General features: G+C 59.3%; 95 protein-coding genes and 1 pseudogene (1 of these 96 cut by a window edge). 44 read left to right on the top strand and 52 right to left on the bottom strand.

The features are described from left to right. Nucleotides 1-1,695: the 5' portion of a bifunctional 23S rRNA (guanine(2069)-N(7))-methyltransferase RlmK/23S rRNA (guanine(2445)-N(2))-methyltransferase RlmL gene (rlmKL, locus tag ACSJLU_RS08670; RefSeq protein WP_025302302.1), read on the bottom strand. It extends 432 nt beyond the left edge of the window; only the first 1,695 of its 2,127 coding nucleotides appear in the window; the start codon lies at nucleotides 1,693-1,695; the stop codon falls past the left edge of the window. A 103-nt stretch (nucleotides 1,696-1,798) separates the two neighbouring features. Between rlmKL and ACSJLU_RS08665 the strand changes: the two genes are divergently transcribed. After that, the gene (locus ACSJLU_RS08665; RefSeq protein ID WP_016928298.1) at nucleotides 1,799-2,902 is read left to right on the top strand and encodes a YcbX family protein; all 1,104 of its coding nucleotides are present in this window, start codon (nucleotides 1,799-1,801) and stop codon (nucleotides 2,900-2,902) included. A 6-nt stretch (nucleotides 2,903-2,908) separates the two neighbouring features. Here ACSJLU_RS08665 and ACSJLU_RS08660 read toward each other — a convergent pair whose 3' ends face one another. Both ACSJLU_RS08660 and pyrD read right to left on the bottom strand, forming a co-directional pair. Then, nucleotides 2,909-3,457, bottom strand: coding sequence for a cell division protein ZapC (locus ACSJLU_RS08660; protein WP_004928171.1), 549 nt, complete (start codon nucleotides 3,455-3,457; stop codon nucleotides 2,909-2,911). 176 nt (nucleotides 3,458-3,633) lie between these two features. Further along, nucleotides 3,634-4,644: a quinone-dependent dihydroorotate dehydrogenase gene (gene pyrD / locus ACSJLU_RS08655; protein WP_019454516.1), complete on the bottom strand. Its 1,011-nt coding sequence runs from the start codon at nucleotides 4,642-4,644 to the stop codon at nucleotides 3,634-3,636. Between the two features lie 258 nt (nucleotides 4,645-4,902). Between pyrD and ssuE the strand changes: the two genes are divergently transcribed. The 5 genes from ssuE to ssuB are packed head-to-tail and all read left to right on the top strand — an operon-like array spanning nucleotide 4,903 to nucleotide 9,215. Then, nucleotides 4,903-5,481 (top strand): NADPH-dependent FMN reductase, encoded by a 579-nt coding sequence (gene ssuE, locus ACSJLU_RS08650; RefSeq protein ID WP_043137622.1) that lies wholly within the window; start codon nucleotides 4,903-4,905, stop codon nucleotides 5,479-5,481. A 24-nt stretch (nucleotides 5,482-5,505) separates the two neighbouring features. After that, nucleotides 5,506-6,471: a sulfonate ABC transporter substrate-binding protein gene (locus ACSJLU_RS08645; protein WP_049295343.1), complete on the top strand. Its 966-nt coding sequence runs from the start codon at nucleotides 5,506-5,508 to the stop codon at nucleotides 6,469-6,471. A gap of 19 nt (nucleotides 6,472-6,490) precedes the next feature. Further along, nucleotides 6,491-7,639: an FMNH2-dependent alkanesulfonate monooxygenase gene (gene ssuD, locus ACSJLU_RS08640; RefSeq protein ID WP_025302298.1), complete on the top strand. Its 1,149-nt coding sequence runs from the start codon at nucleotides 6,491-6,493 to the stop codon at nucleotides 7,637-7,639. A gap of 11 nt (nucleotides 7,640-7,650) precedes the next feature. Continuing rightward, a complete protein-coding gene (gene ssuC, locus ACSJLU_RS08635; protein WP_033650683.1) occupies nucleotides 7,651-8,445 on the top strand; it encodes an aliphatic sulfonate ABC transporter permease SsuC in 795 nt (264 codons plus the stop codon). Continuing rightward, nucleotides 8,442-9,215, top strand: coding sequence for an aliphatic sulfonates ABC transporter ATP-binding protein (ssuB, locus tag ACSJLU_RS08630; RefSeq protein WP_025302296.1), 774 nt, complete (start codon nucleotides 8,442-8,444; stop codon nucleotides 9,213-9,215). Before ssuC ends, ssuB begins: the two co-directional genes overlap by 4 nt. Nucleotides 9,216-9,267: 52 nt before the next feature. Here ssuB and pepN read toward each other — a convergent pair whose 3' ends face one another. Further along, complete coding sequence (pepN, locus tag ACSJLU_RS08625; protein ID WP_025302295.1) at nucleotides 9,268-11,886, bottom strand: aminopeptidase N; 2,619 nt, start codon at nucleotides 11,884-11,886, stop codon at nucleotides 9,268-9,270. 337 nt (nucleotides 11,887-12,223) lie between these two features. On the opposite strand from pepN, the gene ACSJLU_RS08620 reads away from it, so the two are divergent. The 5 genes from ACSJLU_RS08620 (at nucleotide 12,224) to ACSJLU_RS08600 (ending at nucleotide 19,864) form a co-directional block, all read left to right on the top strand. Continuing rightward, complete coding sequence (locus ACSJLU_RS08620) at nucleotides 12,224-13,924, top strand: GGDEF domain-containing protein (protein ID WP_342093766.1); 1,701 nt, start codon at nucleotides 12,224-12,226, stop codon at nucleotides 13,922-13,924. Between the two features lie 255 nt (nucleotides 13,925-14,179). Then, nucleotides 14,180-15,385: a nicotinate phosphoribosyltransferase gene (gene pncB, locus ACSJLU_RS08615; protein ID WP_043137639.1), complete on the top strand. Its 1,206-nt coding sequence runs from the start codon at nucleotides 14,180-14,182 to the stop codon at nucleotides 15,383-15,385. A gap of 213 nt (nucleotides 15,386-15,598) precedes the next feature. After that, nucleotides 15,599-16,999 carry an asparagine--tRNA ligase gene (gene asnS, locus ACSJLU_RS08610; protein ID WP_004928205.1) on the top strand — a complete coding sequence of 467 codons (1,401 nt, stop codon included), beginning with the start codon at nucleotides 15,599-15,601 and terminating at the stop codon, nucleotides 16,997-16,999. A 301-nt stretch (nucleotides 17,000-17,300) separates the two neighbouring features. Beyond that, on the top strand, nucleotides 17,301-18,428 hold the full coding sequence (gene ompC, locus ACSJLU_RS08605) for a porin OmpC (RefSeq protein WP_043137642.1): 1,128 nt from the start codon (nucleotides 17,301-17,303) through the stop codon (nucleotides 18,426-18,428). A gap of 245 nt (nucleotides 18,429-18,673) precedes the next feature. Beyond that, nucleotides 18,674-19,864 (top strand): amino acid aminotransferase, encoded by a 1,191-nt coding sequence (locus ACSJLU_RS08600; protein WP_043137645.1) that lies wholly within the window; start codon nucleotides 18,674-18,676, stop codon nucleotides 19,862-19,864. Nucleotides 19,865-19,941: 77 nt separating this feature from the next. Here the strand turns inward: ACSJLU_RS08600 and ACSJLU_RS08595 are convergent, their stop codons facing one another. The 7 genes from ACSJLU_RS08595 to cmoM form a co-directional block, all read right to left on the bottom strand. Continuing rightward, complete coding sequence (locus ACSJLU_RS08595) at nucleotides 19,942-20,589, bottom strand: MBL fold metallo-hydrolase (RefSeq protein WP_025302290.1); 648 nt, start codon at nucleotides 20,587-20,589, stop codon at nucleotides 19,942-19,944. 64 nt (nucleotides 20,590-20,653) lie between these two features. After that, complete coding sequence (locus tag ACSJLU_RS08590) at nucleotides 20,654-21,202, bottom strand: YcbK family protein (protein ID WP_025302289.1); 549 nt, start codon at nucleotides 21,200-21,202, stop codon at nucleotides 20,654-20,656. Nucleotides 21,203-21,382: 180 nt separating this feature from the next. After that, a complete protein-coding gene (ldtD, locus tag ACSJLU_RS08585; protein WP_439041075.1) occupies nucleotides 21,383-23,191 on the bottom strand; it encodes a L,D-transpeptidase in 1,809 nt (602 codons plus the stop codon). A gap of 220 nt (nucleotides 23,192-23,411) precedes the next feature. Further along, a complete protein-coding gene (gene mukB, locus ACSJLU_RS08580) occupies nucleotides 23,412-27,860 on the bottom strand; it encodes a chromosome partition protein MukB (RefSeq protein ID WP_049204254.1) in 4,449 nt (1,482 codons plus the stop codon). Then, nucleotides 27,857-28,585: a chromosome partition protein MukE gene (mukE, locus tag ACSJLU_RS08575; protein ID WP_004928226.1), complete on the bottom strand. Its 729-nt coding sequence runs from the start codon at nucleotides 28,583-28,585 to the stop codon at nucleotides 27,857-27,859. The genes mukB and mukE overlap by 4 nt, the downstream gene beginning before the upstream one ends. Next, nucleotides 28,566-29,888, bottom strand: a complete 1,323-nt coding sequence (gene mukF / locus ACSJLU_RS08570) for a chromosome partition protein MukF (RefSeq protein WP_004928228.1) — start codon at nucleotides 29,886-29,888, stop codon at nucleotides 28,566-28,568. The genes mukE and mukF overlap by 20 nt, the downstream gene beginning before the upstream one ends. Continuing rightward, nucleotides 29,885-30,670 (bottom strand): tRNA uridine 5-oxyacetic acid(34) methyltransferase CmoM, encoded by a 786-nt coding sequence (gene cmoM, locus ACSJLU_RS08565; protein WP_025302286.1) that lies wholly within the window; start codon nucleotides 30,668-30,670, stop codon nucleotides 29,885-29,887. Before cmoM ends, mukF begins: the two co-directional genes overlap by 4 nt. Nucleotides 30,671-30,821: 151 nt before the next feature. Between cmoM and elyC the strand changes: the two genes are divergently transcribed. Beyond that, nucleotides 30,822-31,595: an envelope biogenesis factor ElyC gene (gene elyC, locus ACSJLU_RS08560; RefSeq protein WP_025302285.1), complete on the top strand. Its 774-nt coding sequence runs from the start codon at nucleotides 30,822-30,824 to the stop codon at nucleotides 31,593-31,595. 7 nt (nucleotides 31,596-31,602) lie between these two features. Here elyC and ACSJLU_RS08555 read toward each other — a convergent pair whose 3' ends face one another. From ACSJLU_RS08555 to cspE, 6 genes are all read right to left on the bottom strand, one after another. Next, nucleotides 31,603-32,499: a YcbJ family phosphotransferase gene (locus ACSJLU_RS08555; RefSeq protein WP_380825541.1), complete on the bottom strand. Its 897-nt coding sequence runs from the start codon at nucleotides 32,497-32,499 to the stop codon at nucleotides 31,603-31,605. A gap of 150 nt (nucleotides 32,500-32,649) precedes the next feature. Continuing rightward, a complete protein-coding gene (gene kdsB / locus ACSJLU_RS08550) occupies nucleotides 32,650-33,399 on the bottom strand; it encodes a 3-deoxy-manno-octulosonate cytidylyltransferase (protein ID WP_025302283.1) in 750 nt (249 codons plus the stop codon). After that, entirely contained in the window at nucleotides 33,396-33,578 is a 183-nt protein-coding gene (locus tag ACSJLU_RS08545) for a Trm112 family protein (protein ID WP_004928237.1), read from the bottom strand. The genes kdsB and ACSJLU_RS08545 overlap by 4 nt, the downstream gene beginning before the upstream one ends. A gap of 297 nt (nucleotides 33,579-33,875) precedes the next feature. Then, on the bottom strand, nucleotides 33,876-35,102 hold the full coding sequence (locus tag ACSJLU_RS08540; protein ID WP_049204253.1) for a winged helix-turn-helix domain-containing protein: 1,227 nt from the start codon (nucleotides 35,100-35,102) through the stop codon (nucleotides 33,876-33,878). A 113-nt stretch (nucleotides 35,103-35,215) separates the two neighbouring features. Further along, a complete protein-coding gene (locus tag ACSJLU_RS08535) occupies nucleotides 35,216-35,437 on the bottom strand; it encodes a cold-shock protein (protein WP_004928241.1) in 222 nt (73 codons plus the stop codon). Between the two features lie 222 nt (nucleotides 35,438-35,659). Continuing rightward, a complete protein-coding gene (gene cspE, locus ACSJLU_RS08530) occupies nucleotides 35,660-35,869 on the bottom strand; it encodes a transcription antiterminator/RNA stability regulator CspE (RefSeq protein ID WP_004928244.1) in 210 nt (69 codons plus the stop codon). Nucleotides 35,870-36,394: 525 nt separating this feature from the next. Here cspE and hglS point away from each other — a divergent pair. After that, nucleotides 36,395-37,801 (top strand): 2-oxoadipate dioxygenase/decarboxylase HglS, encoded by a 1,407-nt coding sequence (gene hglS / locus ACSJLU_RS08525; RefSeq protein WP_380825545.1) that lies wholly within the window; start codon nucleotides 36,395-36,397, stop codon nucleotides 37,799-37,801. A 2-nt stretch (nucleotides 37,802-37,803) separates the two neighbouring features. Here the strand turns inward: hglS and lpxK are convergent, their stop codons facing one another. From lpxK to ansB, 9 genes are all read right to left on the bottom strand, one after another. Next, nucleotides 37,804-38,784, bottom strand: a complete 981-nt coding sequence (lpxK, locus tag ACSJLU_RS08520) for a tetraacyldisaccharide 4'-kinase (RefSeq protein WP_060447467.1) — start codon at nucleotides 38,782-38,784, stop codon at nucleotides 37,804-37,806. After that, nucleotides 38,784-40,532: a lipid A ABC transporter ATP-binding protein/permease MsbA gene (msbA, locus tag ACSJLU_RS08515; protein WP_380825548.1), complete on the bottom strand. Its 1,749-nt coding sequence runs from the start codon at nucleotides 40,530-40,532 to the stop codon at nucleotides 38,784-38,786. Before msbA ends, lpxK begins: the two co-directional genes overlap by 1 nt. 35 nt (nucleotides 40,533-40,567) lie before the next feature. Continuing rightward, nucleotides 40,568-42,799, bottom strand: coding sequence for a ComEC family protein (locus tag ACSJLU_RS08510; RefSeq protein ID WP_439041087.1), 2,232 nt, complete (start codon nucleotides 42,797-42,799; stop codon nucleotides 40,568-40,570). Between the two features lie 315 nt (nucleotides 42,800-43,114). Next, on the bottom strand, nucleotides 43,115-43,399 hold the full coding sequence (ihfB, locus tag ACSJLU_RS08505) for an integration host factor subunit beta (RefSeq protein WP_004928264.1): 285 nt from the start codon (nucleotides 43,397-43,399) through the stop codon (nucleotides 43,115-43,117). Between the two features lie 62 nt (nucleotides 43,400-43,461). Further along, nucleotides 43,462-45,135: a 30S ribosomal protein S1 gene (gene rpsA, locus ACSJLU_RS08500; protein WP_004928267.1), complete on the bottom strand. Its 1,674-nt coding sequence runs from the start codon at nucleotides 45,133-45,135 to the stop codon at nucleotides 43,462-43,464. Nucleotides 45,136-45,319: 184 nt separating this feature from the next. Next, nucleotides 45,320-46,009, bottom strand: a complete 690-nt coding sequence (gene cmk, locus ACSJLU_RS08495; protein ID WP_028127992.1) for a (d)CMP kinase — start codon at nucleotides 46,007-46,009, stop codon at nucleotides 45,320-45,322. Between the two features lie 262 nt (nucleotides 46,010-46,271). Further along, the gene (gene aroA / locus ACSJLU_RS08490) at nucleotides 46,272-47,558 is read right to left on the bottom strand and encodes a 3-phosphoshikimate 1-carboxyvinyltransferase (RefSeq protein ID WP_043137680.1); all 1,287 of its coding nucleotides are present in this window, start codon (nucleotides 47,556-47,558) and stop codon (nucleotides 46,272-46,274) included. Between the two features lie 114 nt (nucleotides 47,559-47,672). After that, on the bottom strand, nucleotides 47,673-48,758 hold the full coding sequence (gene serC / locus ACSJLU_RS08485; protein WP_033633446.1) for a 3-phosphoserine/phosphohydroxythreonine transaminase: 1,086 nt from the start codon (nucleotides 48,756-48,758) through the stop codon (nucleotides 47,673-47,675). 302 nt (nucleotides 48,759-49,060) lie between these two features. Then, the gene (gene ansB, locus ACSJLU_RS08480) at nucleotides 49,061-50,107 is read right to left on the bottom strand and encodes an L-asparaginase 2 (protein ID WP_380825551.1); all 1,047 of its coding nucleotides are present in this window, start codon (nucleotides 50,105-50,107) and stop codon (nucleotides 49,061-49,063) included. Nucleotides 50,108-50,255: 148 nt separating this feature from the next. On the opposite strand from ansB, the gene ycaO reads away from it, so the two are divergent. From ycaO to pflA, 4 genes are all read left to right on the top strand, one after another. Continuing rightward, nucleotides 50,256-52,019 carry a 30S ribosomal protein S12 methylthiotransferase accessory factor YcaO gene (gene ycaO / locus ACSJLU_RS08475; protein WP_380825553.1) on the top strand — a complete coding sequence of 588 codons (1,764 nt, stop codon included), beginning with the start codon at nucleotides 50,256-50,258 and terminating at the stop codon, nucleotides 52,017-52,019. 460 nt (nucleotides 52,020-52,479) lie between these two features. Beyond that, nucleotides 52,480-53,340: a formate transporter FocA gene (gene focA, locus ACSJLU_RS08470; protein WP_019454548.1), complete on the top strand. Its 861-nt coding sequence runs from the start codon at nucleotides 52,480-52,482 to the stop codon at nucleotides 53,338-53,340. Nucleotides 53,341-53,394: 54 nt separating this feature from the next. After that, a complete protein-coding gene (gene pflB / locus ACSJLU_RS08465) occupies nucleotides 53,395-55,677 on the top strand; it encodes a formate C-acetyltransferase (protein ID WP_025302272.1) in 2,283 nt (760 codons plus the stop codon). A gap of 280 nt (nucleotides 55,678-55,957) precedes the next feature. Continuing rightward, entirely contained in the window at nucleotides 55,958-56,698 is a 741-nt protein-coding gene (gene pflA / locus ACSJLU_RS08460; protein WP_016928325.1) for a pyruvate formate lyase 1-activating protein, read from the top strand. A gap of 49 nt (nucleotides 56,699-56,747) precedes the next feature. On the opposite strand, the gene ACSJLU_RS08455 is transcribed toward pflA, so the two are convergent. Then, nucleotides 56,748-57,899 carry an MFS transporter gene (locus tag ACSJLU_RS08455; RefSeq protein WP_033637849.1) on the bottom strand — a complete coding sequence of 384 codons (1,152 nt, stop codon included), beginning with the start codon at nucleotides 57,897-57,899 and terminating at the stop codon, nucleotides 56,748-56,750. A gap of 163 nt (nucleotides 57,900-58,062) precedes the next feature. Here ACSJLU_RS08455 and ACSJLU_RS08450 point away from each other — a divergent pair, with 163 nt between their 5' ends. After that, nucleotides 58,063-58,428, top strand: coding sequence for a DUF1801 domain-containing protein (locus ACSJLU_RS08450; RefSeq protein ID WP_147823326.1), 366 nt, complete (start codon nucleotides 58,063-58,065; stop codon nucleotides 58,426-58,428). A 53-nt stretch (nucleotides 58,429-58,481) separates the two neighbouring features. Here ACSJLU_RS08450 and serS read toward each other — a convergent pair whose 3' ends face one another. The 5 genes from serS to lrp form a co-directional block, all read right to left on the bottom strand. After that, nucleotides 58,482-59,774 carry a serine--tRNA ligase gene (serS, locus tag ACSJLU_RS08445; protein ID WP_342096704.1) on the bottom strand — a complete coding sequence of 431 codons (1,293 nt, stop codon included), beginning with the start codon at nucleotides 59,772-59,774 and terminating at the stop codon, nucleotides 58,482-58,484. A 109-nt stretch (nucleotides 59,775-59,883) separates the two neighbouring features. Continuing rightward, the gene (locus ACSJLU_RS08440) at nucleotides 59,884-61,170 is read right to left on the bottom strand and encodes a replication-associated recombination protein A (protein ID WP_049204286.1); all 1,287 of its coding nucleotides are present in this window, start codon (nucleotides 61,168-61,170) and stop codon (nucleotides 59,884-59,886) included. 67 nt (nucleotides 61,171-61,237) lie between these two features. Continuing rightward, entirely contained in the window at nucleotides 61,238-61,849 is a 612-nt protein-coding gene (gene lolA, locus ACSJLU_RS08435) for an outer membrane lipoprotein chaperone LolA (RefSeq protein ID WP_015377319.1), read from the bottom strand. Between the two features lie 197 nt (nucleotides 61,850-62,046). After that, nucleotides 62,047-65,706, bottom strand: a complete 3,660-nt coding sequence (locus ACSJLU_RS08430) for a DNA translocase FtsK 4TM domain-containing protein (protein WP_342096705.1) — start codon at nucleotides 65,704-65,706, stop codon at nucleotides 62,047-62,049. A gap of 120 nt (nucleotides 65,707-65,826) precedes the next feature. Further along, nucleotides 65,827-66,321, bottom strand: a complete 495-nt coding sequence (gene lrp, locus ACSJLU_RS08425) for a leucine-responsive transcriptional regulator Lrp (RefSeq protein WP_004928318.1) — start codon at nucleotides 66,319-66,321, stop codon at nucleotides 65,827-65,829. 654 nt (nucleotides 66,322-66,975) lie between these two features. Here lrp and trxB point away from each other — a divergent pair. The 7 genes and pseudogenes from trxB (at nucleotide 66,976) to infA (ending at nucleotide 74,384) form a co-directional block, all read left to right on the top strand. Then, complete coding sequence (gene trxB, locus ACSJLU_RS08420; RefSeq protein ID WP_049204246.1) at nucleotides 66,976-67,947, top strand: thioredoxin-disulfide reductase; 972 nt, start codon at nucleotides 66,976-66,978, stop codon at nucleotides 67,945-67,947. 76 nt (nucleotides 67,948-68,023) lie between these two features. Then, entirely contained in the window at nucleotides 68,024-68,911 is an 888-nt protein-coding gene (locus ACSJLU_RS08415) for a LysR family transcriptional regulator (RefSeq protein WP_060432812.1), read from the top strand. Nucleotides 68,912-69,004: 93 nt separating this feature from the next. Continuing rightward, nucleotides 69,005-69,622 (top strand): glutathione transferase GstA, encoded by a 618-nt coding sequence (gene gstA / locus ACSJLU_RS08410; RefSeq protein WP_141997711.1) that lies wholly within the window; start codon nucleotides 69,005-69,007, stop codon nucleotides 69,620-69,622. Nucleotides 69,623-69,797: 175 nt separating this feature from the next. Then, a complete protein-coding gene (gene cydD, locus ACSJLU_RS08405; protein WP_173889534.1) occupies nucleotides 69,798-71,564 on the top strand; it encodes a heme ABC transporter permease/ATP-binding protein CydD in 1,767 nt (588 codons plus the stop codon). A gap of 2 nt (nucleotides 71,565-71,566) precedes the next feature. Further along, nucleotides 71,567-73,306, top strand: a complete 1,740-nt coding sequence (gene cydC, locus ACSJLU_RS08400; protein ID WP_043137717.1) for a heme ABC transporter ATP-binding protein/permease CydC — start codon at nucleotides 71,567-71,569, stop codon at nucleotides 73,304-73,306. A gap of 29 nt (nucleotides 73,307-73,335) precedes the next feature. Beyond that, nucleotides 73,336-74,060: pseudogene (gene aat / locus ACSJLU_RS08395) on the top strand (leucyl/phenylalanyl-tRNA--protein transferase). 105 nt (nucleotides 74,061-74,165) lie between these two features. After that, nucleotides 74,166-74,384 carry a translation initiation factor IF-1 gene (infA, locus tag ACSJLU_RS08390; RefSeq protein WP_002211347.1) on the top strand — a complete coding sequence of 73 codons (219 nt, stop codon included), beginning with the start codon at nucleotides 74,166-74,168 and terminating at the stop codon, nucleotides 74,382-74,384. Between the two features lie 206 nt (nucleotides 74,385-74,590). Here the strand turns inward: infA and clpA are convergent, their stop codons facing one another. Continuing rightward, on the bottom strand, nucleotides 74,591-76,870 hold the full coding sequence (clpA, locus tag ACSJLU_RS08385; protein ID WP_025302261.1) for an ATP-dependent Clp protease ATP-binding subunit ClpA: 2,280 nt from the start codon (nucleotides 76,868-76,870) through the stop codon (nucleotides 74,591-74,593). Nucleotides 76,871-76,897: 27 nt separating this feature from the next. Further along, the gene (gene clpS / locus ACSJLU_RS08380; protein WP_004928347.1) at nucleotides 76,898-77,218 is read right to left on the bottom strand and encodes an ATP-dependent Clp protease adapter ClpS; all 321 of its coding nucleotides are present in this window, start codon (nucleotides 77,216-77,218) and stop codon (nucleotides 76,898-76,900) included. A 355-nt stretch (nucleotides 77,219-77,573) separates the two neighbouring features. On the opposite strand from clpS, the gene cspD reads away from it, so the two are divergent. Continuing rightward, nucleotides 77,574-77,795 carry a cold shock-like protein CspD gene (gene cspD, locus ACSJLU_RS08375; protein ID WP_004928349.1) on the top strand — a complete coding sequence of 74 codons (222 nt, stop codon included), beginning with the start codon at nucleotides 77,574-77,576 and terminating at the stop codon, nucleotides 77,793-77,795. Nucleotides 77,796-77,882: 87 nt separating this feature from the next. On the opposite strand, the gene macB is transcribed toward cspD, so the two are convergent. Together macB and macA are read right to left on the bottom strand one after the other, a co-directional pair. Then, complete coding sequence (gene macB, locus ACSJLU_RS08370; RefSeq protein WP_342096706.1) at nucleotides 77,883-79,829, bottom strand: macrolide ABC transporter ATP-binding protein/permease MacB; 1,947 nt, start codon at nucleotides 79,827-79,829, stop codon at nucleotides 77,883-77,885. Beyond that, nucleotides 79,829-80,896, bottom strand: a complete 1,068-nt coding sequence (macA, locus tag ACSJLU_RS08365) for a macrolide transporter subunit MacA (protein ID WP_420330115.1) — start codon at nucleotides 80,894-80,896, stop codon at nucleotides 79,829-79,831. Before macA ends, macB begins: the two co-directional genes overlap by 1 nt. Before the next feature lie 225 nt (nucleotides 80,897-81,121). Between macA and ACSJLU_RS08360 the strand changes: the two genes are divergently transcribed. Both ACSJLU_RS08360 and ACSJLU_RS08355 read left to right on the top strand, forming a co-directional pair. Beyond that, entirely contained in the window at nucleotides 81,122-82,099 is a 978-nt protein-coding gene (locus ACSJLU_RS08360) for an acyltransferase family protein (protein WP_197832206.1), read from the top strand. A gap of 230 nt (nucleotides 82,100-82,329) precedes the next feature. After that, on the top strand, nucleotides 82,330-83,283 hold the full coding sequence (locus ACSJLU_RS08355; RefSeq protein ID WP_043137726.1) for a VirK/YbjX family protein: 954 nt from the start codon (nucleotides 82,330-82,332) through the stop codon (nucleotides 83,281-83,283). A 14-nt stretch (nucleotides 83,284-83,297) separates the two neighbouring features. Here ACSJLU_RS08355 and ACSJLU_RS08350 read toward each other — a convergent pair whose 3' ends face one another. Next, nucleotides 83,298-84,956 (bottom strand): ATP-dependent endonuclease, encoded by a 1,659-nt coding sequence (locus ACSJLU_RS08350; protein ID WP_025302257.1) that lies wholly within the window; start codon nucleotides 84,954-84,956, stop codon nucleotides 83,298-83,300. A gap of 187 nt (nucleotides 84,957-85,143) precedes the next feature. Here ACSJLU_RS08350 and ACSJLU_RS08345 point away from each other — a divergent pair, with 187 nt between their 5' ends. The 5 genes from ACSJLU_RS08345 to ltaE all read left to right on the top strand — a co-directional run bounded on the left by ACSJLU_RS08345 (nucleotide 85,144) and on the right by ltaE (nucleotide 91,942). Next, complete coding sequence (locus tag ACSJLU_RS08345; protein WP_025302256.1) at nucleotides 85,144-86,040, top strand: lysine exporter LysO family protein; 897 nt, start codon at nucleotides 85,144-85,146, stop codon at nucleotides 86,038-86,040. Between the two features lie 181 nt (nucleotides 86,041-86,221). Beyond that, a complete protein-coding gene (gene hcp / locus ACSJLU_RS08340; RefSeq protein ID WP_025302255.1) occupies nucleotides 86,222-87,871 on the top strand; it encodes a hydroxylamine reductase in 1,650 nt (549 codons plus the stop codon). Nucleotides 87,872-87,927: 56 nt separating this feature from the next. Beyond that, nucleotides 87,928-88,929: an NADH oxidoreductase gene (gene hcr, locus ACSJLU_RS08335; RefSeq protein WP_342096708.1), complete on the top strand. Its 1,002-nt coding sequence runs from the start codon at nucleotides 87,928-87,930 to the stop codon at nucleotides 88,927-88,929. A gap of 199 nt (nucleotides 88,930-89,128) precedes the next feature. Continuing rightward, nucleotides 89,129-90,850: a ubiquinone-dependent pyruvate dehydrogenase gene (poxB, locus tag ACSJLU_RS08330; RefSeq protein ID WP_049295331.1), complete on the top strand. Its 1,722-nt coding sequence runs from the start codon at nucleotides 89,129-89,131 to the stop codon at nucleotides 90,848-90,850. 75 nt (nucleotides 90,851-90,925) lie between these two features. After that, on the top strand, nucleotides 90,926-91,942 hold the full coding sequence (gene ltaE, locus ACSJLU_RS08325; RefSeq protein WP_164062691.1) for a low-specificity L-threonine aldolase: 1,017 nt from the start codon (nucleotides 90,926-90,928) through the stop codon (nucleotides 91,940-91,942). 29 nt (nucleotides 91,943-91,971) lie between these two features. Here the strand turns inward: ltaE and ACSJLU_RS08320 are convergent, their stop codons facing one another. After that, entirely contained in the window at nucleotides 91,972-92,667 is a 696-nt protein-coding gene (locus tag ACSJLU_RS08320) for an N-acetylmannosamine-6-phosphate 2-epimerase (protein WP_025302251.1), read from the bottom strand. Beyond that, on the bottom strand, nucleotides 92,664-94,220 hold the full coding sequence (locus ACSJLU_RS08315) for a PTS transporter subunit EIIC (RefSeq protein WP_043137742.1): 1,557 nt from the start codon (nucleotides 94,218-94,220) through the stop codon (nucleotides 92,664-92,666). The genes ACSJLU_RS08320 and ACSJLU_RS08315 overlap by 4 nt, the downstream gene beginning before the upstream one ends. A gap of 167 nt (nucleotides 94,221-94,387) precedes the next feature. Here ACSJLU_RS08315 and ACSJLU_RS08310 point away from each other — a divergent pair, with 167 nt between their 5' ends. Beyond that, entirely contained in the window at nucleotides 94,388-95,215 is an 828-nt protein-coding gene (locus ACSJLU_RS08310) for a MurR/RpiR family transcriptional regulator (protein WP_025302249.1), read from the top strand. On the opposite strand, the gene ACSJLU_RS08305 is transcribed toward ACSJLU_RS08310, so the two are convergent. Then, complete coding sequence (locus tag ACSJLU_RS08305) at nucleotides 95,216-95,563, bottom strand: DUF1294 domain-containing protein (protein ID WP_049208096.1); 348 nt, start codon at nucleotides 95,561-95,563, stop codon at nucleotides 95,216-95,218. Between the two features lie 151 nt (nucleotides 95,564-95,714). Between ACSJLU_RS08305 and ACSJLU_RS08300 the strand changes: the two genes are divergently transcribed. Both ACSJLU_RS08300 and ACSJLU_RS08295 read left to right on the top strand, forming a co-directional pair. After that, nucleotides 95,715-97,154, top strand: coding sequence for a DUF2867 domain-containing protein (locus ACSJLU_RS08300; RefSeq protein WP_043137748.1), 1,440 nt, complete (start codon nucleotides 95,715-95,717; stop codon nucleotides 97,152-97,154). Between the two features lie 158 nt (nucleotides 97,155-97,312). Beyond that, the gene (locus ACSJLU_RS08295; protein WP_004928393.1) at nucleotides 97,313-98,323 is read left to right on the top strand and encodes an NAD-dependent epimerase/dehydratase family protein; all 1,011 of its coding nucleotides are present in this window, start codon (nucleotides 97,313-97,315) and stop codon (nucleotides 98,321-98,323) included. Here the strand turns inward: ACSJLU_RS08295 and ACSJLU_RS08290 are convergent, their stop codons facing one another. Next, entirely contained in the window at nucleotides 98,324-99,160 is an 837-nt protein-coding gene (locus ACSJLU_RS08290; RefSeq protein ID WP_049295327.1) for an N-acetylmuramoyl-L-alanine amidase, read from the bottom strand. A gap of 187 nt (nucleotides 99,161-99,347) precedes the next feature. Here ACSJLU_RS08290 and ACSJLU_RS08285 point away from each other — a divergent pair, with 187 nt between their 5' ends. Then, nucleotides 99,348-100,862 carry a DUF3300 domain-containing protein gene (locus ACSJLU_RS08285; RefSeq protein ID WP_043137757.1) on the top strand — a complete coding sequence of 505 codons (1,515 nt, stop codon included), beginning with the start codon at nucleotides 99,348-99,350 and terminating at the stop codon, nucleotides 100,860-100,862. 49 nt (nucleotides 100,863-100,911) lie between these two features. Here ACSJLU_RS08285 and ACSJLU_RS08280 read toward each other — a convergent pair whose 3' ends face one another. After that, nucleotides 100,912-101,235, bottom strand: coding sequence for a heavy metal-binding domain-containing protein (locus ACSJLU_RS08280; RefSeq protein ID WP_004928400.1), 324 nt, complete (start codon nucleotides 101,233-101,235; stop codon nucleotides 100,912-100,914). Between the two features lie 159 nt (nucleotides 101,236-101,394). Between ACSJLU_RS08280 and ACSJLU_RS08275 the strand changes: the two genes are divergently transcribed. The 6 genes from ACSJLU_RS08275 (at nucleotide 101,395) to artJ (ACSJLU_RS08250) (ending at nucleotide 106,021) form a co-directional block, all read left to right on the top strand. After that, a complete protein-coding gene (locus tag ACSJLU_RS08275; protein WP_049205965.1) occupies nucleotides 101,395-101,937 on the top strand; it encodes a lipoprotein in 543 nt (180 codons plus the stop codon). Between the two features lie 264 nt (nucleotides 101,938-102,201). Beyond that, nucleotides 102,202-102,930, top strand: a complete 729-nt coding sequence (gene artP / locus ACSJLU_RS08270; protein ID WP_016928352.1) for an arginine ABC transporter ATP-binding protein ArtP — start codon at nucleotides 102,202-102,204, stop codon at nucleotides 102,928-102,930. 32 nt (nucleotides 102,931-102,962) lie between these two features. Beyond that, complete coding sequence (artJ, locus tag ACSJLU_RS08265) at nucleotides 102,963-103,694, top strand: arginine ABC transporter substrate-binding protein (RefSeq protein ID WP_049295325.1); 732 nt, start codon at nucleotides 102,963-102,965, stop codon at nucleotides 103,692-103,694. Nucleotides 103,695-103,703: 9 nt separating this feature from the next. Then, nucleotides 103,704-104,420, top strand: coding sequence for an arginine ABC transporter permease ArtQ (artQ, locus tag ACSJLU_RS08260; RefSeq protein WP_025159684.1), 717 nt, complete (start codon nucleotides 103,704-103,706; stop codon nucleotides 104,418-104,420). Next, nucleotides 104,420-105,088, top strand: coding sequence for an arginine ABC transporter permease ArtM (gene artM, locus ACSJLU_RS08255; RefSeq protein ID WP_025302241.1), 669 nt, complete (start codon nucleotides 104,420-104,422; stop codon nucleotides 105,086-105,088). Before artQ ends, artM begins: the two co-directional genes overlap by 1 nt. A 198-nt stretch (nucleotides 105,089-105,286) precedes the next feature. Beyond that, nucleotides 105,287-106,021, top strand: a complete 735-nt coding sequence (artJ, locus tag ACSJLU_RS08250; protein WP_015377297.1) for an arginine ABC transporter substrate-binding protein — start codon at nucleotides 105,287-105,289, stop codon at nucleotides 106,019-106,021. 32 nt (nucleotides 106,022-106,053) lie between these two features. Here the strand turns inward: artJ (ACSJLU_RS08250) and rlmC are convergent, their stop codons facing one another. The 9 genes from rlmC to ACSJLU_RS08205 all read right to left on the bottom strand — a co-directional run bounded on the left by rlmC (nucleotide 106,054) and on the right by ACSJLU_RS08205 (nucleotide 114,326). Further along, entirely contained in the window at nucleotides 106,054-107,184 is a 1,131-nt protein-coding gene (gene rlmC, locus ACSJLU_RS08245; protein ID WP_049207976.1) for a 23S rRNA (uracil(747)-C(5))-methyltransferase RlmC, read from the bottom strand. Between the two features lie 69 nt (nucleotides 107,185-107,253). After that, on the bottom strand, nucleotides 107,254-107,733 hold the full coding sequence (locus tag ACSJLU_RS08240) for a YbjO family protein (RefSeq protein WP_049205956.1): 480 nt from the start codon (nucleotides 107,731-107,733) through the stop codon (nucleotides 107,254-107,256). Between the two features lie 104 nt (nucleotides 107,734-107,837). Further along, complete coding sequence (potI, locus tag ACSJLU_RS08235) at nucleotides 107,838-108,683, bottom strand: putrescine ABC transporter permease PotI (protein ID WP_025302238.1); 846 nt, start codon at nucleotides 108,681-108,683, stop codon at nucleotides 107,838-107,840. Further along, on the bottom strand, nucleotides 108,680-109,642 hold the full coding sequence (gene potH, locus ACSJLU_RS08230) for a putrescine ABC transporter permease PotH (protein ID WP_038629107.1): 963 nt from the start codon (nucleotides 109,640-109,642) through the stop codon (nucleotides 108,680-108,682). Before potH ends, potI begins: the two co-directional genes overlap by 4 nt. 24 nt (nucleotides 109,643-109,666) lie before the next feature. After that, a complete protein-coding gene (gene potG / locus ACSJLU_RS08225; protein ID WP_043137773.1) occupies nucleotides 109,667-110,800 on the bottom strand; it encodes a putrescine ABC transporter ATP-binding subunit PotG in 1,134 nt (377 codons plus the stop codon). A 122-nt stretch (nucleotides 110,801-110,922) separates the two neighbouring features. Continuing rightward, nucleotides 110,923-112,032 (bottom strand): spermidine/putrescine ABC transporter substrate-binding protein PotF, encoded by a 1,110-nt coding sequence (potF, locus tag ACSJLU_RS08220; protein ID WP_043137777.1) that lies wholly within the window; start codon nucleotides 112,030-112,032, stop codon nucleotides 110,923-110,925. Nucleotides 112,033-112,438: 406 nt separating this feature from the next. Further along, nucleotides 112,439-112,918: a YbjN domain-containing protein gene (locus tag ACSJLU_RS08215; protein ID WP_004938666.1), complete on the bottom strand. Its 480-nt coding sequence runs from the start codon at nucleotides 112,916-112,918 to the stop codon at nucleotides 112,439-112,441. A gap of 136 nt (nucleotides 112,919-113,054) precedes the next feature. After that, nucleotides 113,055-113,957 carry a 30S ribosomal protein S6--L-glutamate ligase gene (gene rimK / locus ACSJLU_RS08210; protein WP_025302234.1) on the bottom strand — a complete coding sequence of 301 codons (903 nt, stop codon included), beginning with the start codon at nucleotides 113,955-113,957 and terminating at the stop codon, nucleotides 113,055-113,057. Between the two features lie 54 nt (nucleotides 113,958-114,011). Next, nucleotides 114,012-114,326, bottom strand: a complete 315-nt coding sequence (locus ACSJLU_RS08205) for a YbjC family protein (protein ID WP_025302233.1) — start codon at nucleotides 114,324-114,326, stop codon at nucleotides 114,012-114,014. 230 nt (nucleotides 114,327-114,556) lie between these two features. On the opposite strand from ACSJLU_RS08205, the gene ACSJLU_RS08200 reads away from it, so the two are divergent. Continuing rightward, a complete protein-coding gene (locus ACSJLU_RS08200) occupies nucleotides 114,557-114,820 on the top strand; it encodes a GrxA family glutaredoxin (protein ID WP_004938676.1) in 264 nt (87 codons plus the stop codon). Nucleotides 114,821-114,859: 39 nt separating this feature from the next. Here ACSJLU_RS08200 and ACSJLU_RS08195 read toward each other — a convergent pair whose 3' ends face one another. Further along, the gene (locus ACSJLU_RS08195; RefSeq protein WP_025302232.1) at nucleotides 114,860-115,249 is read right to left on the bottom strand and encodes an inner membrane protein YbjM; all 390 of its coding nucleotides are present in this window, start codon (nucleotides 115,247-115,249) and stop codon (nucleotides 114,860-114,862) included. Nucleotides 115,250-115,343: the final 94 nt, after the last annotated feature.

Genomic DNA, 115,343 nt, shown 5'->3' with positions numbered 1-115,343 from the left:
GCTGCGCGCGCCGCCCAGCCCGGCATGCACGCTGGCGGTGCCGGTATAGGCGAACAGGTTGAGGAAGTCCTTGCCATTGCTCATCTCGCCCAGCATACGGCGCGCGATGCGGTGATCGAGGAACAAGCCGGTATCGAGATAGTCGGTCAGGTTGACCCACAGCTTGGCGTTATACTCTTCCACCAGCAGGAACTCGCCCTTCTGCGCCAGTTTCTCGTACTGGTTTTTGCCCTTCTGCCGCTCGCGCGTTTTCAGGATCAGCTGATTCGACGGCAGCTCCAGCACCGCCAGCGTCGCGTTGATCACATCGAACAGGCGCTGACGCGCTTTCTGTGCATCGACGGTTTTCGGCGGCGCATACTCCTGCACCACCACCTTGCTGCCGTAGCGGTCCACCGCGACGTTGTATTCTGGCAGATCGGCATCGTACAGGCGGTAGCATTCAATGCCTTGTTGCTTCGCCCACTTGTCGAGCTTCTTCAAATTCTTGCGCAGACGGTTGGCGAAATCTTCCGCCACCTGCACGCCGCCGGTAGCGGCACCGGCCGGGCTTGCCGCCAGCTGATAATTTTTCTGCACGCACTCCAGCGGGCCGTTCTTCGCCTTAAACTGGCGCTCGGCGCGCAGCTGCAGGCAGCTCAACAGCTCCGGCGAGGCGCTGAACAGCGACAGCTGCCAACCGCCGAAGGCGCTTTTCATCACGCGGCCCAGCATGTTGTGCAGCGCGATCAGCGCCGGTTCGCTTTCCAGACGCTCGCCATACGGCGGATTGCTGATCACGGTACCGTGCGGGCCTTCCGGCAGCGGGTTGGTCAACCGCGCGACGTCGCCGACGTTGAAGGTGATCAGTTCGGCGACGCCGGCGCGGCGGGCGTTGCCGCGCGCCATCTCAATCACCCGGCGATCGATATCGGAACCGAAGAAGCGAGAGGCGGTTTCCTGCAGACCGCGGCGGGCACGAACCTGTGCTTCGGTGGTGACTTCACGCCACAGTTCGGCGTTGTGGCCATTCCAGGCGCTGAATCCCCAGTGTTGACGGTGAAGACCCGGCGCGCGATCGGCGGCGATCATCGCCGCTTCGATCAACAGCGTGCCGGAGCCGCACATCGGATCGAGCATCGGCGTGCCCGGCTGCCAGCCGGAGCGCAGCACGATGGCGGCCGCCAGGTTTTCCTTCAGCGGCGCCTGGCCGGTGAGATCGCGGTAGCCGCGCTGGTGCAGGCCTTCGCCGCTCAGATCGAGCGCCACGCTGGCCATATCGCGTTGCAGGAAGACGTTAACGCGAATATCCGGCTGCTGCTTGGCAACCGTCGGGCGTTGGTCAAGTTTACGGGTGAAGCTGTCGACGATGGCGTCTTTCACCTTCAGCGCGCCATATTGGCTGTTGCGGATCTCTTCGTTCACGCCGCTGAAATGCACGGCAAAAGTTTTATCCACGCCAAAAATGCTCGGCCAGTCGATCGCCTGCACCCCAAGGTACAGATCCAGGTCGCTGTGCACGCGGAATTCGTTCAGCGGCAACAGAATGCGCGAAGCCAGGCGGCTCCACAGCAGGCTTTGGTACAGAAGACGATCGTCACCCTGAAAATGTACCCCGCCCTGCACCACTTTGCAGTCGTGAGCGCCAAGCGCTTCCAGCTCGCTTTTTAACAGTTCTTCCAATCCACGCGCCGTGCTGGCAAACAGAGAGTTCATATCGTACTTATCACCAAAAAGAAAATTGTTGCGCATTATAGCTAATCCGCACCGCTTGTCATAAAGTTGCTCCCTTCTATTTAATCATCGCACGGAGATAAGGGTGATCACGCTTTCCAAACTCTACGTCCATCCGGTTAAATCACTGCGCGGCCTGCAGCTTTCTTACGCCCAGGTCGGCAGCAGCGGTCTGGCCTTCGACCGCAACTTTATGATCACCGAGCCGGACGGCACCTTTATTACCGCGCGCCAATATCCGCAGATGGTGTTGTTCACGCCGGCGCTGTTGCCGGATGGGCTGTTTCTGACCGCGCCGGACGGTGAAAGCGCCGCCATTCGCTTCAGCGACTTCGCCGCCGCGCCGCAGCCGACCGAGGTATGGGGCAACCATTTCACCGCGCTGACTGCGCCAGATGAGATCAACCGCTGGCTGAGCGGCTATTTCCAGCGCGACGTGCAGCTGCGCTGGCTGGGGCCGGAGCTGACCCGCCGGGTCAAGAAACACCCTGAAATCCCGCTGACGTTTGCCGACGGCTACCCTTATCTGCTGATTAACCAGGCTTCGTTCAACGATCTGCAACAGCGCTGCCCCGGCAGCATCAAGTTAGAGCAGTTCCGCCCCAATCTGGTGGTGAGCGGCGCCACCGCCTGGGCCGAAGACGGCTGGCAGGTGATCCGCGTCGGTGACGTGATGTTCGATCTGGTGAAACCCTGCAGCCGCTGCGTGCTTACCACCGTCAGCACCGAGCGTGGCCGCAAGCACCCGAGCGGCGAACCGCTCAGCACGCTGCAAAAATTCCGCTCCGCCGACAACGGCGACATCGATTTTGGCCAGAATATGATCGCGCGCAACAGCGGCATCATTCGCGTGGGCGATACGGTGGAAGTGCTGTCGACCAAGCCGCCGCGCCCTTATGGCGCCGGGAAAGTGGTGGAGAGCGTACAGGCGCCACAAGACAGCGCGCACAGTGTCACGATCGAATATGAAGGCAAGGTGTTTACCGGCAATAACCAGCAGATCCTGCTCGAGCAGTTGGAACAGCAAGGCATCCGCGTACCTTACTCCTGCCGCGCTGGGATTTGCGGCAGCTGCCGCATTACGTTGTTGAGCGGTGAAGTCGCGCCCCTGAAGAAAAGCGCGCTGGGCGACAACGGCACCATCCTGTGCTGCAGCTGCATCCCGAAAAGTGATTTGACGTTGGCGTAATCCGCCTTATACCGCCCTGTCGTAAGCCGGGGCGGCGCTTTCATCCTGCGCGCAGGGTTTCAGCCGATCGTGCATCACCTTGATGGCGTCACCCAATACCATGGTACGGCCAGCGACCGTCAGCTGATTTTGCGCCAGCAGGCACAGGCTGGCGTTATCCCCGGCCTCCACCACCAGCAGGCGCGCTTCCGCGCCGCTCTCCATCACTTTCACCGCCGCCAGCTCGCCATTTTTCGGCTGCAGCGGGTAATGCTGCTGCGAGAAATGCCAGCTCTTTGGCATCAGCGGTTTCAGGAAGCGATAGGCGACCAGCGCATTCAACACCAGCTCGGCGCGCTGTTCATGGCTCAGCTTGACCTGCTTGCACTGTTCTTCATAGGTGAAATAAAGGGCGGCGTCATCCACGCAAAAAGCGCATTCATCAAAGGCGTCCGGCGTTAACATTTTGGCCGGGAAACGTGAACGAAAGATCATACCATTAGCTAAATCCAGCATTAGCCGATCGTGTTCGGCATCAAAATACCAACGCCAATTATCGTCAGGTTTTATCTTCATTTCGTATCCTTCTCGCTGCCTATGCCAATGCCGCACTCACCCTAAAAGGCGATTTTATCACCGATAAAATAGCTTAAACATCGGATAATTCCGCGAACGATATTTATGCTAACGAACAAAATATAGACGAGCCGGGGGCAGAAATAAACCCCCGGAATAAAATGAGAGGAAAAATATTAGATATGGGTAACGATATCTTTAATCAAACGCGGGCCGTGATAGATAAATCCGGAATAAATTTGCAGCAGGCTCGCGCCGGCCTCCATTTTTTCGCGCGCCGCCGTCAGCGAATCAATGCCGCCTACGCCGATAATCGGCAAGCGCCCCTGCAGTTCGGTGGAGAGGCGACGGATCACTTCGGTGCTGCGTGATTGCAACGGACGCCCGCTTAACCCACCCGCTTGTTCGCAGTAATTCAGCCCTTGGATCAATTTTCGATCCAACGTGGTATTGGTGGCGATCACGCCATCGATATTATGCCGCACCAGGCTATCGGCAATTTGGATCAATTCTTCTTCAGAAAGATCCGGCGCGATCTTTACCGCTACCGGCACATATTTGTGATGGCGCGCATGTAATTCCTGCTGCTTATTTTTAATCGCAGCCAAAAGATCGTCCAACGCTTCGCCATACTGTAAGGATCGTAACCCCGGCGTATTCGGTGAAGAGATGTTAATCGCGATATATCCGGCATACGGATAAACTTTATCCATGCAGATCAAATAATCGTCTTTTCCCTGCTCGACCGGCGTGTCTTTATTCTTGCCGATATTGATCCCAAGAATGCCGCCGAAATGGGATTTCTTAACGTTTTCAACCAGATTGTCCACGCCATGGTTATTGAACCCCATGCGGTTAATCAGGCCTTCCGCCTCAACCACGCGGAACAAGCGCGGCTTGTCGTTGCCCGGTTGCGGACGCGGCGTCACGGTGCCGACTTCCACATGGCCGAAGCCCATCGCGCCGAACGCATCGATGCATTCGCCGTTTTTATCCAGACCGGCGGCCAATCCCAGCGGGTTTTTAAACGACAGCCCCATGCAGCTGACCGGTTTGGTCGGCACGGACTGACGGACAAGAAACGCTAATGGGGTGCCGGTAATACGGCTGAGCTGACGAAAGGTCACTTCGTGCGCGCGCTCCGGATCGAGCTGGAACAACGCTTTCCTGATGAGGGGGTAGTACATGGACTCTCCTGATTTCCCGGTTGCAAACCGGGGGCGTATTATCCGGTATCCCCCGCCTAATTGGAATTGATTAAAGGCAAAAAAAGCCGTTTTTACGCAATCGTTTTCCCACTTCACCGCCAAATCGGCGCCAATCCGCTTTTGCGCATATCCAAATCAAAAAATGAGATTTAAACAACGCGCCCGGTTGCTGGTAGGTTTAAAACACTTCCCATTGATTTTCTAATTAAACCTAACTTTTAGTTATAAGGAGTGGCAATGCGCGTTATATCACTGGCCGGTAGCCCACGTATCCCATCACGTTCCGCCGCGCTGCTCTCGCTGAGTCAGAACTGGCTGCGGCAGCAAGGGGTGGAAGTGACGGCCTATACCCTGCACGACTTTGACGCCGAAGACCTGCTGTACGCCAACTTCAACAGTCCGGCGATCAAGGCGTTTGCCGAGCAGCTGGCGCAGGCCGACGGCCTGCTGATTTCCACGCCGGTTTATAAAGCGTCGTTCTCCGGCGCGCTGAAAACCCTGCTGGACCTGCTGCCGGAACGCGCGCTGGATCATAAGGTGGTGCTGCCGCTGGCGACCGGCGGTTCCGTCGGCCACATGCTGGCGGTGGACTATGCGCTGAAACCGGTGCTGGCGGCGCTGAAAGCGCAAGAGGTGCTGCACGGCGTGTTCGCCGACGACAGCCAGATCCAACTGACCGGCGAAAGCGCCACGCTCACCGACGCCGTGGCCGCCCGGTTGGAAGAGGCGCTCGCCAGTTTCTATTTGGCGCTTGGCCGCCGCAAACCGCCCGCGCTGCGCGTCGCCTCGCCGCTGACGGCGCGTCAAACCGCCTGACATGCCTGGAAAAGGAGGGCCTGAATGAAACAACGCAACGCTTTGCGACGTTGGCTGAGCGCCGCGGCCTTCACCGGCCTGCTGTCGCTGGTCTGGGCCAACGCCGCCGTCGCGCAGGATCCGGCGCAATTTCGCATCGGTTACCAGAAAGGATCGGTGAGTCTGGTGCTGGCGAAAAGCCACCGGCTGCTGGAGGAACGCTTCCCCGCCACCCGCATCAGTTGGATTGAATTTCCCGCCGGCCCGCAGATGCTGGAGGCCTTGAACGTCGGCAGCATCGATCTGGGCAGCACCGGTGATATTCCGCCGATCTTTGCGCAGGCCGCCGGCGCGGATCTGCTGTATGTCGGCGTTGAGCCGCCCAAACCGAAGGCCGAAGTAATCCTGGTGCCGGAAAATAGCCCGATCAAAACCGTCGCCGATCTGAAAGGCCATAAGGTCGCGTTCCAGAAAGGATCCAGCTCACATAACCTGCTGCTGCGATCGCTGCAAAAGGCCGGACTGAAATTTACGGATATCCAGCCCGCCTATTTGACGCCCGCCGATGCGCGCGCCGCATTCCAGCAGGGCAACGTCGATGCCTGGGCTATCTGGGATCCTTATTATTCCGCCGCGCTGCTGCAGGGCGGCGTGCGGGTGCTCGGCGACGGCACCGATCTGAATCAGACCGGTTCCTTCTATCTGGCGGCGCGCCCCTATGTCGAAGCCAATGGCGCCTTTATCAGCCAGGTCCTGACGGTGCTAACCCAGGCCGATGCACTCACCCGCAGCGACCGGGCGCAAAGCGTGACCCTGCTGGCCAACGCCATGGGGCTGCCGGAACCGGTGATCGCCAGCTATCTGGATCACCGCCCTCCGACCGCCATCACACCGCTCGATGCGCATACGATCGCCGCGCAGCAGCAAACCGCCGACCTGTTTTACGCCAACCGGTTGGTGCCGGTGAAGGTCGACATCTCGCAACGCATCTGGCGCCCAAGCGCGCAATAAATACGGGGGAACATTGACGATGAGCCTGAACGTTTTCTGGTTTTTACCCACCCATGGCGACGGCCACTATCTTGGCAGCGCGCAGGGCGCTCGCAGCGTCGATCACGGTTACTTGCAGCAGATCGCCCAGGCGGCGGATCGGCTGGGATTCGGCGGTGTGCTGATCCCCACCGGTCGCTCTTGCGAAGACTCTTGGCTGGTGGCCGCCTCGCTGATCCCGGTCACCCAGCGGCTGAAATTTTTGGTCGCGTTGCGGCCGGGCATCATCTCCCCTACGCTGGCGGCGCGTCAGGCGGCGACGCTGGATCGCCTGTCCAACGGGCGCGCGCTGTTCAATCTGGTCACCGGCGGCGATCCGGAAGAGCTGGCGGCGGAGGGGTTACATCTCAGTCATGAAGAGCGTTACGAGGCCTCGACCGAGTTCACTCATATCTGGCGCCGGGTACTGGAAGGCGAAACCGTCGATTTCGACGGCAAGCATATTCAGGTGAAAGGGGCCAAGCTGCTGTTCCCGCCGGTGCAGCAACCGCGCCCGCCGCTCTATTTCGGCGGATCCTCCGCCGCCGCGCAGGATCTGGCCGCCGAGCAGGTAGAAATGTACCTCACCTGGGGAGAGCCGCCGGCGCAGGTCAAAGAGAAGATCGAGGAAGTACGCGCCAAAGCGGCGGCGAAGGGCCGACAGGTGCGTTTCGGCATCCGTCTGCATGTCATCGTGCGGGAAACCACCGAAGAGGCCTGGCGCGCCGCCGATCGGCTGATCGCCCACCTCGATGAGGAAACCATCGCCAACGCGCAGCAGGCCTTTGCGCGCTTCGACTCCGTCGGCCAACGGCGCATGGCGGCGCTGCACGGCGGCAAGAAGGACAACCTGGAGATCAGCCCGAACCTGTGGGCCGGCATCGGCCTGGTGCGCGGCGGCGCCGGCACCGCGCTGGTGGGCGATGGCCCGACGGTCGCCGCACGCATGCAGGAATACGCCGATCTGGGCATCGACACCTTTATTCTCTCCGGCTATCCGCATCTGGAAGAGGCCTACCGCGTCGGCGAACTGCTGTTTCCGCACCTCGATCTGGCGCAGGAAGAAACGCCTGCGCGCCTTCAGCCGGTGCGCCCGCAGGGCGAAGTGGTGGCCAACATTTATGTTCCGCAAAAAGTGTCGCAGAGCTGAGGAGCGCCCCGATGGCAAAGAACGCGCAACGCATCCTTTACCGGCTGGCCCCTTGGGCGCTGCCGCTGGCGCTGGTGATCATCTGGCAAGTCGCCGTCGAAACCGGCTGGCTGTCCAACCGCATTTTGCCGGCGCCGAGCGCGGTGCTCGCCGCCTTCTGGCGCCTGAGCCAAAGCGGCGAACTGTGGCAGCACCTGAGCATCAGCAGCCAGCGCGCGTTGATCGGCTTTGGCATCGGCGGCAGCATCGGACTGATCCTCGGCTTTATTACCGGGCTGTCGCGCTGGGGTGAACGCCTGTTGGACAGCTCGGTGCAAATGATCCGCAACGTGCCGCACCTGGCGCTAATCCCACTGGTGATCCTGTGGTTCGGCATCGATGAATCCGCCAAGATCTTTCTGGTGGCGCTCGGCACGTTGTTCCCGATTTATCTCAATACCTATCACGGCATCAAAAACATCGATCGCGGCCTGCTGGAGATGGCGCGCAGCTACGGTCTGAGCGGTTTTCGCCTGTTCACGCAGGTGGTGCTGCCGGGCGCATTGCCGTCGATTATGGTCGGCGTGCGTTTCGCCCTCGGGTTCATGTGGCTGACGCTGATCGTCGCCGAAACCATCTCGGCCAATTCGGGCATCGGCTACCTGGCGATGAACGCGCGTGAATTTCTGCAAACCGACGTGGTGGTGGTGGCGATCGTGCTGTACGCCCTGCTCGGCAAACTGGCGGACGTGGGCGCGCAGCTGCTTGAGCGCGTCTGGTTGCGCTGGCATCCGGCCTATCAACTGAAACAGGGAGAAGCGCTATGACCCTTCCCGCTCGCCTTGCACAAGGCACGCCGGTGACGCTGGAGTCCATCGGCAAACGTTACGGCAACCGCACGGTGCTGGACAATATTCAGCTGCGCATTTCCGCCGGGCAGTTCGTGGCGGTGGTCGGCCGCAGCGGCTGCGGCAAGAGCACCCTGCTGCGCCTGTTAGCCGGCCTGGAACAGGCCAGCAGCGGCGCGCTGCTCAGCGGCAACGCGCCGCTTGCCGCCGCCAAAGAGGATACCCGGTTGATGTTTCAGGATGCGCGCCTGCTGCCGTGGAAAACGGTGATCGACAACGTGGGCCTGGGGCTGCGCGGCCACTGGCACGACGCGGCGCTGCAGGCACTGGACGCGGTCGGTTTGGCGGATCGCGCCCGCGACTGGCCGGCGGCGCTGTCCGGTGGACAAAAGCAGCGGGTCGCCCTGGCGCGCGCGCTGATCCACCGCCCCCGCCTGCTGCTGCTGGACGAACCGCTCGGGGCTCTGGATGCCCTGACGCGCATCGAGATGCAAGGGCTGATAGAGACACTGTGGCAACAGCACGGTTTTACCGTACTACTGGTGACGCACGACGTCAGCGAAGCCATCACGCTGGCGGATCGGGTGATCCTGATTGAAGAGGGCCACATCGGACTGGATCTGAGCATCGATCTGCCGCGGCCACGCCGCAAAGGTTCGGCCAGGCTGGCGGAACTGGAAGCTGAAGTGCTGGAGCGGGTATTATCACCGCCGGTCACCGCGGCCAGCTCACGCCAGGCGGCGAATTGAACGAAAAAAGGGACGGCGCAGGCCGTCCCTTATCTATATCAGCGTGAAAAGATCAGGCGTCGAGCGCCTTACTGATCTTCTCGTACAGATCGCCGGACAGGTTTTCCAACCCTTTCAACTGTTCCAGCGCCTTGCGCATCAGCGCCTGACGGCCCGCGTCGTAACGCTTCAGGCGAATCAGCGGTTCAATCAGGCGCGCGGCGATCTGCGGGTTGCGCTGGTTGAGATCGCTGAGGATCTCCGCCAGGAACTGATAGCCGCTGCCGTCCGCGGCATGGAACGCCGCCGGGTTGCCGGAAGCGAAGCCGCCGATCAGCGAACGGGTGCGGTTCGGGTTGCTCAGGCTGAACGAGCGGTGTTGCAGCAGCGCGCGCACCTTGCTCAACACGTCTGCCGATGGGCTGCTGCCCTGCAGCACGAACCATTTGTCCATCACCAGGCCATCCTGATGCCAGCGCTCGTCGAACGCCGCCAGCAGCGCATCGCGGCACGGCAGCTGGGCCGCGACCGCAGCAGACAGCGCCGCCAGCGAGTCGGTCATGTTGTCCGCCTGGCGATACTGTTCGCTCACCAGCTGGTCCGCCAGCACCACATCTTCGCCGAACGCCAGATAGCCCAGGCACACATTACGCAAGGCGCGCTTGGCGATCTCGCCATGCTCCACGCGGTAGCCGTCGGTCTTGTTGGCGTGATACACCGCCAGCCACTCATCGGCCAACTCCCGCGCCAGGCAGCGTACGATCGCTTCGTGCACCGCGGCGATCGCTTCTGGATCGATAGTGGCGAACAGCTCGGCGATTTCGTTCTCCGACGGCAAGGTCAGGATCTGCGCCGCCAGCGCCGGATCCAGTTTTTCGTCCAGCAGCACCGCGCGGAACGCATCGGCCACGTGCAGCGGCAGCGACAGTGGCTGCTTCTGCTGGTGCCGCGCCACGTTCAGTTTGATGTAGGTCGCCAGCAGGCTCTGTGCCGCATCCCAACGCGCAAATTCATTGCGTGCGTGCTGCATCAGGAAGGTCAGTTGCTGATCGCTGTACGGATAGTCCAGTTTCACCGGTGCGGAGAACTCGCGCAGCAGCGAGGGCACCGGCTTGTGCGCCACGCCGTCGAACACGAAAGTCTGCTCCGCTTCGGTGACGTTCAGCACATTGTTGACCGGCAGCCCCCCCTTTTGTAAGGGGATGACGTTGCCTTCACTGTCGTACAGTTCGATATCCAGCGGGATATGCAGCGGCAATTTCTCCGGCTGATCGGCGGTCGGCGCGGTTTTCTGACTGACATGCAGGCGATATTGCTGGGTTTCCGCATCGTACTCGTCGCGCACCGTCAACAGCGGTGTGCCGGACTGGCTATACCAACGGCGGAAGCGCGACAGATCCACGTTGGACGCGTCTTCCATCGCCTGCACGAAGTCATCGCAGGTGGCGGCGCTGCCGTCATGGCGTTCGAAATAGAGCTGCATTCCTTTCTGGAAGTTCGCTTCCCCCAGCAGGGTGTGCATCATGCGGATCACTTCAGAACCTTTTTCATACACCGTCAGGGTGTAGAAGTTGTTCATCTCGATCACTTTGTCCGGGCGGATGGCGTGCGCCATCGGGCTGGCGTCTTCGGCGAACTGCGCGCCGCGCATTACGCGCACGTTATCGATGCGGTTGACCGAGCGCGATCCCAGATCGGAACTGAACTCCTGATCGCGGAACACCGTCAGCCCCTCTTTCAGGCTGAGCTGGAACCAGTCTCGGCAGGTCACGCGGTTACCGGTCCAGTTGTGGAAGTATTCGTGGCCAATCACCGCTTCGATGTTCAGGTAATCCTTGTCGGTGGCGGTTTCCGCCTTCGCCAGCACATATTTGGAGTTAAAGATATTTAACCCTTTGTTCTCCATCGCGCCCATATTGAAGAAATCGACCGCCACGATCATATAAATGTCGAGATCGTATTCCAGACCGAAGCGGGTCTCGTCCCACTTCATCGAGTTCTTCAGCGACGTCATCGCCCAGTCGGCGCGATCCAGATTGCCGCGATCGACGAACAGCTCCAGTGCGACCTTACGGCCGGAACGGGTGGTGAAGCTGTCGCGCAGCACGTCGAAGTCCCCCGCCACCAGCGCGAACAGGTAGCAAGGTTTCGGGAACGGATCCTGCCATTGCACCCAGTGGCGGCCATCGGCCAATTCACCCTGGCCAATGCGGTTGCCGTTTGACAGCAGGAACGGATAGCGCGCCTTGTCGGCCACGATGCGGGTGGTAAAGCGCGCCAGCACGTCCGGGCGATCCTGGTAATAGGTAATGTGGTGGAAGCCTTCGGCTTCGCATTGCGTGCACAGCGCATCGCCGGACAGGTACAGCCCTTCCAGCGCGGTGTTTTTCGCCGGGTGAATGTCGTTGACGATGGTAAGAGTGAATTGTGCCGGCAACTCATCGATGATCAGCTGGTTATCCTGCTGACGGTAGGCACTCCACGGTTGGCCGTCGACCTGAATGCTCACCAGCGTCAGATCTTCACCATCCAGCACCAGCGGTGCACCGGCCGTGCCCTGACGTTTGATTTTACTGACGGCGGTCACGCGCGTGGTTTCCGCGTCCAGACTGAAGTCCAAATCGATATCGGTCGTGGTGTAATCGGGCGCGCGATAGTCGTGGCGGTATTTTGCCTGTGGCTGTTGTGTCATAAAAACCCTTAAACATCTCAGTGAGTTATAGGTGCCAGGCCGCTCTTCCCCTTCGTACCGCAGCCGGTGTGTTTCCCGGCAGCGCGCGGCGGGCCTGAATTGTGAATAAACTGTATCACAGCTGGCCGAAAAGCCCAGAGCCGCCGGGCGACCACGATAGAGAAATCAGAGGCAAATCATAAATCGTCCGTCTGGCGGCAGCGCGGGTGACCAATGGCCAAATAAAAATCAGCATTTAATGCTAAAAAACCACCATCGGGGGGCGCCGGCATAGTTGAGGCGGCTCAGGCGGCATGGTGGTATAATTGCGGCATCAGGCCCAGGGATGACTCGCACTATGAAAATCAAATACGCAATCTATTTTTTTACCCTGTGCCTGATGACCTCCTTCTCTCTGTTCATTATCGATGAGCTGCTTGAAGCCCATACCGATTACCGCGACAACCAACTCAACCTGTACAAAATTGATCGCGCCAAAGAAATCTCCGAAGCCTTCCAGGCGGCGCTGCAGGCTCACCGTCTCAAACGATTGAGCCTGATCGATCCTCAGATCACCCGCGCGCAATGTTTGGCCGCCGATCGGGTGGCGCGCGCGAGAATCACCCGGATCCGCGAACATCTGGACGATGAGGTCGCCAGACAGCTCGGGGTTCGGCAAAAAATTGCTGCGCTGTCGATGATCGGCCTGATGGAACAGTTGCTGGATAATGACAACCTGCAGCTTTCGCAGATCAATAACACCAACGCTAATCTGTTCAACATCAACAGCGCCTATTACATCTCGCAAACCAGCAAGAGCTATTACCGTTATACCTACGATACCCGGATGGTGGATACCGACTCCTTTATGTTTCTCGAGGCCATCCGTCTCAATAATCGGCTGAATATGTCACTGACGGAATTGAGCGATCAGATTATCGACGTCAATGTAAGCCCGCTGGTTCGCAAAGACGCCTATCTGAAGTCCATTCAACTGACCGGCGTGCTGAACGCCCTGAGCACCCGATTGATCTTCATGAAGATCAACTACGACGATGGACAAATCACCGACATCGTCAATGCGTTACTCGCCCAGGTGTCCGCTGAACGCCTTCAACAGATTACCGATGGGCTGTACACCGCTATCGATACCCACAAGCCCTATCCCACAGCGCTTATCTCGCGCTATGTCGACGATGTGAGCGGGCTTTCGCAGGCGCTGTATCAGCGCAGCTTCGAATTGGAAACCCTCGCCTCGCGCCACAAGATTTACGACAGCCAGACGACCATTTACGGCATGATCGCACTTGCCGGCCTGGTGGTATTGCTGTTCATTTTGCCGGCGCTGGTGTTCTGCACCAGCATCAACCGTTGGCTGACCAAGACCCACAACAATATCGTACGGCTGTCGCGCGGTGAGATGAATATCGATCGCAACGACGCCTTCTACAGCCAGGAACTGATCGCCATCAGCGACGCCATTCAGCAGCTCAGGCAATACCAGTTGGACAAGGTCTCGCTGGAGAGCGAGAAACAACTGCTGATTAAAGAGCTCGAGGCCTCTTCCTTCCTCGATCCGCTCACCAATATCTACAACCGTCGTAAATTCTTCCTTGAATCTCAGCTGCTGGGCGACGGCAGCTACCCGCAGGCCTTTTGCCTGATCGATATCGACAACTTCAAACAGCTCAACGACAGCTACGGCCACGACGTGGGCGACCGGGCGCTGGTGGCATTCGGACACCTGCTGCAACGCGCGTTCCGTGCCAGCGACATTTTCTGCCGCTACGGCGGCGAAGAGTTTGCGGTGCTGCTGGGTAACTGTTCGTTGGACAACGCGCGGGACATCATGGAGCAATTGCGCGCCCGCACTCATCGCCTGACGCTACACCTGGCCGACGGACGGCAAGTGCATTTCACCACCAGCTGCGGCATCGCGCCGGTCAACGCGTTCACCGCACTGCAGGCGGCGATCAAACAGGCAGACGAAGCGCTCTATTTTTGCAAAAAGAGCGGCAAGGATCGGGTCAGCGTGCATACCGAAGCCGGCTTTATCTGATTCGCTGTTTAAAATAATTAACATTATAATTTTTATGACTAATTAGGGTAAGTCATTCACCTTACAGGCATATCTGGCTTTTTTTTCTCCCCGTCGCCGCCAGGCCGTCATAAAGGCACGTTTAATCCTCGACCCGCTTTGGTGATTTATGGTGTGATGCAGCTTCAATAACAGGATAATCCGGGTATACTCCACCCCCACTTTTATGATTATCCGGATTTGGACACGCGCCTGACGAGGATGCTGTAACGCGCTATGACTCAATACGCTTCCCCGATTTTGACATCACTGCTTGATACCGATGCTTATAAGCTTCATATGCAGCAAGCAGTGTTCCATCGCTATCCCGCGATCAGCGTGGCGGCGGAATTCCGCTGCCGCGGCGACGAACTGTTGGGCGAATATGCCGACGAGATCCGCGCGCAGGTGGCGCTGATGAGCCGGCTGGCGCTGACCGACGCCGAATTCGCTTATCTTTCGGGTCTGCCCTTCTTCCGTCAGGATTACCTGAACTGGCTGCGCACGTTCCGCTACGATCCGCAGCAGGTCACCATCGACAACCGCGACGGCAAACTGCACATCCGCATCGCCGGCCCCTGGCGTGAAGTGATCATGTGGGAAGTGCCGTTGCTGGCGGTGATCAGTGAAGTGGTGCACCGCCGGCGCTCGCCGCTGGCGACGCCGGAACAGGCGGTGGCACATCTGCAAACCAAGCTGGCGCAGTTCAAGGCGCTGGCGGGCGATCTGGACCTTTCACGCTTCAAGCTGATGGACTTCGGTACCCGTCGCCGTTTCTCTCAGGGCGTGCAGCAGGCCATCGTCAGCACCTTGCAGGCCGAATTCCCGTACCTGTCGGGCACCAGCAATTACGATCTGGCTCATCAGCTCGGCCTGGCGCCGGTCGGCACGCAGGCGCATGAATGGTTCCAGGCGCATCAGCAGATAAGCCCGGTGCTGGCCAACAGCCAGCGCGCCGCATTGCAGGCCTGGCTGGATGAATACCCGGATCAGCTCGGCATCGCGCTCACCGACTGCATTACCATGGATGCTTTCCTGCGCGACTTCGGCCCGCAGTTCGCCGAGCGTTATCAGGGGCTGCGCCACGATTCTGGCGATCCCGTCGAGTGGGGTGAGAAAGCCATTGCCCACTATCAGAAACTGGGCATCGATCCGATGAGCAAAACGCTGGTGTTCTCGGACAACCTGGATCTGGAAAAAGCGCTGGCGCTCTATCGCCACTTCTATCAGCGCATCAATCTCAGCTTCGGTATCGGCACGCGCCTGACCTGCGATATTCCGGGCGTTAAGCCATTGAATATCGTGATCAAGCTGGTCGAATGCAAAGGCAAGCCGGTGGCTAAACTCTCCGACAGCCCCGGCAAGACCATCTGCCAGGACCAGGCCTTCGTCAGGGCCCTGCGCAAAGCCTTCGATCTGCCGCTGGTGAAGAAAGCCAGCTGAACCGCCTCTATATAGAAAGAAAGCCGGCCTGGTTCACGCGCCGGCTTTTTTGTTTTTATCCCGACCGCCCTCTTTTCAGTCAGCCGCAATAAATGTTGCGCCAATCCGATGATTTCTGCTTGTGCTCTGCACCGCGGCAAGTAACATAGCCATTACCCCCATATTCTTGGGTTGTAAGCTATTTCTAAACCAAATTATTAAAGAGAGAAATCTATGAGCGTAGTGCCTGTAGTCGACGTACTGCAAGGTCGTGCTGCGGTTGACAGTGAAGTCACCGTACGCGGCTGGGTACGTACCCGGAGAGATTCAAAAGCTGGTATCTCCTTCCTGGCCGTCTATGACGGTTCCTGCTTTGATCCGTTACAGGCCGTCGTTAATAATTCTCTGCCGAATTATCAGGATGAAGTGCTGCATCTGACTACCGGTTGTTCGGTTGAAGTCACCGGCAAAGTCGTCGCTTCACCGGGCGAAGGCCAGAGCTTCGAACTGCAGGCTACCGCGATCAAAGTGGTCGGCTGGGTCGACGATCCGGACACTTACCCGATGGCGGCCAAACGTCACAGCATCGAATACCTGCGCGAAGTGGCTCACCTGCGCCCGCGTACCAACCTGATCGGCGCCGTGGCGCGCGTGCGTCATACGCTGGCGCAGGCGATTCATCGCTTCTTCCATGAAAATGGCTATTTCTGGGTGTCCACCCCGCTGATCACCGCCTCCGATACCGAAGGCGCCGGCGAGATGTTCCGCGTGTCCACGCTGGACCTGGAAAACCTGCCGCGCACCGACAAGGGCGCCGTCGACTTCAGCGAAGACTTCTTCGGTAAGGAAGCCTTCCTTACCGTTTCCGGCCAGCTGAACGGCGAAACCTACGCTTGCGCGCTGTCGAAGGTTTACACCTTCGGCCCAACCTTCCGCGCCGAAAACTCCAACACCAGCCGCCACCTGGCGGAATTCTGGATGATCGAGCCAGAAGTGGCCTTCGCGACGCTGGACGACGTTGCCGGCCTGGCCGAAAGCATGCTGAAGTATGTGTTCCAGGCGGTGCTGGATGAACGCGCCGACGATCTGAAATTCTTCGCCGAGCGCGTGGATAAAGACGCTATCGCTCGTCTGGAGCGTTTCGTTTCTTCCGATTTCGCCCAGGTGGACTACACCGACGCCATTGAGATCCTGCTGGCCTCGGGCCAAACCTTCGAAAACCCGGTTTCCTGGGGTATCGATCTCTCTTCCGAACATGAACGTTATCTGGCGGAGAAACACTTCCAAGCGCCGGTGGTGGTGAAAAACTACCCGAAAGACATCAAAGCGTTCTATATGCGCATGAACGAAGACGGCAAAACCGTTGCAGCCATGGACGTGCTGGCACCGGGCATCGGCGAAATCATCGGCGGCTCGCAGCGTGAAGAACGCCTCGACGTGCTCGATCAGCGTCTGGAAGAGATGGGTCTGAATAAAGAAGACTACTGGTGGTATCGCGATCTGCGCCGCTACGGCACCGTGCCGCATTCCGGTTTCGGCCTGGGCTTTGAACGTTTAATCGCCTATGTCACCGGCGTGCAAAACGTGCGCGATGTGATTCCATTCCCACGCACGCCACGTAACGCAAGCTTCTAATTTATACGATCACTCGTTTTTTAAACGATTTCGTTACAAAACAAAGGCCAGCCTCGCTGGCCTTTCGCATTTTTTAATATTGACGCACGTCACAAAGTTCCCGAAAAATTACATTTGGTTACACATACTTTCCTTTTGCAACCTGATTGGGACATTGGTATCATTTTCGTCCTAGATTAACCCGCCTGTGAATGGAACACTGCGTTCAGACACAGGACGACACCAATCTATCAACAATAGTTCCCAAAGAATTATTGGCGGCAGTGGCAAAGGTGTCCGAATAACACCAATGAGGGTAATAATGATGAAGCGCAACATTCTTGCAGTGGTTATCCCGGCTCTGTTGGCTGCTGGTGCAGCAAACGCAGCTGAAATCTACAACAAAGACGGCAACAAGCTGGATCTGTACGGCAAAGTTGACGGTCTGCACTACTTCTCCGACGACAAAGGTAACGACGGCGATCAGACCTATGTTCGTTTCGGCTTCAAAGGTGAAACTCAGATTACTGACCAACTGACCGGTTACGGCCAGTGGGAATACAACGTCCAGGCTAACCACTCCGAATCTCAGGGCACCGAAGGCACCAAAACCCGTCTGGGCTTCGCCGGTCTGAAATTCGCTGACTACGGCTCCTTCGACTACGGCCGTAACTACGGCGTACTGTACGACGTGGAAGGCTGGACCGATATGCTGCCAGAGTTCGGTGGCGACACCTACACCTACACCGACAACTTCATGACCGGCCGTACCAACGGCGTTGCGACCTATCGTAACAACAACTTCTTCGGTCTGGTTGACGGTCTGAACTTCGCTCTGCAATACCAGGGCAAAAACCAGAACGACGGTCGTAACGTCAAGAAACAAAACGGCGACGGCTGGGGTATCTCCTCTACTTATGACATCGGCGAAGGCGTAAGCTTCGGCGCTGCATACGCTTCCTCCAACCGTACCGACGATCAGAAACTGCGTTCCAACGAGCGTGGCGACAAGGCTGATGCATGGACCGTGGGTGCGAAATACGACGCCAACAACGTTTACCTGGCGGCGATGTACGCAGAAACCCGTAACATGACCCCGTTCGGCGGCGGTAACTTCGGTGCAGGCTGTGCAGCTACCGATGACAAGTGCGGTGGCTTCGCGAGCAAAACTCAGAACTTCGAAGTGACTGCTCAGTACCAGTTCGACTTCGGTCTGCGTCCAGAAGTGTCTTACCTGCAGTCTAAAGGTAAAAACCTGAACGTCCCAGGCGTAGGTTCTGACCAAGATCTGGTTAAATATGTTTCTGTTGGTACCACTTACTACTTCAACAAAAACATGTCCACCTACGTTGATTACAAAATCAACCTGCTGGATGACAACGAGTTCACCAAAGCAACCGGCACCGCTACCGACGATATCGTAGCTGTTGGTCTGGTGTACCAGTTCTAAGTTGTCTCGCTTAACGGCGGTTTACCGTCGGCTAAGTTAAAAAAACAGGGCTTCGGCCCTGTTTTTATTTGTGTCTTCCGGTAACGTTTTATCCTGCAGATTTCCCCTTCCCCATCATTTTTTCTGTCGAATCCTTCCCGTTCACAAGATCGCGGTGTTTTTATCGCAAACGGTTGGCAAAGCCGATAACTGGCGCTACCCTGATGCTTCTGTCTGCTTAACTCCGAGATTTGGAAGCACCTGACATGTTTGAAAAAATCACCGCCGCACCCGCCGACCCGATCCTGGGCCTGACCGACATTTTCCGCGCCGACGCCCGCCCGAATAAAATCAATTTAGGGATTGGCGTTTATAAAGACGAAACCGGTAAAACCCCGGTGTTAACCAGCGTAAAGAAAGCTGAACAGTATCTGCTGGAAAATGAGACCACCAAAAACTATCTCGGCATTGAAGGCATCCCGGCGTTTGCCAGCTGCACGCAAGTGCTGCTGTTCGGTAAAGAGAGCCCGATCGTCGCCGATCGTCGCGCACGCACCGCACAGACGCCAGGCGGCACCGGTGGCCTGCGCGTGGCGGCAGACTTTATCGCCAACCAGACCAGCGCCAAGCGCATCTGGATCAGCAACCCAAGCTGGCCGAACCACAAGAACGTCTTTAGCGCCGTGGGCCTGGAAGTCCTGGAGTATGCCTACTACGACGCCGCCAACCACGCATTGGATTTCGACGGCCTGCTGAACAGCCTGAAACAGGCCCAGGCCGGTGATGTGGTGCTGTTTCACGGCTGCTGCCATAACCCGACCGGTATCGATCCAACGGCGGAACAGTGGGCACAGCTGGCTGAGCTTTCCGTGGCCAATGGCTGGCTGCCTCTGTTCGACTTCGCCTACCAGGGCTTCGCCAAAGGTCTGGAAGAGGATGCGCAGGGCCTGCGTATTTTCGCCGCCAAACATCAAGAGCTGATTGTCGCCAGCTCCTACTCAAAAAACTTCGGTCTGTACAATGAGCGCGTCGGCGCTTGCACCATTGTAGCTGCCGATGCCGAAACCGCCGAGCGCGCCTTCAGCCAGGTAAAAGCGGCTATTCGCGCCAACTACTCCAACCCGCCGTCACACGGCGCCGCCGTTGTCGCCACCATTTTGGGTAACGATGCGCTGCGCGCGATGTGGGAGCAGGAGCTGACCGACATGCGCCAGCGCATTCACCGCATGCGTCAGCTGTTCGTGAACACCCTGCAGGAAAAAGGCGCCCAACAGGACTTCAGCTTCATCATCCAGCAGAATGGCATGTTCTCCTTCAGCGGTCTGACCAAAGAACAGGTGCTGCGTCTGCGCGAAGAGTTTGGCGTCTACGCCGTGAACTCAGGCCGGGTGAACGTGGCCGGCATGACGCCGGACAACATGGCACCGCTGTGTGAAGCCATCGTCGCCGTGCTCTAAATGCATCGACACAGGTCATAAATCATAAAAAAAGGGCGCTCTATGCGCCCTTGATTATTTCTGCCGGGAAATAATCGCTACCACACTGCCGGCTCTTCGCGCAGGAACGGGTTGGTCTGGCGCTCGTGGCCAAAGGTCGACATCGGGCCGTGGCCAGGAATAAAGCGCATATCGTCGCCCAATGGCAGCAGCTTGGTGCGAATAGAGGCGATCAGCGCCTGATGGTCACCGCGCGGGAAGTCGCTGCGCCCTACGCCACCGTTAAACAGCACGTCGCCCACCAGCGCCAAACGCGCTTGCTCATTGATAAAGACGATGTGGCCCGGCGTATGCCCGGGGCAGTGCAGCACCTTGAGCGTCATTTCGCCCACCTGCATCTCATCACCTTCTGACAGCCAGCGAGTCGGCGTCAGCGGCGCACACTCTTCCAGCCCGAACATCCGGCTCTGCGCCGGCAAACCATCCAGCCAAAAAGCGTCTTCTTTATCCGGGCCGTAAATCGGCACCTGATAATGGTCCGCCAGCTCCGCCGCCGCACCAACATGATCCAAATGGCCGTGGGTCAGCAAGATCTGAGTGATCATCACCCCCTGCTGCGCGACTTCCGCTTTGATTTTTTCCGCTTCACCGCCGGGATCGACCAACGCCGCTTGCTGCGTGTTTTCACACCAAATCAGGCTGCAGTTCTGGCTAAAAGCGGTAACGGGAATAAGATGGTATTTCATAAGGCTCCAACGACAATAACGCCGCTTCCGCAAGGGGCGGCGTTATTCACTGACGGCACAGCGGTTACCAGGTCCGAACCGGGCCGGTATCGATGTGTACGAAGTTGCTACGTGGGTAATATCCTACACCACCGGCGCGCATTTTTAACGCCGCTTTACGGATATTACTCAATTGGATACCTTCGATGTGGAAATCCATCGCCTGGCCCTTGGTGTGGTAGCTGTGCTTGGCCACGCCGCGGCTGTGTGCGCGCAATTCGTTGTTAGTATCTACGGAACGGTATCCGGAGATCAGCTGCACCGGCTTGCTGGTGCCCAGCAGCCCCTGCAGACGATAAAGGTGATCAAACAAGCGGGGATCGATCGATTTAACCTTGTTAGCGCGATAATCGCGGAACAGATGATTTAACCGCACCAACTCTTCTTTATTGTAACCTTTGCCGTCAAAGAACTCGGCTTTAATAGATTCACCGGTATTCAGGTTATTCAGCACTAAAATACGCGGTCGAGCGGTGGAAAGACTGGCAAACGCCTGCCCTGGAAGCAGCGCTATGCCCATAGCAGCGCCACCTAGCGCCAGCCATTTACGGCGGTGATGATCAATTTTGTCCATGACTCTGTTAAACCCGGCAAGAATGTCAAAATAAATGCACAAAGCAGCGCACTGTCCGAACCATAACCGCCTGCGTATGCTGAGTCAACCCGCGATACGCCTAGGTTTACAGGCCCCCGGCTACGGGGGCCTGCGGTATAGCCAAACATTCTGACCGTTATTTATTTATAATTACTGCATTTACTGCATTAATTTTTTGGCCTGAGCCAAAATTTGTGCGCCCGATCGCACCGTATTATCATAATTGTAAATATCTGTACGGAATTGCGGTTGGCCGTCATCCGAAACCCAGGCGGTCAAATAATACAGTTTTACGGGAATACGCTGGCGAATATTCACATAAGTGGTATTCCCCTCTTTCAGCGTGGAAGACACGCGGCTGTTGTTCCAGCCGGCGTCCTGCAGCAGCATATTCGCCAAATCGGACGCCTTATTCACCCTCACGCAGCCGGAGCTGAGCGCGCGGATGTCTTTCTGGAACAGGCTGTGGTTCGGAGTATCGTGCAGGTAGATGGCGTCCGAGCTCGGCATATTGAACTTGAAGCGCCCCAGCGAGTTGGTCGCCCCCGGCGCCTGACGGACGCGATACGGGAAGTTACGCGCAGAGACCATGCTCCAGTCGATCATAGACGGGTTGATCACTTCTGCATCGTTGCTCCAGCCCGACAGCACGGTATAGCCATGTTTCTGGAAATAGTTACCGTCGCGCATCGCCTTCGGCACGATATCCTCACGCACCAGCGTGGTCGGCACGTTCCAAGGCGGGTTGACCACCACGTTGTTCAACGCGCTGCTCATCAGCGGCGTCTTGCGGCTCGGCCGCCCGACGATAACGCGGGAGGACAACACTTCGTTGCCGTTCTGATAGTAGGTCAGCGAGTAATTGGGAATGTTCACCATAATGCCGGTGCCGACATGCCCCGGTAAAATTCGCAGACGTTGGATATTCAACGCCAACAGCGCGGCACGGGTTTTCGGTGACACGTTGAGCCACTCGCGAGTGCGTACGCCGATCACGCCGTCCGCCGTCAGCCCCTGCCATTTCTGGAAGTGCTTGACGCCCTCCGCCAGCTCGTCGGTATAGAGATTGTCGCTCACCACGCTGCCGATCTGCGGCGGCGTCTGTTCCGCGGTCAGCTCCGTCACCGGCGCCGCCGATGGGCTGACCGTCACGCGGCTTTTCTCTTCGTCTACCGTCAGCCCGCCGTCGTCGGGCTCATTGCTCTTCGCCGAGACCACCGCCGGTTCCGCTTCCGCTTCCGGCGCCGAGGTGGCCAGCATACCGGTGCGCGTCAGGATCTCACGCAGCGCCGGGATATCATTGCTCATTTGGCCTGGGCGCAGGCTCGGGCCACTGCCCACCTGGGGCCAAGGGCGATTGTCCGCCAGCAAGTCGCGCAGCGCCTGATGCATCTTGGCGTATTGCGGATGTTGCGGCGCGAGCGAATTCACGTAGCTCAGGGTACGCGCCTGGCGCACCGCCAGCTGCCACTGATTAATCACTGCGGTGGGCGGCAAGCCAAGCTTGTAGGGAATATTGCTGTACAGCCAGTTGTTGCCGTTGGCGCCGATCGCGGACACGAACTGCAAATAGCCCAGCATCGCATCGGACAACACCACATCGCGGCCCACTTCATTGAGCGCCGGATCGGTCAACATCTTCACCCACTGGGTGAACTGCGGCTGCACGCCGGACATCGCCAGCTCGGCCAGCTGCTGCTGAAACTGCTGAACGGCTTCGCGATCCTGCCACATCGGCTGCATATGGTTCGCCGCATACAGCGGCGCCAGCGTGGACAGGTAGTGCAAATCCATGCCGCGCGGCAACGCAGCCAGCAGTTCAGAACGGCTCTGCGCAACGGACATGCCTGCTGATGCCACTGGTAACGCCGCTACGGTGGCCGATGCGGAAAACGACGACACAAGACTACAGGCGATAGCGCCACTCAGCGCCAAACGTCGTAGAGAGTTTCCCTTTTTAAGCAACATCCCTTGCCCCCTGTATGCTCACAAAAAAAACGTCAAAAACTGCATATAGTTTCAGTATACAAACAGAAAGGCCGTTTCGCCCTGCGGGCGTCGAATTACTGTTTATCTGATTAAACTAACCGCTTTTCAACGGATAAAAAAGCAGGACTATCATCCACGCGTACAAAAAAATAGCCACCCTACGGCGGCTATTTTCGGATTTTTAGGGCGTTTTTCTGCCTTACTGCGTTTCAACCGACGCAGTACCCAGCGCCGGCGGCTCGCCGGCAAAACCGCGCAGCCCCACCACGTGCACATGTTCGTGGTTCTGGAACACCTTACGCACCAGTTTATAGGTGGTGCCCTTCTCTGGACTGATGTTTTCCGGCGCCGCGATGATGAGCTGCATCTCCAGACGGTCGCACAGTTCGAACAGCGTGGCGATCGACTTGGCATCCAGACGCGCCGCTTCATCGAGGAACAGCAGGCGACACGGCGAGATGTCTTTGCCGCGCAGACGGCGGGACTCTTCTTCCCAGCTCTGTACCACCATCACCAGAATTGACATCCCGGTACCGATGGCTTCACCGGTCGACAACGCGCCGCTTTCCGCACGCAGCCAGCCGTCGGAGCCACGGTACACTTCCACTTCCATCTCCAGATAGTTGCGGTAGTCCAGCAACTCCTCGCCGATGGTCTGTGGCGTGCGCTGCCCCATGTCGATCTGCGGATTCAGGCGCTGGTAAAGCTTGGCCAACGCTTCGGAGAAGGTCAGGCGGTTACTGTTAAACAGATCCTGATGTTGTTCCTGTTGCTCAGAGAGCACGTCCAACAGGGTGGCGTGCGCTTCTCGCACATTGACGTTCAGGCGCACGCTCTTCACCTGGCCGAAGGAAACGGCCTGCAGCCCCTGGTTCAGCATGCGAATACGGTTCTGTTCGCGCTGAATGGTTTTGCGAATGATGTTGGCCACGCTTTTCGAACTGATCGCCAGCTTCTGCTCGCGCGCGGTCAGCTCTTCGGTTAGACGGCCCAGCTCGATCTCCATCTGCTCGATGGCCTCGACCGGATCGTCGGTGCGAATGATGTCCTGACGGATACGCTCGCGCAGGTGTTGGTACACCGCGATATAGAACTGAATCTTGCGCTCCGGCCGCTTCGGATCTTCCGACAGGCGCAGCACGTCTCGCAGGTGTTCGTTGTCCGCCACGGCCAGACGCAGCGCACCGAGCGCCTTATCCGACATCGAACGCAGCTCGTCGCCATCCATATACGCCAGCTCGCGGCGATGCAGGCGGCGTTCCACGCCATTGTCTTTCACCAGACGCATCACCGCGCACCAGCCCGCCTTGGCGGTCACCACCTGCTCGCGCAGCTGATGATAGTCGCGTTCCAGCTTGCGCAGTTTCTTCTGCAGGCCATCCATTTCGGCTTCGCAGAAGGTCAGCTGTTTCTCCAACTGATTGCGACGAGCACGGTTGTTGCTCAACGCCGTATGCAGCTCGTCGCGGCGCTGGCGCGCACGCGCTTCGGCGTTGGCGTCGGCCTGCACGCCGATATCTACCAGCTCCTGGCTCAGCTCTTTCAGCATGTCGCGCTTGGCGTCATACGAACTTTTCAGCGAGGCCAGCACCTGGCTGTACTGGGTGAACTGGGTTTGATACTGACGCAGCTGTTCACGGGCACGGGCGCGTTCGGCTTCCGCCTGCTCCAGGCGCTGACGCAGCTTGTCGTTGAGATCGTTGTTGGCATTCTGCATGCCGGCGGAGTCGGTATAGCTGAAATGCGCGCGGCGCTGCACCACTTCCGTCAGCGCGAACGCCTGCTGTTTGGCCTGGCGCTGCACGCTTTGCGCCTGCGCGTAGTCCTGCTGCAGCTGTTCATGCTGCTGCGGATCGCTCTGCAGCACCGACAGCAGCGGCTCCAGCTTGGTCAGCGACACGCCGTGCTGCTGAATATGACGCGCGGCGTCCTGCGCCTCTTCCAGCTCTTCGCGGATCTCGTCGACGCGATCCTGCAGCGTTTCATCGTTCAGCAACGATACCAGCGGCATCAGGCGGTTGAGCGCGGAAATGCCCTCTTTGGCCTGATCGTACTGCTGACGCTGCTGCTGGTTCTGCGCTTCGTGATTGTTCAGCGCGCGTTCGATTTCGCCACGGCGGGCGCTCAAACCGCGGATCTCCGCTTCCGGATCAGCGTCGAACGCCACCGCCAGATGGGTGCCGATAAAGCGGCTGAAGGCCTGGTGTGAACGCTGGGTTTTCTGCACGTCGAACGACAGCGTGGCGTAACGCTCCGCCAGCGTTTCACGCTCGGCATGCAGCACTTCCAGACGGTTTTCGCGCGCCGCGCGGCCGAACAACGGCACTTCCGGATAACGAGAATAACGCCACTGGCGATCGGCGATCTTCACCACCACCGCTTTGTCCTGCTCTTCGACGGCGAACACGCTGTCATCGAACGACTGCGGATCCCCTTCGATCAGGTAAAGATCTTCCGGGCAATCTTCCAGCCCTTCCAGCATCTCGCGCACCAGCGACAGATCCGGCACCACGATGGCGTGGCGCGAAGGGCCGTACAGCGCCGAGAAGTAAGGCGCGTCGTCGATGGTGACATCATCGTAAATTTCCGACAGCAGCACGCCGCCGAAACGTTCGGCCAGCGTGACCAGGCGTTGATCTTCCGCGCCGCCCGGCTGGCTGAGACGTTCGATCTGCGCTTCCACTTCACGTTTGCGGGCCGCCACTTCGTCGCGCTCGACGGTGGTTTCACGCTCGCGCTCCAGCAGCTGCTGCATGTATTCGGTCACCTGCTGGCTGTTTTCCAGCGGCTCTCCGCTCTGATCGCTGAGCTGGCCCAGGGCGTCCTGCGCCGCCAGCCACACCGGGGCACGCGCCGTCAGCTCACGGATGCGCTGCTGGATCTGCTCCAGTTCCTGGCGCATCTCCATACGGCGTTCACCGGCTTCGCTGACATTCTGCGACAGCGCTTCCAGGCGCTCTTCCAGCTCCTGTTGCAGCATGTCGAGATCGTCCGGCTGGTACTCTTGGCCATGGCGTTTGCAAAATTCGTTCAGCAGGCGTTCGGCGTCCTGCTGCGAGCGCAGGCGCTGTTCCAGTTCGCTCAGGCGCAAACGCAGCGGCTGAACGCGCTCGGCGAGGTGTTGCTGCGAAGGCCAGTCGCGCAGCAATTCGCGCGCGTACTGCCAGGCTTCGCTGCGGCTGACCTGGCCGGCAATTTTACCCACCAGCTGATAGGCCTGTTCGAACTGGCCGTGTGCGGCGTCGGCCACGCTCAGCTTCTGTTCCAGCATCAGCAACGCTTCGGTCGCTTCCTGCTCGCGGGCCTGGAAGGTGTCCAGCCACTGTTCGGCGTTGTCGGCGGTCAGGTTCGGCAGTTGGCACAGCGCGCGCGCGCGCTCCAATGCCTGCAGCGCCTGTTGGTACTGAATGGCACGGGTCTGCTGCACGTCGAGCGCCTGCTGGTAGTCGGCCAACTGGCTCTTCAGTTCGTCCACTTCCAGCTCGGCCGCTTCGGCGCGCGCCTCGTTTTCGGCCTGCTGCTCGCTCGCCTCGGCCACCACTTCGTTCTGCTCTTCCAGACGGTAGGTCAGCTCTTCCAGATCGGCTTCATAGCGTTCGATCTTCTCCTGCTGACGCATCGCCGTCTGCACCAGATTCAGGTGGTCGCTGGCGGCCTGGTAATCGGTTTCCAGATCGGATTCGGCGCCGCTCTGTTCGCTCAGCTCGCGCGCCATTTCCACATGGCGATACTGTTCGGCGGCCAGTTGCTTGCGGCTGCCCAACAGATCGCTGCGCAGCGCCAACGCGCCGTCCAGATGGATGCGGCGTTCGTTGGCGTGGCGCATATAGTCCGCCGCCACATAGGAGGTGGCCTCGGAGATCAAATGCTTGAACAGGTCGCGATCCGACTGGGTGACGCGGATCGCTTCCAGCGTCATGCGGTTTTCGCGCAGCGCCGCTTCCATGTCCTGGAACGCCTTGCGCACGCCGCTGTTTTCCGGCAGCAGGTAATCGCGCAGCGAGCGGGTGATGGCGCTGGAGATACCACCGTACAGCGACGCTTCAATCAGACGGTAGAATTTGCTGCGATCGGCGGACGAACGCAGGCGTTTCGGGATCACGCCCAGATCGAACATCAGCGAGTGGTAATCGGTGATGGAGTTGAACTGCTTGAACTGCACACCCTCCATCTCTTCCACGCGCTCTTTCAGCTCTTGCAGCGACAGCACGCGCGCCTGGCGATCGCCCACGGTCTGGGTCAGCAGTTCGGTCGGCTGTACCGCGGTCGGCAGGCCCTGGATGGTGAAAGGTTTGATGTCGACCTTACGATCGCGCCCTGCCACCTGCTGCAGGCGCACACCGACCACCACGCGCTGGTGGCGCGAGTTGACGACGTCGAGGGTGGAGTAACACACGCCGGCACGCAGCTTGCCGTGCAAGCCTTTGTCGCGCGAACCGCTGGTGGCACCCGCTTCGGTGGTGTTACGGAAGTGCAGCAGCGTCAGGTCGGGGATCAGTGCGGTGACGAAGGCCGCCATGGTGGTGGACTTCCCCGCCCCGTTACCGCCGGACAGCGTGGTCACCAGCTCATCCAGATCAAAGGTACGGGCGAAGAAACCGTTCCAGTTAACCAGCGTCAGCGAGCGAAATTTACCGCGTTCAATCATTCCTGTTCATCCTCTGCACCGTCAGGAGCGTTATCAACCTGCTGATCCTCAGCGTCATTCTCATCGTTCAGCGACAGGCTGGTTTCAACCGGCATCGCCTCGCCGTCGCGAATCATGCGCAGCTGCGCTTCACGCGGATCGTCGCCGCTGCGCACGTCGGCGCCGAAGCGGAACACCGCCTCGGTAATGCGGAACTTGCTGCTGTCATTGCCCATGAAATAGACCATGCCGAGGCGGCGCAGGCGGTTCAGCGAGGTGCGCACCTTCTCGTGCAGCTTCTGCCGATCGAGATCCGAACCGGTGGAGCGCTGGTTGACGAACTTCAGCAGCTTGTTCTCATCCGCCAGGCTCAGCAGCTCGTCGTACAGCTCCTGATGGCTGAAAATGCCTTCGTGCGCCAGGCGCTCGGGGCTGAGATACAGGTAGCACAAGATCTTGCCGACCATCATATCCAGCTCGGACAGCACCGAACGCGGGATCAGCGTGGTGGAGCGCGGGCGCAAATAGAAGAAACCTTCCGGCGCCCGAATCAGCTCGACGCTGTAACGGTTGTAAAATTCTTCCAGCTCATCCTGGAAATCCATTAAAAAGGCGTGGTTGTCCAGTTCATCGATACCGATGTGACGACCCGCGCGCAGTTGGCTATCCAGCGCCGGGAACAGCGAGTTGGACAGCGCCTTGGCCAGCTTGACTGGCATTACTTGTTCAATATTTGTCGATGACATGGGCCTGGACCTTGGCTCCGTAATCATTGATTGCCTGCCATTCCGCCGGCAACCCTGAGAAATCTGCTTCAGCCACACCGAGGCGCACTGCCTGGTCGACCACTAAACGTGCCACGTCGAAATGACGCGCACGCGGATATTGCGCCAGGTAATCGCGCATCACCGCTGCAAGATTGAGCGGCATCTGCTGTTCCTGGTACACCTTCAGCGCCTCTTCGATCATCGCCGCCAGCTGTTCGCGAATTTCGCTGAACTCTTCGAACTCCAGATCCGGCGGCAGTTCCCCGGTCACTTCCTCGCTGCGCAGCGCCAGTTCTTCGTCGCGCATGTCCAGCAGACGATCGGCATTGGCATGGGTCAGCGCCCAAGGGTGGTCGAAATAGGTTTGCACCGACTGGCGCAAGCGTTGGGCGAACACGCGGTTTTTATCCATATCGATAGCGGTACGGATAAATTTATGGACGTGGCGATCGTAGCCGATCCACAGGTCGATCGCCTGCTGACCCCAGCTGATGATGCGATCCAGCTTGCTCTGCAGATCGAACACCAGCTTGTCGACGAAGCCGAGCTCCACGTTGCCGAGGGTTGCGTCCTGGATGCGCAGCAGATTGGCCTGCAGCTTGTCGCCCGCCGCATCCAGCGTATCCTGCAGTTCGCGCAGGGTGCCCGAGGTTTCCGACAGCAGCATTTCGCAGCTGGAGATCGCCGCCCGCCAGTCTTTGCTCAGCAGCGCCGCGATGTCGTTTTTCACGCTCTGCTGCTGCTCGTCCATCACACGTTGCGTCATGTCGATGCTGTCGAAGATTTCCGCCACCGAATATTTCAATGGCGCGAACACGTTGCGATGCCAATGGAAATCGTCGCCGCCCTCGTCGGCGGCATCGGCGGCGCGTTTGAGTTCCTGCGCCACGATCGACAGCTGCATCGACAGACGCAGCGTGGAGAATTCGCGTTGGCGAATATAGTAATCGGTAATGCCGATACCCAGCGGCGTCAGGCGGTAAATCGCGTTGCCGTCCGCCAGTTCGCTGGTAAAGCGGTTCAACAGGCGCTGGCGCACCATGTCGTTGATCGCATTGTTGGCGCGCATCGCCACCGTTTCATGCGTCTGTTCAAAACCCTTGCTGACATGGCGAAATGCATCAACCAGCTCACCTTCGCTCATCTCGCCGTCCAGCCGTTCGCCATTCAGGGTGGCGATAGCGAGCAGAAATGCGAGACGCTCCGTAGGGAGCGAAATAGAGAAATCATTTTTCCGTGCCCAGGCGACCAGTTCGGGTACTGTCTGGGAAAATTCACTCATAGTTCGTCCTTCAGGTTTGGTTTATGCGCCATGACGTGAATATAGCGCCCCAAACTCACGTACGGCTCCTGCCGGCAATAGTGCTGTTCAAGCGCCAGTAACTCTTCAAATTTTTGTGTTTGCAGCTGTCTGCTCTGCAGGTAGTCGTGAAACACCCGCACGCCGGTTTTGCCGCTGATGCGCATGCCCAGCTGTTCCAGCCAGCCGTAGACCAATAGCGGATCGTGCGGATATTGTGGCGACAGCGAACGCTTGCGGCGCCGTCTGACTTCGGGATCCACCAGTTGGAAGTTACCCAACACCACGTTACGCATCAAGAGACCGTTAGCGTTGAAGAACATCAGCGACAGCGCGCCACCCGGCGTCAGACAGTCGCACAATGCCTGCAGTGCCGCTTCGGGTTCTGCGATCCATTCAAGCACTGCATGAAACAATATCAGATCAACCGGCTGTTCCAAATGTTGAGCGATATCCTGCGCAGAACTTTGTACGAATTGCATGTTCTGGCTCACACCTTTCTGCTCCGCCAGCTGCGCGGCGCGCTGGATCATCTCACCAGAAAGATCGCACAACAACACCTGATGTCCTAATTCTGCCAGTTGGCAGGCCATATGGCCTTCCCCGCCCCCGGCGTCAAGGATGCGCAGCGGCCGCTGCGGCAACTGCGCCAGCAGCCCGGTCAGATCCTGCCAAACCACCGCCTGGCGGATTTTTCCTTTCGTGGTGCCGTAAATATTACGCGCAAATTTTTCAGCAATATCGTCAAAATTGCGATCCTGCATGGACAACGGCTCCGCTGATCTCATTCTTGCGGCGGCAAAGCGCACGCCCATTCAAACCTGCTATTTTGGCACAGACTGGCTTAGAATGTATCTTCTTGCGGCCTGTTTATGCCTGGATGCCGCTTTTTCACCCAAAAGGATCTGATTTTCGATGCTGTTCAACCTGAAAAAGTTCTTTGGCGCCCTGCTGATGCCGCTACCGTTGTTGATGCTGCTGATGGGGCTGGCGCTGTTACTGCTGTGGTTCACCCGTTGGCAAAAAAGCGGTAAGACGATTTTCACGCTGAGCTGGCTGTTTTTACTGCTTTTCAGCCTGCAACCGGTGGCCGACCGACTGCTGCGGCCGATCGAAGCCGAATACCAGACTTATCGCGGCAACGATCCGGTCAGCTACATCGTGGTGTTGGGCGGGGGCTATACCTACAATCCCGACTGGGCACCTAGCTCGAACCTGCTCGGCAACAGTCTGCCGCGCGTGACGGAAGGCGTGCGGCTCTACCTTGCGCATCCCGGCGCCAGGATGGTGTTTACCGGCGCGTCCGCCGGACGCATGCAAAGCAACGCCGCCACGGCGGCGCTGGTAGCCGAAAGCCTGGGCGTGCCGCGCAGCGATATGGTGATTTTGAGGGAACCGCGCGATACCGAGGAAGAAGCCGCTCAGGTCGCCAAGTTGGTCGGCGAGCAACCGTTCATTCTGGTGACCTCCGCCAACCATCTGCCGCGTGCCATGCGTTTCTTCAAGGCTAAAGGCCTGCACCCGATCCCAGCACCGGCCAACCAGTTGGCGATCGACTCGCCGCTGAATATCTGGGATCGCGCCACACCGTCGTCGATGTTCCTCGGCCATACCGAACGTGCCTGGTATGAAACGCTGGGCAGCCTGTGGCAGTGGCTGAAAGGCGCGGATAGCGCCGGCGCCGAGTAAAACCCGTTCAACCGGCCAGCCAGGGCAGCAGCTGTTGCGACGCATAGACGAACGGCCGCCGCTCCAGCTTGCCGGTATGGATCAAACGCCCTACCGCTTCCCACACCACGTATAGCCAGCGCCGCGCAAGGAAAGCGTCGGCGACCGGCGCCCGCTGCAGATAGCTGAACAGCAGTTGGCTGGGCATGCCCGGCTCGCAAAGGCGGAAAAGATCGTATTCGCGCGGCGCCCACAGCACCACACCGGGATTGAGCATCGCCAGCAGTTGATCGCTTTTGGGATCTTTCAGCATACTGCGCAGCGACAGGTTGCCGTGCACCAGGACGCAGGGATCGTCGAAGCCGACGAAGAAATGGGTCAGCGCTTCGCGCGTGCGATACAGCAAACGCCGATCCGCCATGGTCAGCTGCGGGGTAGTGAGATTGACCACCGTCGCCCACAGCACTTCAACCCGCTGTTGATACCAACAAAACCAGTCGTTCTCCTGCGTGCTGTCAACGCTGCCGACGCTGCCGTGACTGTCGATGCGGTGCCAGGCCAATACCCCGTCGACGATCTGCTCCATCAACATGTTCCAGCGATCCGGCGAACGCGTTGGCGCTTCGGCCGACACGCCGCGCAGGCGTTCGATCAGCAGGATTTCCGTATACGGCGCCTGGTGGGTGCACACTACGCCGTACACCGTCGGCAGGCGAATATCCCCGTCGCGCGCCAACATCGACAACTTATACGCCTCCTGTTGGGCAATACCCTGACAGATAAAACTTTTCGCCATCAGCGGGATGGCGTTGCCCTGCCGATCGTACAGCGAATACATATGCGCATAAGGCTGCTCGCTCACCCGCTCCAGCCGGCTGATGGACTCACCCAGCACAATGCTCAGTTCTGCGCGTAACTGCTCCATAAGGCATTCACCTCAGGCTAATATGGGGGGATGCGTAACATCATCGAACGGTGAGCGGAAAAATTCTTCAACGCAGATCAACAAAACGGGGATCAATATGGGAGGTATTACATCGTCGGCGCGTTGCGCGCCGCGCCGACGAAATCAGGCTCAGGGTTGAATGCTGTCGCGCACGCGCTGGAGATCTTCCGGCGTATCGACCCCCACGCTCGGGATCGCTTTCGCGACCGCCACGTGGATTTTTTCACCGTACCACAGCACGCGCAGCTGTTCCAACAGCTCGATCTGTTCCAGTTGGCTCGGCGCCCAGCTGACGTAGCGGCGCACGAAACCGGCACGGTACGCATAGATGCCGATGTGACGCAGCAGGCTGTCGCCGATGCTCTCTTTCGACGCAGCGAAACGTTCGCGATCCCACGGAATGGTGGCGCGTGAGAAATAGAGTGCGTAGCCCTGTGCGTCCATTACGACCTTCACCGCGTTGGGGTTGAAAGCCTCTTCCGCGCTCTCGATCGGCACTGCCAACGTCGCCATGCCGGCCTGGCTGCCCGCCAGATTCTCTGCGACCTGACGCACGATCACCGGTGGGATCAGCGGTTCGTCGCCCTGCACGTTAACGATGATCTGGTCGTCGGCAAAGCCGTAGTGCGCGATCACTTCCGCCAGACGCTCGGTGCCGGAATGGTGATCCGGGCTGGTCATGCACACTTCGCCGCCGGCGGCTTCCACCGCTTTGGCGACCTCAAGGTGATCGGTCGCCACGATGACGCGGCTGGCGCCGGACTCACGGGCACGCTCCATCACGTGCACCACCATCGGCTTACCGTGAATATCGGCCAGCGGTTTGCCCGGCAAACGGGTTGAGGCGTAGCGGGCGGGAATAATAGCGATAAAACTCATGCGTGCTTCTCGTCCAGCGACAGCGCACGCGCTTCATTTTCCAACAGCACCGGGATGCCGTCGCGCAGCGGGTAAGCCAACCCGTCCGCTTTGCACACCAGCTCCTGGTTTTCTTTATTGAAATAGAGTTTGCCGTTGCATACCGGGCAGGCAACGATTTCGAGTAAACGGTGGTCCATGCATCCTCCGCAAGGGGATTGGTCATCTGGGAAAGGCAGTGAGGATAGCATAACGCCCGGCCTCAGGTTAATCATCGGCGGCACCAACCCGCCGATATTTCCTCACCGCGCCGGTGCAACAGCTTGAACTACGGCGCATCCCGGCGTAGAATTTTGTGATGCAAATCACAAAAAAGGTAGTAATACGTGATCAAACGTCTGCATAAAATCATCGCTCTGTTCGCTAACTTCAGCCACTGAGCCCCTTTGTAACGAGCGACGCTTAACTTCGTTTTACCCCACCGACGGCGTCGCTCGTTATCCCACTTCCCAGCCGGCACCCCATTCAGCGGCCAACACCGCCGGAATGTCGCCCAGCGCGACGCGTTGTGCACCGTGCCATTTGGCCGTGCGCGCGATGGCCTGTCGGATATCTTGCGTTCGCTGTTTGCCGAAGCGCACCTGCGGCTCCGCATGGAAACTGATGATCTCGAAGATGCCCTGGCGACGGTGCGCCTTGGCGTCAATCCGCCCCACCAGCTCGCCACGATGCAGCACCGGCAAGGTGAAGTAGCCATAGCGACGTTTTTCTTTCGGCGTGTAACACTCTAGCCGATAGTCAAAGTTGAACAGCTCGAGCGCCCGACGGCGATCCCACACCACCGGATCAAAAGGCGAAAGCAGGCTGGTGACCGTCGATTTGAGTTTGCCCTGCTCCGCCAGCGGCAGCAATTCCGCCAGTGATTCATGCACATAGAATTGTCCTTCCAGCCCCTCTACCTGCACCGGCGTAATCTCGCCCTGTTCCTGCAGCGCTGCCAGCAAGGCTTTTGGCGCCACGCGCTTCAGCCGATAGTAATCCGCCAACCACTCGGCGCGGAAAATGCCCAGATAGCGGCAGGTGCGGCACAGCATCTGCCGGCGCGCCTGCTCCACAGGCAGCGTATGGCGCGCATCGTCCCAGGCCGGCAGCAGCCTTTCGGTCAGATCGTAAACCCGGTGGAAGTTGCGACGTTCGGCCACCATCAGCTTGCCGGCGGTAAACAGAATTTCCAGATGACGTTTCTCCGGTTTCCAGTCCCACCACCCGCTGTTGCCCTTCTTCTCGGCGCTGAAATCGGCGGAGCGCACCGGCCCCTGTTGTTCGATGTGCCGCAGCAGGTTGTCCATCGCGGCCTGGTGCTGCTGCACCCAGGCGGCGGAGTATTTCCAGCCCATATCATGCGGCGCCAGCATGCGGTGGCGCAGCAGGCCAAAATCTTCGATCGGCAGGAAACAGGCCTCGTGCGCCCAATACTCGAACAGCTTGCGGCCGGCGAGCGCCTGCTCAAGCCACTCCGGCTGATAGGCTCCCAAACGGCTGAACAGCACCAGATACGGGCTGCGAGCAACGACGCTAATGGTATCGATTTGTAACAACCCCATGCGCTGGATCGCACTCAAGACGTCATCGGGCCGAGCCTGGCGTTTAAGCGGAGAAAGCAGCCCCTGGGCGGCAAGGTGCAGCGCGCGAGCGGCGGTAAGGGAAAGGGTCGGGATGGTCATCCTGATATCCGTGGCGAGTAGGCAATGGCCTGATAATAGTGGATATCGCGGGATTTATCTTCGCCAGTGCTTGCGGGTGGCGACACCGGCACTGGCGAGGAAGGTGGGTGCGATCAGAACGCGATAACGTCTGCCGCGGACAGCCCATGCGAGCTGCGATAGATCGAGAACTCAACGTTCTGACCTTCGTTCAACGACTTATTTTTGGTGTTGGCGATAGCGTTGCGATTGACATAGATTTCGTCGCTGCCATCTACCGGTGAAATAAAACCATAGCCTTCGGCCTGATTAAACCATTTCACACGGCCCATTTTTAACACAGTATTTTTAAACATAACTTATATCCTTTTACTTGAGCATCCTTGACAACGTCATTTTTTATATTGTCTGGACGCTACCAGCCCATCCTAAAGTTTTTCGTAACAAACCTCTCGTGAGCAAAAAATTAAAAAACCCGCACGAAGGCGGGCTTGTTGAACTTAATATCTTCCGCATGATTCAGCGCTGAGGCATCACCATGGTTGTATTAAGATCTCTTATACGCGTTCCCTGTCTTCTTACAGAGCAACTACGTTAGCGGCAGCCGGCCCGCGCGGGCTGTCCTGGATGGTGTACTCGACACGCTGGCCTTCAGCCAGGGTCTTGAAACCGTCGGTCATAATAGCGGAGAAGTGTACGAATACATCTTTGCCGCCGTCGTGCTGCTCAATGAAACCAAAACCTTTGCTTTCGTTGAACCACTTAACTTGACCCGTCTTCTTAGACATTACTTTTACCTTTAAATATATTTACAAAACCTGCCATAAGAGGCAATTGTGGCCATGTCAGAAACATTACTTATGGGAGGTACTTAGAAGGTTCGTCTTTGAAGCGGAATCGGATGATAACGTTTTTGGAGGAACTGCTTAACTCTAAACTCGAACATAAATAGGTCTGGATTACAGGCCGACTTGCATTTACTCATAAAAATGACGAATGCACAAGAGGTTTATTGCCTTTAATTCATAAATACGCCGAATTTATTTTTATCCCCATGAATATACATGACTTAATTTAACGCTCGCCGCGGCCGATCCACCGCGTTCTTCTCCTCACCGGGGCATCGTTTGCCCGTCCGTGCGCTACAAATGAGAGCTAACGCATAAAACTCTAATATGCTTGCCACGTCTATAACAAATCCCAAATCAGATGGCTAAACTTGAGGGGAAAACAAGGCAGACGGCTTTTTCGCCAGCACTTTTGCCGCTAAAAACACGATTTTTCAGATTATGCTGAATCAAGGAGCTATGCGCATGACCGCCCAGCAGTTCGTTTCACCTAATGAAATCCGCGCCAGATTCTCTCACGCGATGTCGGACATGTACCAAAAGGAGGTACCGCTGTACGGCGATCTGCTGGAGCTGGTGGCGGAAACCAACCGACAGGTTCTGCGCGAAGATGCCGCACTGGCTCATCAACTGCAAATCACCGGCGAGATCGAACGCCTCGCGATGGAGCGCCACGGCGCGATCCGGGTCGGCACTGCTGGCGAACTGGCCACCCTGCGCCGTCTGTTCCGGGTGATGGGCATGGCGCCGGTCGGTTACTATGATCTGTCTGTGGCGGGCGTTCCCGTGCACTCGACCGCCTTTCGCGCCGTACACGAAGACGCGCTGCAGGTCAGTCCGTTCCGCGTATTTACCTCCTTGCTTCGCCTGGAGCTGATAGAAGATCCCGCGCTGCGTGAGCTGGCTGAGCGCTTGCTGACGCGCCGCCGTATCTTTACCGATCGCGCGTTGGAACTGATCGCGTTGCAGGAAGCGCAAGGCGGGCTAAATGAAGTACAGGCGCAAGAATTTGTCGAACAAGCGCTGGAAACCTTCCGCTGGCACAACCAGGCGACGGTCAGCGCAGAAGAATACCGGCAGCTGCACGATCAGCATCGACTGATCGCCGACGTGGTGGCGTTTAAAGGGCCGCATATCAATCATCTGACACCGCGCACGCTGGATATCGATCGCGTTCAACAGGCGATGCCCGCCCGCGGTATTACGCCCAAAGCGGTCATCGAGGGCCCGCCGCGCCGCCGTCGCGCGATCCTGCTGCGCCAGACCAGCTTCAAGGCGTTGGAAGAACGCGTCGATTTCGTTGAGCGCGACGGCCGCGTCGTCGCCGGTCATCATACCGCACGCTTCGGCGAGATCGAACAGCGTGGTGTAGCGCTGACGACCAAAGGACGCGAACTTTACGACCGTCTGCTGAAGGCCACCAACGATGCGCTGCAGGCGCCGCCGAGCGAGAAAAATGCCGAACGCTATTATCAGTTGCTGGAAGAAAACTTCCGGGCGTTTCCGGATGATTACGCCACGCTGCGCGAGCAACAGCTGGCCTGGTTCCGCTATTTCCCGACCGAGTGCGGCCTGGCGGCCAAAGAATCACTGGATAAGCACAGTACCCTGGAGCAACTGATCGAGAAAGAACACGTTCGCTTCCAGCCACTGGTGTATGAAGATTTTCTGCCGGTCAGCGCGGCGGGGATTTTCCAATCGAATCTGGGGGACAGCCGCCATACACAGTACAATGCGGCGTCAAGCCGGGCAGCGTTTGAACAAGCGTTGGGCAGTGAGGTGATCGACGAGCTGGCGCTGTATCAACAAACCCAGCAGCGTTCGCTGGAAGCCTGCGCGCAAGCCCTGGGGCTTGTCACGCTGGCGTCCTGAGGTTACTTAGCCAGTAGAGACTCGATATCCTGCAGCAGTTGCTCAGCCTGAGCGGAAGGTAGCACCGCATCAACCGGTAAATACCACCAATTAGGCTGGGCAAAGGCGCGGCATTTCACCGCGTCCTTCTCCGTCATCAGCAGCGTTTGCTCTGCATTAACCAACGCCGCCAGCTGCGCCTGCTGATATTCCTGATGATCGGCAAACGCCACTTCCTGCACCACCTCGACGTTCAGCTTTTCCAACGTCGCGAAGAAACGCGGCGGATGGCCGATACCCGCCATCGCCACCACGCGCGGCAGCTCGGCCGCCGGACGACGTTCACCGCTCAGCAGGTTCACTGCGTCACGCGCCTGCAGACGCATAGCAATTTCTCCGGCCTGCGCCACGCCGCCATTGGCGACACGCGCATCGACGCTGCCAAGCCGCGCAGCACGCTCACGCATCGGTCCGGCTGGTAACCACCAGCCGTTACCGAACCGACGCACACCGTCGATGACCACCAGCTCGAAGTCACGCTGTAAAGCATAGTGCTGCAAGCCGTCATCGGTGATGATCACATCCAGCGGCTGTTGTTGCAGCAGAGCCTGCACCGCCTCGGCGCGCTTGGGCGCGATCGCCACGGGCGCCCCGGTACGCTGATAAATCAGCACCGGCTCATCCCCCGCCTCGCGGGTCGATGTATTCTGACCCAGCACCAGAGGATAGACCGCCGACTTGCCGCCGTAGCCGCGCGACACCACCCCAACGCGGTAGCCCCGCTGCTGCAGGTGTTCCACCAGCCAGATCACCATCGGCGTTTTGCCGTTGCCGCCGGCGGTGAGATTACCCACCACCACGACCGGCACCGGCGAACGCCAACTTTTACGCAGGCCGCAGCGGTAACTGAGGCGGATCAGCCAACTGAGCAGGCCATACAGCCACGAGAGTGGCAATAGCGCCAGATAAAGCAACGAACCGCCGGACCAGATGCGCTCAATCATTATTGACCAAACTGCATACGGTGCAGCTGCGCATAGGCGCCCTGCCGCTCAAGCAACTCGGTGTGTTCGCCGCGTTCGACGATGCGACCATCTTCCACCACCAGGATCTCATCCGCCTTCTCAATCGTCGACAGGCGGTGCGCGATCACTAATGAAGTACGGTCTTTCTGCAACTCGTCCAGCGCAGCCTGAATGGCCCGCTCGGACTCGGTATCCAGCGCAGAGGTCGCCTCATCCAGGATCAGGATCGGGCAGTCGCGCAGCAACGCACGCGCGATGGCGATACGCTGACGTTGGCCGCCGGACAGCATTACGCCGTTCTCACCGATCACCGTATCCAGGCCGTTCTCCATCTTGTTGATGAAGTCCATTGCGTACGCCATTTCGGCCGCTTTCTCAATCTGCTCGCGGCTGTATTCACTCTCGCGTGCATAGGCAATGTTGTTGGCGATGGAGTCGTTGAACAGGTGCACGTTTTGCGAGACCAGCGCTACCTGATTGCGCAGCGAGGCCAGGGTATATTCGCGCAAATCGTGGCCATCCATCAGGATTTCGCCTTCTTGGATATCGTAGAAACGCGTCAACAGGTTGGCGATGGTGGATTTACCCGAACCGGAACGGCCCACCAAGGCGACGGTCTTGCCTTCGGCGATTTTCAGGTTGATATCACGCAGCGCCGGCGTTTCCTTAGATGGGTAGTAGAAAGTGACGTTACGGAATTCGATATCGCCTTTCGCACGCTTCACTTCGCGGGTGCCGGTGTCTTTTTCCTGTTCCATATCCAAAATGGAGAACAGCGTCTGGCATGCCGCCATCCCGCGTTGGAACTGGGCATTGACGTTGGTCAGCGACTTCAGCGGGCGCATCAGCGCGATCATCGATGAGAACACCACGGTAATGGTACCGGCGGTCAGGGTTGCCATCACGCTTGGGAAGCTGGCGGCAAACAGCACGAACGCCAGCGCCAGCGAAGCGATCAGCTGAATGATCGGATCGGAAATCGAAGACGCGGAAACCAGTTTCATGCCCTGTTGACGCATGCGGTTGCTGACCGAGTTGAAGCGCTCGGTTTCCACCTGCTGGCCACCGAAGATCAGCACTTCTTTATGGCCTTTCAGCATCTGTTCGGCGCTGGTGGTCACCTGCCCCATCGTGTTCTGCATGTTCTTGCTGATGTTGCGGAAACGCTTGGAGACCAGGCGAATAGCGATGGAGACGATCGGCGCCAGCACGATCAGGATCACCGACAGCTGCCAGCTGTAGTAGAACATCATGATGAACAGGCCAATGATCGAAGCCCCTTCACGCACCACGGTCACCAGCGCGCTGGACGAGGAGGAAGCCACCTGCTCAGAATCATAGGTAATGCGCGACAGCAAAGTCCCGGTGGACTGCTGATCGAAGAAGGCCACCGGCATTCTCATCATGTGGCCAAACAGGCGGCGGCGCATCTGCATCACCACCATGCCGGAAACCCAGGAAATGCAGTAGCTTGAAACAAAGCTGGTGACGCCGCGCATCAGCATCAGCGCAATGACCGCCAACGGCATCCACACCAGCACGCTGCTGTCGGTTTTTCCAAACCCATCGTCCAATAGCGGTTTAAGCAGAGACAGCATCAGCGTGTCCCCCGCTGCGTTCATAATCAACGCAATGGCGGCCACAATCAGCCCGGTCTTAAAAGGAGTGATCATCGGCCAGAGTCGACGGAATGTCTGCCAGGTCGAGAGATCTTTATCATTCATCATGCAAATACCAGCATCGGAAGAAATAGCGGCCTATTTTACTCATTATCACCCTCTACGCCAAACCGCTGATGGTACCAACGGGGCATTAATTGTTCGCGAAAGCCTTTAATTTGCCAATCGTTGTCGAAAAAAAGTACCGATAACTGGCCGGAGCGCGTCGTATCACGCCATATAATGCCATTTGCCCGGTATCTGGCGACCACTTTACGCGCCGGCAAACGCCATTTGTTGTAACGAGATGCTGACGCCAATGCCGCCTGAGGATTGACCGCGCGCAGAAACGGCGGCGTGGAAGAGGTTCTGCTGCCATGGTGCCCCACCTGCAACACCGTAGCCGCCAAGCGATCGCGCCGTAACCGGAGCAGCTGCGCCTCCGCCTTTTTTTCCGCGTCGCCGGTAAGCAGCATGCTGTGTTTCCCGTCGTCGATACGGATCACGCAAGAGTCGTCATTACCCGGCTTTTTACGCGTTTTCGGCGGCCACAGCACTTCGAATTGCAACCCCTGCCAGCGCCAGCGCTCACCGGCGACGCAGGGCAAGTGCCCCTCCCCGCGCATCGGGCTGCGCACCGTAGCCTGTGGAAACACCCGCCGCACAGCAGGCACCCCACCGGTATGATCGAGGTGGTCATGGCTGATAATGATCTGTTCCAGTTCAATACCCCGCCAGTTCAGCATTGGCAAAATATGCCGCTCGGCGGCGCTGCCACCCGGCCAACGATCGCCGGTATCGTACAGTATTCCTTTGCCGTTTCGCTCAATGACCACCGCCAAGCCGTGCCCAACATCAAGCATATCGACTCGCCAACGGTAAGCCGGTTCTTTTTCCCGCCACAGCACGCAGCATATCGCTATCGTCGCCAGTCCCGACGCATAACGCCACCACCAATGAAAGCGCCAACAGACGACGATGAGCCATCCCGCCGCGCTGGCCAACAGCGAAGCCGCCCCCAAATCCACCCAACCACGTTGCAGGTAATTCAGAGGTACAAATACCCACTGCAGCGTGAAGTCCGCCAGCCACCATAGTCCGTAGCTTAACGAGGGGAAGAAACCGAACATCACCGCCAGCAAAATCAGCGGCACCGTCACCAATGAGACAATCGGTACCGCCCACAAATTGGCCGGCAGCGAGGTCAGCGTCAGGCCCAGAAACAGCGCGGCCTGCATCGGCACCAGCAGCAACGTCATACCGAGCTGAATATGCAGCCAACGCACCGGTGCCCAATACCAGGCCGATCGGAATCGCTCGCCGAGCGGTGCCCATTCGAACCAAAAAATCAGGCACCCCACCGCCAGTACCGACAGCCAGAAACTGTCTGACAAGACCGCCAGCGGATCGCACAGTAAAATAAGCCCGACACACCACAGCCACACTTGCCAAGAAGAACAATGGACGCCGCGCAAGCGCAGCAGCATCCACAGCGTCATCGCCAACGCGGTGCGCACCGCCGGCGGCTGGGCGCCTACCAACCAGACATAGATCAGCGTCGCCACCCAGCCCGCGACCAGCGGAAAGCGATAGCCAATTAGATGAGAAGGAAGAAAAAGCTGCAGCGCACGCAATGTAACCCAGAACAAGATGGCGACCATCGCCACATGCAACCCTGAGATTGCCATCAAGTGCGCGATGCCGGTTTTCAACATCAGCATGCGTAAAGCCTGCTCCAGTGCGGTTCGCTCCCCAAATGCCAACGCCAGCAATACTGCCTTGTAACGCAGCTCGCCGATATTGGTTTCCGCATGGCTGATTATGCGCTGGCGTAAGCCGCAATCGCCATCCAGCAAACGAGCCTGCCTGACTTGGCCAGTTAACGGCTGGCGCTGCGCGATCGCCCAACGTTGGCTGTCGAAGCCGCCTTCATTGAGTTTGCCATGCACCGGCCGCAAACGCAGTTTCAATTGCCAACGCTGCCCGGCGCACAACCGCTGCTGTTCTGGAGCCCACGTCGTGGTAAACGTCACCGCCGGCACCAACCAATGGCCGTCGCCCCGCTCGATGCGCATCAGCGCCTGTTTACTGGCGGCGGGCTTCAGCGCGATGCTGCTAACCTGCACCACCGCCGTCACATCCGGCCCGCGACTTAAGCGCTCCACTTGCCCAATCAGGCTTCCGGCGTTGAAAACCGCCCACGCGAACCCCAATCCCAGGCAGGCCAAATAACGGCAAAACGGCCAACGGATGCGCAGCAGTAAACCGGCAACAAGCAGCATCGGCCACAGCTGCCATTGCTCAGGCAACTGCGGTAAAACCAGCAGCGGCAGGATGCCGCAGATAACGGCGAATATCGCCAGATCCAGCGAAATTTTGATCGCTCTTCTCCCATCGGCTCCGCCATGAGCAAAAGCGCGTCATGGCAAGCAAGCAGGATCATTCAGCCGACATGTCACCGCCAGCGGGCTTTAATGAAGATGCGGTGAACATGGCAGGATAAGAGAGATCTATGCAGGAGCCACATCGTAAATGCGGCGCGGTGCGCAATTCCTAAGCGGAGCAGGGAGAACCGCAGGCGAAAAAAAACGGCGCCTTAAAGGCACCGTTTTATATTCTTTTCAAGCAACAACGCTATGAGCAGTCAGCGACTAGCCATAGATATTGGCGCGGTCACGCAACTCTTTACCTGGTTTGAAGTGAGGAACGTACTTGCCGTCCAGCTCAACTTTGTCACCGGTTTTCGGGTTGCGACCTACACGCGGGGCACGGTAGTGAAGAGAAAAACTGCCGAATCCGCGGATCTCAATGCGTTCGCCCTCGGCCAGCGTAGCGGCCATGTGCTCAAGCATCTCTTTCACTGCATCCTCAACGGCCTTCGCCGGAATATGAGATTGCTGGCCAGCAAGTCTTTCAATAAGTTCAGACTTGGTCATAGTACCTCCAAGCTTTGCAGCTAAACTACCGTATCGGGGCGGTCAGAAACCGCCCCCCGTCATTACTCGCCTTTAGCCGCTTTGAAAGCTTCAGCCATTGCGTTAGAGAAGTTGCCTTCTTCCTGTTTGTTGTTAACAGTTGCGATGGCGTCTTTCTCGTCAGCTTCGTCCTTAGCACGTACGGACAGGCTTACAACGCGGTTCTTACGGTCAACGCCGGTGAATTTAGCTTCAACTTCGTCACCTACGTTCAGAACCAGAGTTGCATCTTCAATGCGGTCGCGAGAGGCTTCAGATGCACGCAGGTAACCTTCTACGCCGCCTGCCAATTCAACTGTAGCACCTTTGGCGTCAACTGCAGTGACTTTACCAGTAACAATAGCACCTTTCTTGTTCATAGACAGGTAGTTATTGAACGGGTCTTCAGCCAGCTGCTTCACGCCCAGGGAGATACGCTCGCGCTCTGCGTCAACTTGCAGAACAACCGCAGCGATTTCGTCGCCTTTCTTGTATTCACGTACTGCTTCTTCGCCTGCAACGTTCCAGGAGATGTCAGACAGGTGAACCAGGCCGTCGATGCCGCCGTCCAGGCCGATGAAGATACCGAAGTCAGTGATAGACTTGATTTTACCTTCAACGCGGTCGCCCTTGTTGTGGGTCTCTGCGAACTGCTGCCATGGGTTGGATTTGCACTGCTTCAGGCCCAGGGAGATACGACGACGTTCTTCATCGATGTCCAGAACCATCACTTCCACTACGTCGCCCACGTTAACAACTTTGGACGGATGGATGTTTTTGTTGGTCCAATCCATTTCAGAAACGTGTACCAGACCTTCAACGCCTTCTTCGATTTCTACGAAGCAGCCGTAATCAGTCAGGTTGGTTACACGACCAGTCAGCTTGGTGCCTTCTGGGTAACGTTTCGCGATAGCAACCCATGGATCTTCGCCCAGCTGTTTCAGGCCCAGGGAGACACGAGTACGCTCGCGGTCGAACTTCAGCACTTTAACAGTGATTTCATCGCCAACATTGACGATTTCGCTTGGGTGCTTAACGCGTTTCCAAGCCATGTCAGTGATGTGCAGCAGGCCGTCTACGCCGCCCAGATCAACGAATGCACCGTAGTCAGTGAGGTTCTTAACGATACCTTTGACTTCCATGCCTTCCTGCAGGTTTTCCAGCAGTTGATCGCGCTCAGCGCTGTTCTCGGATTCGATAACCGCACGGCGAGAAACGACAACGTTGTTGCGCTTCTGATCCAGCTTGATGACTTTGAACTCAAGCTCTTTGCCTTCCAGGTGCAGAGTGTCACGTACCGGACGCACGTCAACCAGGGAACCTGGCAGGAACGCGCGGATGCCGTTCAGCTCGACGGTGAAGCCACCCTTCACTTTGCCGTTGATAACACCGGTTACAGTCTCAGCTTCTTCGTAGGCTTTTTCCAGCGTGATCCAAGCTTCGTGACGCTTAGCTTTCTCACGGGACAGCAGGGTTTCACCGAAGCCGTCTTCAACAGCATCCAGAGCAACGTCAACTTCGTCACCAACCTGGATTTCCAGCTCGCCCTGGGCGTTTTTGAATTGCTCAGCCGGGATGGCAGACTCAGATTTCAGACCGGCGTCAACCAGTACGATATCTTTGTCGATAGCAACAACGACGCCACGAACGATGGAACCCGGGCGGGTTTCGATTTCTTTTAAGGATTCTTCAAAGAGTTGAGCGAAAGATTCAGTCATGTTGTTAATCTTCAGGGTTCTTTAGTTTAACGTCCATTTAGCGTCCCGCCGAATGGGGTTGTTTCACATACCCCGCCATTGGCTCCATGCCGACAGGGTTTAAGGTTACAGGGGTAAAATTTTACCCGATATATTGCGATACCGCTATGACAAATATGACAAAAAGCCAATAGCGCCGCCGCGCTTATTGCTGCGGCAACGCCAACACTTTCTGTGCATACGTCAACGCCTGCTGGATCACTTCTTCGATCGACATGCTGGTAGAATCCAGCACGAGGGCGTCAGAAGCAGGCACCAGAGGCGCGATAGGCCGATTACGGTCACGGTCGTCCCGTTCCTTTATCTCGGCTAAAAGACGTTCAAAGTTAACATTAAAGCCCTTTTCCTGCAACTGCAGCATGCGGCGGTGTGCGCGCTCCTCCGAGCTGGCGTCGAGGAAAATCTTGACCGGCGCGTCCGGGAACACCACCGTGCCCATATCGCGACCGTCGGCAATCAGGCCGGGCGCTTCGCGGAATGCGCGCTGGCGGCGCAGCAACGCCTCGCGCACGCGAGGAAACGCCGCCGCTTGCGACGCGGTGTTGCCGACGGTTTCGGTGCGGATCTCATTGCTGACGTCCTCACCTTCCAAAATCACCTGCAGCTTGCCGTCCTGGGCAACGAAGCGAACATCGAGATGTGCGGCCAGCGGAACCAGCGCTTCCTCAGAAGTGATATCCACCTGATGATGCAACGCCGCCAGCGCCAGCACGCGATAGATCGCGCCGGAATCCAGCAAACGCCAACCAAGGGACTCGGCCAACGCTTTACACAGCGTGCCTTTGCCTGCGCCACTTGGTCCATCAACGGTTATCACCGGGGCTGTAGCCGTCATTTCTCTCTCCTTCAGGTAGAAAACCTCACAGAGACACGGCGCGCTTCGACTCGAAGCCCGTGCGCTCTGCCACCTGCCCAATCAGGGGCAAATACGGTGGCGTATTATACGCTGCCCTACGGCAATCTGTTACCCTGGAACTGTCCGGTTGTTGAAAATAAGCGCACAACCGCGAAAAAGTATAGAAGAAACGCCGGTCGCCGAAGGTTAAAAACGATAAAGGCCCACAAAGGGGCCTTAAAATAAACGATTTGACGGGTTACTACGCCGGCTGGCTGATGCGCGCCAACTGCTCGAAATAATCCGGGAAGGTTTTCGCGGTGCATTTCGGATCGAGAATGGTGACCGGGGTATCCGACAGCGCCACCAGCGAGAAGCACATCGCCATGCGGTGATCGTTGTAGGTACCGATCTCGGCAAACTGCAGTTTGGCCGGCGGCACGACGTGAATGTAGTCTTCGCCCTCGTCCACTTCCGCCCCCACTTTACGCAGCTCGGTGGCCATCGCCGCCAGACGGTCGGTCTCCTTCACCCGCCAGTTGTAGATATTGCGGATGGTGGTCGGCCCCTCGGCGAACAACGCCGCGGTGGCGATAGTCATCGCCGCGTCCGGAATGTGGTTCATGTCCATGTCGATGCCGTGCAGTTCACCGCGGCTGCACTCGATGAAATCGTCGCCCCAGGTGATGCGCGCGCCCATTTTCTCCAGCACATCGGCGAACTTGGTATCGCCCTGCACGCTTTTGCGGCCGATGCCGGTCACGCGCACGGTGCCGCCTTTGATCGCCGCCGCCGCCAGGAAGTAGGAGGCGGAAGAAGCGTCGCCCTCAACCAGATAATCGCCCGGCGCGATATACGTCTGGCGCCCCTGGATATGGAACACCCGGTAGTTGTCGTGGCTCACCGATACGCCGAAGGTACGCATCAGATGCAGCGTGATGTCGATGTATGGCTTGGAAACCAACTCGCCCTTGATGTGGATCTGCGTATCCTGCGGCGCCAGCGGCGCGGTCATCAGCAACGCGGTCAGGAACTGGCTGGAGACGCTGCCGTCAACGGTGACGTCGCCGCCCAGGAAGCCGCCGCGCAGGCGAATCGGCGGGTAATCGGTCTGCTCGAGATAATCAATCTGCGCCCCGCCCTGGCGCAACGCGTCCACCAGATGGCCGATCGGGCGCTCTTTCATGCGCGGTTCACCGGTCAACACCACGTCGCCTTCGCCGAGGCACAGCGCCGCCGCCAATGGGCGCATCGCCGTACCGGCGTTGCCGAGGAACAGTTCCAGCGGCTGGCCGGCCACCAGCGGCCCGGCCACGCCGGTCACTTCGCACACGGTACGATCGGCGGAAAGTTGATAGTTCACACCCAACGCCTGCAACGCGTTCAGCATATGACGCACGTCGTCGCTGTCCAGCAGGTTAGTCAGCCGGGTCGTGCCTTTCGCCAGCGCCGCCAGCAGCAGAGCGCGGTTAGAAACGCTCTTCGAGCCGGGTAAGTTGACGGTGCCATTGACCAGGGCGACCGGTTGTAACGTCAGGGAATCCACCATGTGAACAAAACTCTCCAATTCTGATAAACGAAACGGCTCCGGAATAATGCCGGAGCCGCTTTAATGCAAAAGGACAACAGCCTGAGGCAGCCCGCGCCTGGCGGGCTGACGGAATCAACCGTGACGACGTTCGAAGTCGGCCATGAAGTCGGTCAGCGCCTGCACGCCGGCCAGCGGCATCGCATTGTAAATAGAAGCGCGCATGCCGCCAACTACCCGGTGGCCTTTCAGCGCCTGCAGGCCGATGGCCTCGGCTTCGCTGAGGAACACTTTGTCCAGCGCCGCATCGGCCAGTTGGAACGGCACGTTCATCCACGAGCGGTTGGCGATGGCCACCTGGCTGCGGTAGAAGTCGGATTTATCGATGGTCGCGTACAGCAGCTCGGCCTTGGCCTGATTGCGTTTTTGCATCTCCACCAGGCCGCCCTGCTCTTTCAGCCATTTGAACACCAGCCCGGACAGGTACCAGGCGAAGGTCGGCGGGGTGTTGAACATCGAATCGTTCTCGGCCAGCACGGTGTAGTCGAGGATCGACGGCACTTCTTTGCGCGCCTTGCCCAGCAGATCGTCACGCACGATCACCAGCGTCAGGCCGGCCGGGCCGATATTTTTCTGCGCGCCGGCGTAAATCACGCCGAAGCGGCTGACGTCGAGCGGGCGGGACAGGATGGTCGAGGAGTAATCGCCGATCACCACTTTGTCGCCGAAGTCCGGCGTTTCATCGATGGCCACGCCGTCGATGGTCTCATTCGGGCAATAGTGCACATAAGCCGCGTCGGCGCTGAGTTGCCACTCTTTCATCGGCTTGATGCCGCTCAGGCCGTCGATGCGGGTTTTCACGTCGATGACGTTGGGAGCGCAATACTTTTCCGCTTCCTTGATGGCGCTGTGCGCCCAATAGCCGCCGTCGATATAGTCGGCGGTAGCCTTGTCGCCCAGCAGGTTCAGCGGCAGAGCGGCAAATTGTGCGCGGGCGCCGCCGTGGCAAAACAGCACCTTATAATTGGAGGGGACTTTCAGCAGATCGCGCAGATCCTGTTCCGCCTGCTCGGCAACGGCGATGAATTCTTTGCTGCGGTGACTGATCTCCATCACTGACGTGCCCAGGCCGTGCCAGTTGCACAGTTCCTGTTCCGCACGACGCAACACTTCCACCGGCAGCATCGCCGGGCCAGAGCTAAAATTATAAACCTGAGTCATTTCCCCTCACCACATTCACTGTTCGCCGCAGAAAAGCGACCTGTCGAAAAGATGCCCGAAGTTAACGCTCGCGTTAACCAACCCATCGGTTTTATCACTCACGCCCCATGGCTGCAACGCTTATTCGCCCGCCGGCGGCAAACGGTCTCGCCGGGTGATGACAGGCTCTGCGGCCATCGCGATTGTTTGGACGATAAAACCCTGCGACATGGGGAAATTCAGCGGGTTAACGCGGTGCTTTATGCTGTATTCAGCCGAGATGGCTGCGGGAACCCGGTCGGCCCCCGCAGGAGAGAAAACGATCAGTACTGATTGAACATCTGCTGGATTTGCTTCGCGTCTTTGGCTTGCGTCAGCGCGAGCTGCAGCAAAATGCGCGCTTTTTGCGGATTCAGCGTGCCGGCGGCCACGAAGCCGTACTTGGCGTCGTCCACTTCCGCATCTTCGGTAGTGGCGCCGGTCGGTACGCGCGAAGAACGCACCACCGCCACGCCGTTGTGTGCCGCCGTCGCCAGTGTGTCGAACACCGTTTTATACAGGTTGCCGTTGCCGACCCCGGCGCTGACGATGCCCTGGTACCCTTCGGCGATCAGCGCCTTGACCGGCGCATCGGAGGCGTTGGCGTAGTTGTAGATGATGCCGACCTTCGGCAGTTCGTTCAGCTTGCTGACGTCGAACGGCGTATCGCGGGTATGCTTGCGCTGCGGTGAGCGCTGGTAATCGACCTCGCCGTTGTGGATATACCCGAGCGGGCCGAAGTTCGGCGACTGGAAGGTCTGCACGGCGGTGGTATTGGTCTTGGTGACGTCGCGCGCGTCCAGCACGGTGTCGTTCATCGCCACCAGCACCCCGCGGTTGGCCGATTGCGGATCTGCCGCCGTCACCACCGCATTATACAGGTTGAACGGGCCATCGGCGCTCATCGCCGTCGCCGGCCGCATCGCCCCGACAAGCACCACCGGCTTGTCGCACTTCACCGTCAGATCGAGGAAATAGGCCGTCTCTTCCAGCGTATCGGTGCCGTGGGTGATGACGAAGCCGTCGGTTTTGCCGCAGTCGGCGTCAATTTTCTTCACCAGCGTCAGCCAGACCTGATCGTTCATGTCCTGCGAGCCGATGTTCACCACCTGTTCCCCCTGCACGTTGGCGATATCTTTCAGCGCCGGCACCGCATCGACCAGCGCCTCGACACCCAGCTTGCCCGCGGTATAGTTGGATTTCGTCGCCGAATCGCCGCCACCGGCGATGGTGCCGCCTGTCGCCAGCAGGGTGATGTTGGGCAGCGCCAGCGCCGAGGCGCTGACGCCGGTCAACAAGAGGGTTAACACGCTGAGTTTCACTGATTTCATTAGATTTCTCCGTGACAGATAACTCGCTGAATTATGGCCTTTATCCTTAAAAAAACTGTGACTTTGCCACCGCTTTAGGAATACGTGGAGCTCCAGCGTAAAACCCCGTATCATTGCGCGTTTTTAGTACGCGCAAAAAGTGAAGACAATGACGCAAACTTTTATCCCCGGTAAAGACGCCGCTCTGGAAGACTCCATCGCCCGTTTCCAGCAGAAACTGAGCGACCTCGGTTTCAACATCGAAGAGGCCTCCTGGCTGAATCCAGTGCCGCACGTGTGGTCGGTGCACATTCGCGATCGCGATTGCCCGCTGTGCTTCACCAACGGCAAAGGCGCCAGCAAAAAAGCCGCGCTGGCCTCCGCGCTGGGTGAATATTTCGAGCGCCTGTCCACCAACTACTTCTTCGCCGATTTCTATCTGGGCCGGCAGATCGCCGAAGGCGACTTCGTGCACTACCCGAATGAGAAATGGTTCCCGATCCCGGCGGACGATACGCTGCCGGCCGGCATCCTCGACGAGCGTCTGCACGCCTTCTACGATCCGCAGCAAGAGCTGAGCGCCAGCGATCTTGTCGATCTGCAGTCCGGTAATGCCGATCGCGGCGTGTGCGCGCTGCCGTTTACCCGTCAGTCCGACCAGCAAACCGTGTACATTCCGATGAATATCATCGGCAACCTGTATGTTTCCAACGGCATGTCCGCCGGCAACACCGCCAACGAAGCGCGCGTGCAGGGCCTGTCGGAAGTGTTCGAGCGCTATGTGAAAAACCGCATCATCGCCGAATCCATCAGCCTGCCGGCGATCCCGGTCGAAGTGCTGAATCGCTATCCGGGCGTGGTGGAAGCCATCGCCAAACTGGAAGAGGAAGGTTTCCCGATCCTCTCCTATGATGCCTCGCTGGGCGGCAACTACCCGGTAATCTGCGTGGTGCTGTTCAACCCGACCAACGGCACCTGCTTCGCCTCGTTCGGCGCGCACCCGGACTTCGGCGTGGCGCTGGAGCGCACGGTAACCGAGCTGCTGCAGGGCCGCAGCCTGAAAGATCTCGACGTGTTCACCGCACCGACCTTCGATGACGAAGAAGTGGCGGAACACACCAACCTGGAAACGCACTTCATCGACTCCAGCGGCCTGATCTCCTGGGATCTGTTCAAGCAGGATGCGGACTATCCGTTCGTTGACTGGAGCTTCAGCGGCAGCACGCAGGAAGAGTTCGCCACCCTGATGAGCATCTTCGACAAAGAAGACGCGGAAGTGTACATCGCCGACTACGAGCACCTGGGCGTCTACGCTTGCCGCATCATCGTGCCGGGCATGTCCGATATCTACCCGGCAGAAGACCTGCTGCTGGCCAACAACAGCATGGGCGCGCACCTGCGCGATACGCTGCTGGCGCTGCCGGGCAGCGAGTGGGAGCCGGAAGAATACCTGGCGCTGATCGAGCAGTTGGACGATGAAGGGCTGGACGATTTCACCCGCGTACGCGAACTGCTGGGTATTGCCAGCGGCAAAGACAACGCCTGGCATACCCTGCGCGTGGGCGAGCTGAAGTCGATGCTGGCACTGGCGGGCGGCGATCTGGATCAGGCGCTGATTTGGACCGAATGGACGCAGGACTTCAACGCCTCGGTGCTGAGCCCGGCGCGCAGCAACTACTACCGTTGCCTGCAAACGCTGTTGCTGCTGGCGCAGGAGCCTGAGCGCGAAGCGGCGCAATACTACACCGCGTTCGTGAAAATGTACGGCCAGGAAGCGGTGGACGCGGCCTCGGCCGCCATCAGCGGTGAAGAGCGCTTCAACGGGCTGTTCGCCGTCGATGCCGATCTGAAGGCGTTGCCGGCCCATCAGGCGCTGCTGGCGGCCTACGAGAAGCTGCAGGCGGCCAAGCGCCGTCACTGGGCCAAGGCCTAATCGCCATTGGGGGTACCGCCACTTTTGGGGTACCCTCCCCGGTCAAACGCCGCACTCCGCTGCGGCGTTTTCATTTTGCGGTTTATTTCAACGCATTCTGTTTTATTTTCCCGCAGGAAAATAGGCGGTTAAACGAGCATAAGAATAAATAAACCGGCGATTGTTGCCGGACGGTGAAATAATAATTAACCGATAATTAAACTTTCAGCACTGCACGGCGACAAAACGCCTAAAAATTTAACTTTGACACCCTCGGCACATCGGGTGAATTCAAAAAAAATTGCAAACATTAAAAAATTGTTTTTTGTTTAAATTCAATAAATTAACCATAAAAACCACACAGAAAACATGCCATTTTGGCGCTCTACTTCCCCGCCTTATGATCCAAATCAAATTTTCCCCTATACTGCTTTGCTAGTATCTCATTGCGTTGTTTTAACCCTTAAGAGCGAGAGTTAGTTTGAAAACTGACAGCCCATTCGATCTGATTTTACCTGCGGCAACGGCGAAAATCGCTGAAGATGCCGGCGTGTATAAAGCCACCAAACATCCGCTGAAAACGTTTTATTTGGCGATCACCGCCGGTGTCTTCATTTCCATCGCCTTCGTTTTCTACATCACGGCGACCACCGGCACCGCCGGCGTGCCTTTCGGGCTGGCGAAACTGGTCGGCGGCATCTGCTTCTCTCTCGGGTTAATGCTGGTGGTGGTATCGGGCGCCGACCTGTTCACCTCTACCGTACTTATCGTCATCGCCAAGGCCAGCGGCCGCATCAGCTGGGGCCAACTGGGCGCCAACTGGCTGAACGTTTATCTCGGCAACCTGGTCGGCGCGCTGTTCTTCGTGGCGCTGATCTGGTTCTCCGGCGAGTATATGGTCGCCAACGGCCAGTGGGGCCTGAATGTTCTGCAAACCGCAGACCACAAGCTGCATCACACCTTTATCGAAGCCGTCTGCCTCGGCATTCTGGCTAACCTGATGGTCTGCCTGGCGGTCTGGATGAGCTACTCCGGCCGTACCCTGACCGACAAGATGCTCGCCATGGTGCTGCCGGTCGGTATGTTTGTCGCCAGCGGCTTCGAACACAGCATCGCCAACATGTTTATGATCCCTATGGGCATCGTGGTCAAACACTTCGCCACGCCGGAGTTCTGGCAAGCCGTAGGGGCGGTACCTGAGCAATTCGCTCATCTGACAGTAAGCAACTTCATCATCGACAACCTGATTCCGGTCACCATCGGCAACATCATCGGCGGCGGCCTGTTGGTTGGGTTGACTTACTGGGTAATTTATCTGCGCGGGGGTCGCGAACAGCACTAAGCTGTGAGTTACCGCGTGCAGAGTTAGAAATCCACAATCAAAGGTAGGTGTACAATGACCGAACTTAACGAGAAATTAGCCAACGCTTGGGAAGGTTTCAGCAAGGGTGACTGGCAGAATGAAGTCAACGTTCGTGACTTCATCCAGAAAAACTACACGCCTTATGAAGGTGACGAATCCTTCCTGGCTGGCGCAACTCAAGCCACCACCACCTTGTGGGACAAGGTTATGGAAGGGATCAAACTGGAAAACCGCACTCACGCGCCGGTTGATTTCGACACCAACGTTGCTGCAACCATCACTTCTCACGACGCGGGTTACATCGCCAAAGAGCTGGAAACCATCGTAGGTCTGCAGACCGACGCGCCTCTGAAACGCGCGCTGATCCCGTTCGGCGGCATCAAAATGGTCGAAGGTTCGTGCAAAGTGTACGGCCGCGAACTGGATCCGCAGCTGAAAAAAGTGTTCACCGAATACCGTAAAACCCACAACCAGGGCGTATTCGACGTTTACACCAAAGACATCCTGAATTGCCGTAAATCCGGCGTGCTGACCGGTCTGCCAGATGCCTACGGCCGCGGCCGCATCATCGGCGACTACCGCCGCGTGGCGCTGTACGGTATCGACTTCCTGATGGCCGACAAACTGAACCAGTTCAAATCGCTGCAGGAAAAACTGGAAAACGGCGAAGATCTGGAAATGACCATCCAGCTGCGCGAAGAGATCGCTGAACAGCACCGCGCTCTGGCTCAGATCAAAGAGATGGCCGCCAAATACGGTTACGACATTTCCGGCCCGGCCACTAACGCGCAACAAGCGGTACAGTGGACCTACTTCGGCTACCTGGCCGCGGTGAAATCCCAGAACGGCGCCGCCATGTCCTTCGGCCGCGTGTCCACCTTCCTCGACGTGTTCATCGAGCGCGACATCAAGGCGGGCAAACTGACCGAAGAGCAAGCGCAGGAACTGATCGACCACCTGGTGATGAAACTGCGTATGGTGCGCTTCCTGCGTACTCCTGAGTACGATGAGCTGTTCTCCGGCGACCCAATCTGGGCGACTGAATCCCTGGCCGGCATGGGCGTCGACGGCCGTACCCTGGTCACCAAAAACAGCTTCCGCTTCCTGAACACCCTGTACACCATGGGGCCGTCTCCGGAGCCGAACATGACCATCCTGTGGTCTGAGAAGCTGCCGCTGAACTTCAAGAAATTCGCGGCGAAAGTGTCCATCGATACCTCTTCCGTACAGTACGAAAACGACGACCTGATGCGTCCTGACTTCAACAACGATGACTACGCCATCGCCTGTTGCGTCAGCCCGATGATCGTCGGTAAGCAAATGCAGTTCTTCGGCGCCCGCGCCAACCTGGCGAAAACCATGCTTTACGCCATCAACGGCGGCGTTGACGAGAAACTGAAAATGCAGGTCGGCCCGAAAGAAGCGCCGATGATGGACGAAGTGCTGGACTATGACAAAGTCATGGCCCGCATGGACCACTTTATGGATTGGCTGGCCAAGCAGTACGTGACCGCGCTGAACATCATTCACTACATGCACGACAAGTACAGCTACGAAGCTGCACTGATGGCGCTGCATGACCGTGACGTTTATCGCACCATGGCTTGCGGCATCGCCGGTCTGTCCGTTGCGGCCGACTCCCTGTCCGCCATCAAGTACGCGAAAGTCACCACCATTCGCGACGAAGACGGCCTGGCTATCGACTTTAAAGTGGAAGGCGAGTATCCACAGTTCGGTAACAACGACGCCCGCGTCGATGACATCGCCTGTGACCTGGTGGAACGTTTCATGAAGAAAATTCAGAAACTGCGCACCTACCGCAACGCGGTACCGACTCAGTCCGTACTGACCATCACCTCCAACGTGGTATACGGTAAGAAAACCGGTAACACCCCGGATGGCCGCCGCGCCGGTGCACCGTTCGGCCCAGGCGCCAACCCGATGCACGGCCGTGACCAGAAAGGCGCAGTAGCCTCCCTGACCTCGGTAGCCAAACTGCCGTTTGCCTACGCGAAAGACGGGATCTCCTACACCTTCTCTATCGTGCCTAACGCGCTGGGTAAAGACGACGATGTGCGGAAAGCCAACCTGGCGGGCCTGATGGATGGTTACTTCCATCATGAAGCCTCCATCGAAGGCGGTCAGCACCTGAACGTCAACGTAATGAACCGTGAAATGCTGCTGGACGCGATGGAAAACCCTGAGAAATACCCTCAGCTGACCATCCGCGTCTCCGGTTACGCCGTGCGCTTCAACTCGCTGACCAAAGAGCAACAGCAGGACGTCATTACTCGTACCTTCACTCAAACGATGTAATACGCCAACCGGGCGGGAAACCGCCCGGTGCCAACGACAGGGCCGGTTCTGCCGGCCCTTTTCTCCCACCGCTCTCCCCTGACTCTGTGCGAGTCTGTTTTGCCGGACATCTATACTGAATGGATAGCCGGCAAAACAGTTATCCGGCAACTGACCGGCCGACAGGCATCATTACCCCCGGTGGCGGCTCCACCCGCTGCTGCATCGCAGATACCTGGCCGGCGGCCACGCGCCTATTTTTAGACTGCGTTTGACAGTCAATATTGGAGAAAACCCCGCAATGTCAGTAACTGGTCGCATCCACTCCTTCGAATCCTGCGGCACCGTCGATGGGCCCGGGATCCGCTTTATCGTCTTCTTCCAGGGCTGCCTGATGCGCTGCCTCTATTGCCATAACCGCGACACCTGGGACACCCACGGCGGCAAAGAAGTGACCGTCGAAGAGCTGATGAAAGACGCGGTGGCCTACCGCCACTTCATGAACGCTTCCGGTGGCGGCGTGACCGCGTCCGGCGGCGAGGCGATCCTGCAGGCTGAATTCGTGCGCGACTGGTTCCGCGCCTGCCATGCCGAAGGCATCAATACCTGCCTGGACACCAATGGCTTCGTGCGCCGCTACGATCCGGTGATCGACGAGTTGCTGGACACCACCGATCTGGTGATGCTGGATCTGAAACAGATGAACGACGATATCCACCAGAATCTGGTCGGCGTCTCCAACCACCGCACGTTGGAATTCGCCCGCTACCTGGCGAAACGTAACCAACGCACCTGGATCCGTTACGTGGTGGTGCCGGGCTGGTCAGATGATGACAAATCGGCACACCTGCTGGGCGAGTTCACCAAGGACATGACCAACATCGAGAAAATCGAGCTGCTGCCCTACCACGAACTGGGCAAGCATAAATGGATAGCGATGGGGGAAGAGTACAAACTGGACGGCGTACATCCGCCGAAGGCCGAGACCATGGATCGCGTCAAAGGCATCCTGGAAAGCTACGGTCACAAAGTGATTTACTGATTGGCGCACGCCAAAAGAAAAAACCGGCTCATGGCCGGTTTTTTTATGCTCAGGCGGCGGCGAACGGCGTGTGGTGGTGATCCGGCTTCTGCTTTTTCAGCAGCATCAGCAGGTAAACCAGCGCTACGGCGGCGATCATCACGAACAGCACACGGTCGGAGTAGTTTTGCATCAGCAGCGCCGTCATCGACGGGCCCAGCAGGCTGCCGATGGTGTAACTCATCAACAGCGCCTGGTTCATCGCCACCAGTTCGTGCGGCAGCGCCTTCTCGCAGGCCCAGGACATCGCCACCGGATACAGGGTAAAGCCGGCGCAGCCGAGGATGAACAGCGAAGGCGCCATGGCGTAGTTGCCGAGCATCGCCACGCTGGCGAGGATCACCACGAACACCTGAATGCGCAGCACCAGCAGGCGCCCATAACGATCGGCCAAGCGCCCGACCGGCCATTGCCCAACGATGCCGGAGCTGACCAGCAGCGCCATCCAGTAACCGACGTTGGCGTCGCTCATGCCCTGATGGGAGAGATACAGCGGCATCAGACCATACAGAGAACCGAGCACGATGCCGGAAATGATGCAGCCGTTGATGCCGAGGCGCGCGCTGCGACGTCTTAACATTGTCCACACCGCCGCCTGCTGCGGCTCGTCTTCATGGCGGTTGACCCGCGCAAACAGCATTGGCAGCATGGCGCTGATCACGATCGCGGTCACCCACGGCACCACGTGCAGCAATTCGGTCGAGGTCATGCTCAACAGCAATTGCCCGGTCACCGTACCGAGGTAATAGACAATCATATAGGCCGCCAGCAGCTGGCCGCGGTTGCTCAGGTTACCGCTGCGCAACAGCGCGCTCTCCACGATCACCCAGATCCAGGCGCAGCCGACGCCGGCGAAGAAACGCCAGCCCAGCCAGCTCCAAAAATCGATCGACAGCACCATGCCGGCGGTCGCGGCGGCGAACACCAGGCAAGAAAGATGATAGCTGCGGGTAAAACCGACGCGCTGGATCAGTTTGCCCGCCACCAACGTGCCCAACAGGTTACCGCTGAAATAAGAGGAGCTGACCATTCCCACCTGCCAGGTTGACAGCTGAGCATGGGTTAACCAAAGCGGCACTAACGTATTCAAAACGGCAATGGATACCGTGAGCAGCAAAAGGCCGCAGAGCAATAGGAGCACTGGGCGGGAGTATGCGGACATAGTGAAATTGTGACCGAACGCGCAATGAGAGTGCGCGCATCATGCCACTGGCGATAAAAAAGTCAATCGCCTCTTATCATTCCACCGCACGATTTGTTTCCGGCTAACCGGCTGAAAAAGCGCTATGCTCAGCGCAGAGCGGATTTAACGATGAGGAGGCAAGATGGATCACGCAAATGATGCGGCGGTAGAAGCCCTGCTGGCGGATATCGGCAGCACGCACGGTGAGCTGCTGGCCATTGTGCAGCAGGTACGTCGGATCGCCGCGACGAGCGGCAGTGGCGTCACCGAATCGGTCAAATACGGCGGCATCATGTTCTCGCATACTCAATTTTTCTGCGGCGTTTTCGCCTACCGCAATCACGTCACGGTGGAGTTCGGCCACGGCTACCGGATGGCAGACAGCCATCATCAGCTCGAAGGCAACGGCCAGTATCGGCGGCACATCAAGCTCCACTCGTCCGGCGAGGTGAAAAGCAAACATCTTGCGGACTACATTCAACAGGCTTACGCGCTGACGACAGACTGAATTCTCAACATAAAAAAAGCGCCCGCAGGCGCTTTTTTCTCGTAGTTTGCCGTTTAGCCGATGTATTCCAGGCCGCCCATATAAGGACGCAACACTTCAGGCACCTGAATGCGACCGTCGGCCTGCTGGTAGTTTTCCAGCACCGCCACCAGCGTACGGCCGACCGCCAGGCCGGAACCGTTCAGCGTGTGGACCAGACGCGGCTTCTTGTCGGCCTTGCTGCGGCAGCGAGCCTGCATGCGGCGCGCCTGGAAGTCCCACATGTTGGAGCAGGACGAGATCTCGCGGTAGGTGTTCTGCGCAGGCAGCCACACTTCCAGATCGTAGGTCTTGCAGGCGCCGAAGCCCATGTCGCCGGTGCACAGCAGCACCTTGCGGTAAGGCAGGTTCAGCAACTGCAGCACTTTTTCCGCGTGGCCGGTCAGCTCTTCCAGGGCATCCATCGAATCTTCCGGACGGACGATCTGCACCATTTCGACCTTGTCGAACTGGTGCATGCGGATCAAACCGCGGGTGTCACGGCCGTAAGAACCGGCTTCCGCACGGAAGCATGGCGTGTGCGCGGTCATCTTCAGCGGCAGAGTTTCCTCTTCGACGATCTCGTCGCGCACCAGGTTGGTCAGCGGCACTTCCGCCGTTGGGATCAGCGCGTAGTTGCTGCTGTCGGCTTCTTCTTCCAGCGGACGGGTATGGAACAGGTCTTCGCCGAACTTCGGCAGTTGGCCGGTACCGTACAGCGTGGAGTGGTTGACCAGGTAAGGCACATAGGCCTCCAGGTAGCCGTGCTGCTCGGTGTGCAGATCCAGCATGAACTGGGACAGCGCACGGTGCATGCGGGCGATTTGCCCTTTCATCACCACGAAGCGCGAGCCGGTCAGCTTAACCGCGGCGGCAAAATCCAGCCCGCCGGCCATTTCGCCCAGATCGACGTGATCGCGCACCGCGAAGTCGTACTGGCGCGGTTCGCCCCAGCGGGTCACTTCCAGGTTTTCGCTGTCGTCTTTACCATCCGGCACGGCGTCGTCCGGCAGGTTAGGCAGCGTCAAGGCGTAATCGCGGATCTCGCTCTGCAGCGTATCCAGCTCTGCCTTGGCGGCATCCAGCTTGTCACCCAGCTCGTTCACTTCGCGACGCAGCGGCTCGATGTCTTCCCCACGCGCTTTGGCCGCGCCGATGGATTTCGATCGGGAGTTGCGTTCCGCTTGCAGCGTTTCAGTTTCTACCTGCAGAACTTTGCGGCGTTCTTCCTGCGAACGCAGCAGATCCAGATCGAGTTTAAAGCCTCGGCGAGCCAGTTTGACGGCGACTGCGTCTAGCTCATTACGCAGCAGATTGGGATCGAGCATGCTAATCCTGTGCTTGTTGTTATTGAAAGAAGTGTTGTTGTTCTATGCGGCTGATTTATAGCCGCATAAAAGAAGAGTGATACCCGCTAACCTTACCGCAACGGCCTCGCTAGCGGTAGCGTTTTGTCGGGCTATTTTGATCCTGCTCAGCCAGCCATGCCAACTTTTCGCCGATTTTCCCTTCAAGCCCACGCGAGGTCGGTTGATAGTAGCGTGTCTTGGCCATTTCGGGCGGGAAATAGTTCTCGCCGGCGGCGTAGGCGTTGGGTTCGTCGTGGGCGTAACGGTACTCCGCCCCCAGCCCCATCTCCTTCATCAGCTTGGTCGGCGCGTTGCGCAGGTGCTCCGGCACGTCATAATCGGCCTGCTCTTTGGCGTCGCGCATGGCGGCCTTGAACGCGGTGTAAACCGCATTGCTTTTCGGCGCGCAGGCCAGGTAAACAATCGCCTGCGCGATGGCGCGCTCGCCCTCTGCTGGCCCCACGCGGGTGAAACAATCCCAGGCGGCGATCGCCACCTGCATGCCGCGCGGATCGGCGTTGCCCACGTCTTCAGAGGCAATCGCCAACAGACGGCGCGCCACATAGAGCGGATCGCCGCCGGCGGTAATGATACGCGCATACCAGTACAGCGCGGCGTCCGGCGCCGAACCGCGCACTGATTTATGCAACGCGGAAATCAGGTCGTAATAACGGTCGCCCTTGTTGTCGAAGCGCGCACTGCGCTCGCCCGACACCTCCTTGAGCAGCTCCGGCGTCAGCACCCGCACGCCTTTGGCGTCGAGCTCCGCCATGTCTGCCATCATTTCCAGGCTGTTCAGCGCCCGGCGCGCATCGCCGCCCACCAACTCCGACAGCAGGCGGCGCGTTTCCGCGGGCAGCTCGACGTTCTGATTGCCAAAGCCGCGCGCCTTGTCGCTCATCGCCTGATCCAGCACCTGGCCGATATCTTCGGCGGTCAGCGCCTTCAGCAGGTAAACGCGGGCGCGGGACAACAGCGCCGAGTTCAGCTCGAACGACGGATTTTCGGTAGTGGCGCCGATAAAGGTGATGGTGCCGTCTTCGATGTGCGGCAGGAAAGCGTCCTGCTGGCTCTTATTGAAGCGGTGCACTTCGTCGACGAACAGGATGGTGCGGCGGCCGGCGTCGCGATTTTGCCGCGCCCGCTCGATCGCCTCGCGGATCTCCTTGATGCCGGAGGTCACGGCGGAGATCCGTTCGACATCCGCCTGACCGTAACGGCCGATCAGCTCTGCCAGCGTCGTCTTCCCGGTGCCCGGCGGCCCCCATAAAATCATCGAGTGCAGCTGCCCGGCCTCGATGGCGCGCGGCAGCGGCTTGCCGGCGGCCAGCAGGTGCTGCTGGCCGATATACTGCGCCAGCGTGGTCGGGCGCATACGCGCGGCCAGCGGCTGGAACTCGTTCTGGGAAAAATCGAGCGACAGATTATTACTCACTTGCACCTCACTGGCGCTGGTCGTCCAGCGTCACCCCCTTCGGCGGGGTAAATTTGAATTTGGCCGGATCGGCGGCAACGTTCTGCTGGCTTTTCAGCGTATAAGCACTACGCTGGCCATCCTGCTCCACCGCGGCAAAGCTGCGGATGGTGCCGCTGTTGGTCACGCTGATGGCGAATTGCTTCAGGTTGCCGCTGGCGGATTTCGGCGTCAGCTCGAAATCATCGCCCTTTTGCTTCACGTTGTACTGCTTCCAGTCGCTGGCGTTATTGCGGGTAATCAGCATAAACGGCGTATTGCCGGTGGCGTTCTTCAGCCAGGTCGCCGTCACCTGCTCGACGAACGGGTTGTAGAACCACAGGGTCTGGCCATCGGAAACCAGCACGCTCTCATCGGGTGACGTCATGTGCCAGTTGAACAGGTTCGGCCGCTTCACCCACAGCTCGCCTTCACCCTGTTGCACCGCGGCGCCTTCAGCGCTGGTCACGGTTTGCGAGAAGCTGGCGTGGAAACTGTTCACCTTCGCCAGGCGACTTTGCAGATCCTGTGCGGCATCGGCCAGCACGGAGGTAGAAGCGAATCCCGAAAGCAGACAGCAGGCAACTAACAGTTTTTTCATTATTCCAGATACCTTATGAAATGCGTTAACCGCAGGGCGACGCCGTGCGGGTCAATCAACCCTTTACTCCGTTACTTTACCTGAAGCCGGCGATCGGCCGGTAGGCCAATGTTCCGAGAAGAAACGGGTTTACGCTTCTTTGCACAAGGGCCGCTTAAGCGGCCCTTTCTTATTGAATTGCAATGGCTAAGCGACCATCAATCGTGCCGCGGCGGCGCCAGCACCTCGCGGTTGCCGTTGTGCCCCTGCTCGCTGACGATGCCCTGCGCCTCCATCTGTTCGATGATGCGCGCGGCACGGTTATAGCCGATGCGGAACTGGCGCTGTACGCCGGAGATGGAGGCGCGGCGTTTATCCACCACGAAATCCACCGCCTGGTCAAACAACGGATCCAGCTCTTCGTCGCCGTCCATCCCGCCACCGGCACCGCCCTCGCCATCTTCGCCGCCGCTGAGAATGCCCTCTTTATATTGGGGCCGCTCGCGCGCTTTCCAATCCTTGACCACCGCGTGCACTTCCTGATCGCGCACGAATGCGCCATGTACACGCACCGGGATCGAGGAGTTCGGCGCCAGATAGAGCATGTCACCCATACCCAGCAAGGACTCGGCCCCCCCCTGATCGAGGATGGTGCGGGAGTCGATCTTGCTCGACACGGTAAAGGCGATACGCGTCGGAATGTTGGCCTTGATCAGACCTGTGATCACATCTACCGAAGGACGCTGGGTCGCCAGCACCAGGTGGATACCCGCCGCACGCGCTTTTTGCGCCAGGCGAGCGATCAACTCTTCAACCTTCTTGCCAACCGTCATGATCAGGTCGGCGAATTCGTCGACCATCACCACGATGTACGGCTCCTTCTCCAACACCGGCGGCGTGATGTCCATGCTGTCGGTCGGTTTCCAGAACGGATCCGGGATCGGACGCCCCATCGCTTCGGCCTGATCGACACGCTCGTTGTAGCCGGCCAGGTTACGCACGCCCAGGGCAGACATCAGTTTGTAGCGGCGTTCCATCTCACCCACGCACCAGCGCAGCGCGTTGGCGGCGTCTTTCATGTCGGTGACCACATCGGTCAACAGGTGCGGAATACCTTCGTAAACCGACAGCTCCAGCATTTTCGGGTCGATCATGATAAAGCGCACTTCTTTCGGCGTGGCTTTATACAGGATGCTCAGGATCATGGCGTTGACCCCGACCGACTTACCGGAACCGGTGGTACCGGCGACCAGCAAGTGCGGCATTTTGCCCAGATCGGCCACCACCGGTTCGCCGGAGATGTCCTTACCCAATACGATGGACAGCGGCGACGGGTTGTCGCGGAAGGCCGGGCAGTCCAGCACTTCGCGCAGGTACACCGTTTGACGCTTGGCGTTCGGCAGCTCCAGACCGACATAAGGCTTACCGGGGATCACTTCCACCACGCGCACCGCCGAAGTCGACAGCGAGCGCGCCAGATCGCGCGACAGGTTGGAAATGCGCGCCGCTTTAACGCCCGGCGCCAGATCCAGCTCGAAGCGGGTGATGACCGGCCCCGGCAGGATATCCACCACGTCGGCTTTTACGCGGTAATCGGCCAAACTGGCCTCCACCAAGCGCGCTTTCTGTTCCAGCGCGAAGGAGTCGACCGGCTCCACCTCTTTCGGCGCTTCGGTCAGCAGATCCAGCGTCGGCAGCGGCGTGGTCGGCTTCTGCAGCGGCTGATCGTTGCGCATCAGGAACGGGTGAATCAGGCTGTCCATCGCCGGGTGCGGCTCAGCCGGAGCTTGCTGAGGCTGCTGCTGAACCGGTTGCTGTGGCTGCTGATATTGCTGCTGCGACGGCTGTTGATACTGCTGTTGTTGCTGCGGCTGCTGATAAGATTGCTGCTGCGGCTGTTGGTATTGTTGCGGCTGCGCATGCGGTTGCTGGGCAGCCGGCGCCGCAGGCTCAAACTGGCCAAACGGCACGTCGTCCTCTTGCTCGCTTTGCTGTTCAATGCGCTCTTCAAGCTGTGGGGACAGCGTGAACATCGGCTCGCTCGGGCCATCGTCCACTAAATCCGCCATCGGCGAGAAGCTGAAAGCATTACGGGTATCGACCGGGCTGGCGGCCGGCGCCTGCGGGGCAGTCTCTTGCTGACCATAACGCGCCTGCTGCTGCTCGGCGAAAGCCTGACGCAGCGCAGCCTCTTGCCGCGCCTCTTCATCGTCCTGTTGGACTTCACCGTAACGTTGGTTCTGTTGTTCGGCGAACGCTTTACTCAGCTCGGCTTCCTGCTGAGCCTGTTCATCATCCTGCTCCGGCGCGTAGCTTTCGCCATAGCGCTGGCTTTGCTGTTCGGCGAACGCCTGGCGCAGCGCGGCTTCTTGCTGCGCCTCTTCTTCCTGCGGATTTATCGCCGTCGGCTGTTGAGGCTCCGCCTGGCGCTGTTCCTGTTCGGCAGCACGCTGCGAAGGCAGCTTGATGCCGTAGGAAGCCAGCTCACGACGGGTCGGAATACGCACCGGATTCGGCCGCGGCAACTCAGGGCCGATACCCTGTTTAACCTGAGAATTGCCGTCGCTGGTCGCCGTGAAGGCCGGCATAAAGGTCGCCGCCGCGGCGCCCGCAGCGGCAGCGGCTGCCGTATCCAGTTGTGGCTTGGCGCCGGTGGCGCTGAAACCACCTGCTCCGCTGACGTCGGCACTGTCGCGCTGCGCGGCGGTAAAATCAAAGGGAGAACGCGCTGTCGGCTGCGGGGCCGGCTCTTGCCAATTGCCCAGGCGCGGCTCATCGTCATCCTGATAAGGATCGACAGGGCGCGTCGCCTTAGGCGCTGGTGTTTCTTCCGGGATTTCGAAGGAATACAGCGGCGGCGTGGCGTCTTGCGCCGGGGTGCTCACCGGGTGCTGATTGACCGAGGCCGGCGCGGCCGGCGCCACCGTTACCGACGGCGCCTGTGTGGCGATCGGCGCGGCAACGGGCTCGTGGATCTCTGCCTTCACCGCTGGTGCAGGCGAAGCCGCCGGCGCGATTGGCGCGGCGTCGGCTTCAACCTCACTATCGTCGGCTCGCAGGCCGCTGAGCAACGGATCGGCGGCGTCTTCCCCCGCCTCTTTGGCGCTTTCGGTGACCGAGGGTGCGGAGAACAGCACGTCGTCATCGGCAGCCGCGGCTCCGGCGGCGGTCGCCGCAACCGCTGCAGCGGCGCCCTTCCCTACCTGCTCAGGCTCGTCGTCAACGTAACGCTCGTCATCCTCGAAATAGCGATCTTCGCGGCGTGAGCGATTGGTCATCACCGTCGCGACGCCCAACACCGCACCGCCGATCTTCTCGGCGATCACCAGCCAGGACCAGCCGGTAAACAGCGTCAGCCCCGCAGCCCACACGCACAGCAGCGCCAGCGTAGCGCCGATGCCGTTGAACCACGGCAACATGGCGTTGCTCAGCAGGCTGCCGATCACGCCGCCGGAAGCGAAGTAATAGAGATCGTCAACGTTCAGCGCCGCCAACCCGCAGGAGGTAAGCACTAACGCCAAGGTACCGATCAGGCGCAGGGAGAGCGCGAAATAGTCGACGTAGTCTTTGTTGCCGCGTTGGCGATAGGCTGCCCAGCACAGGATCAGCATGATCGGCGGTATCGCGTAGGCGAGCACCCCGAAGGTGAAGAACAGCGTGTCGGCCAACCAGGCCCCAACACCGCCGCCCAAATTGTGAATCGGCTCATGCCACGCGGTCTGCGACCAGCTTGGGTCAGACGGATTGAAACTGACCAACGCAGCCATGAGGTAAACGGCAAAAATCGCTACCACGATAAGCGCAGCCTCCAGCAAACGCCGGCCACTGCTGAGTCTTTTCAGGGTAACTTCTTTATCTTCTGTATATTCCTGGCTCAAGAAAGGCTCTCCAGGTTCCTGTTAGCTGACATAGCAACAGCGCCGAGAAGCTTTCCCGGCGCCGAAACTGTATGAATAAACAGGAGTGTAACCAATTTAATCAGGTTTTGCACCTGCACCTTACCGTGTTTTGATAACCAGACGGTTACTCTGTTTCACTTCTTCCATCACTACGTAGGTACGGGTGTCGTTAACCCCCGGCAAACGCAGCAAGGTTTCGCCCAGCAGTTTGCGGTACGCCGACATGTCCGGTACGCGGGTTTTCAACAGGTAGTCGAAATCACCGGAAACCAGATGACACTCCTGAATCTCTTCAAGCTTCTGCACTGCCGAGTTGAATTGCTCAAACACATCCGGCGCGCCACGGTTCAGCGTGATCTCCACGAAAACCAGCAGGGACGCATCCAGATAATGCGGGTTAAGCAATGCGGTATAGCCATGAATGAAACCCTGGCGCTCGAGACGGCGCACGCGTTCTAAACATGGTGTCGGGGATAACCCCACGCGCTTCGAAAGCTCGACGTTCGAAATACGCCCATCCTTCTGCAGCTCATTCAGGATGTTGCGGTCGATACGGTCGAGATCTTTACCCGGGCGTTTCTTGTTGTCTGCCATTATTATTGTCTCTCTTATTTTCTTCCGTGCACTTGCCACACCCTAGCCAACGTCAATGTGTAAGGGTTCGTTCCAAGCGAAGACCCGATGCCTGTCATGTGCTTCTTCACTACCATCATTCCACGCCGCGCAGCCTGTCTGTCCAACCCCGCGCGACGCCGGCAACGACGTTTAGGTCGAGAAAAAATCAGCAAACGCTTGCGCGCCCTGCTCCGCACATCCACCGCGCATTGCCGCCTCGCGGCGCAAATACGTACGATTTGCTGGTGTTACGGGGATAATTTCTTCTTCCTATGATGTTTTCGCAAATGCGCAGCGGATTGTCAAAGTAAAAGAAGCAAAATCAGAACAACGTACCGTCATGAAAAGTCTGCATCCCATTTTTGGTTATGAATCGCTGGCAGATAAACCCCGGTAGGGAGCGGCTGAAGTCGCAGAATGCGCCGTTTTTGCGCGGTTGGCGATTCGGTAGCCGAATGCGGCTTTGATAAGGTAAATTTCTGCGTTCGGCGTACGATTTGCCGACAGCGGGCGCATTAATAGGCGACAACTATCATACAAATCGTTAACAACGTCGCCCGGCGCTTTTTTTAATGCGCCATTTTCCCTACAATCGGCTTCATTGTCCGCCATTGTGGAATAAAGAGGTTATTCATGGGCACGGCTAAACATAGCAAATTACTGATTCTGGGCTCCGGCCCGGCCGGTTACACCGCCGCCGTCTACGCGGCGCGCGCCAACCTGAGCCCGGTGCTGATCACCGGTCTGGAGCAAGGCGGCCAGCTGACCACCACCACCGAAGTGGAAAACTGGCCGGGCGACGCCGAAGGCCTGACCGGTCCGGCGCTGATGGAGCGCATGCGCGAACACGCGGAGAAGTTCCAGACTGAGATCGTCTTCGATCATATCAACAGCGTCGATCTGCAGCAGCGCCCGTTCCGCCTGTTCGGCGACAGCGGCGAATACAGCTGCGACGCGCTGATCATTGCGACCGGTGCCTCCGCCCGCTACCTTGGCCTGCCTTCCGAAGACGCCTTCAAGGGCAAAGGCGTTTCCGCCTGTGCGACCTGCGACGGTTTCTTCTACCGTAACCAGAAAGTCGCCGTGGTCGGCGGCGGCAACACTGCCGTTGAAGAAGCGCTGTACCTGTCCAACATCGCCGCCGAGGTTCACCTGATCCACCGCCGCGACAGCTTCCGTTCAGAGAAGATCCTGATCGACCGGCTGATGGAAAAAGTGAAAAGCGGCAACATCGTGCTGCACACCGACCATACGCTGGACGAAGTGCTGGGCGATGAAATGGGCGTGACCGGCGTGCGTATCCGCAGCACCAAAGCGGAAAACGAAACCCGTGAACTGGAACTGGCCGGCGTGTTCATCGCCATCGGCCACAGCCCGAACACCGGCATCTTCGGCGGCCAACTGGAGCTGGAAAACGGCTACATCAAGGTGCAGTCCGGCATTCACGGCAATGCGACCCAAACCACCATCCCCGGCGTCTTCGCCGCTGGCGACGTGATGGATCACATCTACCGTCAGGCAATCACCTCCGCCGGCACCGGCTGTATGGCGGCGCTGGACGCAGAGCGTTACCTGGACGGCATCGCCGGCGCAGAAGTCTGCTAAGACGTTCTCTTCATCAGCAAAAAGCGGCTCTCGAGCCGCTTTTTTTTGTCTTCAGCCCCCAGGAGGATGCACGCCGATGCATAATCTTCTTCACTGGCGCTTGCTGGTTGCCGTCGCCGACAACGGCACCATCACTCAGGCTGCGGCGCTCTGCGGCATGACGCAGTCTGCCGCCAGCCAGGCCATCGCTCAACTGGAGACGATGCTGAGCACCCGGCTTTTGGTGCGCCAGCCACACAATGTCGTCCTGACCCAAAGCGGCCTACAGATCGTCGCCCATGCCCGCACGATGTTGGAAGGACTGCGGGCCATTCAACAATGCGCGCAGCAAGCCGGTAACGCGCACGCGGGCAAAATACGTCTGGCCAGTTTCCCGTCGGCATTTAGCAAGCTGTTGCCGCCGCTGCTGCGCAAGTTTCGCCGTCTGTATCCCGACATTGAGCTGATTACGCTCGAGGGCACCGACCACGAAGTGGAGAGCTGGTTAACATCGGCAACGGCAGACATCGGCGTGGTGCTCAATCCGGCACCGGAGCGGCTGTGTTTCCCTTTGGGGGAAGACACCTGGTTGGCGGTCGTGCCCAGCGCGCACCCGCTGGCGCGAGAACGGTGGCCGGTGGCACTCGATGCCCTGTTTCGGCTGCCTTTCATCCTGGCGACCGGCGGATGTGATGTGAATGCGCAAAGTTTAGCGCAGCAGTCGGGCCTGGCGCTGGCCGATATCCGCGCCACCGTCAGCGACTGGCAAACGGCGTTGACGCTGGTCAGAGAAGGCACGGGCGTTGCGCTGATGCCCGCGTCGGTGATCCCGCCCGATGCGCTCGGAGTTTGCGCTCTGCCGCTCGTTGCGCCGGTTTATCGTCGTTTCGGCCTGGCCTGCTCATCCGAGGCGGCGGCCCTACCGCCCGTCCAAACCCTGCTGAATTATCTGCGCGAACAGGAGCAAACCCTGGCCAGTCGCTGAGCTAATAGCGGCTTTCTGAAATTTCCATTTTCCCGCCGGCATCCGCGTCGGCATGCTGTGGCAAGCGCTCTCATTGACCCACAAGGAAATAGCATGAAGCTGTATTTTGCTCCCGATGCCTGCTCGCTGGCCCCACATATCGTCCTGCGGGAATTAGCGATCCCTTTCACCCTGGTCAGGGTAAACAATCGCAGCAAGCGCTGCGCCGACGGTGAGGATTTCTATCGCATCAACCCAAAAGGTTACGTCGCCGCCCTGCAGCTGGACGACGGCAACGTGATCACCGAAGGCCCCGCCATCGTTCAATACCTCGCCGACCAGCGCCCAGAGAGCCGGCTGGCACCGCCACCGACGGCCTTTGAGCGGGTAAGGCTGCAGGAATGGCTTAATTTCATCACCAGCGAGATCCATGCCGGTGCCGCCCCCTTGTTCAATGATGCCCTGCCCGAAGATGCCAAGGCGTTGCTGCGCGACAAGTTGAGACGGCGATTGGGTTATCTCGCGCAAGCGTTGGCACAACAAACTTACCTATTGGGAACGTATTTCAGCGTCGCTGACGCTTATCTGTTTACCGTGTTGCGCTGGATGGCGCGCTTCGAGATTTCGCTGAGCGAGTGGCCACCGCTCCAGCATTATGTGATGCGGATCGCAGAGCGAGCGTCGGTGCGCGCCGCTCTGGAAGCCGAGGCCACGAGTGAGCAAGTCAAATAGTCGGTAACGCGTCTGTTATAGCCACATTTGGCCGCTTTATTATTTTCAGTCTGCCGGGTGACGAGGTAACATGGGACCTCGCTTGTTTGTCGCCGATTGCGCCAAACACTATTATTTAACAGTACGTTAACCCAGTCCGTAACAAACGGGCACCGGCGACGCAGACGCATATCTGATGAAAAAAAACAGACAGCAACAGTTAACCCGTTGGCTTAAAACCCAGAGTTCGTTGGCGCAGCGTTGGCTGCGCCTTTCCATGCTGTTGGGGCTGTTCAGCGGCCTGCTGATCGTGGCGCAGGCGTGGCTGCTGGCCAGCCTGCTGCACGCCCTGATCATCGAACATACCCCGCGCGAACAGCTGATCCCTTCGTTTATCTGGCTGGCCGTCGCGTTCGCATTGCGGGCGCTGTTGAGCTGGCTGCGGGAACGGGTCGGTTTCCTGTGTGGCCAGGTGATCCGTCAGCGCATGCGCCAGCAGGTGCTGGATAAACTGCAGCAGCTCGGCCCGGCCTGGATCCAGGGCAAACCGGCTGGCAGTTGGGCCAGCATCATCGTCGAGCAGATCGAGGATATGCAGGACTATTACTCGCGCTATCTGCCGCAGATGTATCTGGCAGTCTTCATCCCGCTGCTGATCCTGATCGCCGTCTTCCCGATCAATTGGGCCGCAGGCATCATTTTGCTGGCGACCGCGCCGCTGATCCCGCTGTTCATGGCGCTGGTCGGCATGGGAGCCGCCGATGCCAACCGCCGCAACTTCGTGGCGCTGGCGCGATTGAGCGGCAACTTCCTCGACCGCCTACGCGGCCTGGACACCCTGCGGTTGTTCGACCGCGCGCAGGCCGAAACGGCGCAGATCGCCAAATCCTCCGAAGACTTCCGCAGCCGCACCATGGAAGTGCTGCGTATGGCCTTCCTCTCTTCCGGCGTGCTGGAGTTCTTCGCTTCGATTTCCATCGCCGTGGTGGCGGTGTACTTCGGCTTTTCTTACCTCGGCGAACTCAACTTCGGCAGCTACGGCCTCGGCGTAACGCTGTTTTCCGGTTTTCTGGTGCTGATTCTGGCGCCGGAGTTTTTCCAACCGCTGCGCGATCTCGGCACCTTCTACCATGCCAAGGCGCAGGCGGTCGGCGCGGCGGAAGCGCTGGAAACCTTCCTCAGCGCCGAAGGCGAGCAGATGGGCAACGGCACGCGGCAACTGCCCGCCGATCAACCGCTGACGCTGCAGGCGAACGCATTGGAAATCCTGTCGCCGAACGGCGTACTGCTGGCCGGGCCGCTGAGTTTCACCCTGCAACCGCAGCAGCGCGTAGCGCTGGTCGGGCTGAGCGGCGCCGGCAAAAGCTCGCTGCTCAATCTGCTGCTCGGCTTCCTGCCCTACCGCGGCTCGTTGACCGTCAACGGCATCGAGCTGCGTGAACTGTCCGCAGAAAACTGGAGGCAACAGCTGAGCTGGGTCGGTCAGAACCCACACCTGCCAGCGCAAACCTTGCGCGCCAATATCCTGCTGGGCTGCCCGCAGGCCGACGAAGCGCAGCTGCAGCAGGCGGTGGAACTCGCCTACGTCAGCGAACTGTTGCCGTATCTGCCGCAGGGGCTCGACACCGAAGTAGGCGACAACGCCGCCCGCCTGTCGGTCGGCCAGGCGCAGCGCGTGGCGGTCGCCCGGGCGCTGATCGGCCCGCGCCGCTTGCTGCTGCTGGATGAACCGGCCGCCAGTCTCGATGCCCACAGCGAACAACGGGTGATGCAGGCGTTGAATGCCGCTTCGCATCAGCAAACCACCCTACTGGTCACGCACCAGTTGGAAGACACCGAAGACTACGATCAGATCTGGGTGATGGATAACGGGCGCATCGTGCAACAGGGCGATTACGCCACCCTCAGCGCCCAGCCGGGCCTGTTCGCCACTCTGATCGCCCATCGCCGCGGGGAGCTTTAATCATGCGCGTTTTGCTGCCGTTTTTGGCGTTGTATCGCCGCCATAGCCTGCTGATTAGCCTGGGCATCCTTTTGGCGATCGTCACCCTGCTGGCCAGCATCGGCCTGCTGGCGCTTTCCGGCTGGTTCCTGGCCGCCTCTTCGCTGGCCGGATTGGCGGGCCTGCTGACCTTCAACTACATGCTGCCGGCCGCCGGCGTGCGCGGCGCGGCGATCTTCCGCACCGCCGGGCGCTACGCCGAGCGCGTGGTCAGCCACGACGCCACCTTCCGCGTGCTGTCGCACTTGCGAGTGTTCACCTTCAGCAAGATCCTGCCGTTGGCGCCGGGCGGCATCGCTCGCTTTCGCCAGGCCGACCTGCTCAACCGCTTGGTGGCGGACGTGGACACGCTGGATCACCTTTATCTGCGGGTGATCTCGCCGCTGATCAGCGCGGCGGTGGTGATCCTGGTGGTCACCTACGGCCTGAGCTGGCTGGATCCTGCGCTCGCCCTGACGTTGGGTGGCATTCTGTTGCTGCTGTTGCTGCTGGTGCCGCCGGTGTTCTACCGCGCCGGCAAACCGATCGGCGGCCAACTCACCGCGCTGCGCGGCCAATACCGTACCGACCTAACCGCCTGGCTGCAGGGGCAGGCAGAGCTGGTGGTGTTCGGTGCCGTCAACGACTTCCGCCAGACGCTGAACGCCACCGAACAGCGGTGGCAACGCCGCCAGTGGCAGCAGGCCTCGCTGAGCGGCAAGGCGCAGGCGCTGATGATTCTCGCCAGCGGTCTGACGGTGACGCTGCTGCTGTGGCTGACCGCCGCCGGCATCGGCGGCGATACTCAGCCCGGAGCCCTGATCGCGCTGTTTGTCTTCGCCGCGCTGGCGTCGTTCGAAGCGCTGATGCCGGTCGCCGGCGCCTTCCAGCATCTCGGCCAGGTGATTGCCTCCGCCACGCGGGTCAAACAGATCATCGATCGTCAGCCGGAGGTCACCTTCCCTGCCGTCGGCCCGGCCGCGGCCGATCGCGCTCAGCTCAGCCTGCAGCAGCTGAGTTTCACCTATCCCGATCAGCCGCAGCCGGTGCTGCGCGACGTCACGCTCGAGGTCGCGGCCGGCGAACACATCGCCTTGCTCGGCCGCACCGGCTGCGGCAAGTCCACCCTGCTGCAGCTGCTGACCCGCGCCTGGCGCACCGACGGCGGCAAAATTCTGCTCAACGGCGAACCGCTGGAGGATTATGATGAAACCACGCTGCGTCGGATGACCACGGTCGTCAGCCAGCGAGTGCATATCTTCAGCGATACGCTGCGGGAAAACCTGCGGTTGGCCGCACCGAATGCCGACGACGCTCGCCTGAGTGACGTACTGCAGCAGGTTGGGCTGGGCAAATTGCTGGACAGCGACGGCGGGCTGAACGCCTGGTTGGGCGAAGGCGGCCGGCAGCTGTCCGGCGGCGAACAGCGCCGACTGGGTATCGCCCGCGCGCTGCTGCATCCGGCCCCGCTGCTGCTGCTTGACGAACCGACCGAAGGGCTGGACGCCGAAACCGAACAGCAGATCCTGGCGCTGCTGCGCCGGCATTGTCAGGGCAAGACGCTGATCCTGGTGACGCACCGTTTGTACGGCCTGGAACATCTCGACCGCATTTGCGTAATGGATGACGGCCAAATTGTCGAACAGGGCGATCACGCCACCCTGATGCGCCAGCAGGGCCGCTATGCACGCTTTCGCAACCGTATCAGCAACCTGGCGCCGTAATCGGCCCGTAGAGGACGCAGAGACCTTGTATGCGCATCGTTAAGCTTTCCCCCAGTCGCTGGCGTTTCCCTCGCCTGAGGGCGCCCTGCGCGATCCCAACGGCCTGCTGGCGATCGGCGGCGACCTCACGGCGCCGCGACTGTTGGCAGCCTACGAGCGCGGCATCTTCCCCTGGTACTCGCCGGGGGAAGCGATTCTGTGGTGGTCACCCGATCCGCGTGCGGTGCTGTTCCCTGCCGAATTTCATCTCAACCGCAGTCTGAAACGCTTTTTGCGCCACGATCCGTTTCGCATCACGCTCAATCACGATTTCGCCACGGTGATTGCCGCCTGCGCCCACCGGCCGGATGAAGGCACCTGGATCGGCCCGGAGGTGCAGCGTGCCTATCAGCATCTGCATCGCCTCGGCTACGCGCACTCGGTGGAGGTATGGCAGGATGATCAACTGGTCGGCGGCATGTACGGCGTGGCGCAGGGCGCGTTGTTCTGCGGCGAATCGATGTTCAGCCGCGTCACCAACGCCTCAAAATGCGCATTGATGGCCTTTTGCCGCCATTTTGCCGCTTATGGCGGGGAATTGATTGACTGCCAGGTGCTGAACGCTCACACTGCCCGCCTTGGCGCGCGTGAAATTCCGCGCCGTCAATTTTTGCAGCAGCTCAGCACCCTTCAACGGCGGCCTTTGGCGTCGGCGTGCTGGGCGCCGCAAGTCATATCCCCACAGCCGGTTGAACCGCCCTCTCCAGTAAACTAATTGATGGAAACGGTGCAATGTTCACCGACACATCTTTACATAATGGGGGTTTTTCGGCATTATCTTGCCGGTTAAAAACTAAGGTAGTTAGACCTAGAGGATTCGATGGCCAAAGAAGACAATATTGAAATGCAGGGCACCGTTCTTGATACGCTGCCGAACACCATGTTCCGCGTTGAATTGGAAAACGGGCACGTGGTAACCGCACACATCTCCGGTAAAATGCGTAAAAACTATATCCGCATCCTGACGGGCGACAAAGTCACTGTAGAGCTGACCCCGTACGACCTGAGCAAAGGCCGCATTGTCTTCCGTAGCCGTTAATCGGCTCACCGCGCGCCACATGCTGGCGGCATCGAGGATGTAATCCCTCGGGAGCCCTTTCCGTTTACCCCCGCAGCGACGTTACACAACGGGTTGCAGGTGCGCAGGTAAACTGAGAGGGCTCACTCGTTTCTGTTGTACGGTGAATCTCACCCATAAAAAAAAAGCGATGCCGAAGCATCGCTTTTTCTTTGCCTGAAGCGGCCTTAATGCACCGCACCCTCGTCCGCCTTGCGCTTGGCGGCACTGAGGAAGTGGTAGGTCAGCTGTTTCTTGTCCTTGTCCAGCTCGACCTTCACGGAACCGCCGTCCACCAGCGAACCGAACAGCAGCTCGTTGGCCAACGGTTTCTTCAGGTTTTCCTGCATGACGCGCGCCATCGGACGAGCGCCCATCGCACGGTCGTAGCCCTTCACCGACAGCCAGTCGCGTGCTTCGTCGCTCACTTCCAGCGAGACGCCCTTCGCATCCAGCTGCGCCTGCAGTTCGACGATAAACTTGTCGACCACCTGCTGGATCACTTCGGTAGACAGATGGTTGAACCAGATGATGTTGTCCAGACGGTTGCGGAACTCTGGCGTAAACACCTTCTTGATCTCTTCCATCGCGTCGGTGCTGTTGTCCTGCTGCACCAGACCGATCGATTTGCGTTCGGTTTCCCGCACCCCGGCGTTGGTGGTCATCACCAGGATCACATTGCGGAAGTCCGCCTTGCGGCCGTTGTTGTCGGTCAGCGTGCCGTTGTCCATCACCTGCAGCAGCAGGTTGAACACGTCCGGGTGCGCCTTCTCGATCTCATCGAGCAGCACTACCGCATGCGGATGCTTGATCACCGCATCGGTCAGCAGCCCGCCCTGATCGTAACCGACATAGCCCGGAGGCGCGCCGATCAGACGGCTGACGGTATGCCGCTCCATGTACTCGGACATGTCGAAACGCAGCAGCTCGATATCCATCGCCTTGGCCAACTGTACGGTGACCTCGGTTTTCCCGACCCCGGTCGGCCCGGCGAACAGGAAGGAACCGACCGGCTTGCGCTCGTGGCCCAGACCGGCGCGGCTCATCTTGATGGCTTCCGTCAGCGCTTCGATCGCCTGATCCTGGCCGAATACCAGCATCTTCAAACGATCGCCCAGGTTTCTCAGCACGTCGCGATCGCTGGCCGACACGGTTTTCTCCGGGATACGAGCGATGCGCGCCACCACGGATTCGATATCGGCCACGTTGACGGTTTTCTTGCGCTTGCTGGCCGGCATCAGTCGGCTGCGGGCGCCCGCCTCGTCGATCACGTCGATCGCTTTGTCCGGCAGATGACGATCGTTGATGTATTTCACCGACAGCTCCACCGCGGCGCGGATCGCCTTGGCGGTATAACGCACGTCGTGATGCGCTTCATATTTGGTCTTCAGGCCGTTGATGATCTGAACGGTCTCTTCCGCCGTCGGTTCAGTGATATCGATCTTCTGGAAACGGCGCGCCAAAGCGCGATCCTTTTCGAAGATGTTGCTGAACTCCTGGTAGGTGGTCGAGCCGATCACCCGGATCTTGCCGCTCGACAGCAGCGGTTTGATCAGGTTGGCGGCATCCACTTGCCCGCCGGAAGCCGCACCGGCACCGATGATGGTGTGAATTTCATCGATGAACAGGATGCTGTTCTGATCCTGTTCCAGCTGCTTGAGCAGCGCCTTGAAGCGTTTCTCGAAGTCGCCGCGGTATTTGGTGCCGGCCAGCAGTGAACCGATATCCAGCGAATACAGCGTGCAGTCCGCCATCACTTCCGGCACGTCGCCCTGCACGATACGCCAGGCCAGGCCTTCGGCGATGGCGGTCTTGCCCACGCCGGATTCGCCGACCAACAGCGGGTTGTTTTTACGACGACGGCACAGCACCTGAATCGCGCGCTCCAGCTCACGATCGCGGCCGATCAACGGATCGATGCCGCCCACACGGGCCAACTGATTGAGGTTGGTGGTGAAGTTTTCCATACGGTCTTCCCCTCCGGACTGCTCTTCGTTCACCGGGTTTTCCGCATTCGGCGCTTGGCCCGGCTCGTCTTTACGCGTGCCATGTGAAATGAAGTTCACCACGTCGAGACGGCTGACGTCGTGCTTGCGCAGCAGATAAGCCGCCTGCGACTCCTGCTCGCTGAAGATGGCCACCAACACGTTGGCGCCGGACACTTCGCTGCGGCCGGAAGATTGCACATGGAAGACCGCGCGCTGCAACACGCGCTGGAAGCTGAGCGTCGGCTGAGTGTCGCGCTCTTCTTCGCCGGCGGGCAGCGTCGGTGTGGTTTGTTCGATGAAGGCTTCCAGCTCCTGGCGCAACGCGGCCAGATCCACCGTACATGCCTCAAGCGCTTCTCGCGCGGCAGGGTTGCTCAGCAACGCTAGCAACAGGTGCTCCACGGTCATAAACTCGTGTCTGTGCTCACGCGCCCTGGCGAAAGCCATGTTGAGACTGAGTTCCAGTTCTTGATTGAGCATAAGCACCTCCCCAATAGATTGCCTTATTCAGGCTTTTTCCAGCGTACAAAGCAACGGATGCTCGTTCTCCCTTGCGTACCGGTTCACATGGACGACTTTGGTTTCCGCCACCTCGGCGGTAAAAACACCACAGATCGCCTTGCCTTGATAGTGGACCGTGAGCATCAGTTGCGTTGCGCGTTCAATATCATAAGAAAAGAACTTTTGCAGAACGTCAATCACAAATTCCATCGGTGTGTAATCGTCGTTGTTAAGTATAACTTTATACATAGACGGCGGTTTTACCGCATCGATTTGTTTTTCTTCGGCCAAGTGTTCAAAATTTAGCCAGTCGTTGTTATTGCCCATCGCTGCTCATCTTCTCTGCTCTGCCCTCTGATATGGGGGCAGGTTTCGGTTATTCAAAGTGGGGATAGTTACTATTTTATCATCTTCGGCATCGTCCCGCCGCACTGTAACGTGCGCAAAAAAACGGGCCAATTGTGACTGAATCGTGGCAATAGCGTTACCTGCTTCAAACTTTGGTGAACTGCTCCCCGCCGACAAAAGCCGATCCCTTGACGCCCCGATCATTTGCTCTAGAGTGTAAATTCGTGGCTGGTGGTCTTTTAACCACCCCTTGTCCACCCTGCTACCCGCCTACGGCGGGTGCGAATTCAGTTATTCATCTCACTTAAAATAGCGTTGCGAGGGATGTAAAAGCATGGAGACGGGTACTGTTAAATGGTTTAACAACGCCAAAGGCTTTGGCTTCATCTGCCCAGCCGGCGGTGGCGAAGATATTTTCGCGCATTACTCCACCATCAAGATGGATGGTTACAGAACGTTGAAGGCAGGCCAGCAGGTCAGCTTCGACGTGCATCAAGGGCCAAAAGGGAACCATGCCAGTCTTATTGTGCCGGTGGAAAGCGAAGCGCTGTCCTAAACGCTTCCGGCAGCGTCGCGCTGCATTGACCCTGACTGCGATAAAAATGCCAGCCGCCGTGTGACTGGCATTTTTTATGCCTTTTACTTACTCGCGCGCCAGCGCATCGATCGGATTCAGCCGCGCGGCATTGCGCGCCGGCAGATAGCCGAACACCACGCCGATACCGGTGGAACAGAGGAACGCGCTCAGCAACGCCGCCGGCGGGAAGCTGATCTGCCAGCCCGGCAATACCAACTGCACCGCCAGACCGATGGCGAACGACAGCGTAATCCCCAGCGCGCCCCCCACCAGGCAGACCAACACCGCCTCGATCAAGAACTGCTGCAACACGTCGCCGGAACGGGCGCCCACCGCCATGCGGATGCCAATCTCGCGCGTGCGCTCGGTCACCGACACCAGCATGATGTTCATCACGCCGATGCCGCCGACCACCAGCGAAATCACCGCCACCAGCGTCAGGAACAGCTGCAGCGTGCGGGTGGTTTTCTCCGCGGTTTGCACCAGGCTGTCCATGTTATAGGTGAAGAAGTCCTTTTTGCCGTGGCGCAGCGTCAACAGGCGCGACAGCTGCTGTTCCGCTTCCTTGCTGTCGTAGCCGTCGCGAATGCGCACGGTGATCGAGTCGAAATAATTGTTGCCCATCAGCCGGTTGGCCATGGTGCTGTAAGGCACCCACACGTTCAGCGTCTTGCTGCTGCCGAACATCGACTGCTTCTCTTTAGCCACGCCGACCACCGTCGCCGGCATGTTGCCCACCAGGATCACCTCGCCCACCACGTTTTTCTGGTGAGGGAACAGCCGCCGTTGGGTATTGGCGTCGATCACCACCGTCTGCGCCTGTGACTGCACCTGCATCGGATCGATGCCTACGCCCTGGGTAAAGCTCATACCGTACACGCGGAAGAACTGTTCGCTGACGCCGTTGACATTGGCCGCCGCGTCGACGTTACCCAGCCGCAGCCGCATGCTGCTGCTGATGCTCGGCGACAGCGCGCTGATATACGGCTGTTCGCGCAGCGCATCGAGATCGCCGTATTTCAGCGATTGCCGGTAGGTTGGATCGTCGTCGCCGAAGTCCTTGCCGGGGTAAATGTCGACGGTGTTGGTGCCGATCGATTTGATGTCCGCCAGCACCATCTGCTTGGCGGCGTCGCCGATCACCAGGATCGATACCACCGAGGCGATGCCGATAATGATGCCGAGCATGGTCAGCGCGGTGCGCATCTTGTTGGCCGCCATCGCACGCCAGGCCATCACCAGCGCTTCGCGAAAGCGGCCGCCCATCTGCCGCCAGGAAGGCGCCGCGGCGGCCAGCGCCAGCGGCTTGGCCAGGGTATCCTCCGGCGGCGCCGGACGCGAGTCGGCAATGATTTCGCCGTCGCGGATCTCGATGATCCGTTCAGCCTGGCGCGCCACCGCTGGATCGTGGGTCACCAGGATCACCGTGTGGCCCTGGGCGCACAGCTGTTTGAGGATCGCCATCACCTCTTCGCCGGAGTGGCTGTCGAGCGCGCCGGTCGGTTCATCCGCCAGGATCACCTGCCCGCCGTTCATCAACGCGCGGGCGATACTGACGCGCTGCTGCTGGCCGCCGGAAAGCTGGCTCGGCCGGTAGTTAACGCGCTCCCCCAGCCCCAGGCGCCGCAACAGCGCCTCCGCCCGTTCGCGCCGCGCCGCTTTGCCCAGCCCCGCGTACACCGCCGGCACCTCGACGTTATGCGCCGCACTCAGGTGCGGCAGCAGATGATAACGCTGGAAAATAAAGCCAAAATGTTCGCGCCGCAGCTGCGCCAGCGCATCGTCGCTCAGCGTCGCCACATCCTGTCCGGCCACCCGATAGACCCCGGCGCTCGGCTTGTCCAGACAGCCCAGAATGTTCATCAGCGTCGATTTGCCGGAGCCGGAGGCCCCCATGATCGCCACCATTTCCCCGGCGTCGATGCTCAGACTGATCCCCTTCAGCACCTCCACCGTCTGCTCGCCGGAACGGTAGCTGCGGCGAATGCCGCTCAGCTGTAACAGCGCCGCCATCAGCCGGCCTCCACGCCGCCGCGGCTGACAATCACCTCATCGCCCGCCTCAAGCCCGCTGAGGATTTGCACATCGATATTGTTGCGCAGACCGATAGCCACCTCACGCTTCTCTTCCTTGCCCTGTTTCAGCACCGAGACGTGGTAGCGATTGTCGGCGATCTGGTCACCCAACGCCGCCAGCGGGATCACCAGCGCCTGCTCGACGCCGGCCAGCTGAATATGCACCTGCGCCGTCATTTGCAAGCGCAGCAGCCTTTCCGGGTTGGGCACTTCGAAACGCGCATAATAGAAGATGGCATTATTGACCTTTTCCGGCGTCGGCTGAATGTCTTTCAGCACGCCGTCGAAGCGCCGAGTCGGATCGCCCAGCACCGTGAACCAGGCCTTCTGACCCGGCTTGAGGTTAATGACGTCAGCCTCCGAGACCTGCGCCTTCACCAGCATGGTGCCGAGATCCGCCAACGTCAGAATGTTCGGCGCCTGTTGCGCCGCGATCACCGTCTGGCCCTGCAGCGTGGTGATCTGCACCACGTCGCCGTCCATCGGGGCTTCGATGCGGGTGTAGGCCAGGTTGATCTTGGCGGTATCCAGGCTGGCCTGGTTGCGGGCGATCTGCGCATTGATGGTGCCCACCTGCGCTTTCTTCACCGCCAACTGCGTCGCCGCCTGATCCAGATCCTGACGCGATACCGCCTGCAGTTTGGCCAGCGCCTGGTTGCGCTGCAGCGTGACCGCCGCCAATTGCTGCTCGGCCTGTGCCTGCAGCAGCTGCGCATGCAGCTCGCGCAGCGTCGCCTCGCCTTCGCGAATGCTGTTCTGCGCCTGTTGCGGATCGATAACCCCCAGCAACTGGCCTTTTTTCACCTTGTCGCCGATCTCGACATACAACTTTTCCAACTGCCCGCTGACCTGCGCGCCGACGTCAACCTTGCGCACCGCGTCCAGCTGGCCGGTCGCCAACACGTTCTGCTGCAGATCGCGCTTGGTGACCTTTACCGTTTTGAAATCGGTTGGCGCCGGATGACGAAAGTGCCAAACAGCCGCCGCAGCAACAAGCAGCAACACACAAGTCAAGACTCTGTATACCTTGTTTACAACACGCCCCATATGCCCCCAACGAATTGAAATTTAAACAAAAAAAGAAATAAGATCGTCAAAAGAGATATTATTATCTCTGTTCTCAACATACTTACAACAAACTTCTGTTTTAAGGACTAAAATTTGTAGCGCGAATTTAGAAAGTTACTTTATCATTGGACTTACAATATAGTGTTAACTGAGGGGTAATACATGCGAGATGAATCACTCGATTCAATCAGAGGGCTGGCGATAATTTTTGTTGTCTTAGGCCATGTAAGTAATTTGCCAGATGAAATTAAAAAAGCCATCTATTTATTCCATATGCCACTTTTCTTCATTGTTTCGGGATATCTTTTTAGCATAAAAAAATCACGCGATAACCTCCCAGGATATATAAAGTCGAAGTTTCGAAGACTGGTCATTCCTGCATGGTTCATGGGAGCTATTTGCGGCTTACCCTTTATTGTACTGTTAGCGCTGGGTAAAATACAATTCAGTGAATTTTTATTTAAAGCCCAAGGAACATTTTTAGGATACCCTACCGCCGATCATACATTCAATTGTACTCCAATTTGGTTTTTGTTTTCTATATTTATAACAGAACTGATATCGGCTTTTTTTTCAAAGACAAATGTGTCATTCATTTATCTATCCATCCTATCGCTCGCTTTCATTATAATAACATCAAATAGTTTTACGTTCATACCGTTTAACGCCTTTGTCTCCATATCATCATTGTTTTTCTTTTGCATTGGAATTTTAATTAAAGGAAGTATTTACAATGTAATTAAATCGAAGAAGCCATTAGCAATCCCATTATTTATCGCTTTCATCATGTGCTTCTCACTGAGCAGTCAGGCTGTTGACATGTCAGCAAACCAATATGGAGAAGGCTACACAATCATATTAAATATCCTTGGCTCTTTAGCAGGAGCCACATTTATCATATCTATTTCCGGGTTTATAACCAACAAGGTATTAATCTGGTTTGGTAAAAATACTTTACCTATAGTGGGCTTTAATTATTTTGCCAACTCCATAGTTACTAAAGCGTTAGAAAAAATCAGTGTAAATAATTTCATTTTCAGCTTTGTCATTCAAGTTATCTTGCTAGTTGCTGTTATACACGTTGTAAAGAAATTAAAATACACATCCTTTGTCATTTACCCTAAAAAAACAAACAGTTAGATTCCTCCCCCCATGTTTGAGATATCATTTAGAACTCTCACAGCATGGGGACGCTCACAACTTATCTTTCAACCACACAGCCATCAGGAATGCTACGGCTAACTGCTGCATATAACTAAACCTTAGCTCAACACAATGTGGAGACACGCCTGGTTACAGTTCAGCATTGAACTCTCGTTTAGTGAAGCCTTGATGAAATAGCGCCATTCAACACAGCCAAGGATTTCATCATGTCACAGCTCAGCTACCCACTCGCCTCCGCCCGGCCGCTTAACGGCTGGCAACTGATGACGGCGCTGATCAATGGCGAAAAGGCGCCAAGCAACGCCTGGAAAAAAACCTCGTTTCGCCTGAAGTTTCTCGGCCGCTCGCTGCTCAACTGGCGCACCACCAGCGGCCTGCTCAGCACCCTGGCCAGCAACCCACTGCTGGAGGAGATCCTGAGCGCGCAGCCGAACCTGCCGTGCAAGCTGCATCGCCCCTACCTGGCGGCCAACATGAGCAAGATCGAATGCCTGTTCGCCCTGCGCGATCATTACGATCTCATCGTGCAGCGCATGCCGCTAAAGATGCGTCTCGGCCACCTCGGCCCACAGCCTTTCGTGCTGGCCCGCGCGATGGGCAAAAACGAAGCGCCGATCACGCTGGAACTGGCGGCGATCGACAAACTGAATAAGGAAGGGGAAGCCACGCTGCTGCTGCGCAACGCCAACGGCGTGATGCTGGCGGAGATCACCTTTGCGCTGATGCATTATCAGCAGCAGCCGACGCTGTTCATCGGCGGCCTGCAGGGCGCGAACCATGAGGTGCCGCACGCCGAGATCCAGCACACCACCAAAGAGTGCCACGGTCTGTTCCCCAAACGGCTGGTGCTGGAAGGCATTTGCACGCTGGCGCGGCACCTCGGCATCCGCCAGATCGTAGCCGTCGGCAATGCCACCCATATCTATCAAAACTGGCGTTACCAGAGTAAGAAGAAGGATCAACTGCACGCCGATTACGATCAGTTCTGGCTGTCGATGGGTGCCAAACCGCTCGACAGCGGCTATTTCCTGCTGCCCGAACGCATCGCCCGCAAACCTATCGAAGAGGTTGCCAGCAAGAAGCGCGCCGAGTATCGCCGCCGCTATCAGTTGCTGGACGAGCTGGAACAGGGATTGGCGGCGCATTTCTGCGCCCGATAACGCCCGGCGGGCCGTCAGTCCGCCCGGCCGCGCGCCAGCCAGATCACCCGTGAGAACATTTTCTTCAGCAGCGGCGGCACCGAGTCCGTGCCCCATTCGCCGGCCTGCATCGCGACCTCGATCGCCAGATCCGGCTTCGACGAGTGGTGGACCGCTTTCAGGATCACCTTGCGCACCGGCATCTGCGCGTTGATCGGCACCGACGCCATTCGGTGATAGACCGGGGCGAACCCTTCACGGAACATGAAGTGTTCCATGTCCGGCGCCGGCAGCGCGGTCAGCCGATCGCGTTCGTTGTCTTCATGATTGTCCAGCAGGCTGCGTACGGTGTTGGCGTACTTTTTGCCCGCCTCATCGCCGTCCACCAGCGCATGCCACTCGATGCCCATGCGGCGGGCGAAGCGCAGCAGCGGCTTCAGGCCGCACTGAGCGAACTCGATGACCCTCACCCCTTCCGCCTCGAAATGGTAGCCGCACTGGCGCGCCAGCTCGTTAAGCAGCCACACTTCGGTCTCGCCTTCCACCAGCAGCCAGCAGCGGGCGAACAGCGACGACGGCCGGTTGAAACGGATGTGAAACGCGATGCGCCGCCCGTCTTCGGCGCTCAGCCCGCGCGGCCCGAGACGGTAGGTCGCGACCCGGCCCGACTCGCGCACCAGCCGGCAGACGTGCTCCACCGGCACCAGCGACACCAGTTCGCTGGAGTTGGTGGTGGTGATGCGCTGCAATGGCAGCTGATTGAGCAGCCCCCAGGCCACCGACAGCATGATCGGGTGCAGGCGAGTTTCCGGGTCTTCCACCAGCAGCAGCGGCCGGGCATGGGGATCCAGCTTGACGTCGCCCTTGGCCTGCAACAGGGTGGAAAACATCCCGAGCAGGATCAGGCGCATGCTGCGGCTGTTCGGCTCGGCGACCATGCGGTTGATGCCGTCCAGCGCGCGCCAGGCGTCCTGCTCCGGTTCACCGCCGCGGCGGCGTGGCCGCGCCACCTGCGAACTCTGCTCGGCAAAATAGTGCTCCAGCAGCTGCTGCATCGCCGCCAGCCCCTGACGCAGCTCGCCGTTGGTCAGCTTCTGCGGATTGCGCACCAGCTCGCGCGTCAGCTGATCCAACTGCTGCGCCAGCGCCTGGGTATCGGGTTTACGTTCATCGCCGAGGCTGCTGGGGCGCAGGCGGCGAATAAAGCGTGCGTCGCGCAGGCGCAGTACCGGATGAATGCGGATGATGGCGTGGGCCAGTTGTTCGATATGGTGCAATTGAAAGGCATTGCCGTCGGCGTCGAGAAAACCGCGCCAGGTGCACACCGTGCCGTCGTCGGCCAGCTCGCCCTCGCAGCGGTAATGAATGCGGCTCAGGCCATCCTCGCCCTTGACCCACAGCGGCGTCAGGTGGCGATAACGCGGTAGGTGCGCATGGCCGATGTCTTTTTCGCAGAAGGTGAACACCACCTGCAGGTGGCGCTCTTTGGCCGACTCTTCACCGGGGGGGAAATGGAAATCGTGCGCTTCAAACCGATACAGCTTCTGCTCCGGCGCCAGCAGCAGCGTCAGCGCATCCAGCAGGCTGGATTTACCCCAGGCGTTTTCGCCGAGCAACAGCGTGTTGTCGTCCAGCATCAGGGACAGCCGATTAATGCCGCGAAAACCTACAATTTCGATACGCTCCAAGAACATCCGCCGCCTCCCGTGCGCGCCGTCGCCTCTTCAATGAGGCGACCTTCACAGAGCATGGTCAAAAAACCCCTTGCAGGTCAAGCGGCCAGCGTCAAATCTGCCGCTTTACTCCGGCCGGGCTTTTGGTTAGCGTGTGCTCCTCGCCGCCGTTCGGCGCGCATCAAAACTCAAGGACACTCGTTGCACCATGTACTCAGGACTGTTGATTATTCTGTTACCGCTGATTGTCGGTTACCTCATTCCCTTACGCCATCGCCCGCTGCTGGTGCTGATCAACCGGCTGCTCAGCTGGATGGTGTACGTGATCCTGTTTTTCATGGGCATCAGCCTGGCGTTTATGGAAGATCTCAGCAGTAACCTGGTGCTGATCTTCCAGTACAGCGCGGTATTCTTCTTCTGCATTCTCTGCGCCAATCTGCTGTTGCTGGCGCTGCTGGAGCGGCGCATGCCGTGGCGCAGCAGCCATAAACAGGAAAAGCTGCCCTCGCGCGTGCATATGGCGCTGGAGTCGCTCAAGCTGTGCGGCGTGGTGCTCGGCGGCTTCCTGCTCGGCCTGACGCAGTGGCAATGGCTGCAGTTCGCCCATAAAGGCAGCGAATATGCGCTGATCTTCCTGCTGTTGCTGGTCGGCATTCAGCTGCGCAACAGCGGCATGACGCTGCGCCAGATCGTGCTCAACCGCCGCGGCACGCTGGTGGCGTTGGTGGTGACCGTCGCGTCGCTGGCCGGCGGCGCGCTGGCGGCGCAGCTGCTGGGGTTGCCGATCAAGGCCGGGCTGGCGATGGCCTCCGGTTTCGGCTGGTACTCGCTGTCCGGCATTCTGATCACCGACGCCTACGGCCCGGTGATGGGCAGCGCCGCGTTCTTCAACGATCTGGCGCGCGAGCTGGTGGCGATCATGCTGATCCCGACGCTGGTGCGCCGCAGCCGCTCCACCGCCCTCGGCCTGTGCGGCGCCACCTCGATGGACTTCACCCTGCCGGTGCTGCAGCGCAGCGGCGGGCTGGACATGGTGCCCCCCGCCATCGTGCACGGCTTCCTGCTGAGCCTGCTGGCGCCGGTGCTGATCGCCCTGTTCTCCTGATCCTTTTCCCTTGGGGGCTACCCGGCCCCCAAAGCGTAATCATTCCCATCCGCACGGCAAAATTGCGCTAAATCAAACTTGCCCGCAGTAGTCGCACAAAAGCCTTTTGCAACCCCGATCGCCGATCTATGCTTTTAAACAAGCATTATAAATGCAACTTTAAAAATAAAAGGAAGCGACTATGTTCTGTGTGCAATGTGAACAAACCATCCGTACCCCGGCAGGCAACGGCTGCTCGTATGCTCAGGGCATGTGCGGCAAAACGGCGGAAACCTCCGATCTGCAGGATCTGCTGGTGGCGGCGCTGCAGGGACTCTCCGCCTGGGCGCTGCAGGCGCGTTCGCTGGGCATCGTCGACCACGAGATCGACAGCTTCGCCCCGCGCGCCTTCTTCTCCACCCTGACCAACGTCAACTTCGACTCCCAGCGCATCATCGGCTACGCGCGGGAAACCCTGCTGCTGCGCGACTCGCTGGCCGCCCGTTGCCGGCTGCTGGACGCCGGCGTGCGCGTCGATCACCCGATGGCGGCGCTGCAGCTGGCCGGCAACGATATGCCTGCGCTGCTGCAGCAGGCGGCGCAGTTTGCCCTCAACAGCGACAAGGCCGAGGTCGGCGACGACGTACACGGTTTGCGCATGCTGTGCCTGTACGGTCTGAAAGGTGCAGCGGCCTATATGGAACACGCGCACGTGCTCGGCCAGTTCGACGAGCAACTCTATGCCGACTACCACGCCTTTATGGCCTGGCTCGGCACCCAGCCACGCGACGTCGACACCCTGCTGAACAACGCCATGGGCATCGGCAAGATGAACTTCAACGTGATGGCGATCCTCGATCGCGGTGAGACCCAGGCCTACGGCGATCCGCAGCCCAGCGCAGTCAACGTGCGCCCGGTGGCCGGGAAAGCCATTCTGATTTCCGGCCACGATCTGAAAGATCTGCGCATGCTGCTCGAACAAACCGAAGGGCAAAACGTCAACGTCTACACCCACGGTGAAATGCTGCCGGCTCACGGCTATCCGGAACTGAAAAAATTCAAGCACCTGGTGGGCAACTACGGCAGCGGTTGGCAGAACCAGCAGACGGAATTCGCCAAATTCCCCGGCCCGATCGTGATGACCTCCAACTGCATCATCGATCCTAACGTCGGCAACTACGGCGATCGCATCTGGACCCGCAGTATCGTCGGCTGGCCGGGCGTCAACCATCTGGAAGGCGACGACTTCGGCGCCGTGATCCGCCAGGCTCAGGGCATGAACGGCTTCCCTTACACCGAGATTGAGCACCTGATCACCGTTGGCTTCGGCCGCCAGACGCTGCTGAACGCCGCCGACACGGTCATCGACCTGGTGTCGCAGAAAAAACTGCGCCACGTCTTCCTGGTGGGCGGCTGCGACGGCAGCCGCGACGAGCGCAGCTACTTCACCGACTTCGCCCGCAGCGTGCCGCAAGACTGCCTGATCATGACGCTGGCCTGCGGCAAGTACCGTTTCAACAAGCTGGACTTCGGCACGCTAGAAGGGTTGCCGCGCCTGCTGGACGTCGGCCAGTGCAACGACGCCTACTCCGCCATCATGCTGGCGGTCAAGCTGGCGGATACGCTCGGCTGCAGCGTCAACGAGCTGCCGCTCAGCCTGGTGCTGTCGTGGTTTGAACAGAAGGCGATCGTCATTCTGCTGACTCTGCTGTCGCTGGGGGTGAAAAACATCGTCACCGGCCCGACCGCGCCGGGCTTCCTGACCGACAACCTGATGGCGATCCTCAACGAGAAATTCGGCCTGCGTCCGATCACCACCGTCGAGCAGGATATTGCAGCGCTGCTCGCCTGATGCCGTTACGTTATGGGGCCGCCTGCGCCGGCCCCTTTGTTTTTTGAGGTGCCCCGATGACTCAACCCACTCCGCTTTGCCCGAACCGCATGCAGGTGCATTCCATCCAGCGTGAAACCGCCGACGTCTGGACGCTGAACCTGATCTGCGACGTTTTCTACCCTTACCAGGCTGGCCAGTTCGCGCTGGTCAGCATTCGCAACAGCGAGGAGACGTTGCGCGCCTATACGCTCTCCTCCTCGCCCGGCCAGAGCCGCTTTCTCAGCATCAGCGTGCGCTGCCTGCCGGACGGCATCGGGTCGCGCTGGCTGACGCAAGAGGTCAAGCCCGGCAACACGCTGTGGCTGTCCGACGCGCAGGGCGAATTCAGCTGCGAGCGCCACCCGGCCGATCGTTATCTGATGCTGGCCGCCGGCTGCGGCGTGACGCCGATCGTCTCGATGTGCCGCTGGCTGACCGCTAACCGTCCGGCCTGCGATATCGCCGTGATCTTTAACGTACGCACCCCCGCCGACACGATTTTCGCCGATCAATGGCGCGCGCTGTGTGCCGCCCATCCGCAGCTGCGCCTGACGCTGATGGCCGAGCAGGATCTGCAACCCGGCTACCTCAGCGGCCGTATCGATGAACAGACGCTGCGGCAGGCGGCGCCGGATATCGCCGAACGCACGGTGATGACCTGCGGCCCTGCGCCCTACATGGATCAGGTGGAGCAGCTTTGTCGCCGGCTCGGCGTGCCGGCCGAGCATTTCCATAAAGAGCAGTTCCACACGCCGACGGCGCAGGCCGACGCCACCGAAGGACTGACGCTGCGCGCCGCGCGCCCGCTGCGCGAATTCCGCGTGCCGGTCGGCAGCACGTTGCTGGCGGCGATGGAGGCCCATGCCCTGCCGGTCAACGCCGCCTGCCGCGCCGGGGTGTGCGGCTCGTGCAAAACCCGCATCCTCGAGGGCGACTACATCACCACCAGCACCATGACGCTGAGCGCGGAAGAGATAGCGCAAGGTTACGTGCTGGCCTGCAGTTGCCAGTTGCAGGGTGACGTCACGCTGGCGTGATCCCCTGGCCCCATCGCCGCGATGGGGCATTTATCGGCAAGTTCCCCGTGGCCAGCCCAGTTACACTGCTTCCCGTCCTACGCTCTTTACCCTTCCTGACCGCATCTCGTCCACAGCCGGTAAGCTATGCTTGCAGTTGTTCTGCTGACACTCACCGGATCGAGTCCACATCGTTTTTCAAACCATGTTTGGGGGAACCATGAAGCAAACCGTAGCCACACTGATCGCCAAAACGCTGGATCAAGCCGGCGTAAAACGCATTTGGGGCGTAACCGGCGATTCGCTCAACGGCCTCAGCGACAGCCTGCACCGCATGGGCACCATCGAATGGCTGGGCACCCGCCATGAAGAGGTGGCCGCCTTCGCCGCCGGTGCCGAAGCCCAGCTCACCGGCCAGTTGGCGGTGTGCGCCGGTTCCTGCGGCCCCGGCAACCTGCATCTGATCAACGGCCTGTTCGACTGTCACCGCAACCATGTGCCGGTGCTGGCGATCGCCGCACACATTCCTTCCAGCGAAATCGGCAGCGGCTACTTCCAGGAAACCCATCCGCAGGAGCTGTTCCGCGAATGCAGCCACTATTGCGAACTGGTCTCCAACCCGGAACAGCTGCCGCGCGTACTGGAGATCGCCATGCGCAAGGCGATCCTCAATCGCGGCGTCTCGGTGGTCGTCTTACCGGGCGACGTGGCGCTGCGCATGGCGCCGGAAGACGCGACGCTGACCTGGCATACCCCGGCGCTGCCGCTGGTGCAGCCGCCGATGAGCGAGTTGAACAAGCTGGCAGAAACGCTGAACAAGGCGAAGAACATCACCCTGATGTGCGGCAGCGGCTGCGCCGGCGCGCACGATGAAGTGGTCAAGCTGGCCGAGCTGCTGCAGGCGCCGGTGGTGCACGCGCTGCGCGGCAAAGAGCATATTGAATGGGACAACCCCTACAGCGTCGGCATGACCGGGCTGATCGGTTTCTCTTCCGGCTACCACGCGATGATGAACGCCGACACGCTGGTGCTGCTCGGCACCCAGTTCCCCTATCGCGCGTTCTACCCCACCAACGCCAACATCATTCAGATCGACATCAACCCCGGCAGCATCGGCGCGCACTGCCCGGTCAATATGGCGCTGGTGGGCGATATCCACACCACCCTCACCGCCCTGCTGCCGCAGCTGGAGCCCAAGCGCGACCGGGCGTTCCTCGACAAGGCGCTGGAGCATTATCGCAACGCGCGTAAGGAGCTCGACGGGCTGGCGACCGCCAACGACGACCAGCCGATCCACCCACAATATCTGGCGCAGCAGCTCAGCCAGTACGCCAGCGACGACGCCATCTTCACCTGCGACGTCGGCACGCCGACGGTGTGGGCCGCCCGTTACGTGAAAATGAACGGCAAGCGTCGCCTGCTCGGCTCGTTCAACCACGGTTCGATGGCCAACGCCATGCCGCAGGCGATAGGTGCCCAGGCCACCGCGCCGGATAAACAGGTGATCGCCATGTGCGGCGACGGTGGCTTCACCATGCTGATGGGTGATTTCCTGTCGCTGGCGCAGCTCAAATTGCCGGTGAAAATCGTGGTGTTCAACAACAGCGTGCTGGGGTTCGTGGCGATGGAGATGAAGGCCGGCGGCTACCTGACCGACGGCACCGATCTGCATAATCCGGACTTCGCGGCGATCGCCAACGCCGCCGGCATCAAGGGCATCCGCGTGGAAAAAGCGTCGGATCTGGACGGCGCGCTGCAGGAGATGTTGGCGCATCCCGGCCCGGCGCTGCTGGACGTGGTCACCGCCAAGCAAGAGCTGGCGATGCCGCCGCAGATCAAGTTCGAACAGGCGAAAGGCTTCAGCCTGTACATGCTGCGCGCCATCATCAACGGCCGCGGCGACGAAGTGGTCGAGCTGGCGAAAACCAACTGGCTGCGCTAAGCCAGCTGCCCCGGTGAAATAAAGGGTATATGATGCCATGTACCCTTTTCCTCTCCCTTATATTCCAGGAACCCTATGCTTATCGATCTACGCAGCGACACCGTCACCCGCCCCAGCGCCGCCATGCGCCAGGCGATGGCTCAGGCAGAGGTCGGCGACGACGTCTACGGCGATGACCCGACGGTCAACGCGCTGGAGGCCGAGGCGGTGCGCCTGTCGGGCAAAGAGGCGGCGCTGTTTTTGCCCAGCGGCACCCAGGCCAACCTGGTGGCGCTGCTGAGCCACTGCCAGCGCGGCGACGAGTATCTGGTCGGCCAACAGGCGCACAACTATAAATACGAGGCCGGCGGCGCAGCGGTGCTGGGCAGCATCCAGCCACAGCCGATCGAGGCTGACGCGGACGGCACGCTGCCGCTGGACAAACTCGCCGCCGCCATCAAACCCGACGATATCCACTTCGCCCGCACTCGGCTACTGAGCCTGGAAAACACCATCAGCGGCAGAGTCTTGCCGCAGACCTACCTGCAGCAGGCGTGGCAATTTACCCGCGAGCGGCAGTTGGCGCTGCATATCGACGGCGCGCGCATCTTCAACGCGGCCGTGGCGCTGAACCTGCCGCTAAAAGAGATCGTGCAATACTGCGACACCTTCACCATTTGCTTGTCGAAAGGACTGGGTGCGCCGGTCGGATCGCTGCTGTGCGGCAGCGAGGCTTTCATCCAACGCGCGCTGCGCTGGCGCAAGATGACCGGCGGCGGGCTGCGCCAGGCCGGCATCCTGGCGGCGGCCGGTCTTTACGCTTTGGAGCATAACGTCGCGCGGCTGCGCGAAGACCATGACAACGCGGTCTGGCTGGAGCAACAGCTGCGGCAGATCGGCGTAGAGATCGCCGAACCCGGCGCGCAGACCAACGTGCTGTACCTGCACCAACCGCCGGCGCTGGCGGCCAAACTCGGTCCGTGGATGCGCGAACGTGGCGTGCTGATCAGCAGCGGCCCGCTGACACGCATTCTGACCCACCTCGACGTCAGCCGTCAGGATCTGCAGCGGGTGGTCGAGCTGTGGCGGGAGTTTCTTCAGCAGCACGCCTGATTTCCCTCCCCGGTGCGCCGAGGAGCCTCTTATCGCCCGCCGATGGCGTCGACAAAGCGGCGGGTGATCTGTTGCGGGCGGGTAATGGCGCCCCCTACCACCACCGCATGCGCCCCCAGCGACAGGCAGCGCGCGGCCATCGCCGGCGTTTCGACATTGCCTTCGGCGATGACCGGCACCGATACCGCCGCCAGCACCGCACGCAGAAAGCCGAAATCGTTATCCGCCAGTCGGGCGCCCCGGCTTTCGGCGGTATAGCCATACAGCGTGGTGCCCACGCAGTCGAAGCCCAATCTGGCGGCCCCTTGCGCCTCCTCCAGGGTGGCGATGTCCGCCATCAGCAACAGCCGGGGATACCTGGCACGGATCGCGGCGACCAATGCCGCCAGCTGCAGCGACCCCGGCCGCGGGTGGCCGGTGGCGTCCAGCGCGATCATCTGCGGCGCCGCCGCCATCAACTCATCGATTTCACGCAGGGTCGGCGTGATATAGACGTCGCTGCCCGCATAATCGCGCTTTATGATGCCGATGACCGGCAGCGCCACCGTGCGCATGATAGCGTTGACGTCTTCGACGCCGTTGGCGCGGATCGCCGCCGCGCCGCCTTGCTCGGCCGCCAGCGCCATGCGCGACATGATAAAATCGCTGTGCAGCGGCTCGTCGTCCAGCGCCTGGCAAGACACCACCAGGCGCCCCTCAATCTGCTGCAAAATGGAAAGCGTCATAAATCCAACAACTCCTCGACTTCGTTTTTAATGATGGTGACGTGCGGGCCGTAGATCACCTGAACACCGTTGCCGCGAACGATAACCGCCCGTGCGCCGCTGGCCTTCAGCCCGCTTTCGTCCAGCAACCGGCTCTGCTTCACCGTCACGCGCAACCGCGTGGCGCAACAATCCAGTTCGACGATATTCTCTTTGCCGCCCAGCGCCGCCAGCACCTGCTGCGAGCGTTCGGTGCCCGTCATCACCGCTTCCGGCGCAGTTTCCGCCTCGCGCCCCGGCGTTTTAAAGTTGAAGCGCAGGATCAGGAAACGGAACGTGAAGTAGTACAGGAAGAACCAAGGCACACCGACCAGCGGGACGTACATCCAGTGGGTTTTCGCTTCACCCTGCAGCACGCCGAACAGCATGAAATCGATAAAGCCGCCGGAGAACGTCTGGCCGATGGTGATATGCAGGATGTGAGCGATCATGAACGCCAGGCCGTCGAACAGCGCGTGCACCACGTACAGCGCCGGCGCGACAAACAGGAAAGAGAATTCGATAGGTTCGGTGATGCCGGTCAGAAACGAGGTCAGCGCCGCCGACAGCAACAGTCCGCCGACGCGTTTGCGGTTCTCGGGACGCGCACTCTGGTACATCGCCAGGCAGGCACCGACCAGGCCGAACATCATGGTGATAAAACGGCCGGACATGAAACGCGCCGTGCCAATGTAGAACTGCTGAGTATTCGGGTCGGCCAACTGGGCGAAGAAAATGCGTTGTGTGCCTTCCACCAGCTGTCCGTTGATCACTTCGCTGCCGCCAAGCGCGGTGGTCCAAAACGGTAGATAGAAGATATGATGCAGGCCGAACGGCCCGAGCATGCGCAATACGAAGCCGTAGATAAAGGTCCCGAGATAGCCGCTGGCGTCTACCAGACCGCCCATGCCGAAGATCAACTGTTGGAAATGCGGCCACACCACCGTCATCAGGGCACCGACCGCCATCGCCGCCAGCGAGCTGACGATCGGCACAAAGCGCGAGCCACCAAAAAAACCCAGGAACGGTGGCAGCGCTATTTTGTTATAGCGGCCGTGCAGATACCAGGTCACCAAACCGATGACCACTCCGCCGAACACCCCGGTCTCCAACGTCTGGATCCCGAGAATCGTTCCCTGCCCCACCGCGCCCGCGTTCTGCGTGGCCAGCGTACCGTTGATTTTCAACAGCGCATTGATGGTGGCGTTCATTACCAGATAGGCGATCAGCGAAGCCAGCCCCGCCGTGCCCTTGTCGCTTTTGGCCAGCCCCACCGCCACGCCGACCGCGAACAAGACCGCCAGGTTGGCGAACACGATAGCACCGGCACTGGCCATCACGGTAAATATACTTTGCAACCAGCCGACATCGAGGAAGGGATACGCCTCGACGGTATTGGGATTGGACAGCGCACCGCCGATCCCCAACAGCAGGCCGGCCGCCGGCAGCACGGCGATCGGCAGCATGAACGACTTGCCGAACAGCTGGGCTTTTTCGAACCAACCGCCGGAGCGCGGCAATTCTGGTGTTGACATAAATTTTCCCCCGACATCATTTTTATGATGAAAATTTTTACCACATTAAAATTAATTTAATGAAAATTTTATTCATAACGATGATCGGCTTCACAATCCGTCGATTTCACTGGCGAGCCGCGGCGTCTTTCCGCCACAATAGAAACGGGAATACTCAGAAAGGTAACGTGATGAATACAGGCAACTTGTTATTGCGGCTGCGGCAGGATTTGGCGGGGTACAGCCCCACGCTGCAAAAGCTCGGCAACTATCTTCTTGCGGAGCCTTCCCGCGCCGTTTACCTGACCATCACCGAACTGGCGCGTGAAAGCGCCACCAGCGAAGCCAGCGTCACACGGCTGTGCCGCCATCTCGGCTGCAAAGGCTATACCGAATTTAAAATGGCGCTGGCCCTCAGCTTGCAACAAAGCCAGCCGGAAGCGGCGACGCGCCAAAGCGCGGCGGAAAATTTGGTGGAAGAGAGCGTACAGGCGCTGCGGGATACCGGCGCGCTGTTGGATCCGCAGGCGCTGCAACAGGCGGCGGATAGCCTGCAACGTTGTGCTTCGGTGCAGATTTACGGCGTCGCCGCCAGCGCCATCATCGGCGACTTCCTGCACTACAAGCTGTTGCGCCTCGGCAAACCGGCGCAGCTGTTCAGCGACATGCACCGGGCGGCGATGAATGCAGCCTCGCTGAGTGAGCGGGATCTGCTGATCGTCATCTCCAGCTCCGGCTCAACCAAGGACGTGCTGCATGCGGTGACGTTGGCCAAAGGGCGCGGCGCACGCGTGATCGCCGTCAGCAATACCCAACGCAGCCCGCTGGCCAAGATGGCGGATACGCTGCTGGTGGCGGCTAAACCGGAAGGGCCGCTGACCGCTGGCGCCCTGCCGGCCAAGGTCGGCGCCATGCTGCTGGTGGAGTTGATGATCGCCGAACTGACTCAGCGCGATCCCGCCTACGCTCAGGCGATGCAGGCCACCGCCAGCGCGACTCTGCCGCTGCTGCTGTAGTCAGAAGATCCAGCGGCCGTAAACCCAGTACCACAGCCCCAGCACCGCCGCCAGATTGAGCGCCACGCTGAGGATGAACCAGGTTTTAAACGGCTGCTTCTGGGTTTTGTGGCGAAACAGCTGCTGTGCCGCCAGTGCGCCCAACCAGCCGCCCAGCGCGCCGAACAGCAACAGCGTCGCCTCCGGCACCCGTCGCCACCCTTTGCGCGCCGCCAGCTTATCGCCGCCGTAGATCAGAAACGTCAGCAGGTTGGCCAGCACCAACCACATCCACACCGGATGCGGCGAGAACAAACTGGCGATCAGCGCCAGACCCAGCAGGGCGTAACAAATCACATTGAGCTTCATGGCATCCGGTTTTTCGTGCGATAAGGGGCGCGTAGTGTGAACCTGCGCCAGGATGGATGCAACCGGCTTATACCCATACAAAATGTGCATTTAAACCCTGAATTTGGCATCCTGTCGTTCTGCCAATCCTCTTACCGCACAAGGCGGCCCGATGACACCCCAACGCGTACTGGTTCTTGGAGCCAGCGGCTATATAGGCCAGAACCTGATCCCGCACCTGATCGAACAGGGGCACCAGATTACCGCCGCCGCGCGGCGCATCGAGTGGCTGCAGGAGCAGAACTGGCCGCAGGTCAACTGCCTGTATGTCGATCTGTACCGCCCGGAAACTCTGAGCGCGGCGCTGTGGGAAATCGATACGCTTTACTATCTGGTGCACGCGATGGGCGACGGCGACGACTTTATCGAGAAGGAACGCCAGGCGGCGGAAAACCTGCGCGACGCGCTACGCAATGCCGGCGTCAAACAGGTGATCTTTCTCGGCGCGCTGCAGCCGAACGACGACAGTTCGCCGCACCTGGCGGCCCGCCGCCTGACCGGCGAGATCCTGCGCCAGAGCGGTGTGCCGGTGACCGAGCTGCGCGCCGGCATCATCGTCGGCCCCGGTTCGGCGGCGTTCGAAGTGATGCGCGACATGGTCTATAACCTGCCGGTGCTGACGCCGCCGCGCTGGGTGCGCTCGAAGTCCTCGCCGGTGGCGCTGGAGAACCTGCTGGTTTACCTTGCCGATCTGCTGGCGCACCCGGCGGAGGAACACCGCATCTTCGACGTCGCCGGGCCTGAATACCTCAGCTATCAGGATATGTTCAAACGCTTTATCGCCATCAGCGGCAAGCGGCGCTGGCTGATCCCGATCCCCTTGCCGACGCGACTGATTTCAGTGTGGTTCATCAGCCTGATCACCTCGGTGCCGACGCCGATCGCGCGCGCGCTGATCCAGGGCCTGAAGCACGATCTGCCCGCCGACGGCAAACCGTTGCAGGCCCTGATCCCGCAACGTCTGCACACCTTCGATCAGGCGGTCACCGCCACGCTGCAGCGCGAACTGGAGGTGGTCGATTCCGCCGACTGGGGCTACGATCCGGCGGCGCGGGCCCGCTGGCGCCCCGGCTACGGCTATTACCCGAAACAGGCGGGATGTTCGCTCGACACCGCCGCTTCCAGCCAGGCGCTGTGGCAAACGGTGCAGCAGTTGGGGGGCGAGGAAGGCTATTTCTACGCCAATATCCTGTGGCGGATCCGCGCCCGCATGGACGACATGATCGGCAACGGCGTGGTCTATGGCCGCCCGGCGCGCGCGACCCTGGCGCTGGGTGACGAGATTGACGGTTGGAAAGTTATCACGCTGAAACCGCTGCGGCAACTGGCGCTGTTGTTCGGCATGAAGGCGCCGGGGCTGGGGCGGCTGAGCTTCACCATTACCGATCGCGGCGATCGCCGCACGCTGGACGTGCGCGCCTGGTGGCATCCGGCCGGCTTCAGCGGGCTGCTGTATTGGTTCGCCATGATGCCCGCACACCTGTTCATTTTTCGCGGCATGGCGAAGCGCATCGCGACGTTGGCCGAGAACCTGGACCGCCAACAGCGCTGAATGCCGTTCATTTGTCGATCAACCGCACAGTTTGCCGCTGTGCTTCGGGGCTTTCCGATTGCATAGCGCACGAAATCACGGAAGAATGGCATCTTATTTGCTGGGAGCGCCGCAAGCGCCCGCCGGTATTCCTATTTTGGGTGAGAATAGAGTCCGTTATGAAGGTATTGGTCACCGGTGCCACCAGTGGGTTAGGCCGTAACGCCGTTGAATATCTGCGCCGCCAGGGCATCAAAGTGCGCGCCACTGGCCGCAACCAGGCGATGGGCGGCCTGCTGGAAAAAATGGGCGCGGAGTTCATTCATGCCGATCTCACCAACCTGATCTCTTCGCAGGCCAAAGCGATGCTGGCGGACGTCGATGTGCTGTGGCACTGCTCCAGCTTTACCTCGCCCTGGGGCACCGAAGAAGCCTTCGAACTTGCCAACGTCCGCGCTACCCGCCGCCTCGGCGAATGGGCGGCGGCCTATGGCGTGGCGCAGTTCATTCACATCTCTTCCCCGGCGATCTATTTCGACTACCACCATCACCGCAACGTAACCGAAGACTTTCGCCCGCAGCGTTACGCCAACGAGTTCGCGCGCAGCAAGGCCGCCGGCGAGCAGGTGATCCAGCAATTGGCGCTGTCCAATCCGCAGACCCATTTCACCATTTTGCGCCCGCAGGGCCTGTTCGGGCCGCACGACAAGGTGATGCTGCCGCGGTTGCTGCAGATGATCAAACGCTACGGCAACCTGCTGCTGCCGCGCGGCGGCGCGGCGATGGTGGACATGACCTATCTGGAGAACGCGGTGCACGCCATGTGGCTGGCGACGCTAAAAGAAGATACGCCGTCCGGCCGCGCCTACAACATCACCAACCAGCAGCCGCGTCCGCTTCGCACCGTGGTGCAGCAGTTGATCGACGATTTGGGCATGAAGTGCCGCATCCGCTCCGTCCCCTACCCGATGCTAGACATGATGGCGCGCGGCATGGAGCGCCTGGGCAGCAAAAGCGAAAAGGAGCCGGTGCTGACCCACTACGGCGTCGCCAAACTCAACTTCGACCTCACGCTCGATACCACCCGCGCGCAGCAAGAGCTGGGCTATCAGCCGATCGTCTCGCTGGAAGAAGGCATCGCGCGCACCGCCCGCTGGCTGAAAGATCACGGCAAACTGCACGGCCTGTAATCAACGCGCCGCGCCGTACTTCACCAGCAGCGCATCGATAATCGCCTCACTCTCTGCATCCGGCTTACCGCGAACATCGTCGGGCCGGAAATGCATCTGAAATGCCGCCAGCACATTGCGCTGCTGCCGCGCATCCCACGACGGGTCGATCGCGTAGCCGTAACGCGCCAGCTTTTCGAGCAGCGGCGCCATCGGTACCGGCGCATGGCGATCGCGCCCCGCCAGCAACCGCTGCACGTCCCGTTCATCCGGCCAGGCGCCGATGCCGGCCTGCGCCAGCTGCCGCCAGGGGAACAGCGGGCCGGGATCCTGTTTGCGCTGCGGCGCGATGTCGCTGTGCCCCACCACGTCCTGCGGCTGAATGCCATAGCGTTGGATGATGTCGCGGCTCAGCGGGATCAGCACGGCGATCTGCTCCGCCGTATAAGGCTGCCAATGGGTGAACAGCATGCTGCGGGTGAATCCCTTGTTGACGATTTCGATGCCGATCGAGGTGTCGTTGAGGTTGCTGCGGCCGCGCCAGGCGCTGTCGCCGGCATGCCAGGCGCGCATCGCTTCCGGCACCAGCCGGTACACCGTCGGTTTGCCGTGTTCGCGCTGCGGATGCGCCGGCAGCAGATAATGGGCGCTGACGTGCTCGTCGGTCAGCGTTTTCAGCGATGAATGGAAGTCTTCCGCCGTGTAGTGCATCACCAAAAATCGAATGCGCTGATCGGCGCCCTGCGCCTGGTGCAGCGTCTCGAGCTGGTAAGCGCCGCGATCGACGAGCGTGTCCTGCTGCGGATTTTGGCATCCCGCCAACAGCGCGGCGGCGATGATCCCTGGCCAAATTTTCACTTATCCTCCTGGTTGACGTCCGTGAAAGATGTAACGCGACGCGATTGACCTGTATCCAATCATCACGTTCGTCGAGAAATGATGACAGACAACGCCGATATGCAAGCGAGTGTTGCTCCCGACTGGCGGCCTTTCCCGCCCATGATAGTCTCAAAGTATCATCTGCGCCGAAAGAGCGGAGTCGAACATGTTCACGCCACGCTATCTGTCCTGGTTGCTCTGTGCCGCCATGCTGCCGCTCAGCGGCTGCGATCAGCAAAAAGTCGCCGGTGCGATGGGCGGGAGCACACCGCCCCCGGCCGCTCCCGCCGCCAATGTGAGTGCGCCGGCCTATACGCCGCTGACCGCCGACCAGCTGTACCAGTTGGTCAGCCCGGTGGCGTTGTTCCCCGACAAGCTGCTGGCGCAGGTGTTGGCCGGCGCGGGTTATCCTGACCAAATCAGCGCCGCGGATGCCTGGCTGGCGCAACACCGCGGGTTGCAACCGGCGGCGCTCAGCTCGGCGGCCGACGCTCAGCCCTGGGATCCCAGCGTGCGCGGCCTGGTGCAATTCCCCGACGTGCTCGATCAAATGGCAAAAAACATCCCCTGGACCACCGCCCTGGGCAGCGCCTACCTGAACGATCCCACCGACGTGATGAACGCCATTCAGGTGATGCGTCAACGGGCGGCCAGCCAAGGCACGCTGAAAAACACCCCGCAGCAGCGCATCGTCGTGGCCCCCACCACCCGTTACGTTGAGCAGCAGCCCTATCGCCAGCGCGTGGTAGCGGCGCCGGGCGAAACCATCGTCATCGAACCCAGCCAGCCGGATACGGTTTACGTCCCGCATTACGATCCCTGGGTGGCCTACGGCACGCCGATCCCAGCCTATCCGAGCTATCGGTATCAACCTTCGGGCTACAGCGGCGGCGACATGTTGGCGGCCGGCGTGATCAGTTTCGGTGTCGGCATTGCGGTCGCCTCATTGTTCAATCAGCACAACAGCGGCTGGCACAACTGGGATATGCGCTGGGACGATCGACGCCAACCGGTGGTCTACCGCGATGCGCCCTACGTATCGCATTCCACCACCGTGGTGAATCGCGTCACCAACATCAACCAATATAACAACGTGAACAATGTGAATCGCAGCACCCATACAGTGAATAACTACAACAATACGACCGCCGCACCGACGCCGCATTTCAACCCGCCGACGCCTAACGCGCAGCCGCACGTCGCGCCTGCGGCCCATGCGCCGATGACCCTGCCGACCTTTGCGCACACCCAGCCGATAGCGGCCGCGCCGCACGTGCAACAATCGGTCATCGCGCCCCATGTACAGCAGCCGATGAGCATGCCAACGTTCACGCATGCCGCGCCGGCAGCGCCTCACACGCAGCAACCGATGGCCGTGCATGCGGCTCCGGTACAGACGCATCCGATGCAGGCCGTCGCGCCGGTGCATCCATCCGCCGTGCGGCCACAGGTTCAGGTCGCGCCGCACGTCGTTCAGCCGGGGACGCGCGAACCGGCCGCAACGCGGCATCCGACGATAGAACGCCCGTTGGCAGTGCCGCAAGCGCGCATCATGCCGCATCCAGCCCCGGCGCCGCAGATCCATCAGCCGCCCGTTCAGCCGATGCCGCATCGCCAAGCGCCAGCGCCGGTGAAACCGCAGGAACACCGCCCGATCGTCGAGCAGCACAAGGTGGGATGAACCTACAGGATGTCGCCCCGGCGGAACGGCCGGGGCGCGGAGAATGGCGTTAGCGGCTAACTTTCACCGCGGTGCCGCTGACTGTCACCATCAGCATGCTGCCGTCTTTGCCAACGGTTTCATAATCGATATCAATGCCGACCACCGCGTTGGCGCCCAGCTCTTTTGCCTGATCTTCCAGCTCTTCGAACGCAATCAAGCGCGCCTTGCGCAGCTCTTTCTCATAAGCGCCCGAGCGACCACCGACGATATCGCGCACGCCGGCGAAGAAATCACGAAAAATGTTGGCGCCGAGGATCGCTTCGCCGGTGACGACGCCGCAGTATTCGGTGATGGTGAACCCTTCCAGGGTCGGGGTAGTTGAAAGCTGCATCAGAACTCCTTGTTTGATTAATTCAACGTATCTATGACCAGAAGATTGGCGTTATGTTCGCTTAATCAATGGCACGCAGTACGAATGCAAGGCCAAAAAACGCATTTATACTGTAAGCTATCGGTCTTCATGGTAGAGACTTTCACATAAGGTAATAAGATGAAAACAAAAACGATTGCGGCTGTTTTACCCTTAGCGCTGTTGCTGAGTGCCTGTACCACGGTGGAACCGGCATACAAGGATATCGGCACCCGCAGCGGCAGCTGTGTGGAAGGCGGCCCGGATACGGTCGCTCAAAAGTTCTATGACCTGCGCATCCAGCAAGGCTCCAGCCTGCCGGACAGCAATCGCCTGGCGCAGCTGCAGCCTTATCTGAGCAAAGTGCTGTATCAGGATCTGGTCAGCGCCGCTCAAAATCCTGGCAAGCATCAGATAACCGGCGATCTGTTCTCCGGCAATGCGCAAGGGCCAAGCAGCGCCTCCGTCGCCAGCGCCTCGACCATTCCTAACACCGATGCGAAAAATATTCCGCTGCGCGTCGACTTAAGCTATCAAAAAGACGCCAACAGCACCGTGAACTGGCAGGACGAAGTGCTGATGGTGCGCGAAGGTACCTGCTGGGTGGTTGATGATATTCGCTACCTGAATGTTCCAGCACACGCCACCAACGGCAGCGTGCGCCAGGTGCTGGAAAACCAGTAACCCGCGATACCCCGGCCGACGCGGGCTTGCCGCGTCGGTCATCCCCGCCGTCAGTCAACAGCTCAAATTTCGTCCAATAGAAAAAATTTCGCTACCGATATCACAGCCTGCGCCACAAATCCCCTCCCTCGGCCTGAGTCGCGGTATCTTGTGCTAATCTTTTACTTTCCCGCCGCACACTCATAAATTTTAACGCACAAAGATTGCATAAGTATTCTGTGGAAGTTAACATTTGCGGCATCAATGTCTATTCAATTCTGGCGCATGAGTATTCAACTTAACGGTATCAATTGCTATTACGGCGCTCACCAGGCGCTGTTTGACATCACGCTGGATTGTCCAGCTGGGGAAACCCTGGTGCTGCTTGGCCCAAGCGGCGCCGGGAAAAGCTCATTGCTGCGGGTGCTAAACCTGCTGGAAATGCCGCGTTCGGGCCAACTGCAGATCGCCGGCAACCAATTCGACTTCAAACAGGCGCCGGGCGAGAAAGCCATTCGCGAACTGCGTCAAAACGTCGGCATGGTTTTCCAGCAATACAACCTGTGGCCTCACCTCACCGTGGTCCAGAACCTGATCGAGGCGCCTTGCCGCGTACTGGGTCTGACCAAGGCTCAGGCGATGGAGCGCGCCGACAAGCTGCTCAAGCGTCTGCGCCTGACCGACTTCGCCGATCGCTTCCCGCTGCACCTTTCCGGCGGCCAGCAGCAGCGCGTGGCGATCGCCCGCGCCCTGATGATGGAACCGCAGGTGCTGCTGTTCGATGAACCGACTGCGGCGCTGGATCCGGAAATCACCGCTCAGATCGTTAGCATCATTCGCGAACTGGCCGGCACCGGCATCACGCAGGTGATCGTCACCCACGAAGTGGAAGTGGCGCGCAAGACCGCCAGCCGCGTGGTGTACATGGAAAACGGCCACGTTGTGGAGCAAGGCGACAGCAGCCACTTTGCGCAGCCACGGACCACCGAGTTTGCCAACTACTTATCACACTAACAATTAACTTGCTGTAATTTGGGGATTTTGCGATGAAAAAACTAATAATCGCCGCCGTTCTGGCCGGCATCAGCGTTTCCGCCTCCGCAGCCGAAACCATCCGTTTCGCTACCGAAGCCTCCTATCCTCCATTTGAATTTATTGACGCCAGCAACAAGATTCAGGGTTTTGATGTCGATCTGGCCAACGCACTGTGCAAAGAGATGCAGGCCGAGTGCACCTTCACCAACCAGGCGTTCGACAGCCTGATCCCTAGTCTGAAGTTCAAGCGTTTTGATGCGGTCATGGCCGGCATGGACATTACACCGGAACGTGAAAAGCAGGTGCTGTTCACTAAGCCGTACTACGATAACTCGGCGCTGTTCATCGCGCAGAAAGGCAAAATCGCCGACGTGGCGGCGCTGAAAGGCAAGAAGGTGGGCGTGCAAAACGGCACCACCCACCAGAAATACCTGACCGACAAGCACCCGGAAATCACCACCGTGCCTTACGACAGCTACCAGAACGCCATTTTAGATCTGAAGAATGGCCGCGTTGATGCGGTGTTCGGCGATACCGCGGTGGTCAACGAGTGGCTGAAGCAGAATGACGCGCTGGCGGCAGTGGGCACCAAAGTGACGGATAAAGACTACTTCGGCACCGGCCTCGGCATCGCGGTGCGCCAGAAAAATACCGATCTGCAGGGCAAGTTCAATGCCGCTCTGGACAAGATTAAGCAGGATGGGACCTATGAAACCATCTACAAAAAATGGTTCCAGCAGTAATACGCCCCGATGAATGAATTACAACCTTTAGCAAGCGCCGCCGGCATGACCGTCGGCCTTGCCGTTTGCGCCCTGATCCTCGGGCTGATTCTGGCGATGCTGTTCGCCGTATGGGAATCGTCCCGCTGGAAAGCGGTCAGCTGGCTCGGCACCGCCTGGGTGACCGTGCTGCGCGGCCTGCCGGAAATCCTGGTGGTGCTGTTTATCTATTTCGGCTCGTCGCAGCTGCTGCTGATGCTCTCCGACGGCTTTACCCTCAACCTCGGTCTGTTCCAGTTGCCGATTCAGTTGGCGATAGACAATTTCGAAGTCAGTCCGTTCCTGTGCGGGGTGATCGCTCTGGCCCTGCTCTATTCCGCCTACGCTTCGCAGACGCTGCGCGGCGCGCTCAAAGCGGTGCCGCAGGGGCAGTGGGAATCCGGCCAGGCGCTGGGACTGGGCAAGGCGGCGATCTTCTTTCGCCTGATCATGCCACAGATGTGGCGCCACGCCCTGCCCGGCCTCGGCAACCAGTGGCTGGTGTTGCTGAAAGACACCGCGCTGGTGTCGCTGATCAGCGTGAACGATCTGATGCTGCAAACCAAGAGCATCGCCACCCGCACCCAGGAGCCTTTTACCTGGTATGTGATCGCGGCGGCCATCTACCTGCTGGTGACGCTGTTCAGCCAATACGTCATCAAACGCATTGAGCTGCGCGCCACGCGCTTTGAGCGGGGGCCGGTCTGATGATTGAGTATTTACCGGAAATCCTCAAAGGGTTGCACACCAGCCTGACGCTGACCGTCGCCGCGCTGATCGTCGCGCTGCTGCTGTCGCTGCTGCTGACGGTGATCCTGACGCTAAAAACGCCGATCCTGACGCCGCTGGTCAAGATCTACGTGACGCTGTTCACCGGCACGCCGCTGCTGGTGCAGATCTTCCTGATCTACTATGGCCCCGGCCAGTTCCCGGCGATCCGCGACTACCCGTGGCTGTGGAACCTGCTGTCGCAGCCCTGGCTGTGCGCGATGATTGCGCTGGCGCTGAACAGCGCGGCCTACACCACGCAGCTGTTCTACGGTGCGGTGCGCGCCATTCCCGCCGGGCAGTGGCAGTCGTGCGAAGCGCTGGGCATGTCGCGCCGGCAGACGTTGCGCATCCTGTTGCCGTTCGCCTTCAAACGCGCGCTATCGTCTTATTCCAACGAAGTGGTGCTGGTGTTCAAAAGCACCTCTCTGGCCTACACCATCACGCTGATGGAAGTGATGGGCTACAGCCAGCTGATGTATGGCCGCACCTACGACGTCATGGTGTTCGGCGCCGCGGGCCTGGTGTACCTGTGCGTCAACGGCCTGCTGACGCTGCTGATGCGGCTGGTGGAGCGCCGCGCGCTGGCGTTTGAGCGCCGCAACTGAGACCGCCTCTCCCCATGAGCCCCGCCTCGTGCGGGGCTTTTTTTATCTCCGCGGTAATATTTAATCATTTATATTGCATTTTAATTCACTCGATGGCAGGGTTATCAGCAGGCGCACACGCAAAAAACTCTGGCGATTACCAGTAAAAACAAACGATAGCGAATAATCACTTTCAGGATCCAGACAGGAGCTCTACGCATGAAAAAACTGCTGCTTGCCGCGACGATGTTGGCCGGGATGACCTTTAACGCCACCGCGGCCGAGACCATCCGCTTCGCCGCCTCCGCCACCTACCCGCCGTTCGAATCGCTGGACGCCAACAACCAGATCGTCGGCTTCGATATCGATCTGGCCAACGCGCTGTGCAAACAGATGCAGGCGCAGTGCACCTTCACCAACCAGGCGTTCGACAGCCTGATCGCCGCGCTGAAATTCAAGAAATACGATGCGGTGATTTCCGGTATGGACATCACGCCGGAACGCAGCAAACAGGTCGCTTTCACCCAGCCTTACTACGCCAACTCGGCGATCGTGATCGCGCAAAAAGGCAAGTTCAGCTCGCTGGCGGATCTGAAAGGCAAAAAGCTCGGCATGGAAAACGGCACCACCCACCAGAAATACATGCAGGACAAGCACCCGGAGATTAACACCGTCTCTTACGACAGCTACCAGAACGCCATTCTGGAGCTGAAAAACGGCCGTATCGACGGCGTGTTCGGCGACACCGCCGTGGTGAACGAGTGGCTGAAAACCAACCCGCAGCTGGCGCCGGTCGGCGAGCACATCACCGATGCACAATACTTCGGCACCGGCCTCGGCATCGCGGTGCGCCCCGACAACCAGGCGCTGCTGGCCAAGCTGAACGCCGCGCTGGACGCCATCAAGGCCGACGGCACCTACAAGGCCATCAACGACAAATGGTTCCCGCAATAAGCAATAAGGCCCGGATAACCGGGCCTTATGTTTTATAAACGCCGCACCAGCAGCGTCAACACTTCGTAGTGCGCGGTATGCGGGAACATGTCGAACAGCTGCACCCGTTCGATGCGGTACCCCGGCAACGTCTCGATATCTTTCGCCATGCTCTCGGCGTTGCAGCTGGAATAGAGAATATAGTCCGGCGCCATCCGGCTCAGGTAGTCGCACAGCGCCTGGCCAATGCCGCGCCGCGGCGGGTTAACCAGCACCAGCTGTGGCACCTGGCCTTCGGCGGTGGCGAAGCGGGTGGAGTCGAGCGCCTGAAAATCTACGTGCAACAACCCTAACCGCTGCGCCGACTGGCGCGCGCAGGCGATCGCTTCCGCGCTGATTTCGATGCCGGTCAGCCGCGTTTGCGGCTGCGCACAGTGCAGGCCGAAACCGCCGACGCCGCAGAACAGATCCCACATGCTGTCGATACCCAGCGCGCGCACCCAGTCGCGGGCGGTGGCGTACAGATCGGCGGCCACCTGCGGGTTGGTTTGGAAGAAGCTTTGCGGGCGGATGAACAACGGCACCTGATTGAACTGTTCCTCGAGCGCCTGCTGTTCGGTCAGCGCGATCTCGCGCTCCCCTTCCATGATCGCCATGTGCACCGGCTGAATATTGGCGGAGATCACCTTGAGCTGCGGCAGCTGCTGCTGCAGCCACGGCAGCGCAGCGCGCAGCTGCGCCAGCTTGGTTTCCGAGCGCAGCACGAAACGCAGCATCACGCCGCCGTCGAGCGTGCTTTCGGTCAGCAGCAGGTATTTCAACTCGCCGCGTTTGCGCGCCACGTTATACGGCGTCAGGCCGGCGCGGGCGATGAAGCTTTTCAGCACCGCAAACATCGGCGCAAAGCCGGCGGGATAGAGCGGGCAGTCGCTCAGATCGACCGGCGTGCCGTCGCGGTGCAGCATGCCGAGCAGCGGGCGCTCCACGCTGCCGCTGACCACCATCTTGGCTTTATTGCGAAATGCGCTCAGCTCCCCCGCCATCGGCTGCAGCCACTGCGCGACGTCGCGCCCGGCCAGCAGCGAGTGCAGGTGATGCTGTTTGTCAGCCAGTTGCTGCGGATAGGGCTTTTCCAGCCACTGACAGGAACGGCAGGTACCCGCCGTATACAAAGCGCAATGCATGAAGATTACCGTGAAGTTCAGGATGACGAATTAAGGGCGCAGAGTTTACCACTCCGCACGCCTAAAATCTCACTTGCGCACGGTGAAGAAGCGGCGGCTGGCGGCAGGAACGAACAGCAACGCCAGGATCACCGCGTCGGGGATCTTTTGCAGGATCAGAACGTGCAGGATTTGGCCGCTGGTTTCCCCCTCCACGGTGAACACCTCGGGGAAGACGCTGCCAATGGTGGCCAACAGCAGGTAAAGCACCACGATGCACTGGCAGACCACATAGCCCCAGCGTCCCCAGTTGCGGCCGCGCATCACCGCAAAGCCACAGCTGATTTGCAGGCACAGCAGCATCAGGCCGGCCAGAAAGATAAAGGTAGAATCCCACGCCTGCGCGCTGGTGTTAACGAACTCCTGTGCGCCGTCGACGCCCAGTTCGCCCAACAACAACACCACGCTGATACACTTGATCGCCACCATGGCGGTGCCCGCCACCATCACCGGCACCGGCGCATCCGAAGTCGATCTCATTCCCTGCCCGCTTTTCAGCATGTCTGACATATCCGTGTTCCGCTACGACGCGCCACCAATACAGATGGCGCATGTAAAGTCAGGTAGTTAGTTGCAATACTTATTGATTGCAAAAATAGCAGGTTTGTTACGATTCAGCTACGGGCCGCCCGCTGCAATTCACGCGATCGCTGTTTTTCCGAGCGCGCCATAAACCACCAGGCGATCAGACCGAGAATGCCCACCACCAGCAGGATCAGGCTGGCCAGCGCGTTAATTTCCGGATTCACCCCCATACGCACGCTGGAGAACACCAGCATCGGCAGCGTAGTGGCGCCCGGGCCGGAGACGAAGCTGGCAATCACCAGATCATCCAGCGACAGGGTAAACGCCAGCATCCAGCCAGAGATCAGCGCCGGCGCAATCATCGGCAAGGTGATGACGAAGAACACCTTCAGCGGCGGCGCCCCCAGATCCATTGCCGCCTCTTCAATCGAGCGATCCACCTCGCGCAAACGCGAGCTGATCACCACCGCCACATAAGCGGTACAGAAGGTGACATGCGCCAGCCAGATGGTGAACATGCCGCGCTCCGACGGCCAGCCGAAAGCGTGCCCCATCGCCACGAACAGCAGCAGCAGCGACAGGCCGGTGATCACATCCGGCATCACCAGCGGCGCAGTCAGCATAAACGCAAAGCCGGTCGAACCGCGAAAGCGGCCGAACCGCACCATCACCACGGCGGCGATGGCGCCCAGCACCACCGCGGCGGTGGCGGAGGCGGCGGCGATGGTCAGGCTGAGCCCCACCGCGCTGATCATCGCCGAGTCGTGAAACAGTTCGGTATACCAGCGCGTGGACCAGCCGGCCCACACCGTCACCAGCTTGGAACTATTAAAGGAGTAGATCACCAACATCAGCATCGGCGCATACAGGAAGGTAAAGCCGACCGTCAGGATGGCGATGCGCCACGGTGAACGCACTACCGGCAAGTTGTTCATTCCTGCCCCCCCATTTCCTTGTTCTGGTGTTTGTGAAACCACAAAATTGGCACGATCAGCAACAGCAGCATGATGGTGGCGACCGCCGAAGCCACCGGCCAGTCGCGGTTATTGAAGAACTCCTGCCACAGCACGCGGCCGATCATGATGCTGTCTGGCCCACCGAGCAGCTCCGGGATCACGAACTCCCCTACCGCCGGAATGAATACCAGCATCGAACCGGCGATGATGCCGCCGCGCGTCAGCGGCACGATGACGCTGAAGAAGGTTTTCAGCGGCCGGGCGCCCAGATCCAGCGACGCCTCCACCAGCGAGTAATCCAGCCGGATCAGTGCCGTGTAGATCGGCAGCACCATAAACGGCAGGTAGGAATAAACGATGCCGATATACACCGCCAGGTTGGTGTGCAGGATCACCAACGGTTGGTCGATCACCCCCAGCCACATCAGAAAGTTATTCAGAATGCCGTTGTTTTTCAGGATCCCCATCCAGGCATAGACGCGGATCAGGAACGAGGTCCAGGAAGGCAGGATCACCAGCAGCAGCAGAATGTTGCGAGTCGACGCCTTGCTATGGGCCACCGCCCAGGCCAGCGGATAGCCGATGATCAGGCAGCACAGCGTCGAGACCGCCGCCACGCGCAGCGACTGCAGATAGGCGTCGATATACAGCGGATCGTCGGTCAGTTGCAGGTAGTTGGCGAAGTTGAGCGCGATGTTCAGCTTGCCGTCCACCCAGCTCATCAACTCGGTGTAAGGCGGCACCGCCAACGCCAGCTCCGCCAGGCTGATCTTGAACACGATCAGGAACGGCAGCATGAACAGCAGCGTCAGCCATAAATACGGCAATGCGATCACCAGCTTGCGGCCGTGAGCCATCAGCAGGCGGTGGAACAGCGCCTTGAGGGTGCCGGGCGTTTTGGCCGGCGGCTCCGGCGTGCGTTCAGAAAGCAGGGTCATATGGGTTACTCCTCAGCGGCTCCGCTACACCGTCAACACGACACAGCTGTCGGTTTCCCAGCACAGACGCACTTCATCGCCCCAGGTGGGCATCCCCTTGCGGAAACGGTGGCCGTTTTGCAGCTGGGCGCTGATAATCTGCCCGCTGTGCAGCTTCACGTGATAAATGGACAGATCGCCCAGGTAGGCAATGTGCGCCACTTCCCCTACCGCGAAGTTGCAGCCGTCTTCCGGCACCTGTTCGCACAGCAGGATCTTTTCCGGCCGCAGCGCGACCTGGATCGGCACGCCGTCCACCACCGAGGCGTCCGGATCTACTTTGATCGCATGGCGCAATCCGGGGCTTTGCAGGATCAGCGCATCGTCGTGGCGCTCCTGCAATACGCAGTCGAAGACGTTGACCGAACCGATAAATTCGGCGCTGAAGCGGCTATTCGGATGCTCGTAGATCTCTTCCGGCTCGCCGATCTGCACGAACTTGCCACGGTTCATGATGGCGATGCGCCCCGCCATGGTCATCGCCTCTTCCTGATCGTGCGTCACCATCACGCAGGTGACGCCGACGCGCTCGAGAATATCGGTCACTTCCAACTGCATGCGATCGCGCAGCTTCTTGTCCAGCGCGCCCATTGGCTCATCCAGCAGAAGCAGCTTGGGCCGCTTGGCCAGGCTGCGCGCCAGCGCCACCCGCTGCCGCTGGCCGCCGGAAAGCTGGTGCGGTTTGCGTTTGGCGTACTCCTGCATGTGCACCAGCGCCAGCATTTCCGCCACCCGCTCGGCGATTTCTGCCCGCGGCATTTTGTCCTGCTTCAGGCCGAAGGCGATGTTCTGCTCTACCGTCATGTGCGGGAACAGCGCGTAAGACTGAAACATCATGTTGATCGGCCGCTGGTACGGCGGCACGTGCGACATATCCTGCCCGTCGAGCACGATCTGCCCTTCCGTCGGCTGTTCAAAGCCGGCCAACATGCGCAGTAAGGTTGACTTGCCGCAGCCAGACGGCCCAAGCAGCGCAAAGATCTCGCCCTTGTAGATGGTGAGGCTGACGTCTTCGACCGCATTCTGCCCGTCGAAGGTTTTGGTGAGGTTACGGATTTCCAGCAGAGGGGTGAAGACCTTCTGCGACTTGGCTTGAGGACGAGGGATGGCGTCGTTCAATCGGGGTGCTCTCCGGCGTAAAGCGGCACAAAACCACGGCGAGTGCCGTGGCCCAAAACGGCAGTGCAGGCGGGGAGCGCCCGCCTGCCGGTTTACCGACGATCGGGGGTATCCCCCCATCATCACTTCCCGCTTTTAACTTTAGTCCATGCGCGGGTAATGACACGATCCAGCTTCGGCGACTGCACGTTGAGCGTGAACAGCTTGGCGCGCAGATCGGCCGGCGGATAGACGTTCGGGTTCTCGCGCACCTCGGCCTTCACCAGCGGCGTGGAATCTTTCACCGCATTGGCGTAATAGACATAGTTGCTGATGCCCGCCATCACGTCAGGTTTCATCAGGAAGTTCAGGAACTGGTACGCGGCGTCTTTGTTCTTGGCGTCCGCCGGCATGGCGAACATGTCGAAGTAGGTCAGCGCCCCTTCTTTCGGGATCGCATAGGCCACGTTCACGCCGTTCTTCGCCTCTTTGGCGCGGTTGGCCGCCTGCATCACGTCGCCGGACCAGCCGATCGCCACGCAGATATCGCCGTTAGCCAAATCGTTGATGTACTGTGAAGAGTGGAAGTAACGAATGCTCGGCCGCAGCTTCAGCAGCAGATCGTTGGCCGCGCCGGTATAGTCCGCCGCATTGGTGCTGTTGGGATCCTTGCCCAGGTAGTGCAGCACGGTGGCGTAAACCTCACTCGGCGCATCGAGGAAGGAGACGCCGCAGCTTTTCAGCTTCTCGAGGTTTTCCGGCTTGAGGATCAGATCCCAGCTGTCGACCGGCGCGTCTTTGCCTAATGCCGCCTTCACCTTGTCGACATTGTAGCCGATGCCGGTGGTCACCATCAGGTATGGGATGCCGTATTTGTTGTCTTTGTCATTATGTGCAACCAGCTTCAGCATCTCGGGATCGAGATTCTTGTAGTTGGGCATTTTGCTCTTGTCGAGCGGCTCGAAGATGCCGGCCTGCGACTGGCGCTCGAGGAAGTTGGATGAAGGAACCACCAGATCATAACCGGTGCTGCCCGCCATCAGTTTGCCTTCCAACACTTCGTTGGAGTCAAAGACGTCGTACACCACTTTGATGCCGGTTTCTTTCTGGAATTTGGCCAGGGTATCCGGCGCGATATAGTCGGACCAGTTATACACGTGCAGCGTTTTCTCTTCGGCTGACGCCGTGACGGACGCGGCCATCAACAGACCGGCAACCACACCCGATAACCACTTTTTACGTTGGGTGACCATCCGTAACTTCCTCCAAAACAGGGTAAATCATAGAATTGAACTTGTATCTGCAGCGATACAAAACCTTTCCTGATTGAGCGCAATCGTTGCAACCGCGAAATGAATGGCTATGCATATGATTGCATGCGCCTTTTTGCACTGCCCTGCTCGCGTGGTTACAAGGGAAATCGCAAGCCCTTTGCAGAATCAGCAGCATAGCCGCTGCCATCGCAACCCGCCAGCCCCCAAGGTAAAAAACGCCATTTATCGATTTTTTATGCAGTTTTTCTCTATGTGATACGCCATTAACGGCACAAAAGACGAGAAAGATCGGGCGGCAAAGGCCAAAGTGCAGAATATTTTATTGCGGAAGGGAATAACGGCAGCATGCCGCCGGAGCGACGGCATGCTTAAGGTACGGCGAGGATCAGTGCAGCATCGGCTGACGCACGGCGCCAGCGGGGATCTCTTCTTCGTCACCCATAAACAGCAGATCGTTCGCCCGCGCCTCGAGGATCACCATCGAGACCTGCTCTTCGCCCTGCTGCATGAAATGAGTGAACTGCTCGTAGGTGATGCCCACCGCCACGCTCAACGACTGGCAGACGATCAGCTTCGGCAGGTTGTCGTCCTGAATGTCGACAAAGGCCTTGATGGTCAGCGAACTGGCGTTGATCTGGCTCAGGTCCGCCACCAGCGGGATCAGCGCGGTCGGCTTCACCTCGGCCAGCGCGGAGAACAGGATGACGTTGTCCACCAGATCTATCTTGGCGTCGAACACGCCGTCGAAGTTCTGCATGTGCGGCAGGTGCAGCGCCTGGCAGGAATCGCACTCAAAGAAAGAAATGCCCGACTGATCCAGCCAGCGCCGCAACAGCGCCAAATCGGGGACAATGAGTGAATCCATAATAACCAGCCTCACAATATTCAAAACGCGAAAAGGCGCATAGCTTACGGAATATTCACCCGATACGCCACGATCAATGCGGCTTAATTCACTAATTAAGATATTGCTCGGCGGGAAAAGCGCGCCGACCGCCCCGTCAACCACCGGATTTCAGGCGGAAGCCCGGCCGGCCGCGCTGCTCGATGTATTCGATCATCATGCCGGCAATGTCCAACCCGGTGGTGGTCTCCACCCCTTCCAGCCCCGGCGACGCGTTGACCTCCATCACCAGCGGGCCGCGCTCGGCGCGCAGGATATCCACCCCGGCGACGTCCAGCCCCAGCGTGTTCGCCGCTTTGACCGCAATCGCCCGCTCCCTGGCGGTGATGGTCACTTTGCGGGCGGTGCCGCCGCGATGCAGGTTGGAGCGAAACTCGCCGGGCTTCGCCTGCCGCTCGATGGCGGCCACCACCCGGCCGCCCACCACCAGGCAGCGCACGTCGCGCCCCTGCGCCTCGCGCACGTATTCCTGCACCAGGATATGGGCATTCAACCCGCGAAAGGCGTCGATCACGCTTTCCGCCGCCTGGCGGGTTTCCGCCAGCACCACCCCGATACCCTGCGTGCCTTCCACCAGCTTGACCACCAGCGGCGCGCCGCCGACCAGCTCGATCAGGTCGCCAGTGTCGTCCGGCGAATGGGCAAAGCCGGTGATCGGCAGATCGATGCCCTGCCGCGCCAGCAGTTGCAGCGAACGCAGCTTATCGCGAGCGCGGGTAATGGCCACGGATTCGTTGAGCGGGTAGCTGCCAAGCAGCTCGAACTGGCGCAGCACCGCGGTGCCGTAAAAGGTGATGGCGGAGCCGATGCGCGGGATCACCGCGTCATAACGCTCCAACTGGCGGCCGCGATAGTGAATGGTCGGCGCCGCCGGGTTGATGTTCATATAACAGGAAAGCGGATCGATGATATCGATGCTGTGCCCGCGATCTTCCGCCGCTTCACGCAGCCGCTTGCATGAATAGAGCGTTCCGTCGCGAGAAAGAATGGCAATTTTCACTCGTCACCCCAAAAGCCAACGCCTGCCCGGCAGGCGGGTTAGCGGCCGCGGCACTCAGGCGCGCGGATCACGGTCCTGATTATCTTTCGATGCATCCGCATCTCGCGGTTTGCGGCGATCGTTTTCCGGCGGCAACCCGCCGCGCATCAGCGGGCCAAAGCCCTGCACCACGCGCCACACCAGAAATGCCGCCGCCGGCACCATCAACGCCACGCCGAGGAAAATCATGCCGACCGCCGCCTGCTGCGATGCCAGCCAGCCAGGCAGCTGCAGGTGGCCGTGAATGCTGAGGTAGGCCAGCACCAACATCACGATACCCAGCCCTTCCAACACCAGCACCGGGCGTGGTAAGTCACCGAATGAACGCATATTTTTCTTCTCCAGAAGGTCTGCCCCCAGTGTAGTGAATTCCCGCCGACGGCGACAGCCCCGGCTGACTAATTGGTTACATGAATCAGATTAACAGGTAATTCCTGCTTTTTTTTCATGGCCTCAACGGGCATAGTAGGCGCCATCTGACGCAGGTAATGACTTTTTCGGTGACGGGATGTCGTTGCAATAGCGAACCATTTATTGAAAATCCAATTAAGGAGCGTTGCATGTTTGCAGTAATCTTCGGGCGTCCTGGCTGTCCTTATTGTGTCCGCGCTAAAGAACTGGCGGAAAAACTGACTGAAGAACGCGACGATTTCAACTTCCGTTACGTTGACATCCACGCGGAAGGCATCACCAAGGCCGATCTGGAAAAAACCGTCGGTAAACCGGTTGAAACCGTGCCGCAGATCTTCCTGGATGAGAAGCACATCGGCGGTTGCACCGATTTCGAAGCTTACGCCAAAGAACACCTGAACCTGTTCCAGTAAGTTTTTGAACGACAAAAAAGGCGCTTAACGCGCCTTTTTTTATTGCCGCTGCCGCCGGTGCAGCTGCTGCAGCGTCTGCAACAGGCCGAGGGCGAACAGCATCAGCATCGCGCCGAACACGCACCAGAACACCGCGCTGGTGGCATAAGCCAACTCCTGCCAGAACGAATAGGACGGCGTCAGCCAGAAGTGGCGGATCAGCAGGCACAGCGGCAGCGCATACAGCGCGCCAAGCAACGGGCAAAGCAGCCGCTTGCGGCTCGACAGATAGCTGGCGATCGCACCGGGGACAACGAACAGCAGCAGGCCGGTTTCCCCGTGGTGCTCATGATCCGTGCTGCCGAACAGGCCGGTTTGCTGGCCGAGAAACACCAGGCTGAACAACAGAAAACAGCTGAGAATGCCCAGCCAATATCGATAACTCGTCATGCGAATTCTCCCCCGCCCAATTACCGCATCAATAGAAATCGGTCCGGCCACCCGTGAGGTGACGCTAAACCGAATTTTTTCCTTGGTCAAAAGA

The organism is Serratia bockelmannii, from assembly GCF_051803255.1.
Lineage (GTDB): Bacteria > Pseudomonadota > Gammaproteobacteria > Enterobacterales > Enterobacteriaceae > Serratia > Serratia bockelmannii.
This window is presented reverse-complemented; position numbering and strand designations above follow the sequence as displayed.

Coding starts and splice junctions, on each gene's coding strand:
- ansB (WP_380825551.1), bottom strand. CDS start 50,107: ATGAAATCAGTGAAACTCAGCGTGTTAACCCTCTTGTTGACCGGCGTC.
- rpsA (WP_004928267.1), bottom strand. CDS start 45,135: ATGACTGAATCTTTCGCTCAACTCTTTGAAGAATCCTTAAAAGAAATC.
- ACSJLU_RS08535 (WP_004928241.1), bottom strand. CDS start 35,437: ATGTTTAAAAATACTGTGTTAAAAATGGGCCGTGTGAAATGGTTTAAT.
- gstA (WP_141997711.1), top strand. CDS start 69,005: ATGAAGCTGTATTTTGCTCCCGATGCCTGCTCGCTGGCCCCACATATC.
- ssuE (WP_043137622.1), top strand. CDS start 4,903: ATGCGCGTTATATCACTGGCCGGTAGCCCACGTATCCCATCACGTTCC.
- artJ (WP_049295325.1), top strand. CDS start 102,963: ATGAAAAAACTAATAATCGCCGCCGTTCTGGCCGGCATCAGCGTTTCC.
- ACSJLU_RS08215 (WP_004938666.1), bottom strand. CDS start 112,918: ATGGATTCACTCATTGTCCCCGATTTGGCGCTGTTGCGGCGCTGGCTG.
- ACSJLU_RS08240 (WP_049205956.1), bottom strand. CDS start 107,733: ATGTCAGACATGCTGAAAAGCGGGCAGGGAATGAGATCGACTTCGGAT.
- ycaO (WP_380825553.1), top strand. CDS start 50,256: ATGACGCAAACTTTTATCCCCGGTAAAGACGCCGCTCTGGAAGACTCC.
- artM (WP_025302241.1), top strand. CDS start 104,420: ATGATTGAGTATTTACCGGAAATCCTCAAAGGGTTGCACACCAGCCTG.
- ACSJLU_RS08345 (WP_025302256.1), top strand. CDS start 85,144: ATGTACTCAGGACTGTTGATTATTCTGTTACCGCTGATTGTCGGTTAC.
- artQ (WP_025159684.1), top strand. CDS start 103,704: ATGAATGAATTACAACCTTTAGCAAGCGCCGCCGGCATGACCGTCGGC.
- mukB (WP_049204254.1), bottom strand. CDS start 27,860: ATGATTGAACGCGGTAAATTTCGCTCGCTGACGCTGGTTAACTGGAAC.
- ACSJLU_RS08660 (WP_004928171.1), bottom strand. CDS start 3,457: ATGAAGATAAAACCTGACGATAATTGGCGTTGGTATTTTGATGCCGAA.
- ACSJLU_RS08315 (WP_043137742.1), bottom strand. CDS start 94,220: ATGTCAACACCAGAATTGCCGCGCTCCGGCGGTTGGTTCGAAAAAGCC.
- pncB (WP_043137639.1), top strand. CDS start 14,180: ATGACTCAATACGCTTCCCCGATTTTGACATCACTGCTTGATACCGAT.
- mukE (WP_004928226.1), bottom strand. CDS start 28,585: ATGTCATCGACAAATATTGAACAAGTAATGCCAGTCAAGCTGGCCAAG.
- ompC (WP_043137642.1), top strand. CDS start 17,301: ATGATGAAGCGCAACATTCTTGCAGTGGTTATCCCGGCTCTGTTGGCT.
- potI (WP_025302238.1), bottom strand. CDS start 108,683: ATGAACAACTTGCCGGTAGTGCGTTCACCGTGGCGCATCGCCATCCTG.
- ACSJLU_RS08620 (WP_342093766.1), top strand. CDS start 12,224: ATGAAAATCAAATACGCAATCTATTTTTTTACCCTGTGCCTGATGACC.
- trxB (WP_049204246.1), top strand. CDS start 66,976: ATGGGCACGGCTAAACATAGCAAATTACTGATTCTGGGCTCCGGCCCG.
- ACSJLU_RS08350 (WP_025302257.1), bottom strand. CDS start 84,956: ATGTTCTTGGAGCGTATCGAAATTGTAGGTTTTCGCGGCATTAATCGG.
- ACSJLU_RS08440 (WP_049204286.1), bottom strand. CDS start 61,170: ATGCGCCCGACCACGCTGGCGCAGTATATCGGCCAGCAGCACCTGCTG.
- potF (WP_043137777.1), bottom strand. CDS start 112,032: ATGGTCACCCAACGTAAAAAGTGGTTATCGGGTGTGGTTGCCGGTCTG.
- asnS (WP_004928205.1), top strand. CDS start 15,599: ATGAGCGTAGTGCCTGTAGTCGACGTACTGCAAGGTCGTGCTGCGGTT.
- lpxK (WP_060447467.1), bottom strand. CDS start 38,784: ATGATTGAGCGCATCTGGTCCGGCGGTTCGTTGCTTTATCTGGCGCTA.
- ACSJLU_RS08355 (WP_043137726.1), top strand. CDS start 82,330: ATGTCACAGCTCAGCTACCCACTCGCCTCCGCCCGGCCGCTTAACGGC.
- elyC (WP_025302285.1), top strand. CDS start 30,822: ATGCTGTTCAACCTGAAAAAGTTCTTTGGCGCCCTGCTGATGCCGCTA.
- macB (WP_342096706.1), bottom strand. CDS start 79,829: ATGGCGGCGCTGTTACAGCTGAGCGGCATTCGCCGCAGCTACCGTTCC.
- ACSJLU_RS08415 (WP_060432812.1), top strand. CDS start 68,024: ATGCATAATCTTCTTCACTGGCGCTTGCTGGTTGCCGTCGCCGACAAC.
- ldtD (WP_439041075.1), bottom strand. CDS start 23,191: ATGTTGCTTAAAAAGGGAAACTCTCTACGACGTTTGGCGCTGAGTGGC.
- pepN (WP_025302295.1), bottom strand. CDS start 11,886: ATGACACAACAGCCACAGGCAAAATACCGCCACGACTATCGCGCGCCC.
- ACSJLU_RS08195 (WP_025302232.1), bottom strand. CDS start 115,249: ATGACGAGTTATCGATATTGGCTGGGCATTCTCAGCTGTTTTCTGTTG.
- lolA (WP_015377319.1), bottom strand. CDS start 61,849: ATGAAAAAACTGTTAGTTGCCTGCTGTCTGCTTTCGGGATTCGCTTCT.
- poxB (WP_049295331.1), top strand. CDS start 89,129: ATGAAGCAAACCGTAGCCACACTGATCGCCAAAACGCTGGATCAAGCC.
- ACSJLU_RS08200 (WP_004938676.1), top strand. CDS start 114,557: ATGTTTGCAGTAATCTTCGGGCGTCCTGGCTGTCCTTATTGTGTCCGC.
- ACSJLU_RS08600 (WP_043137645.1), top strand. CDS start 18,674: ATGTTTGAAAAAATCACCGCCGCACCCGCCGACCCGATCCTGGGCCTG.
- cydD (WP_173889534.1), top strand. CDS start 69,798: ATGAAAAAAAACAGACAGCAACAGTTAACCCGTTGGCTTAAAACCCAG.
- potH (WP_038629107.1), bottom strand. CDS start 109,642: ATGACCCTGCTTTCTGAACGCACGCCGGAGCCGCCGGCCAAAACGCCC.
- hcp (WP_025302255.1), top strand. CDS start 86,222: ATGTTCTGTGTGCAATGTGAACAAACCATCCGTACCCCGGCAGGCAAC.
- ACSJLU_RS08455 (WP_033637849.1), bottom strand. CDS start 57,899: ATGTCCGCATACTCCCGCCCAGTGCTCCTATTGCTCTGCGGCCTTTTG.
- ACSJLU_RS08300 (WP_043137748.1), top strand. CDS start 95,715: ATGACACCCCAACGCGTACTGGTTCTTGGAGCCAGCGGCTATATAGGC.
- serC (WP_033633446.1), bottom strand. CDS start 48,758: ATGACTCAGGTTTATAATTTTAGCTCTGGCCCGGCGATGCTGCCGGTG.
- ACSJLU_RS08545 (WP_004928237.1), bottom strand. CDS start 33,578: ATGGACCACCGTTTACTCGAAATCGTTGCCTGCCCGGTATGCAACGGC.
- ACSJLU_RS08595 (WP_025302290.1), bottom strand. CDS start 20,589: ATGAAATACCATCTTATTCCCGTTACCGCTTTTAGCCAGAACTGCAGC.
- ACSJLU_RS08360 (WP_197832206.1), top strand. CDS start 81,122: ATGCGAGATGAATCACTCGATTCAATCAGAGGGCTGGCGATAATTTTT.
- clpS (WP_004928347.1), bottom strand. CDS start 77,218: ATGGGCAATAACAACGACTGGCTAAATTTTGAACACTTGGCCGAAGAA.
- ACSJLU_RS08295 (WP_004928393.1), top strand. CDS start 97,313: ATGAAGGTATTGGTCACCGGTGCCACCAGTGGGTTAGGCCGTAACGCC.
- infA (WP_002211347.1), top strand. CDS start 74,166: ATGGCCAAAGAAGACAATATTGAAATGCAGGGCACCGTTCTTGATACG.
- pflA (WP_016928325.1), top strand. CDS start 55,958: ATGTCAGTAACTGGTCGCATCCACTCCTTCGAATCCTGCGGCACCGTC.
- clpA (WP_025302261.1), bottom strand. CDS start 76,870: ATGCTCAATCAAGAACTGGAACTCAGTCTCAACATGGCTTTCGCCAGG.
- ACSJLU_RS08540 (WP_049204253.1), bottom strand. CDS start 35,102: ATGACCATCCCGACCCTTTCCCTTACCGCCGCTCGCGCGCTGCACCTT.
- ssuB (WP_025302296.1), top strand. CDS start 8,442: ATGACCCTTCCCGCTCGCCTTGCACAAGGCACGCCGGTGACGCTGGAG.
- cmk (WP_028127992.1), bottom strand. CDS start 46,009: ATGACGGCTACAGCCCCGGTGATAACCGTTGATGGACCAAGTGGCGCA.
- mukF (WP_004928228.1), bottom strand. CDS start 29,888: ATGAGTGAATTTTCCCAGACAGTACCCGAACTGGTCGCCTGGGCACGG.
- ltaE (WP_164062691.1), top strand. CDS start 90,926: ATGCTTATCGATCTACGCAGCGACACCGTCACCCGCCCCAGCGCCGCC.
- ACSJLU_RS08555 (WP_380825541.1), bottom strand. CDS start 32,499: ATGGAGCAGTTACGCGCAGAACTGAGCATTGTGCTGGGTGAGTCCATC.
- ACSJLU_RS08285 (WP_043137757.1), top strand. CDS start 99,348: ATGTTCACGCCACGCTATCTGTCCTGGTTGCTCTGTGCCGCCATGCTG.
- serS (WP_342096704.1), bottom strand. CDS start 59,774: ATGCTCGATCCCAATCTGCTGCGTAATGAGCTAGACGCAGTCGCCGTC.
- lrp (WP_004928318.1), bottom strand. CDS start 66,321: ATGGCAGACAACAAGAAACGCCCGGGTAAAGATCTCGACCGTATCGAC.
- hglS (WP_380825545.1), top strand. CDS start 36,395: ATGACCGCCCAGCAGTTCGTTTCACCTAATGAAATCCGCGCCAGATTC.
- msbA (WP_380825548.1), bottom strand. CDS start 40,532: ATGATGAATGATAAAGATCTCTCGACCTGGCAGACATTCCGTCGACTC.
- ihfB (WP_004928264.1), bottom strand. CDS start 43,399: ATGACCAAGTCTGAACTTATTGAAAGACTTGCTGGCCAGCAATCTCAT.
- artJ (WP_015377297.1), top strand. CDS start 105,287: ATGAAAAAACTGCTGCTTGCCGCGACGATGTTGGCCGGGATGACCTTT.
- pyrD (WP_019454516.1), bottom strand. CDS start 4,644: ATGTACTACCCCCTCATCAGGAAAGCGTTGTTCCAGCTCGATCCGGAG.
- cmoM (WP_025302286.1), bottom strand. CDS start 30,670: ATGCAGGATCGCAATTTTGACGATATTGCTGAAAAATTTGCGCGTAAT.
- ACSJLU_RS08280 (WP_004928400.1), bottom strand. CDS start 101,235: ATGCAGCTTTCAACTACCCCGACCCTGGAAGGGTTCACCATCACCGAA.
- rlmC (WP_049207976.1), bottom strand. CDS start 107,184: ATGCATTGCGCTTTGTATACGGCGGGTACCTGCCGTTCCTGTCAGTGG.
- cspD (WP_004928349.1), top strand. CDS start 77,574: ATGGAGACGGGTACTGTTAAATGGTTTAACAACGCCAAAGGCTTTGGC.
- ACSJLU_RS08275 (WP_049205965.1), top strand. CDS start 101,395: ATGAAAACAAAAACGATTGCGGCTGTTTTACCCTTAGCGCTGTTGCTG.
- artP (WP_016928352.1), top strand. CDS start 102,202: ATGAGTATTCAACTTAACGGTATCAATTGCTATTACGGCGCTCACCAG.
- ACSJLU_RS08305 (WP_049208096.1), bottom strand. CDS start 95,563: ATGAAGCTCAATGTGATTTGTTACGCCCTGCTGGGTCTGGCGCTGATC.
- ACSJLU_RS08205 (WP_025302233.1), bottom strand. CDS start 114,326: ATGCGTTCATTCGGTGACTTACCACGCCCGGTGCTGGTGTTGGAAGGG.
- ssuD (WP_025302298.1), top strand. CDS start 6,491: ATGAGCCTGAACGTTTTCTGGTTTTTACCCACCCATGGCGACGGCCAC.
- cspE (WP_004928244.1), bottom strand. CDS start 35,869: ATGTCTAAGAAGACGGGTCAAGTTAAGTGGTTCAACGAAAGCAAAGGT.
- pflB (WP_025302272.1), top strand. CDS start 53,395: ATGACCGAACTTAACGAGAAATTAGCCAACGCTTGGGAAGGTTTCAGC.
- kdsB (WP_025302283.1), bottom strand. CDS start 33,399: ATGAGTTTTATCGCTATTATTCCCGCCCGCTACGCCTCAACCCGTTTG.
- cydC (WP_043137717.1), top strand. CDS start 71,567: ATGCGCGTTTTGCTGCCGTTTTTGGCGTTGTATCGCCGCCATAGCCTG.
- aroA (WP_043137680.1), bottom strand. CDS start 47,558: ATGGTGGATTCCCTGACGTTACAACCGGTCGCCCTGGTCAATGGCACC.
- ACSJLU_RS08450 (WP_147823326.1), top strand. CDS start 58,063: ATGGATCACGCAAATGATGCGGCGGTAGAAGCCCTGCTGGCGGATATC.
- hcr (WP_342096708.1), top strand. CDS start 87,928: ATGACTCAACCCACTCCGCTTTGCCCGAACCGCATGCAGGTGCATTCC.
- ssuC (WP_033650683.1), top strand. CDS start 7,651: ATGGCAAAGAACGCGCAACGCATCCTTTACCGGCTGGCCCCTTGGGCG.
- ACSJLU_RS08590 (WP_025302289.1), bottom strand. CDS start 21,202: ATGGACAAAATTGATCATCACCGCCGTAAATGGCTGGCGCTAGGTGGC.
- ACSJLU_RS08645 (WP_049295343.1), top strand. CDS start 5,506: ATGAAACAACGCAACGCTTTGCGACGTTGGCTGAGCGCCGCGGCCTTC.
- ACSJLU_RS08320 (WP_025302251.1), bottom strand. CDS start 92,667: ATGACGCTTTCCATTTTGCAGCAGATTGAGGGGCGCCTGGTGGTGTCT.